This window comes from Peribacillus sp. FW305-BF15, assembly GCF_058783805.1.
Genome location: NZ_JBYSYV010000024.1, coordinates 1 through 85,342, shown reverse-complemented (window position 1 = coordinate 85,342; position 85,342 = coordinate 1). Strand labels below are relative to the sequence as shown.

The 85,342-nt window shown below is 36.9% G+C and carries 84 protein-coding genes, 3 pseudogenes and 1 riboswitch; of the genes and pseudogenes, 26 read left to right on the top strand and 61 right to left on the bottom strand.

What is annotated here, in order from left to right; genetic code table 11:
* Window positions 1-865 precede the first annotated feature (865 nt).
* The 4 genes and pseudogenes from AC3WLU_RS21540 to AC3WLU_RS21525 all read right to left on the bottom strand — a co-directional run bounded on the left by AC3WLU_RS21540 (window position 866) and on the right by AC3WLU_RS21525 (window position 4,762).
* Window positions 866-2,161 carry an IS110 family RNA-guided transposase gene (locus AC3WLU_RS21540; RefSeq protein WP_492597890.1) on the bottom strand — a complete coding sequence of 432 codons (1,296 nt, stop codon included), beginning with the start codon at window positions 2,159-2,161 and terminating at the stop codon, window positions 866-868.
* Window positions 2,162-2,387: 226 nt separating this feature from the next.
* Complete coding sequence (locus AC3WLU_RS21535) at window positions 2,388-2,849, bottom strand: GNAT family N-acetyltransferase (protein WP_492597889.1); 462 nt, start codon at window positions 2,847-2,849, stop codon at window positions 2,388-2,390.
* 169 nt (window positions 2,850-3,018) lie between these two features.
* A pseudogene (locus AC3WLU_RS21530) lies at window positions 3,019-3,525 on the bottom strand (DNA topology modulation protein).
* Window positions 3,526-3,937: 412 nt separating this feature from the next.
* Complete coding sequence (locus tag AC3WLU_RS21525) at window positions 3,938-4,762, bottom strand: MBL fold metallo-hydrolase (RefSeq protein WP_106027935.1); 825 nt, start codon at window positions 4,760-4,762, stop codon at window positions 3,938-3,940.
* 468 nt (window positions 4,763-5,230) lie between these two features.
* Between AC3WLU_RS21525 and AC3WLU_RS21520 the strand changes: the two genes are divergently transcribed.
* Window positions 5,231-6,577: an arsenic transporter gene (locus tag AC3WLU_RS21520; protein ID WP_106027972.1), complete on the top strand. Its 1,347-nt coding sequence runs from the start codon at window positions 5,231-5,233 to the stop codon at window positions 6,575-6,577.
* Between the two features lie 34 nt (window positions 6,578-6,611).
* A complete protein-coding gene (locus tag AC3WLU_RS21515) occupies window positions 6,612-7,286 on the top strand; it encodes a DUF2642 domain-containing protein (protein WP_492597888.1) in 675 nt (224 codons plus the stop codon).
* Between the two features lie 428 nt (window positions 7,287-7,714).
* Here AC3WLU_RS21515 and AC3WLU_RS21510 read toward each other — a convergent pair whose 3' ends face one another.
* Both AC3WLU_RS21510 and AC3WLU_RS21505 read right to left on the bottom strand, forming a co-directional pair.
* Complete coding sequence (locus AC3WLU_RS21510) at window positions 7,715-7,852, bottom strand: hypothetical protein (protein WP_492597887.1); 138 nt, start codon at window positions 7,850-7,852, stop codon at window positions 7,715-7,717.
* Window positions 7,853-8,059: 207 nt separating this feature from the next.
* Window positions 8,060-9,229, bottom strand: a complete 1,170-nt coding sequence (locus AC3WLU_RS21505; RefSeq protein WP_492597886.1) for a serine hydrolase domain-containing protein — start codon at window positions 9,227-9,229, stop codon at window positions 8,060-8,062.
* A 467-nt stretch (window positions 9,230-9,696) separates the two neighbouring features.
* Between AC3WLU_RS21505 and AC3WLU_RS21500 the strand changes: the two genes are divergently transcribed.
* The 3 genes from AC3WLU_RS21500 (at window position 9,697) to AC3WLU_RS21490 (ending at window position 12,962) form a co-directional block, all read left to right on the top strand.
* Window positions 9,697-11,280 (top strand): vanadium-dependent haloperoxidase, encoded by a 1,584-nt coding sequence (locus AC3WLU_RS21500; RefSeq protein WP_492597885.1) that lies wholly within the window; start codon window positions 9,697-9,699, stop codon window positions 11,278-11,280.
* 408 nt (window positions 11,281-11,688) lie between these two features.
* A complete protein-coding gene (locus AC3WLU_RS21495) occupies window positions 11,689-12,600 on the top strand; it encodes a DMT family transporter (protein ID WP_440440329.1) in 912 nt (303 codons plus the stop codon).
* A gap of 32 nt (window positions 12,601-12,632) precedes the next feature.
* On the top strand, window positions 12,633-12,962 hold the full coding sequence (locus AC3WLU_RS21490) for a tRNA-binding protein (RefSeq protein ID WP_063236308.1): 330 nt from the start codon (window positions 12,633-12,635) through the stop codon (window positions 12,960-12,962).
* A 331-nt stretch (window positions 12,963-13,293) separates the two neighbouring features.
* Here AC3WLU_RS21490 and AC3WLU_RS21485 read toward each other — a convergent pair whose 3' ends face one another.
* A complete protein-coding gene (locus tag AC3WLU_RS21485; protein WP_492597884.1) occupies window positions 13,294-13,740 on the bottom strand; it encodes a DUF3888 domain-containing protein in 447 nt (148 codons plus the stop codon).
* 124 nt (window positions 13,741-13,864) lie between these two features.
* Window positions 13,865-14,371 carry a hypothetical protein gene (locus tag AC3WLU_RS21480; RefSeq protein ID WP_106027938.1) on the bottom strand — a complete coding sequence of 169 codons (507 nt, stop codon included), beginning with the start codon at window positions 14,369-14,371 and terminating at the stop codon, window positions 13,865-13,867.
* Between the two features lie 369 nt (window positions 14,372-14,740).
* On the opposite strand from AC3WLU_RS21480, the gene AC3WLU_RS21475 reads away from it, so the two are divergent.
* Window positions 14,741-14,944: an alpha/beta-type small acid-soluble spore protein gene (locus AC3WLU_RS21475; protein ID WP_034315006.1), complete on the top strand. Its 204-nt coding sequence runs from the start codon at window positions 14,741-14,743 to the stop codon at window positions 14,942-14,944.
* A gap of 576 nt (window positions 14,945-15,520) precedes the next feature.
* On the opposite strand, the gene AC3WLU_RS21470 is transcribed toward AC3WLU_RS21475, so the two are convergent.
* The 3 genes from AC3WLU_RS21470 to AC3WLU_RS21460 all read right to left on the bottom strand — a co-directional run bounded on the left by AC3WLU_RS21470 (window position 15,521) and on the right by AC3WLU_RS21460 (window position 17,104).
* A complete protein-coding gene (locus AC3WLU_RS21470) occupies window positions 15,521-16,006 on the bottom strand; it encodes an HIT family protein (RefSeq protein ID WP_492597883.1) in 486 nt (161 codons plus the stop codon).
* A gap of 180 nt (window positions 16,007-16,186) precedes the next feature.
* Window positions 16,187-16,828 (bottom strand): HAD hydrolase-like protein, encoded by a 642-nt coding sequence (locus tag AC3WLU_RS21465; RefSeq protein ID WP_492597882.1) that lies wholly within the window; start codon window positions 16,826-16,828, stop codon window positions 16,187-16,189.
* 108 nt (window positions 16,829-16,936) lie between these two features.
* Window positions 16,937-17,104: a hypothetical protein gene (locus AC3WLU_RS21460; RefSeq protein WP_156500246.1), complete on the bottom strand. Its 168-nt coding sequence runs from the start codon at window positions 17,102-17,104 to the stop codon at window positions 16,937-16,939.
* Window positions 17,105-17,467: 363 nt separating this feature from the next.
* Here AC3WLU_RS21460 and AC3WLU_RS21455 point away from each other — a divergent pair, with 363 nt between their 5' ends.
* Entirely contained in the window at window positions 17,468-17,923 is a 456-nt protein-coding gene (locus tag AC3WLU_RS21455; protein WP_063577605.1) for a YfmQ family protein, read from the top strand.
* A 305-nt stretch (window positions 17,924-18,228) separates the two neighbouring features.
* On the opposite strand, the gene AC3WLU_RS21450 is transcribed toward AC3WLU_RS21455, so the two are convergent.
* The 7 genes from AC3WLU_RS21450 to AC3WLU_RS21420 form a co-directional block, all read right to left on the bottom strand.
* Window positions 18,229-19,197, bottom strand: coding sequence for a hypothetical protein (locus AC3WLU_RS21450; protein WP_492597881.1), 969 nt, complete (start codon window positions 19,195-19,197; stop codon window positions 18,229-18,231).
* Window positions 19,198-19,706: 509 nt separating this feature from the next.
* Window positions 19,707-20,072, bottom strand: a complete 366-nt coding sequence (locus AC3WLU_RS21445) for a cupin domain-containing protein (RefSeq protein WP_063575087.1) — start codon at window positions 20,070-20,072, stop codon at window positions 19,707-19,709.
* Window positions 20,073-20,891: 819 nt separating this feature from the next.
* Window positions 20,892-21,104 carry a hypothetical protein gene (locus AC3WLU_RS21440; RefSeq protein ID WP_106027941.1) on the bottom strand — a complete coding sequence of 71 codons (213 nt, stop codon included), beginning with the start codon at window positions 21,102-21,104 and terminating at the stop codon, window positions 20,892-20,894.
* Between the two features lie 249 nt (window positions 21,105-21,353).
* Window positions 21,354-21,617, bottom strand: coding sequence for a helix-turn-helix domain-containing protein (locus tag AC3WLU_RS21435; protein WP_283929369.1), 264 nt, complete (start codon window positions 21,615-21,617; stop codon window positions 21,354-21,356).
* Between the two features lie 12 nt (window positions 21,618-21,629).
* The gene (locus AC3WLU_RS21430; protein WP_440439947.1) at window positions 21,630-22,286 is read right to left on the bottom strand and encodes a GPP34 family phosphoprotein; all 657 of its coding nucleotides are present in this window, start codon (window positions 22,284-22,286) and stop codon (window positions 21,630-21,632) included.
* Window positions 22,287-22,743: 457 nt separating this feature from the next.
* On the bottom strand, window positions 22,744-22,923 hold the full coding sequence (locus AC3WLU_RS21425; RefSeq protein ID WP_063575085.1) for a hypothetical protein: 180 nt from the start codon (window positions 22,921-22,923) through the stop codon (window positions 22,744-22,746).
* Window positions 22,924-23,197: 274 nt separating this feature from the next.
* The gene (locus tag AC3WLU_RS21420; protein WP_492597880.1) at window positions 23,198-23,695 is read right to left on the bottom strand and encodes an LURP-one-related/scramblase family protein; all 498 of its coding nucleotides are present in this window, start codon (window positions 23,693-23,695) and stop codon (window positions 23,198-23,200) included.
* Between the two features lie 146 nt (window positions 23,696-23,841).
* On the opposite strand from AC3WLU_RS21420, the gene AC3WLU_RS21415 reads away from it, so the two are divergent.
* Complete coding sequence (locus tag AC3WLU_RS21415) at window positions 23,842-23,991, top strand: VanZ family protein (protein ID WP_492597891.1); 150 nt, start codon at window positions 23,842-23,844, stop codon at window positions 23,989-23,991.
* A 428-nt stretch (window positions 23,992-24,419) separates the two neighbouring features.
* On the opposite strand, the gene AC3WLU_RS21410 is transcribed toward AC3WLU_RS21415, so the two are convergent.
* Window positions 24,420-24,857, bottom strand: a complete 438-nt coding sequence (locus AC3WLU_RS21410) for a VOC family protein (RefSeq protein ID WP_492597879.1) — start codon at window positions 24,855-24,857, stop codon at window positions 24,420-24,422.
* A gap of 293 nt (window positions 24,858-25,150) precedes the next feature.
* Entirely contained in the window at window positions 25,151-25,510 is a 360-nt protein-coding gene (locus AC3WLU_RS21405) for a winged helix-turn-helix transcriptional regulator (RefSeq protein ID WP_239859376.1), read from the bottom strand.
* Between the two features lie 244 nt (window positions 25,511-25,754).
* Between AC3WLU_RS21405 and AC3WLU_RS21400 the strand changes: the two genes are divergently transcribed.
* Window positions 25,755-26,486, top strand: a complete 732-nt coding sequence (locus tag AC3WLU_RS21400; protein WP_492597878.1) for an NADPH-dependent F420 reductase — start codon at window positions 25,755-25,757, stop codon at window positions 26,484-26,486.
* A 141-nt stretch (window positions 26,487-26,627) separates the two neighbouring features.
* On the opposite strand, the gene AC3WLU_RS21395 is transcribed toward AC3WLU_RS21400, so the two are convergent.
* The 3 genes from AC3WLU_RS21395 to bla all read right to left on the bottom strand — a co-directional run bounded on the left by AC3WLU_RS21395 (window position 26,628) and on the right by bla (window position 28,774).
* Window positions 26,628-27,053: a hypothetical protein gene (locus AC3WLU_RS21395; protein ID WP_235568257.1), complete on the bottom strand. Its 426-nt coding sequence runs from the start codon at window positions 27,051-27,053 to the stop codon at window positions 26,628-26,630.
* 142 nt (window positions 27,054-27,195) lie between these two features.
* On the bottom strand, window positions 27,196-27,597 hold the full coding sequence (locus AC3WLU_RS21390; protein ID WP_440439945.1) for a DUF6157 family protein: 402 nt from the start codon (window positions 27,595-27,597) through the stop codon (window positions 27,196-27,198).
* A gap of 229 nt (window positions 27,598-27,826) precedes the next feature.
* A complete protein-coding gene (bla, locus tag AC3WLU_RS21385; RefSeq protein WP_440439944.1) occupies window positions 27,827-28,774 on the bottom strand; it encodes a class A beta-lactamase in 948 nt (315 codons plus the stop codon).
* Between the two features lie 230 nt (window positions 28,775-29,004).
* On the opposite strand from bla, the gene AC3WLU_RS21380 reads away from it, so the two are divergent.
* Window positions 29,005-30,816: a BlaR1 family beta-lactam sensor/signal transducer gene (locus tag AC3WLU_RS21380; protein WP_492597877.1), complete on the top strand. Its 1,812-nt coding sequence runs from the start codon at window positions 29,005-29,007 to the stop codon at window positions 30,814-30,816.
* A complete protein-coding gene (gene blaI, locus AC3WLU_RS21375; RefSeq protein ID WP_034304552.1) occupies window positions 30,797-31,177 on the top strand; it encodes a penicillinase repressor BlaI in 381 nt (126 codons plus the stop codon). Before AC3WLU_RS21380 ends, blaI begins: the two co-directional genes overlap by 20 nt.
* 117 nt (window positions 31,178-31,294) lie before the next feature.
* Here the strand turns inward: blaI and AC3WLU_RS21370 are convergent, their stop codons facing one another.
* The 3 genes from AC3WLU_RS21370 to AC3WLU_RS21360 form a co-directional block, all read right to left on the bottom strand.
* Window positions 31,295-31,675, bottom strand: coding sequence for a hypothetical protein (locus AC3WLU_RS21370; RefSeq protein WP_492597876.1), 381 nt, complete (start codon window positions 31,673-31,675; stop codon window positions 31,295-31,297).
* On the bottom strand, window positions 31,672-32,163 hold the full coding sequence (locus AC3WLU_RS21365) for a helix-turn-helix domain-containing protein (protein ID WP_440439941.1): 492 nt from the start codon (window positions 32,161-32,163) through the stop codon (window positions 31,672-31,674). The genes AC3WLU_RS21370 and AC3WLU_RS21365 overlap by 4 nt, the downstream gene beginning before the upstream one ends.
* Window positions 32,164-32,700: 537 nt before the next feature.
* Window positions 32,701-33,015: a hypothetical protein gene (locus AC3WLU_RS21360; protein ID WP_283929376.1), complete on the bottom strand. Its 315-nt coding sequence runs from the start codon at window positions 33,013-33,015 to the stop codon at window positions 32,701-32,703.
* Window positions 33,016-33,262: 247 nt separating this feature from the next.
* Between AC3WLU_RS21360 and AC3WLU_RS21355 the strand changes: the two genes are divergently transcribed.
* Complete coding sequence (locus tag AC3WLU_RS21355) at window positions 33,263-33,529, top strand: hydrolase (protein WP_082609221.1); 267 nt, start codon at window positions 33,263-33,265, stop codon at window positions 33,527-33,529.
* A 172-nt stretch (window positions 33,530-33,701) separates the two neighbouring features.
* On the opposite strand, the gene AC3WLU_RS21350 is transcribed toward AC3WLU_RS21355, so the two are convergent.
* From AC3WLU_RS21350 to AC3WLU_RS21300, 11 genes and pseudogenes are all read right to left on the bottom strand, one after another.
* Window positions 33,702-34,007, bottom strand: a complete 306-nt coding sequence (locus tag AC3WLU_RS21350; RefSeq protein ID WP_492597875.1) for an NIPSNAP family protein — start codon at window positions 34,005-34,007, stop codon at window positions 33,702-33,704.
* Between the two features lie 458 nt (window positions 34,008-34,465).
* On the bottom strand, window positions 34,466-35,431 hold the full coding sequence (locus tag AC3WLU_RS21345; protein WP_492597874.1) for a carbohydrate kinase family protein: 966 nt from the start codon (window positions 35,429-35,431) through the stop codon (window positions 34,466-34,468).
* Window positions 35,432-35,547: 116 nt separating this feature from the next.
* On the bottom strand, window positions 35,548-36,561 hold the full coding sequence (locus AC3WLU_RS21340; RefSeq protein WP_413005305.1) for a glycoside hydrolase family 32 protein: 1,014 nt from the start codon (window positions 36,559-36,561) through the stop codon (window positions 35,548-35,550).
* A 1,407-nt stretch (window positions 36,562-37,968) separates the two neighbouring features.
* Window positions 37,969-38,595 (bottom strand): annotated as a pseudogene (locus AC3WLU_RS21335) (glycoside hydrolase family 32 protein); the annotation flags it as partial.
* A 55-nt stretch (window positions 38,596-38,650) separates the two neighbouring features.
* Complete coding sequence (locus AC3WLU_RS21330) at window positions 38,651-39,553, bottom strand: ABC transporter permease (protein ID WP_225988884.1); 903 nt, start codon at window positions 39,551-39,553, stop codon at window positions 38,651-38,653.
* Between the two features lie 80 nt (window positions 39,554-39,633).
* Window positions 39,634-41,199, bottom strand: coding sequence for a sugar ABC transporter ATP-binding protein (locus AC3WLU_RS21325; protein ID WP_492597873.1), 1,566 nt, complete (start codon window positions 41,197-41,199; stop codon window positions 39,634-39,636).
* 80 nt (window positions 41,200-41,279) lie between these two features.
* On the bottom strand, window positions 41,280-42,260 hold the full coding sequence (locus tag AC3WLU_RS21320) for a substrate-binding domain-containing protein (protein ID WP_492597872.1): 981 nt from the start codon (window positions 42,258-42,260) through the stop codon (window positions 41,280-41,282).
* A gap of 549 nt (window positions 42,261-42,809) precedes the next feature.
* Window positions 42,810-43,562, bottom strand: coding sequence for a DeoR/GlpR family DNA-binding transcription regulator (locus AC3WLU_RS21315; protein ID WP_289322792.1), 753 nt, complete (start codon window positions 43,560-43,562; stop codon window positions 42,810-42,812).
* Between the two features lie 559 nt (window positions 43,563-44,121).
* The gene (locus tag AC3WLU_RS21310; protein WP_098866022.1) at window positions 44,122-44,796 is read right to left on the bottom strand and encodes a hypothetical protein; all 675 of its coding nucleotides are present in this window, start codon (window positions 44,794-44,796) and stop codon (window positions 44,122-44,124) included.
* 187 nt (window positions 44,797-44,983) lie between these two features.
* Entirely contained in the window at window positions 44,984-45,526 is a 543-nt protein-coding gene (locus AC3WLU_RS21305) for a GNAT family N-acetyltransferase (protein ID WP_145504327.1), read from the bottom strand.
* Window positions 45,527-45,811: 285 nt separating this feature from the next.
* The gene (locus AC3WLU_RS21300; RefSeq protein ID WP_057277133.1) at window positions 45,812-46,345 is read right to left on the bottom strand and encodes a DinB family protein; all 534 of its coding nucleotides are present in this window, start codon (window positions 46,343-46,345) and stop codon (window positions 45,812-45,814) included.
* Between the two features lie 294 nt (window positions 46,346-46,639).
* On the opposite strand from AC3WLU_RS21300, the gene AC3WLU_RS21295 reads away from it, so the two are divergent.
* The 4 genes from AC3WLU_RS21295 (at window position 46,640) to AC3WLU_RS21280 (ending at window position 50,764) form a co-directional block, all read left to right on the top strand.
* Window positions 46,640-47,182: a sigma-70 family RNA polymerase sigma factor gene (locus tag AC3WLU_RS21295; RefSeq protein ID WP_492597871.1), complete on the top strand. Its 543-nt coding sequence runs from the start codon at window positions 46,640-46,642 to the stop codon at window positions 47,180-47,182.
* Window positions 47,172-47,591: a PadR family transcriptional regulator gene (locus tag AC3WLU_RS21290; protein WP_063575060.1), complete on the top strand. Its 420-nt coding sequence runs from the start codon at window positions 47,172-47,174 to the stop codon at window positions 47,589-47,591. Before AC3WLU_RS21295 ends, AC3WLU_RS21290 begins: the two co-directional genes overlap by 11 nt.
* Window positions 47,588-48,895 (top strand): FtsW/RodA/SpoVE family cell cycle protein, encoded by a 1,308-nt coding sequence (locus AC3WLU_RS21285; RefSeq protein WP_492597870.1) that lies wholly within the window; start codon window positions 47,588-47,590, stop codon window positions 48,893-48,895. Before AC3WLU_RS21290 ends, AC3WLU_RS21285 begins: the two co-directional genes overlap by 4 nt.
* A gap of 307 nt (window positions 48,896-49,202) precedes the next feature.
* Window positions 49,203-50,764 (top strand): IS3 family transposase gene (locus AC3WLU_RS21280; RefSeq protein WP_413005485.1). Its coding sequence is split into 2 segments (ribosomal slippage): window positions 49,203-49,836 and window positions 49,836-50,764, totalling 1,563 coding nucleotides; the frame shifts between segments, so codons are not numbered across the junction.
* Window positions 50,765-50,885: 121 nt separating this feature from the next.
* Here AC3WLU_RS21280 and AC3WLU_RS21275 read toward each other — a convergent pair.
* Window positions 50,886-51,677 carry a phosphotransferase gene (locus AC3WLU_RS21275; RefSeq protein WP_492597869.1) on the bottom strand — a complete coding sequence of 264 codons (792 nt, stop codon included), beginning with the start codon at window positions 51,675-51,677 and terminating at the stop codon, window positions 50,886-50,888.
* A 199-nt stretch (window positions 51,678-51,876) separates the two neighbouring features.
* On the opposite strand from AC3WLU_RS21275, the gene AC3WLU_RS21270 reads away from it, so the two are divergent.
* Complete coding sequence (locus AC3WLU_RS21270) at window positions 51,877-52,350, top strand: hypothetical protein (protein WP_492597868.1); 474 nt, start codon at window positions 51,877-51,879, stop codon at window positions 52,348-52,350.
* A gap of 715 nt (window positions 52,351-53,065) precedes the next feature.
* On the opposite strand, the gene AC3WLU_RS21265 is transcribed toward AC3WLU_RS21270, so the two are convergent.
* From AC3WLU_RS21265 to AC3WLU_RS21255, 3 genes are read right to left on the bottom strand one after another with little or no spacing between them, the layout of a single operon-like run.
* Entirely contained in the window at window positions 53,066-54,154 is a 1,089-nt protein-coding gene (locus AC3WLU_RS21265) for a Ger(x)C family spore germination protein (protein ID WP_492597867.1), read from the bottom strand.
* A complete protein-coding gene (locus AC3WLU_RS21260; protein WP_492597866.1) occupies window positions 54,151-55,236 on the bottom strand; it encodes a GerAB/ArcD/ProY family transporter in 1,086 nt (361 codons plus the stop codon). The genes AC3WLU_RS21265 and AC3WLU_RS21260 overlap by 4 nt, the downstream gene beginning before the upstream one ends.
* A gap of 21 nt (window positions 55,237-55,257) precedes the next feature.
* Entirely contained in the window at window positions 55,258-56,733 is a 1,476-nt protein-coding gene (locus AC3WLU_RS21255; protein WP_492597865.1) for a spore germination protein, read from the bottom strand.
* Window positions 56,734-57,104: 371 nt separating this feature from the next.
* Window positions 57,105-57,283: riboswitch (Lysine riboswitch) on the top strand.
* A gap of 133 nt (window positions 57,284-57,416) precedes the next feature.
* On the opposite strand from AC3WLU_RS21255, the gene dapA reads away from it, so the two are divergent.
* Window positions 57,417-58,313, top strand: a complete 897-nt coding sequence (dapA, locus tag AC3WLU_RS21250; RefSeq protein ID WP_364280741.1) for a 4-hydroxy-tetrahydrodipicolinate synthase — start codon at window positions 57,417-57,419, stop codon at window positions 58,311-58,313.
* 128 nt (window positions 58,314-58,441) lie between these two features.
* On the top strand, window positions 58,442-59,404 hold the full coding sequence (locus tag AC3WLU_RS21245; RefSeq protein WP_492597864.1) for a D-2-hydroxyacid dehydrogenase: 963 nt from the start codon (window positions 58,442-58,444) through the stop codon (window positions 59,402-59,404).
* A gap of 304 nt (window positions 59,405-59,708) precedes the next feature.
* On the opposite strand, the gene AC3WLU_RS21240 is transcribed toward AC3WLU_RS21245, so the two are convergent.
* The 8 genes from AC3WLU_RS21240 to uraD all read right to left on the bottom strand — a co-directional run bounded on the left by AC3WLU_RS21240 (window position 59,709) and on the right by uraD (window position 66,399).
* On the bottom strand, window positions 59,709-60,467 hold the full coding sequence (locus AC3WLU_RS21240) for a carbon-nitrogen hydrolase family protein (RefSeq protein WP_413004976.1): 759 nt from the start codon (window positions 60,465-60,467) through the stop codon (window positions 59,709-59,711).
* 224 nt (window positions 60,468-60,691) lie between these two features.
* Entirely contained in the window at window positions 60,692-61,603 is a 912-nt protein-coding gene (locus tag AC3WLU_RS21235; RefSeq protein ID WP_413004978.1) for a VanW family protein, read from the bottom strand.
* 43 nt (window positions 61,604-61,646) lie between these two features.
* A complete protein-coding gene (locus AC3WLU_RS21230; RefSeq protein ID WP_492597863.1) occupies window positions 61,647-62,501 on the bottom strand; it encodes a hypothetical protein in 855 nt (284 codons plus the stop codon).
* Between the two features lie 277 nt (window positions 62,502-62,778).
* Window positions 62,779-63,186 carry a DUF1259 domain-containing protein gene (locus AC3WLU_RS21225; protein WP_413010304.1) on the bottom strand — a complete coding sequence of 136 codons (408 nt, stop codon included), beginning with the start codon at window positions 63,184-63,186 and terminating at the stop codon, window positions 62,779-62,781.
* Between the two features lie 789 nt (window positions 63,187-63,975).
* The gene (tpx, locus tag AC3WLU_RS21220) at window positions 63,976-64,515 is read right to left on the bottom strand and encodes a thiol peroxidase (protein ID WP_492597862.1); all 540 of its coding nucleotides are present in this window, start codon (window positions 64,513-64,515) and stop codon (window positions 63,976-63,978) included.
* Window positions 64,516-64,545: 30 nt separating this feature from the next.
* Window positions 64,546-64,905 carry a hydroxyisourate hydrolase gene (uraH, locus tag AC3WLU_RS21215; RefSeq protein ID WP_492597861.1) on the bottom strand — a complete coding sequence of 120 codons (360 nt, stop codon included), beginning with the start codon at window positions 64,903-64,905 and terminating at the stop codon, window positions 64,546-64,548.
* Window positions 64,905-65,888 carry a factor-independent urate hydroxylase gene (gene pucL, locus AC3WLU_RS21210; RefSeq protein WP_053536436.1) on the bottom strand — a complete coding sequence of 328 codons (984 nt, stop codon included), beginning with the start codon at window positions 65,886-65,888 and terminating at the stop codon, window positions 64,905-64,907. Before pucL ends, uraH begins: the two co-directional genes overlap by 1 nt.
* 13 nt (window positions 65,889-65,901) lie before the next feature.
* On the bottom strand, window positions 65,902-66,399 hold the full coding sequence (gene uraD, locus AC3WLU_RS21205; RefSeq protein ID WP_492597860.1) for a 2-oxo-4-hydroxy-4-carboxy-5-ureidoimidazoline decarboxylase: 498 nt from the start codon (window positions 66,397-66,399) through the stop codon (window positions 65,902-65,904).
* Window positions 66,400-66,640: 241 nt separating this feature from the next.
* Between uraD and AC3WLU_RS21200 the strand changes: the two genes are divergently transcribed.
* Window positions 66,641-67,828 (top strand): PucR family transcriptional regulator, encoded by a 1,188-nt coding sequence (locus AC3WLU_RS21200; protein WP_492597859.1) that lies wholly within the window; start codon window positions 66,641-66,643, stop codon window positions 67,826-67,828.
* A gap of 111 nt (window positions 67,829-67,939) precedes the next feature.
* Here AC3WLU_RS21200 and AC3WLU_RS21195 read toward each other — a convergent pair whose 3' ends face one another.
* Entirely contained in the window at window positions 67,940-69,127 is a 1,188-nt protein-coding gene (locus AC3WLU_RS21195) for a PucR family transcriptional regulator (protein ID WP_413004987.1), read from the bottom strand.
* A 247-nt stretch (window positions 69,128-69,374) separates the two neighbouring features.
* Between AC3WLU_RS21195 and AC3WLU_RS21190 the strand changes: the two genes are divergently transcribed.
* Window positions 69,375-70,715: a nucleobase:cation symporter-2 family protein gene (locus AC3WLU_RS21190; RefSeq protein ID WP_413004989.1), complete on the top strand. Its 1,341-nt coding sequence runs from the start codon at window positions 69,375-69,377 to the stop codon at window positions 70,713-70,715.
* Between the two features lie 416 nt (window positions 70,716-71,131).
* Window positions 71,132-71,485 (top strand): annotated as a pseudogene (locus AC3WLU_RS21185) (CatB-related O-acetyltransferase); the annotation flags it as partial.
* A 206-nt stretch (window positions 71,486-71,691) separates the two neighbouring features.
* On the opposite strand, the gene AC3WLU_RS21180 reads toward AC3WLU_RS21185, so the two are convergent.
* Both AC3WLU_RS21180 and AC3WLU_RS21175 read right to left on the bottom strand, forming a co-directional pair.
* The gene (locus tag AC3WLU_RS21180; protein ID WP_268938334.1) at window positions 71,692-72,075 is read right to left on the bottom strand and encodes a YkvA family protein; all 384 of its coding nucleotides are present in this window, start codon (window positions 72,073-72,075) and stop codon (window positions 71,692-71,694) included.
* A 174-nt stretch (window positions 72,076-72,249) separates the two neighbouring features.
* Window positions 72,250-73,068, bottom strand: a complete 819-nt coding sequence (locus tag AC3WLU_RS21175) for an alpha/beta fold hydrolase (RefSeq protein ID WP_492597858.1) — start codon at window positions 73,066-73,068, stop codon at window positions 72,250-72,252.
* A gap of 270 nt (window positions 73,069-73,338) precedes the next feature.
* Between AC3WLU_RS21175 and AC3WLU_RS21170 the strand changes: the two genes are divergently transcribed.
* Entirely contained in the window at window positions 73,339-73,848 is a 510-nt protein-coding gene (locus AC3WLU_RS21170) for a DoxX family protein (protein ID WP_492597857.1), read from the top strand.
* 518 nt (window positions 73,849-74,366) lie between these two features.
* On the opposite strand, the gene AC3WLU_RS21165 is transcribed toward AC3WLU_RS21170, so the two are convergent.
* From AC3WLU_RS21165 to AC3WLU_RS21150, 4 genes are all read right to left on the bottom strand, one after another.
* On the bottom strand, window positions 74,367-74,933 hold the full coding sequence (locus tag AC3WLU_RS21165; protein ID WP_239859428.1) for a hypothetical protein: 567 nt from the start codon (window positions 74,931-74,933) through the stop codon (window positions 74,367-74,369).
* A 293-nt stretch (window positions 74,934-75,226) separates the two neighbouring features.
* Window positions 75,227-76,498, bottom strand: a complete 1,272-nt coding sequence (locus tag AC3WLU_RS21160; protein WP_057277108.1) for an MFS transporter — start codon at window positions 76,496-76,498, stop codon at window positions 75,227-75,229.
* An 84-nt stretch (window positions 76,499-76,582) separates the two neighbouring features.
* Window positions 76,583-77,338, bottom strand: coding sequence for a class I SAM-dependent methyltransferase (locus AC3WLU_RS21155; RefSeq protein ID WP_492597856.1), 756 nt, complete (start codon window positions 77,336-77,338; stop codon window positions 76,583-76,585).
* 106 nt (window positions 77,339-77,444) lie between these two features.
* On the bottom strand, window positions 77,445-77,741 hold the full coding sequence (locus AC3WLU_RS21150; protein ID WP_492597855.1) for a TIGR04104 family putative zinc finger protein: 297 nt from the start codon (window positions 77,739-77,741) through the stop codon (window positions 77,445-77,447).
* 466 nt (window positions 77,742-78,207) lie between these two features.
* On the opposite strand from AC3WLU_RS21150, the gene proC reads away from it, so the two are divergent.
* The gene (gene proC, locus AC3WLU_RS21145) at window positions 78,208-79,107 is read left to right on the top strand and encodes a pyrroline-5-carboxylate reductase (protein WP_413005004.1); all 900 of its coding nucleotides are present in this window, start codon (window positions 78,208-78,210) and stop codon (window positions 79,105-79,107) included.
* Between the two features lie 127 nt (window positions 79,108-79,234).
* Window positions 79,235-80,293 (top strand): YkvI family membrane protein, encoded by a 1,059-nt coding sequence (locus AC3WLU_RS21140; RefSeq protein ID WP_413005006.1) that lies wholly within the window; start codon window positions 79,235-79,237, stop codon window positions 80,291-80,293.
* A 423-nt stretch (window positions 80,294-80,716) separates the two neighbouring features.
* Here the strand turns inward: AC3WLU_RS21140 and AC3WLU_RS21135 are convergent, their stop codons facing one another.
* Window positions 80,717-81,208, bottom strand: a complete 492-nt coding sequence (locus tag AC3WLU_RS21135) for a DinB family protein (RefSeq protein WP_063575018.1) — start codon at window positions 81,206-81,208, stop codon at window positions 80,717-80,719.
* A 356-nt stretch (window positions 81,209-81,564) separates the two neighbouring features.
* Between AC3WLU_RS21135 and AC3WLU_RS21130 the strand changes: the two genes are divergently transcribed.
* Entirely contained in the window at window positions 81,565-82,014 is a 450-nt protein-coding gene (locus AC3WLU_RS21130; protein WP_063575013.1) for a DUF1569 domain-containing protein, read from the top strand.
* 272 nt (window positions 82,015-82,286) lie between these two features.
* On the opposite strand, the gene AC3WLU_RS21125 is transcribed toward AC3WLU_RS21130, so the two are convergent.
* The 4 genes from AC3WLU_RS21125 to AC3WLU_RS21110 form a co-directional block, all read right to left on the bottom strand.
* The gene (locus tag AC3WLU_RS21125; RefSeq protein ID WP_081109037.1) at window positions 82,287-82,481 is read right to left on the bottom strand and encodes a CDGSH iron-sulfur domain-containing protein; all 195 of its coding nucleotides are present in this window, start codon (window positions 82,479-82,481) and stop codon (window positions 82,287-82,289) included.
* 363 nt (window positions 82,482-82,844) lie between these two features.
* A complete protein-coding gene (locus AC3WLU_RS21120) occupies window positions 82,845-83,477 on the bottom strand; it encodes a type 1 glutamine amidotransferase family protein (protein WP_492597854.1) in 633 nt (210 codons plus the stop codon).
* A 222-nt stretch (window positions 83,478-83,699) separates the two neighbouring features.
* Entirely contained in the window at window positions 83,700-84,005 is a 306-nt protein-coding gene (locus AC3WLU_RS21115; protein ID WP_492597853.1) for a hypothetical protein, read from the bottom strand.
* Window positions 84,006-84,183: 178 nt separating this feature from the next.
* Window positions 84,184-84,852 carry a hypothetical protein gene (locus tag AC3WLU_RS21110; RefSeq protein ID WP_492597852.1) on the bottom strand — a complete coding sequence of 223 codons (669 nt, stop codon included), beginning with the start codon at window positions 84,850-84,852 and terminating at the stop codon, window positions 84,184-84,186.
* Between the last annotated feature and the right edge of the window lie 490 nt (window positions 84,853-85,342).

The following is an 85,342-nucleotide window of genomic DNA, read 5'->3' as shown; positions in this document are numbered from 1 at the left end:
GCCCAGTAGATTACCGGGTTCATGCCCTCAAGGCTGCCTAAGTAAATAAAGTGTCTAACTTTTTGGGTTCACTTCATATTTCGGCCTTCTTGTTGAACTAAAGCACCTGTTAGTTCATTAAGGATTATTGTAGAGTTGACACAAACTGTGACGCAAATGAGACGGTATGAAAATTAATTATATGAGTTCGATCTGCTTTGTTTCTTATGTTGGGATAATCGATAAAGTCCACTAATGAGGTAGTACAGAAAGAAGTAACCAAAAAGAATAATGGTAGGTACTATATTGGTAAAGATATTTATAAAAATAAAACCTAAAATGAGGAAAGTTAAAGATACTATAAAGTTAAATTTAAAGCTTTTATTACTATTCAACAAAATCACCTCTAACTAATTTTACCATTAAAAAACCTTTTTGGAAATAATCCTCACAGTCCAAAAACACTATGCTTGTTGAACTATCCTCCCTCAATAAACTAAACACAATCTCACGATTGCTCTAGAATTCTTAGGATTTCATAGTCATATCATTAACCGTTATCTATGTAAGCTCGGCATTACGCCTCAAGAATAGGGATTTACCGAAAAAAGTGCATGCTAAACTAGCCAATCATAGGAAAAAATTGGTTTAAACAATGTTATGATCGCACTTTAGGATATCCACATGTCTCATGGAGGTCAACCCTCCCATGTCTCACAGAGTCGATGCTCCTACATTCCTCGTTCAACCTTTCCATGAGGTGGATGTCGGTCTTAATGCCCCACAGGATCTAAGTCCTCACGTTAGTTGCTTTGCCGACTAATCCGTGCTTCACTTTTAAATGAGTGTTAATTAAATGACCGTGTAACCATAAAAATCCGATGAACTATGCGACTGTTTGATGTGCTACAAATGTTGCCATATGAGGGATATCCTTTAACATCTTGTCTTCTTGAAACGTAAATTGTTTTTTACCGATTGAAAACAGAATTCGAATAAGCTTGTTACACAAGGCTATCAGAGATTGCATTTTCTTTAAGGGATTGTGGGAACGTGTTGTGTAATATATATGAAGAGCTTTAAAAGCCTTGTTCTTTGCCACCAGTATCATGGCTGCCCGGAATAAGAGAGCCCTCAATTTCTTTCGTCCCCGTTTGGTAATCTTGGTCTGACCTTTGTGCTTTCCGGATGTGTTTTCTTTTAAACTTAAACCTGCTAATTTTATGATTTGGCGAGGATGTTGATAGTCTCTGAGGTCGCCGACCTCTGCGAAAAACCCTGCTACAGTATCTCGACCAATCCCTGACACCTCTAACATCTGTGTGACACCTGGGATATGGTCTAATAACTGATCTAATTGATGATCTAATTCTTCGAATTTCATTTGAATAAAATCATACTTCTCTAATAAAGCTCTCAACTCTAATTTCGCCATAGCTGCCCCTTGACGAATACCAATCGAACGATTGGCTGCTTCTTTAAGTGCTCGTATCTTCTTTAAGCCTATACTGCGTTTTACCACTTGTCTTAAGGAAAGTAAGAGCTCTTCATCCGTATACTTAACAAGTTCATAGGGCAAGGCTTCTAGCTTTAGAAAATGAATAGCTGCCTTGCCTTCCCAACTTTTGAACACCGTCAAAAATTCAGGAAAGTAACGATCAAGCCAGTTATGAACTTGTCCCTGAACGACCTGTAAGTCAACGTTGAGAAGATCGCGAAGTTTTTTTGCCACTCGGAGTTCTGCATAAATTCCTTGTGGAATTGTTGGTTCGGCGTATCTTCCGTCCTTGACTAACTGTGCGATGACTTTTGCATCTTTCACGTCATTTTTTGTAGGTGAATTATCGTCTAATTCTTTACTTCGTTTAACATGTAGTGGATTGACAGATACGAACTTAATATTATTCTCTTTTAGAAGATGAGCTAGATTTAACCAGTAATGACCAGTTGGCTCCATGCCTACAATCACTTGATCTAGCTTACACTCTTTAACAAGTTGGTTAATCCAATCTAGAAACGAATGAAATCCTGCTTTCGTATTTTCAAAGAAACACGTTTTACCCAGTTCCAATCCTCTAAAATCTTGTGCTCTCGCGACATGATTGTGCTTGGCGATGTCAACTCCGACAATTAAGGTTTCAGAAGTAATTTGAGTGATTTTATGATTTTGGTTATAATTCATTGTGAGGCCTCCGATAGATGTTTTTGTCCTTTTTAGCTGGCCAGCTCAGGACACATTCATCTTATCAAGAGGTCTTTTTTCGTTCAAACCTCATTTTCAGTTATTATAGGAATGCTGCCCCTTAAGTGCCATAAGAAAAAGGCTGCCTCAGCATCCTCCCTTATAGAAGTAAAGCACCGTTAGTTCAACAAGAAACTCATCTTGTGTTCCTTTTATGTACCTAAAATTAAATACAACATTTTTCATACTTAAATAACAAAAGCTTTTCAGTTAGCTGAACTTCTCCTATTTTTTCATAGCCGAATTTCTCATAAAAATATTGATTTCTTTTGTTTAAATATGGAGTATATAAACGCCAAATTTTTATTAATGGAAATTCAGCCTCAATTAATTTCATTATCTTTGTTCCAAGACCTTTATTTTGATATTCGTTTGCTATGAATAGTTTATCTAATAACAGTATATTTTCTTTTTTACGGAGATCTATTCCACCGATAATGTTGTTATTTGACCATATTGTGTAATGGATATAGTGTTCAATATTTTCGATTAATTTCTCAGGTGTCTCATTTACAGGAGTTGTATCGTGGTCTTGGTATAACTTATAGTCTTCTGCAAAAGCCTTTTTCTGAATGGCCAACAACCTATCTACTTCAGTTAAACTTGTTCTTTTGATGGTGATTTCCATCTGTGATGCACACCCTTTATTTAAATTTCTCTGTTATCTACATATTCTATACAAATTGTGAATTATCCTTGTTCAACTAATCTGCCCCGTTAGTTCCATAAGATTTTGTTTAGCTAACGGGTGAATTAACTGAAAATCGGAGCTGTCCATAAGGCAGCTTTAGATATAGTTATTGCACTTTTTCCAAAAAATATTGGACATCTTTTGGTGATTTTAAGATAATAATTTCTTTATCTTTAGACAACTGATCAAGTGTCTCTAAAATTTTGGGTCTTTTCGTCTTGGGATACGCCCATATCCATTTAAAAAACTCAAAGGAAAACCTTTCTTCGCAACCTTCTCCCATATCTGGTCTTGTTTTATTTCGATATAGGAGAATTCTTTTAAATGCAAGAAAAACGCAAATTGTTCTCGGAATATCAAGAAAGATTATTGTATCGGCTGCATTAAGTCTTATCTCCATTGTCCCGCCATAGTTCCCATCAATAATCCATTCTTCATCTTTAACTAAATCCTTTTACACTTTTCTTTGTTCATCTCTTGGAACACCTACCCAATTAGGCTTCCAGAATAATGCATCAAGATGATAAACATTTCTTTTTAACTTTTCGCCTAACTGCTTTGCTAAAGTGGATTTTCCAGAACCACCCGAACCAATAATTACAATTTTTTTCACCAGATACCTCCCCTTATAGAAGCAAACTAATTGTACGAAGACACAAAGATAAGTACATTGGGGACGTGAATTTGAGTACATAGAGTTATTAATCCCTCAAAACCGCACCAATTCAATCTCTAAACTGTTTTGAGATACAAAATCGAGTACATTATAAACAATACAGTCATACAAATTTATCTGTAAACACAAAGTGGAAGGAATATCTATACCCTCCCCTTTTTCGAACAACATATATTTTTAATCTTCTTGATAAAAAGATTGATCATTTTTGTGTTCCCTAATCAACTAACGCACCCGTTAGTTCATTAAGAAAAGCGAACCTATTCAAGAATGCAGCTGATTGATGAACAAAAAAATCCTGTGCATCAACACAGAACCTTTGATAAAACATTTTAAAAACGATCAGGCTTTATGTAGTAAACAACGTTCCATTTAGTGCTTTAACGTACCTAGTTGCAGATTTTTGAACTTGGTTATGGGCTTCTTCTTTAATTACTCGGTGAAAAGCGTCATATAACCGACCAAACTTAAATTCATTAACCCGATTTGCGATTCTTTCTACTGTTACACTGGGCATTGGGATGAAGTTTGGATAACTATACATAAAACTTACCCATTGGCGATCAGCAACAATCCGAATGATATCCCCAGTCAGTAATATTCCGTTCTGGCTGAATCCGTTTTTCCATTCTAAAACGGTGCCGCCTTTAAAATGTCCACCAATTCTCTGAAGTATGACACCTTGCTGTAATTCAAGCGATTCTCCAGACCAGAAAATGATTTTTTCGCTTGGCCTCGTTACCCAGTCTTTTTCATCCTCATGAATATAAATCGGAGCGTCAAAAGCTTCGGCCCATTCCACTTGACTAGAGAAATAGTGAGGGTGAGATAACGCTATAGCATCAATTCCACCTAAATCTTCAATTTGCGTAATCGTATCTTGATCAATATATGTAATACAGTCCCATAATAAATTAAAATTCTTATCTTTTATTAGATAAGCAGTTTGTCCGATTCCAAAATTCGGAATAGTATTTATGCTATATAACCCCTCTTCGTCAAGATTAATAGAATTTTTAAATATCCCATCTTTTTTCATCATTTCTAATGTTGTCCATGTTTGCCCTTTAGGACTAACATATTGTCTTTCTTCCCCGCAAATCAAACATTGATTAGGTACTTCTTTAGAGCTTTCATATTGGACTCCACATGTCTCACAAATATAATTAACCATAACCTTTCCCCCCGTATCTACAAAATATTAACATTAATTATTATATATAAATATGATAAAAATTTTAATTTAATGCTCAATTCCACTTCCTTTATGTTTGAGTTATATATAAAAAAAATACAAATTCTTTTAATGGTCATTTATTCAACAATCTGGCCCAATTGTTGAACAAAGAGTAAACAGCTTCAATTTAATAATAAGGGTTAATTCTTGTAATTAGGCATGTTCTTCTATCTTGACATGTGTAATTACTTGAATCGTTGTTTTTTAGACTCTAGAGGATTTTTCGGAAAAACGGGTACAAACCTAAAGCCTTTCTTAAACGTGATACATAAAATACAGTACAACATCACAGGAGGGATAGATGTAAGGGGGGGACAAGAGTGGACTTGCTCAATAAACGGGTTAGGTCGTCTCATGAAAACATCATGAAAACTAGCTAGAAAGAAGGAGAAAAATATGCAACCGATGGTTTGGATAACCGTTTTATCTTTTTTGGTTACCCTCGGATTGATTCTTTGGAGGCCTAGAGGCATTAATGAAGCTATACCTGCCACGATAGGTGCGATTATTGTCATACTCAGTGGAAGTGTTTCTCTATCAGACCTGGGTTTAATTGCAGAAACGATAAGCGGTGCTGCGATAACTATTATGGCAACGATTGTAATGGCGATTGTCTTAGAGAGTTTTGGATTCTTTAACTGGGTGGCAGAGAAGCTTGCGGAAAAAGCAAATGGGTCTGGCATCAGATTATTCTGGTATGTCAATCTTTTATGTTTTCTCATGACACTCTTTTTCAATAACGATGGAAGTATCTTAATTACAACCCCAATTCTAGTCATGTTATTAAACAACATGGGCTTAAAAAACCATCAAAAAATTCCGTATTTGCTGTCTGGAGCCTTAATTGCGACTGCTTCGAGTGCTCCAATAGGTGTAAGTAACATTGTCAATCTGATCGCTCTAAAAATCGTGCATATGAGCTTGTATATGCATACGGCGATGATGTTTGTTCCTGCCACGCTTGGTTTACTACTGCTGGCTTGGCTCTTGTTCCTTCGCTTCAAAAAAGTCTTACCGAAAACCGTTCCTACTAAGATTACTGGGCGGTCACACCCTTCTTACCATCCACTTAAGCCAAGTCCTATGAAACATGGTTCAGAGAAGGAACGTACAAGGTTTATGCGAAACGTCCTGCTGTTTGTATTTGCAGTCCGTGTCAGTCTATTTGTAGCTTCGTTTCTTTCCATTCCAGTTTCTCTTATGGCTGTAATTGGCTCTCTGGTCCTTTTAGGATGGAGATGGGCTTATTTAAAAATACCTCCAACCGATATGCTGAAAAAAACGCCGTGGTATATTATCGTGTTCGCTTTTAGTATGTATGTGATTATTTACGGTCTAAATAATATCGGTCTAACAGACTGGTTGATTCAATTTATGCGTCCAATGGTTTCTGGAAGCCTGCTCAATGCAAGTGTGATGATGGGTGTACTTCTATCAGTACTCTCAAATATTTTTAATAATCACCCTGCACTCATGATTGGAACCCTAACGTTAACGGAAATGAATCTAGATTTACTCTCCTTGAAAATCGCCTATCTGGCAAACGTTATTGGCAGCGACATGGGTTCCTTACTACTTCCAATGGGAACGTTGGCTACGCTGATGTGGATGCACATTGTAAAGCGTGGAAAAGTGAGAATCACATGGTGGGAATATATAAAAGTAACAGCTGTCGTTATACCGCCTACTGTATTATTCACATTAGTGGTTTTATATTATTGGGTATCTTGGCTCTTTGGTGGAGCACTTTAAGGATAAAGCAATATGAGGAAAAAGGAGAATAAATATGCTTTCTGATTTTGTAGATTTAATGGGAAAATATATCGAGGTGGAAATTTCCGGAGGAGAATTTCGCAAGGGAATCCTAATAGATGCTGGGTTGGACATCATTGTTTTAAACGATGGCAGGACAAATTCATTCCTCTACATTCCATTTGTTCATGTTCAAAGATTGAAAAAAGCCAGTTTAGATGAAGAATATACCTCTTTTAACCCTCCTTCAGAAAAACCTATTGAAGCTGATACCATTTCGTTTCGTAAAGTATTAACTATTGCTAAAGGTTTGTTTGTCAAAGTTTACGTCACAGGGAATAAATCCATTCATGGTTATATAACCAGCATTATGAACGACTATTTTGTCTTTCACTCCCCAGTGTACAAAACAATGTTTATTTCGATGAATCATGTTAAGTGGCTAATTCCGTATTCTCCTAATACAATACCGTATTCTTTAAACAAGGAAAATCTACCCCTTGTGCCTATATCCACTCCTTTATCCAGATCCTTTTATGAACAGTTGAAAAGATTGGAAAATCAACTAGTGATTATTGATGGTGGAGACCATACTGAAAAAATAGGCTTACTCCAAAAGGTTCGAAATAACAAAATGATGCTGATAACAGCTGAAGGGGAAACGATTTATCGGAATTTAGAGCATATCAAAACAATACAATTACCGTAAATACCTTATGTAATTGATAAGGAACTCAATAAACTCATCTTTATACAAGAATAAGTAGGCAGGTGATGTTCACATGAGCAAACAATATAAACAAAAAGAATAATCCACCCTGTTTTTGCTGACGAGGATGGATTACTCAATTACTGCTATAATTGTTTGTTGGATCGTGACGTTTGAGTCACGATCTTCTTTATGGTGTACCACATATTGTTATTATATGTTGTTTGGTTGAATTTTGTTTAAGGTAGAAAAAATTTTGTAGTTCTATTCTCATGTATTATCTCCCCTAATTAATTAAGTCAATCTTAATTGGCACACCCAATAAAATAACTTTTAAAATCCCTTGTATTTAAATATTTATGCATTTATTCTTCAACTAAACTCGCCCCCGATAGTCCCCTAAGAGAAACCTGTTAGTTAAAGAACGTTTATTTCTTATCTCTAATTTCTTCTAAAATTTCTATTACACGATTGTTTTGTTTTTCTATTTTTTTTAACCTTTTTTCAATAATACTTGATGAAAAAAATACAATAAATATAAGAGCTATTCCAATAAACAATTCCATATTAATCCTCCGGTGAATTCAGTTTATGTTTAAGAACATAACTTTACTAACCTATATTTTCCAGATCCTATGCATGCAACTATCCTGCCCCGATAGTTCCATAACAAAAAAGCTGCCTTAAAGACAGCTCCGATCTTCAGTTAACGCAATCGTTAGGTCAATAAAAAAGCTTACCACTATGGTTGATGAGGTGTATTTTTATTTTGCCTACTTGCTAAATTCAGCAAGTAAAATATTTTTAAAAGGATTAGGACTGTTATCCCTACCCAAACTGTTCAAACTGACGACCAACGTATGCTTGCCTCCAAGTGTACCTCCAGCAATAGTAGAAAACCCTAGAATGCCACCTGTGTGTCCCCATATCGAGACACCGTTTGGAAGCTTGGTTTCAAATATTCCAAGACCATATCCATCAATTCCTGCTCTTCCTGTAGGAACTGTAGTAAGCATTTGTTTTAGTTGCTGTTCCTTCAGTAATTTGCCACCAAGCAAGGAAGAGAAGAATTTATTTAAGTCGTCAGCAGTGGAAATCATATCTCCAGCCGAGCTACCTGCACTTGGGTTATAATAGGTAACGTCTTTTATCTCACTTGCTTCGTCTGGTTGGGAATATCCCCGAGCGTGCTTGGTGCCTGGAATAACGCTTGAATTTCCAGGCAGGAATGTCTCCGACAATTCAAGCGGTTCAATAATCCGATTTTCAATCTCTTCCGCGTAGCTGTTTCCGGTTACTTTTTCAATAAGAATACCCAGTAATACGTATCCTGTGTTTGAATAGGACCAGCCCTTTCCTGGGTCAAAGTCTGGGGGCAGCGAAATCCCCATCTTCACTAGTTCTTCAGCCGTATACGATTTTTTTGTATCCATAAAATCAGCGTCTTTTGACCTTGAGTATTCAGCGATACCGCTTGTATGGTTCAATATCTGCCGGATGGTAATCTGTTTATCATCATATCCGTTTCCTTGAATGATACCAGGCAACCATTTTTCGATGGAGTCGTCTAGACTCAAGCGGTTCTCTCCAGCTAATTGAAGTACAACCGTTGCGGTGAACGTCTTCGTCACACTGCCAATGCGAAAACGAAAATCTGTTTTCATTGGTTTCTTGTTGCTCAGATTCGCTACCCCAGCGGCATAACCCCACGTTTTTCCATCATCGGAAGTTTTAGCAAGTATCCCTGGGAATCCAAGTTGCAATGTATCCCGCATTGCTTGCTTGACGGAATTATGACCTCGTTGAGTGCTTGTTTGTATCGAACTAGTTACATTTTGAGTAGGCTCTACTTTTGCAATTGAGGGTTGCGATGTGTATAGCAGGGAACTTCCCGTTATTAATAGGGCCAGACTTGCAAATGTAATTTGACTGCGTATTTTCATAAGGCATTCCTCTCTTTCTATTAATCTTGTATAGGTGGTTGCTTGTTGTTCCATATGAATCACACAGCTATACTTTGCATAAAATGACTAACCTCGTCTTCATCTTGATACTCATCAATCTCATATTGATTTTCAATGTGCTTTTTTATAAGGGATTGTTCCACTCATTTTACATAATTTTACCATAAAACCAAATAATTAGATTTAAATATCATTTTTCCATTCTCATGGTTTAGTATTTATTGCATAGTTCGAATACAATATGCTTGATGAATATCCTGCCCCTTTAGTTCCATAAAAAAAGGTTGCCTCAGCAACCTCCTTATTGAAGTAAAGCACCCTATAGTTTAAGTATTTTTATTCACAAGATGATTCAAAAACCACTCCAAATCATATCCAATCTATTTGTTAGTTTGTCCAATCCTCTATTTAACTTTTGAATAAGTTATCAAATGGAGGTGTTAAAAATGGATAACGAAGAAAGTATGGATGAATGTAAAATGAAAAATGACAAAATTGCTAAGGACAAAAATTCGTGTCTTCTCGGTCCCTTACCTCCTGCTGAAAGACGCGAGGAGGCATTTGATATTCGTAAGGATGCTGCGAGATTCTATAAAAATCAGCAATTAGTTCACCATCCCTGTAATGGGGATGAAGATAGGTATCCAAATAAAATTGCCAGTTATACAAAAGCATTTCCGCATAATCAGTTAGGCGAGGTAAACATCCAAGCTTATAATAAATATTTAAAAGCATTGGAAACAGGAGACCCTAACGACTTTGAGAAGATTCCACTGGGTGGCGTTGTTAAACTAGTAAATACACAGGGTGCTTATGCATTCGAATTAGTCGGACCTGATAGTCACCAATTGGTTATTCCTGCACCACCAGCCTTTAGCAGTGCTGAAATAGCTGGAGAGATGGTTGAGCTTTATTGGCAAGCATTGGCACGGGATATTCCTTTCAATATATATAATCAAGACCCATTAACAAATGATGCTGCAAAAGAACTTTCCAGCCTGCCTGTTTTTCGGGCACCGAAAAAGAATGGACTAGTCACGACAGGTACCTTATTTCGAGGGAACCTTCAAGGCGACTTAACAGGGCCATATATTTCACAATTTTTATGGAAAGATGTCCCTTTTGTTTCAACTAAAATTATCCAGCGATACCGTACCACTGTTCCTGGGGACGACCATCTAACTTCTTACGACGGCTGGCTGGCTGTACAAAACGGCTCCAGTCCTCCTACCCCAAATCGTTTTGACCCCCTACCTCGCTATATTCGAAATGGCCGGGATTTGGGAGAATGGGTACACAGGGATAGTTCCATTGATGGCGGGTTAATTGCTTGTTACATTTTGCTCAGTTTTGGCAGACAAGCTTTGGATCCGTCCAATCCTTACTTTAACTCTGCAACCCAGGTTGGTTTCACTACCTTTGGACCACCGCATATCTTGGACTTTGTGACAAGAGCTTCGCGTCCGGTTCTTGAGGCAGTTTGGTTCCAAAAATGGCTGGTCCATCGCAGTCTCCGTCCGGAGGAATTCGGCGGCCGAATTCAAAATCAGAAATCGGGTGTTGATTACCCGATCAATCCGGTAGTTCTGAATTCGGAAGCACTTGCCGAAACTTTTAATAAATTCGGCACCTATTTGCTACCTCAGGCATATGCAGAAGGAGCTCCTGCGCATCCATCCTATGTTTCCGGTCATGCAGCACTTATTGGAGCAATGGTAACAATACTGAAGGCCTACTTTAATGAATCGTTTGTAATCCCCGATCCGGTTGTTGCCAGTTCCGATGGTCTTTCCCTCATACCTTACGAAGGTCCGCCGCTTACGATAGGCGGGGAACTAAATAAACTTGCATCAAATATTTCCATCGGCCGGTCGTTCGGTGGTATTCACTACCGCAACGATTATTTCGATGGAATTATGCTCGGAGAATCTATGGCCATTGGGATAATGAGGGATTACAGAAAAACCTATAACGAGTTTTTCAAAGGATTCTCTCTCACAAAATTTGATGGGACAAAGATAACAATCTGAGAAAATAAAAGACACCCTGTATCTTTAAACTTGGTGTCTTTTAGCTTTGTGTCCTTTTTGATTTAACTTCAGATTTGCCAACCAATTTTCACCTCCGCTTCACCATGAGAAAAGCTGCGAAAAAGGCTACCTTATTGAAGTAAAGCACCCGTTAGTTTAAGTACAATCCTTCACAATCTATTCTCAGTAATGTAATTTCCTATTAGCCTGATAACTCAAGCTTAATATTCTTTGCTATAATAAAATTAGTAAAAGAAATGGACTAGGGGTGAACATAATGTATTGGACTCCATTATTTGAAAACGATGTACCAAAAGTACTCTCCCAATCTTAACGGAGAGAACTTTAGAATAGTTATTTCTCTCCGTTAGGGCAACAAGCCTTAAAAAAAATACGGAGGGTACAAACATGAAAAATACACTAATCGGTTCATTGTTTTTAATTTTAGCTTCAAGTATTTGGGGAGGTATGTATGTTGTCGTAAAAGTAGTAGTGGCAGTCATACCACCATTAGAACTTGTATGGATACGTTATCTTATAGCACTTGTTGCGTTAGTATTCATTGGAATTGTTACTAAACAAAAATGGAAAATTAAAAGGAAACATATAGGGATAATAATTGCAATTTCGATTGTAGGATACGTCATTTCTATTGTTACTCAAGAAACGGGTACAATGCTTTCTACTGCACAAATGGGAGCTATTATCACTTCTACAACACCTGCCTTTATGGTTGTGTTTGCTAGTTTAATTCTTAAAGAACGTTTAACTTTTAAGAAAGCTATTTCTGTAAGCTTAGCCACTATTGGTGTCATTATTATCGTTGGAATTGATGATATTAACATGTCTAGTATGCTAGGAGGCATCTCGCTTATTATCGCTGCATTAACATGGGCTTTAATGTCTGTACTTATAAAATGCCTGCCTAGTGATTATTCGCAAATTGTGGTAAATACCTATGCTACTTTAATTGCTTTTGTTGTTCTAACTCCTTTAGTCATCACAAGATTACCTAAAATAAATATTAACGAATTATCAGATCCTACCATATGGGGAGGATTGCTATATTTAGGGGTAATATCAACAGCTATTGCATTTCTATTGTGGAATCGTGGTCTACAAATGCTCAATGCCTCTGGTGGAGGAGTTTTCTTCTTTTTCCAACCTGTTGTTGGAACATTATTAGGTTGGTTGATATTAGGTGAAACCATTAGTATCACCTTTTGGGCTGGTTCTTTCTTAATTCTTTTAGGAGTATTAATTGTTATAAAAGATAGACAAGAAGAACAGAATCAGAATCAATCAAATCTCAATATGTAAAAGAATATACTCAAATAGATGGAGGAATTAAAATGGCAATTTTTGACGATTTTCAAAAAATAGATATGCGTGTGGGAGAAATTATTAAAGCAGAAGCGTTCCCTAAAGCAAGAAAACCAGCATATAAATTATGGGTAGATTTTGGTGAAGAAATAGGGATTAAACAAAGTAGTGCTCAAATAACAGATTGTTATAGTTTAGATGAACTAGTTGGTAAGCAAGTATTAGGAGTAGTTAATTTTCCGCCTATGAAAGTTGCTGATTTTAGTTCAGAAGTTTTGGTGATGGGGACTTATTCGGAACAAGGTGTTGTTCTAATAGAACCTCAACAAAGGGTTAAAAAAGGAGACCGATTAGGATAAGTCCAAAGAACACAAATGATACATTCATTTGTGTTCTTTTTTTACCCTTCTTCAACTATCCTGCCCCGTTAGTTCCATAAGAAACTTCTATGGCGGCCAACCTCGCCGCCACCATCTACTACGAAAATCCAAACTCAAAAATAGAGTCTAACCCATTAACCCCTTGACGATAATGGATGATAACAATACAACCAGGCTGAGCTTTTTTTGGTGGATCTTAAGGAAGATACCCTGTATAAGAAACTGGTTGTGACAGGATGGAAGAACCATTTAGTGTGCTACTAGTACGTATACAAAAATTTTTGTAACAAATCTCCTGTCATATGTATTGTTAATCTTTTTTTGAGGTGATTCTCCTATGGAAGCAATGATTGAACGGTGTGCTGGCTTTTTTTATGTGCTTATAATTTATTAACTCACCCCTTGTATCTACAACAACCTCATCTATTCCATAACTATTATGAGCATCATAATAAGGGTGGACTTTTAGAGTTATCTCATATCCTCCACCAACTCCGTACAGTTGCTTAATTTTGATTATTTCTGTGTCATACGAAGCCCAAGTAAGATTACTTGGTGCCTCTTTATCATTTTTATATATTTCAGCAATTGCTTTATTTACTGGTTGTCTAAGACTATTTATAAGTGCATATTTAAGTGTTTCACAAAGTTCCGTATCAGCTTCATTTATTGTTTTTGAATAAACTGGCTTATTAGAGCTTATTAAGAATATTGCTATCAAAAGCATTACTGCGAAATTTTTCATTTCATCACCCATTTTAGTTTCCTAAGAACTGTTAAGTTTTATTCAATTATTTTCCCCAGATAGTGAATAAAGAAAAAGCTGCCGTATAGACAGCTCCGTTCTCAGCCTAACCACCCGTTTGTAGATTAAGGATTAATTAAAACTTAATGTTTAATAATTCTTTCATTTCAAGAAGAACATCAGTATGTTTTTCTTTTGATAAATACATCATTTTCTGTCCTGCTCCATTTGTTTCTTGCTTCTTTCCGTTCGGTTCTTGAAACATAATCCTTCCATCACTAAAAAAATTCATCGTGTATACTTTGTTATCCATGGTTTCCTTATCGGATAAAACAAAAAAGTAATTCCCTTTTTTATTTAATTCTTTACTCTTCTCCAATAACTCCTTATTAGGAGGTTGCACAACTTCCATTTTGTTCACTTTTTCTATAAAAGCCTGTATTTCATTAATATCTGTAATGACCTTTGAAGTTGACTGGGAAGTTACCCCGTCCTCATCAACACCTTGCACTAATAAAGTTGTATATTCATCTTCATTAGGTATTTCCAAAATTCCACTTTTCGTTTTTGGAGTTTCTAAACTACAAGCATTTAAGAATATTATCATTAAAATGCACATAGAAAACATCTTGAAAATCGTCAAATTTCATCCCTCCATTTCTTCCTTCTACAATATATGTAAATTGAAAAATTATCCATATCCAGTGTACTATCCTTCCCCGATAGCTGCATAAGAAAAAGGCAGCCTAAGCAACCTGCCTTATTGTTAGTTAACACAAACTGTGCAATAGGAGGAGAAAGTCTCTCCCTCAGATTATTTGCCTTTCTTTCTGAATCCCTTCCTTGCGCCCCGGTGACTTCAATGTCTTCCTCTGCTCTCCCTTCTAGATCCACAGGTGGTATTAATTTCAATTAATCATTGCCTTAATTTATTTTGAAATCTATGTATATAACTCTTAACAATATCAAAACCTATGACCAGCAACACATTATATTCATAGGAGCTGACAACATGGCTAGAAATAACAACAATAATCAATTAGTAGTTAATGGTGCAGAGCAAGCTCTAGAACAAATGAAATACGAAATCGCTAGTGAATTCGGTGTTACACTTGGCGCTGATACAACATCTCGTGCAAACGGATCTGTTGGTGGAGAAATTACAAAACGTCTAGTGCAAATGGCTGAACAACAATTAGGCGGAAGAACTCGTTAATCGAAATCATAGTTATTGTTAGGGATAGTGATTGGACTATCCCTATTTATAATTCTCCAAGTAGTCCATTTACAAAAATATTAATGTCTATGTGTAGTTTTTAAATCAAGATTGACCAAAATCCCCTCTTGAAACCACATATGAATCCATTTTGTGAAAATATTGAATAAATGAATTCTTTCCTTATGATTCAGATACAATTGTTATAAAATAGTTTGATTATTTTTAGTAATCCTTAATGAACTACCAAAGTTCTCACGATAATCACCAATTCACATTTGTGTCGATGACTATATTATCATGAGATGCCTGGAACTAAATTGCCGTGCACATACCCCTTATTCAATATGTTTTAGAAAGTCTTCAATCGTTTGTAACAACTTTTCAGGGTACTCCCCATTGATAGCATGAGAGGCGTCTTCAAATAACACCATATTACTTTATGGATTTCTTAAATTTTCTAAACCGATTAAATTGAACGTTATTCAATCCTGCCCCGTTAGTGCCATAAGAAAAAGAGCTGCCAAAGCAACTCTCTTATCGATGTAAAGCAACTGTTAGTGGGACAAGGAAGGATTAAGTGTATAGTTCTTTTTTTAAAGCCTTAATTCCATCAATTACACTTTTTACATTTTCATCATTATTCAATTTGTTTCTTGCATGGAGCAAAACTGGTCTAACGGATTCTACCGAACGTCCAAAATCGTACATCCATTCATATCGAGGAACCATCCAAGTATGAAAATGGTGGGTAGTATCTTCATTATAAAAGTAATAAACATGTTCTATCCCTAATACTTCCCTTTGAGCTTTTCTAATCTTAGATAATAAGTTTATGTAATCAACCTTTTCTAAGTCATTTAATTCGTCAAAGCACTTAATATGGCGCTTAGAGGCTAAAATTACTAAACCTTTAATGGGATATGCAACGTCTTGGTGAGCATGAAAATATTCAGTTTCGACTATTACACCACCATCCGATTCTATTTCCCCACTTGTTAAAGCACAACTTAAACATTCGACTTCAACTGTTTTTCCATTAGACAAAGTAACTTCCCTCATAATTCCCTCCAATATATAAAATTATCTCTCTTAAAAAGATAAAAATAAACAAACCCTTGTTGAGCTATCCTGCCCCCGTTAGTTCATTAAAGGTAGTTTTTCACTTGAATATGAAAGTATGATAATACTAAGAAACGTTTTTAAAAAGGCCGCCAATTGGCGTTGGCGGCCTTTTAGAATTTAAACTAACTCTAAGATTTCTTTGAAGTTATTCACTACAAAATCTGCTTGTTTTAATTCATCTTCTTGAGCAAAGTCAAAGTTCACACCAACTGCAATAAGTTCATTATCCTTAGCAGCAGATATATCCGAAGACCGGTCTCCGACAACGTAACCTTTTCCAATTTGATTTTTATTTTTCACCATTTGCACTAAATCTGATTTATTCCCAGATTTAATTAGTTGGATACTATATGTATCTTGTATAAACCTATCCAAATTATAAGTTTCTACAATTGCTTGTAAATATTCTATCTGACCATTGCTGGCAATAAATAAGGGATACTTTTTACTTAACTCATTTAATGTGCTTTCCACACCAGCATATAATGCACCTTTTTGTGCTTGGATTAGTTCTAAAAGCTTTTTATGAAAAATCTCATTGCTCTTTACTCGTATTTCCAGTGAGTGGTTTGGGCAAAGTGTTTCCCATACAACTGGTAGTGGCACACCCATAATTCCCCTATATTGTTCAATCGGTGTTTTTTTATCCCATAAATTTTCTTTTCGTAGTACTTCAAATGTTGCTTCTAGGGCAGGTTCTAAAATTAAATTTGTTTGAAATAAGGTTCCATCCATATCAAAAATGATTGCTTTACTCATTGAAAATTCCCCCTCAAATTATCTCTCATTAAAACATTTTTAAAAATGCTGCCTTAAAGAGTTCTGACCTTCAGCTAACGTCACCTGTTAGTTCATTAAAGCTAGTTTTTATTTGTGATTTTTTAATTTTTGAACCTCTTCTTCTAGTTTTTCGATTTTTTGTTGAAGTTCTTTCTTAGGTTCTAAAATTCTTCGACCTAATATAACGAGGAATCCGGTAATAGCAATAACTCCCCCAGCTGAAGCTATAAACAAAATCAAGGCAATGTCAAACATAAAAACAACTCCTATTTTATTTTCTATACTGCAGGTAAGCCACTTAATCACTATAACCAGGTTAATTTTACCATTAAAAACCCATTCGTTCTTAAACGATCGTGCCCCGTTAGTGCCATAAGAAAAAAGGCTGCCGCAGCAACCCTTGTAATAAGGCACCCGTTATGAATACACTAATCTTCCCTTTTCAATATGAAAGGAGCTGCGGAAGCAACCCCCTGTCCGTTAGTTTATACCGCACGCCCCAAAAGGAAAACGTTGCGAGAATGGACATATTTTCGAAAGAAAAAATGGCCATTCTTTTGGTAATATAGAGGCAGCTACTTATCACGAGGCATTTATAACATACGGAGATGATGAAAAATGACAGGACCCGTTTTGATTTTGACCATTATTATGACGATATTTAAACTAGTTGTTACCTGCCTTCCAACCGATGTCGTTAATTGGCTTTTGAATAAATTTAAGATGCATCCAACACTTAGTGACGAGAATACCGTGATCACGATGGACGGAAAACGATTGGAAGGGGAAGAGAAGAACCAAGTGATTCAGGATGTTAACCACGCGATGATTTTGAAGAAAAATCATATATTTCCCGGAAACGATTCCTTGTTTTTACATCCAGAGAGCGGTGTTAAGCCATTGGTCATCGATACGAAAAAAGGCAAAAAGGATATTCGGTTATTGGTGTTCGTGTACGGTGACCATGTGGATGTCGTAAAACAGGACAAGAAGAAGCTCGTGGCATATAGCATGCGTTCCGAAAGCCTCCAAGACCGTTCGATGATGAAGGGAATGGATGTAAAAGAAGCATAAAAGGAAGAAAAATGAAAACCACACCATGATGTGTGGTTTTTTGATTGGGAATTATTTATCTCCTGACACGACTTCTTCTCCTCTTATAAGGATGCCTTCATTTTTTGGCTCGCTCACCTAGATCCCGGTCTTATCAGTGACCATTTTCTAGTACGACGCACACTTTAGCTGAACAAGGGAATTTTTTTTCTTGATTTTAATCTATGATAATGTAAAGAAACGTACATTTAAAAGGCCCTAAAATTGGGGGCCTTTTCATTTAATTTATTTTCTTTTTATAAATATATAAATCAATATTAGGAACGTTAATTACTTTTAAAACTACGCATTGCTCTCCGGCGGTCGTGCAGTACCATCAGGATGATTATTCCCATCATCACTCCCAAGACGCTACCTAACTCGGTGGTTAGTGCATATGCAAGCGGGTTCTCTAGAGCAGGTTGTGCATCGGGGCGAGTGCCGGCCAAGCGGTTAAAGAGGTTATAAGAGAACAGCATTCCCGACGAGATCCATGCTGCTGCCATAGGAGGGAGGAACCGCTTCGACCCGCGGCGAGTGGTCAATACCAACAAACCCCACGCCCCCGCGAAGGCCCACACACCGGTACTCAACGACAATAGGTGCCACCATAAATCGCGGTTATCCAACATGGCTGGGTTGATGCCAATAGTTCCGCCAACCGCCCAGAATAGCTTAATAAATCCAAGCAGGATACAGCCAGCCGCGACAAGCCTAGCCAAGGTGATATGCAGTTTCTGGCTGTTGCCCGGGAGTAATTCAATGTCGATTGGATCAGCAAATGCCTCTGGCCAACGCGCTTTAGCGTATCCAGCTAAGGCGAAAGGTAGGCAGATGCCGACTCCAACCAGTGAGACCATTACGAAGATCTGCTCATATACCCAAACGTTAGCAGCACCTGCCTTCTGATCGCGTATCATAGCAGCAGGACCAAGCACAGGTGCCAGCAACAGCATGGGAATAAGTAAACCAGTACCTACCCAGACGGGCAAGGCAACCAACCAGGCGGGCAGTCGCTCACCCCATGTCATGCTAAACGCCAATGCTAACAGGATACCAACTGCAGCTAGAACCATTGTTACTGCGTTTGCAGTGCGCCAACTTGGGTCGCCCATTTGTTCGGTCGGCATGAAGAAACCGAACGTCCAGGCTATTTTGATTAACAGATAAGGCATTACCGCTATAGCGGCACCATAACCCCAAAATCTACGCTTCTTCATCAAATGTGAAATTGGCTGCTTTTTCATTTCTGTCATGAGGTCACCTCGGTAGCCTGACCAGTGAGTTCGTAAATCTCTACCTCTACAATGAACAGAGCGCTCCCAATTAAACTCTCATGTTTATTTCTATTTATAACTATAAATAAACACCCCTTAAGAATTATCATTTAAACTGTTTTAGTTTTAATGAATCATAGGACTTTTCTCGAAGATAATCATTTCCCCCATCACCATCAATACCCTAAAAACTGCTCTGTCCGCTTTAACTTTAACATAATATTCCAATTAGAAATCCCTTATTCTAAAAAAATTGACACAGAAAGACTGTCTTCATTGACGACCTTCTTGTGTTAATTCTTCTTGAACTATCCCGCCTCGATAGTTCAAGAAAAAAAGCTGACTTAAAGACAGCTATTATCTTCTGCTAACGCACCCGGTAGTTCATTAAGAAAAGCGATTCTTATTAAAGAATCGCTCCCGTTGCAGAAAATATGTAACTTCCTTTTATATGTCGATCCAAAGATAGTAACAGGAAAATTATCGGTTTAAATCCATATATTATTTTCAGCAGTTAGTTTAAAATTAGTTTCACCCGTGTTGACTACACCTTTAGGCTCTACCAGCATTATATGGCATTCCTTTTCAGCATAAGGCTTATGCTCCACACCTTTTGGTATCACATACATTTCTCCTTTGGAAAGTTTAACCTCTCCATCGCGGAATGCGATGGACATCTCGCCGTCTATCACGATGAATGCCTCATCGGTGTCTTTATGATCGTGCCATACAAAATCCCCCTGAATCTTAACTAACTTAAACTGATAGTCATTCATTTCACCAATGACTTTGGGCGACCAGTGTTCACTGAATTTGGACAGTTTCTCGCTAAGATTAATAGCATTATAATTGATATAAATCCCCCCAGAACTATTCTTACCTTTATTTTACAACTCCCATAGATTAATTACTATTTTGATTAAGACCTCAAAAGTTTCTGCTGATTTTTCACAAAATGGTCCAATTGTTGAACAAAGACCAAACAACACTCTTGAATCAACCTGCCCCGTTAGTGCCTTAAGAAAAAGAGTTGCAGCAGCAACCTACCTTATTTGCACCTAGTTAAAGATTGATTTACTTAATGATGAATGACTCCTGCCAATGTCAAAGATAGGACATATACTTCCACTTTTCGCCTATCAGTAAAAAATTTTACAAAAAAAGTCTTCCATACACAGTATGAAGTCTTTTTGGAAGGCTCTTTTCGTAAAGATTGATGTTTTTAAAACGAAACTATTTAAGGTTGATTGGAGCGGAAGTGCGAGACTCCAGCGGGAGCAGCGGGACAGGTGAGACCCCACAGGCGTTTACGTCGAGGAGGCTCACCGCCCGCACCAAGGAAAGCGAGCATCTGGAGGGGAAATCAACCACAACTCACTACCTGGTAAATAGCAACAAAGTATGTGAAAACAGCCTTTTGGAAAGAGAAGAGTATTACGGTTTTAAAACGACTTTTATACATTCATCCTCACGATTATTAAAAATTCGATAACCATGACTTGATTCTTCAAGGGACGTATTGCAGAACAGAGCTTGAAGATACTTGAGTATGATGCCCACTATACAACTAATGAAGAATCTTTTCTTTGCAATCCAACTATCCTGCCCTATAGTTCAACAAGAGAAGTGAACAAAAAAAAGAACCCCTTTGCAATAAAGAAGTCCTTATTTATTCATTCAATTTCAGTTGCAAATTGAAACAATTCCGGGTGATCTGCCAAGTCTTGCATCGCTTTTTCTCTTTGTTTTTTGGCTGTTTCAATGTCATCTTCATCTAATGTGTCACTTCCGGGTAAAAGAATAACTTCTTCATCTACTGGTACTGGCGCATTTGCTAAATCAGATTGGAAAGAAAAAAGACCAATGAAAGTTACTCCAAATAACATAAGGATTTTCTTAAATTTAATCTACCTCCTTAGGATATGTTTAATTATACCATTTCCTGGCCCTCTTATGGTGCTAACATCACCTGTCAGTTCATTAAGGGTACCACCAGCAAAACGCTAAGTAGATGTGTAAAAAATAACCGGTTTTCACCACGGTAAGGGTGTAACCGGTACTTATTACTATTATGGGTTGTTCAACTGAGTAACCCTTTTTTTTGATCTAATCGATACTCTAAAAGTTATACTTTGTTAACTTTGTTTCTCTATTTTATCTCTAATTTCCGCAATGGTTAAACCAGATTTCTTTAAACTTTTAATAGTCTCGACTCTTTCCACTGCTGCTTCTCGAGGGTAACGACGTGTTAAGTTTTCATCTAATTGTTCAAATGGAATTAAATCAGCTTCGGTATAATATTTTAATGTACTGTATCTCAAATCAGTTATTCGAGCCAGTTCACCGATAGATATATACTCAGATTTCAAAATATCTTCTAATGAACGTCTCCTTGACACTTAAATTCCCCCTTATGAACCTGCCGAAGCAGAAGCAATGATCGTAGTAATTGTGTGTGATAACGCATCAATCATTGCAAAGATTTCTTTGTTAGCCGTATCATTGCGAAGCATAGATAATTTGTCATTAAGGTCTTCTTCCTCGAATTTACTGAAATAGTTCTTCAACATACGACTGCCTATTAACAAACTTGAAAGAACAACTGTATCGGTTGAAACAGGTCCCTCTTCTAATAATTCTGCACGAATTTGTTCTACAATTAGTTTTTTTGCACCTTCACTGGGTATAAAGTGGTTGGATCGTCCTAATAGGCCAGCATTTGTTTTGGAGACCAAATCCAACCCCACTAAAGAATCACCGACCGCGTTGAACAATTCCTTGAATACATTTCGTTTAGTGACCATTCCCCTTGCTAATTTTTTCAGGGATATTGGATTATCTTCGGAAATCATATTATAGATTGAACCCAAATACTCTTTATTACTTGGTAAATCTTGTTTTACCATCACTTGATTCTCCGAAAACGAAACAATATCTTCTGCTGTAAGTTCTAAAATGCCACTTGCAACCATAAAAGCACGAACCCTCATACTACCGATAGTAGCAACACTGCCTTTATCATTTAGTGCTAATAATAAATATTTTTGCGAAATTTCCATATCCTTCATAAAGAACACCTCTCATTAGTTTTAGTCCCAGTCAATAATGTGACATACTATTTATCACTTATTACTTACCACTTATTACTTATCACTTACTACTTATGATTTAAACTATGCATTTTATTTCTTTTTGTGTCAAGTAAATTTAATATTTGGGAGCAAAAACCAAAATCATTTTTTACGATTTTTGAGACAGCCCCTTCTTTATTGATCATTAGAAAATCAGAAAGAAATGCATTATAAATTTTAATGATCCCTGAGACCGAAAATAAAAAAATTATGAACTGATACAAAAATTATTCCATAATTTTCAGGCTTAGTGATTATTTGAATAATTAAATCCCCATTCTCATTTATATCTTCAACTGACCCGCCCCTTTACTTGCATAAGAAAAAGGCTGCCGCAGCAACCCTTGTTATTGAACTAACGCACCGGTTAGGTTTAAATCAATTTATTTTTACTCTATCTATCTTCATTATTACTTCTCTCATTATTTTGAAGATAAATCTTTTTTAGAGTTGAATTTATATTATTCAATGCAATTAGAATAACCCCCAACATAACAAAGGTTACTATTTCCCCAGTAAACGTAGATACTATTCCTAAAATTACAGCATAAAGAATGAATAACCAATTACTCATTTATTCAATTTCCTCCCTAATCTACATAGATAACTAATTTTACCTCAAAATTTTAATTTTCATTATGCTACTAACCTGCCACTTTGGCTGCATAATGAAAGAGCTGCCTTAAAGACAGCTCCGATCTTCAGCCTGTTAGTTCTATAAGAAAAGCAACTTAATCAAGAATCGGGCCCGATTACTGAAGAACGAATATAAAACCTTGATACCATATGCCTTGTCATTTTTTTATGATACGGTTCACCGAATCGAATCAAGCCGTGTTTTTTCCACTTTAATTCGATGCCGTTGAGGAAGCAGCGGCTTGATCAGCCTTCACACAATCAATTGCAACAACGAGTGCAATAATGATGGTTTCCATCTCTTCATCTATTATTTGTACTTTGTAGCTATCGCCCCAAGTGAACCACTCCTTGCCCACTTTACCTACGATTTTACCATACTGTAAAACTTTAAATTCCATATCCCACCAATTGCCATGTACTTCAATGCCTGCCGCATCAATTGTATATCGTGCTTTTAAGAAGGAAAATTCCTTCTTTATTGTTAATACCTCTCGACCATTCACCTCGACCAAAAACTTTGGTAAAAAGCTGAACACCTTTTTCGTAATGAGTGCTATCTCATCTCTTGCTGTATTCATAATGGAGAAAGTCTTTGGAACTTGCATAAAACTTCCCTCCACGTAATATATATCCTTCTCCTGCTGATCCTTTACTGTAAATTTCCCGCTAAGACTGAATACCTTCTGCTTTATATAAAGCTCCCTCATATTATGCCTCCCAACCTTAAGTCTTTTACATTACTTACGTTTGAAATGGACATTGGTTCCAATAATATGCATTAAATCCCAAATAATAACTTCACTCAAAAGCGCCTTCTTTTCAGTTCACTTTTGTAGCTAATGTTAATAATCAAATAGATTTTAATGAAATACACTACAATGTACTTGCATTTATCCCATTTGGAATTTATATCAGTATGCTGAAACCAAATTGGTCTTTCTTGAAAAAGATTGCAGTAATAGCAGGAGTTAGTTTGTTATTTGAAGGATTGCAATTCATCTAGCTATAGGAGCTAGTGATATAACTGACTTTATGGGAAATACATTAGGTGGAATTATGGGAGTTGGAGTTTATATTGTGTTTTGTAAGCTGTTTAGTACTAAAGCTACTAAAATCCTTAATGTTTTAGCTTCAATCGGAACGATATGCATTGTTGCATTATTGCTGTTATTAATATATCTCAGGATTAGTGGTGTTATTATTTATAAAGTTTCCTAAGTAAACGGAGAATTGCTGTTCATGAAAATTAACAGGGGGTAAACCATCAATGACTTTGATACAGCAGGTTCTTTATTTATAAAACAAGAATGACAAATATCACAAGCCACCTATTTTAAGGGTGGTTTGTGATATCCAGTAAACAAAGTAATGTATATTCCCTAAATTTCTTTTTCAAGGGTTTAAGCCCAACAACCATTAATTGCCCATAATTTATTTGATTTGCTCCGCCAACTCTAAAATAATTCCCTCTGGTCCACGACAGTAGCATAACTTATAACTATCTTCATATTGTTGTATCTCACTAAAGATTTCCGTACCTTTCTTTTTCAATTTGGCAACAAGGGCTTCAATATCTTCAACAGCAAATGCAATATGCCGGATGCCCAGGGTATTTGCAAAAGGCTGCTGACTATCTTTTTCATCTGACGGCGTATAAAATTTAATTAGCTCTATCCATGCCTGACCGTCTGGCTTCCCCAATCCTACACATGCTACTTTAACGTCATTAAGCCCACTCATCCGATCCATTAAATCTCCTTCCATTTCCCATTCCCCTTGCACTTCAAGTCCAAAATCGAGAAAAAACTCTTTAGCAGCAGAGAGATCATTTACGATTACACCTATATGATCTATTCTGTGGATCTTCATAATTCATACCTCCTTTGTTCCTGTTATTTTGCAATATCCTGTATTCTTACATTCTAATTCTCGAAAAACAGAAAATATCCTTCTTGTTGAAGAAAGGTAAAGAGCACTCTTCAATATCCTGCCCCGTTAGTGCCATAAGAAAAAGAGCTTCTGATCAGCTCTTGATTATTTTTAGTCAAATTTTTATGGTAAAAGAAAAAGCTGCGTTAGAACGTTTTCCCTCCCGCAACTTTTACTTTATCTACCATTTTGTTTTTGAATTCTGGGGTTAACGATGGATGTGTTAGCTTTGGTTAGTCTGCCTGCTCCCCAAACTTCTTCCCGAATTCTTCCATTAAATCAATAATAGGAATGAGTTCTTCCCCTTTTGAGGATAATGAATACTCAACACGAGGAGGAACCTCTGGATAAATTTTGCGATTAATTAAACCAGCTGTTTCTAGTTCTCGAAGTTGCTTTGTAAGAGAACCTTGTGAAATATCCCCTAAAAAAGCTTTGATTTCACTATAACGGCGCTCTTTGGACTTTATAAACCAAAGAATGAGATATTTCCAACGTCCAGATAGGATGTTTTGGGTATAGGCAATGCCATATACTTCTCTCTGTTCCTTTATACACTTTTTGTCAAATCCATCCTTACATATTCTAGACACCCATTCACCTGCTTTCTACTGTTAGGTACTAAAAAATGTACTATGGCAATTTTTATTGCCTTCTTCAAAGAAATGAGAATTGGTTATATTCTAGTATATGTAATAAAAACACTCAATATTTTTAATATCTAATGAGATATGTTTACGGATTGATAAAGTGGTGATATTGATTCAGATAAAAATATCATTGTTAACTTTAAGCAGAACAACTCTTTGATATACAAATTCTTTAGGAGGAGAAATGATGAAATTTGGAATTATAGGTGCTGGAACAATCGGGTCGATCATTTCTAAAAAATTAGTTAAGAATGGACATGATGTAAAAATTGCAGATTCACGAGGAATTGAACATTTAGAAGGAAAAGAGCTTGCTGGAACACCTGTCCTTATAGAAGATGTAATGACCAATATTGAAGTTCTTATAATATCTCTCCCTTTAACAGCACTGCCAAGCATTCGGAACATTATCGAGCAAGTTGGGGAGGAAGTAATCGTCGTAGATACTTCAAATTATTACCCTAGCAGAGACCAAAAAATTACAGAAATTGAGAATGGGATGGTTGAAAGTGATTGGGTTTCCAATCAATTAGGTAAACCTATCATCAAAGCTTTCAACAACTTGTTAGCCCATACTTTAGAAAATGAGGGAACCCCCGAAGGTACTAGTGGACGCAGTGCCATGGCGATTGCTGGTAATGACGTATCACAAAAACAAATAATCATGGACGTAGTAAACCAGCTAGGATTCGACACAGTGGATAGCGGTTCTTTAAGTGATTCGTGGAGACAACAGCCAGGAACTCCTGCATACTGCACAGAACTAACAAAAGAAGAACTAACAAAAGCATTGGAAAAAGCAAATAAAGAAAAAGCCCCATTCCTGCGGGATAAGGTAATAGAGAAGTTATCAGCTTCTAACTTCCCCCTCGCAAATAAAGATATCGTGAATATGAACAGAGAAATATATAATTCATAAAACAAAAAGGTGCACTCAGGTTAAAGTGTACCTTTTTGTAATATTGCCACCAAACAATCCACAAAAGCCTATCCAGTCCGATCTCGATTTTTTTTCATGATAAAAAGCTACCCATTAAGAGTGGGTAGCTAGTATTACATGTTATTTGAAAACAATTTGCAGTTTTCCAGATACTCTTCCGGAAGAGTATCCATCTTTAACATCCACATAAAATTTACCAATTCTCATATCTGTGAATAAGGTCTTTCCACCAGCTAAGCTATGATAGCCTGTGCACTTTCCAGTACTGGCATTGCAGAGACGGGACCATATGTTACTATAATTAGTCAACAACTTACTTCCAGAAGAAGTCTTTAAATAGATTGGGGAAACCAGTTCTACCTGTAAGTCACTACCTCTGTTAGGATTTCCAACTTCACCATCCCATTTTCCATCCTCTGTTTGAAAAGAATACTGAGGAACACTTGCTTGTGCAGAAGAATTGCCTAATACCATTCCACCTACCAGAACTAACACAAACATACTTAAAATTGAAAATAAGTTTTTTATGTTATTTCCTCCTCCCATTTTATCCCTTTTATAATATCAGAATAAACTGATTATTAAAATGATTAAAAATGACTATACCTTCTTAGCTTCAAACATGTTTTCGTTTCGTCATCTTCATCGCTTTACAGTTCCAGTCACTACGTTTTGAACGATCCTGCATCTATTTTCTTTTGGAGCGCATGCCTTTAAGTTTTGTAATGTCATCTTGCTTAAGCAACTGGTTATACATTTCACTGTTAACATCATATATGGCAATTTTCCCTTGGTTATTATAATGAATTCCCCAACCATAATTTTTCACTAAAGGAGAAGCCCTGAAACAAGCCTTGGATTTTGAAAAGAACTGTTCTCGAAGTTCAGCTGTATTTTCGGCTTCCATTTGATTTTTGATTAAATATGTTTTGAATTGGACGTCTTCTTGTGTAAATTTATAGGGATTATTGTTAATTAGATCATGCTCAATATAAGCAATGGTCGGTTTTTCGTTTTTGATGACAGGGACCTTTGCTGAAGAAACTTTTGAATCTTCTGAAATGGTAATAAGTGTGTTCTTATAACTCATATAACAACCTCCTTAGTCTACATACCATATCATACCATTATTTCCCTCCACCATCCTGCCCCTTTGGCTCTATAAAAAAAGCGTCGCTTCGTTATGTCTTCATAGCAATACAGATGATGAAAGGCTTTCGGTTAATGGGCTTTGAAGAAGGGTCACCATAACGATCATTATAGGAATTAATCCACCAAAAAAGGCTACTTAACGTAACCTTTTTTAGCACAATCATTTTTTATTTACCTTTGACTTTAAGGGCCTTAATTACTTCTTCTGTCGCCTCAGCAATAAGCTCGTCGTTATAATCAGCCTCTTTTTCATCACGACTTGAAAGTACAGCAAGAACAATAGGATCTCCTTTTGATGGCCAAATGATCGCAATATCATTTCGCGTACCATATGATCCTGCTCCAGTCTTATCAGCCACTGCCCAACCTTTCGGCACTCCAGCACGAATTAACGCATCTCCAGTAGTATTTCTCTTCATCCAATCTATTAAAAGTTCACGTTTCTCAGTTGGAAGTGCATCTCCCAATGTAAAAGCCTGAAGACTAGTAGCAAGTGCTATCGGTGTACTCGTATCATGCGTTTCACCAGGATTAACTACATTTAAATCTGGCTCAATTCGCTCAGGGTTGGTAACATTGTCTCCAATTCCCTCCAGTACTTTTTTAAATCCAGCCGGTCCCCCCAGTTGTTCAAGGATAAGGTTTCCAGCAGTATTGTCACTGTATCGAAGCGAAGCATCAGCAAGCTCCTTAAGGGTCATCCCCGTATCAACATGCTTTTCGGTAATCGGATTATAATTAACAAGATCCTCACTTGTATAGGTAATTCTTTGATTAAGGTCTTCTATTGATTTCTGGTGTAAAAGTGCCCCTACAGCCAGAGCCTTATGAGTAGATGTAAACGCAAATCGTTCGTTCTCATGAAATTCCACGGTTTTTTTCGTTCCTGTATCAATGGCATAGACCCCAAGCTTTGCATCATATTCCTTCTCAAGTTGTTCAAATTTCTTGATTGTGGCTTCTTTTGCCGTATTATTTTCCGATGTTTGGTTAGTTCCCCCGGTTTGTTCTGTTTCCGACTGTTGTACAACCTGTTTTTCCTCATCTGAGCAGCCTGCAACCATAAGCACCAAGCCTATTGGTGCCAGTATTTGATAAAACCATCTTTTGTTCATCATGTAAACCTCCTAATTATTTGATTAGACTCTTATGTACGAATTGAAAAAACAACCTCATGCAAGGAGCTTTAACAGATTACGTTTGTAGTCTGATTACATCTGTAGTATAGTATTACATATGTAATCAAAGAAAGTCAATTCTTTATTTTTTTACCATCAAGCCACTATAAATTTGCTATAAACCTGTTTTATAAATTTAAAAGTCAAGAGAGGTGGTATTGAAGGACATGTTTTTAACCTACTTTATAATAGGTCTATTGGTGTCTTCATTTTCCGTTACTGTTATCCTCCTTATACGAAAATGGTTTGGAAGACAATTAACAGCAAAATGGCACTATCATTTGTGGATGTTTCTTTTTGTGGCTTTAGCACTTCCTTTCATACCTACTGATTTATATAATTTTAGTTCTCTCTTTAGCAGCGGGGACATAAATCAAATTAATGCACCCAGCTCTAATATGGAAAAAACCGGGACTGATATGATGCAGGGCCTGCACCTCATACAAGACTTTTCTGTATCGGTCAATCGGCCGGACCTGTCCTTACTTAATAGGGGAGTGATGGTTTTATGGTTGTCAGGGATGCTTTTATTTACCTTTACTATGGTTCGTGGATGGCTCACAATCAGAAGGATTAAGAATTATTCTTCTCCGTTTTCCAATCAAGAAGTCCTCGTGCTTTTCGAAGAATGCAAGAAAAGACTGCAAATAAGAAAACCAATAGAGATTGTTATTTCGAATAGAGTCCAATCTCCAATGATATTCGGGCTTTTTCAAACATATATCGTCTTACCTTCTCAGCATGAAAACTGGCTTAGCTTGAAAAATTACGAGTACATCTTTCTTCATGAACTGAATCACTATAAAAACAAGGATTTGCTGACAAATTACGTGATATTGTTCTATCAAATCATTTATTGGTTTAATCCCCTTGTTTGGCTTGCTTTTAGAGAAATGAGATTGGATCGGGAAATTGCATGTGATACATCTGTTTTACAGGTACTGGATGATCATTCCATTAGTGAATATGGAAATACTATCATTAATTTTTTGGATCTTTCAAAACGGTCAAGTAATCTACAGTTGGTGACACAACTAAACGGTTCGAAGCTTCAAATCAAAAAACGAATTGAACAAATTTCTGCCTATAAGCATTCCGCAAAAAAATCATTAAGGAAAAGCGTCTTCATTTATGTGTTGGCCAGTATCATTTTGATAATCCAATTACCTTTCGTTTCCGCATTTGCGATGGAAAACGACCGATACTATTTTAAAAATGACGGAGTAGTTCATGAGGATTTACAGCAATTCTTTAAAGGGTATGATGGAAGCTTTGTTTTATATGATCATAACGCACAGCAATATCGCATTTTTAATGAAGAGAAAAGCACTTTGCGGGTATCACCTGATTCCACATACAAAATCTATAGTGCCTTATTTGCTCTAGAATCAAATGTGATATCACCCGAAGAATCCAAACTTTCATGGGATGGGACGGAGCAACCCTATGAAGCTTGGAATATGGATCAGGATGTCTCATCTGCTTTACAAAAATCTGTAAACTGGTATTTCCAAGAATTAGATCGTCGAACAGGATTTGAAACAATTCAATCCAATCTACAAGAGATAAACTATGGGAATTCCGATGTATCCGGGGAACTTAGTGAATTCTGGAACGAATCCTCATTAAAAATTTCTCCAGTCGAACAAGTCCAACTGCTGCAAGCCTTTTATAACAATCAATTTGGATATAAGGAAAGGCATATCCAAGCCGTGAAGGAAGCACTGCTCTTAGAAAAGAATGAAGAAGCTCGCCTATCAGGAAAAACAGGCACAGGAGCAGTGAATGGAAAAAACATCAATGGTTGGTTTATCGGGTATGTAGAGACGAAGAACAACACTTATTTCTTTGCTACCAATATACAAAATGAAGATGATTCATCCGGAAGCAAAGCGGGAGAAATCACTTTTTCTATTTTAAAAGATTTAGGAATCTATAATGAAAATGAAGGGGAGAAATATGGAGAAAAACATTCCTAGTATATCAGAATCAGAATGGGAAATCATGAACGTACTTTGGGATAAAGCCCCTCAAACAGCGAATGACATCATACTTTCCTTACAGGAAAGTACCGATTGGAAACCGAAAACCATACGGACCCTTCTCGATCGATTGGTTCAAAAAGATGTAGTAGGTGTCAATAAAGATCAAAGGGTTTACACCTTTTACCCGCTCTATTCACAGGAAGAGTGCCAGCGTGCCGAGACCGAATCATTTATCAAACGTATCTATGGAGGGACCATGAAATCCATGCTTGTCCAATTCATTCACGAAGATACCCTATCTGATGATGATATCAATGAACTGCGCACTATTTTAAATAAAAAACCTAAAAAGTAATTCTATTAAAAAAGTCTACTTGGAAATTCCACCTATAAGAATAAAGAAAGCCTGCGATCCTTGTTATGTAAGGAAGGATCGTAGGCTTTCTTTTATTTCAGTTATTTTGACTTTTCTCTATTTTCCAAATGGAACTCGGGGATCTTCGTCTTTATATCGAGAATAGGTCGTGCCTGCGCTTTCCATTTCTGAGCATTGTTCATTACTGCAAGCAAACAGATAAGTTTGTATGTCAGTACGGACACTTACTCCAAAATAGTAGGGGAACTTTCCACCTTTATTTTTATCCATGTTTACATCAATAGCGATAATATTCTCTTTTTCTGCTAACTTTTTATACTCTTTACTCTCAACTGTTTTCAGCACCATTTCACTTAAAATAACCTGTTCACTTTCGGACGGTTCATAAGCATGTTCAAAAATAAACCATCTGCCAAATAAAAACAAATTAAACCCTATACTGATTATCAATATTGTTATTAATATCTTATTCTTCATATACCCATTCCTGTACCTCTGTCTATCTCGTTAGTCCCCGCCTCCTGTAATTCTTTTAAACGACTTAAACTCTCTTCTTTATTAAAAGAACTATGCCAACGATAATCATATTGATCCAATATACGGTAATGGTTACTAATCAAATTTTGTTGCAAACGAAAATCCCCTCTATACTCGATCTCTTTCCACCATATCTTACCGCCCATTGTTTTTTCTTTAGGCGTACCACCATTTTTGCTAGCAATTAACTGAACAAAATCTACTGGATTGTCACCTATCGATGATATCAACAATTCGCTATGATTAAACAAAGCACAAAATGCAACAACGGTGGTCCAATTGGCTTCTGTTCTTCTTTTTTCAATTTGAACTAGTGTTTTTTTTGAAATCCCTAGAATTTCAGACATCTTATCTTGAGAAAAACCTTGTTCAGTTCGGACAAGTTTCATTTTTTCTGATATTAAATTGATGAACTCTTCTTTTTCCATATATACTAAATACTCCTTTTTAGTGTAATTTTACACTAAAAGTATTATTTTTCAATAAAAAATACCCTTTTTGAATAAAAAGCAACTTTAAAACACAAAGAAAAAGGCAAGAAATAACCTTGCTCTAACTAAGTTTGAAATGGAAATGTTTCTTAATTTAGGCTTGTTGAACTAACCTGCACCTATAGTGCCATAAGAAAAAGCTGCCTTAAAGACAGCTCTGATCTTCAGCTAACGCACCCGTTACTTGAATTAGAAATTTAATTAGCTTTTCTTGGTCCTCTTTAAAAATAAATAACCTAAAACACCTAAAATTAATGCTATACCTCCGAAAACAATAACTTGAAATATAATATCCCCTATAAACATAACCGGTTCCTCCTGTTTCTAAAAAACATTTTCCTAAATCTGTATACGAGATTTTTCCTAAAAAGGTTTCAACTGATAGTTTGATTCTAAAAGTCTTAAACTAAACTGCCCCTTTAGTTCCATAAGAAGAAGAGCTCCAAAAGCAACACCTGATACTTTAAGAATTTATTAGGCACTAATAATACTGTTTTTATTTTTCAAATAAATAAACAAATTAAATATGCTTAACCCTAAAATTATAAGAAACATATATGAGGAAATAACGTCTCCTGCTAAATTTAATTCATCAGCTATGTACCCCATAATAATAAGATTAATACCAGAAACAATTATTGAAATTATCGAAATAATACTAACTGTGAATCCATTAACTAGGTTACTTCGTTTCTTTTGAACCAATAAAATAATAGAAATTACAATTAAACTAATTATAAAAGTAATAAAAACTAATCTTAAAAAATCGTATATTTCCAGCCCCTCCATAGTCACCCTCCCAATTATCCTTTTACTACTTATTTTACCACAAAAAACCATTACCCTTATTAAACTAACCTGCCCCGATAGTTCCATAAGAAAAGTGTGTCTTGTCTGTCCCTCGTAGCCCAAGGAGCAAAAAAACAAGCCAAATTAGCTCGAAAATGTGCCAACCAATCAATCACTTTGTCCACTCCTGATTGTTTTCCCTATCATATGTTATTAAAGTAAGACAAGCTATTGAAAGGGGGATGTAATGATGTCAAGTCGAAATTCATCGAGTCGTCAATCCAGTTCATCTCGTAGAAACAGGTGCAATGGATGTGTATGTAATACTTTACGCCGTTTGCGTCCTGGTACAGAAGTAGACGTTTTTTTATCTGGGGGCACAGTTCTTGAAGATGTTATCTTCCGTGCCTTTGACAACAATACTTGTTGTGCCCGATTCAGAGACGAAGAGACAGAACCTGGTACTGTCATTTTTGTTGACTGCCGAGACATTCAAGCCCTTCGCATCGAGTAATAACATTTAGGGGGATTCTTCACTTTTGAAGAATCTTCTTTTATTAAAGACACCGTATTGAACTAACCTGCCCCTCTAGTTCCATAAGAAAAGGAGCTGCTGATCAGCTCCTAAAAATGAAGTAAAGCACCCGTTAGCTTAACAAGATATGTATAAGTTTTTATCTGTTCACTCACTCGAATACAGGGCGCATAAAGCTTCTCTCATAACTTAAAATACATTTAGTTTCTTCTGCAAATTTATAAGCTTCCTGACACTCTGCATCTAATGCCATTTTTACTCGGTACTCTTCATATGCTGCTAAACTTGAGAAAGTAAATAAGGCATAAGCAATGTTATTAGCGCCCTCATGTGGAAGAAAATAACCTTGATGTGTACCGCCTAATTTATTAACTAATCGAATCCATATCTTACCGTATTCCTCGAATTCCTTTACTTTATAAGGGTCAATAACATATTTCAGATAGCATGTAACCATTTTAATCCTCCTAAAAATCTATTTTTTTCCATCATAACATGCAATTGAACTAACCTGCCCCGATAGTGCCATAAGAAAAGAAAAGAGCTGCCTTAAAGACAGCTCTGATCTTCAACTAAAGCACTGTTAGTTGAAGTACATTCCTTCACAATCTTTGTAAATTGAAGGAAATATCACTCCATTTAAATTAACCTTTTATTATCTAACAATTCCTCCTCATCACATTTTATATTGATGAATTTAATTAAAGACGCAGTTACATACTTACCTTTTCGGTAAATGAATACTGTTTTGACTTTTCCGTATGGATTCGGTATTGAATGTTGTCTAATGATTCCGTCTTGTATATGCTTTATAACCACATGAGCATCAGTTCCTCTTCGAATACCTCTAAAAATCGTGATGCACCTAGACCTCCTACCGCAATTTTTTCACAATCCGAAACAATACGATGTAGACTAAATCTTATATATATCTTCTTCGTTTGGTAGCGAAGAAATCGCTCCTACCTTCGTACACACGGCAGCACCCACTTTATTTGCAAAAAGAATGATCTCTTTAAGTTTACTAAAATCACTAAGGATTGTGTCATAGGACTCAAGGTTTGCAAATTGAAATAAAGCTGCACCGACAAATGCATCACCAGCACCAGTTGAGTCAATTGAATTTACTTCGACACTGTTTATTACACTCATTCCACTTCCATTTGAAAGAAGAGTGCCTTCCCATCCAAGGGTAACAGCCACTATTTTTGCCCCTAAATGATGGAGCATTGCTATTCCATCATATTTATCCATTTTTCCCGTGATTAGTTCAAGCTCTACTTCGCTTACTTTTACAAAGTCAGCCATTGATATACCCTTTCTGGCTAAACTAATAAATTCAGCCACTCTATTTTTCCATAAATCATGCCGGAAGTTAGGGTCAAACGATAGAAAGATCCCCCTATTTTGTGCAAATTCCATTGCCTTTAAATAAGTTGTTTTAAAAGGGTCTTCCAGAAATGCAGTTGCAGATCCAAAGTGAATGATCTTTGCACCACTTAATCTATCTATGTATAAGTTATCCTCTGTTAAATTTCGATCCGCTCCTCTATTGAATACAAAATCCCTTTCACCATTTGCTTGTAAAGAAACAAATGCTAAAGTAGTTGGTGCCAAATCATCAGTAACAATCATCGATGTATCAACCCCCACCTCTTTTATCGTTTCTATTAAAAATAATCCAAATGGGTCATTTCCTACTTTTCCAATAAGACTCGCTTCCCCACCTAGCTTTGAAATAGCAGCTGCGACATTCGCTGGTGCACCCCCGGCTTTCTTTAGAAAATGATTACCTTCCATTAAATTAACATCAATATCTGTACAATAAAAATCGATCAAAAGCTCCCCAACGCATATGACTGCGCGGTTTGTTTTATTCATTTACATTACATCTCCATTCTTGTGATTTAGGTAAAATGAAAGGCTATCGATCATTTTCGACAGCCTTCATAAACTCTCACTATCAACCCATCTTTAATAGGATTGAAATGTAGTCTTTATCTTTTCCATATACTCTTTAAAGGATATATTTTCAAAGACTTTAATGTAACTTCTCCACCCTTGCTATAAATTTGTAATCCTTTACTTGATGGATCCGGGAAAATTTGATCAGAAATAACCGTTTCACCTTTGTTTCCAAACACTTCTACAGCAGATCGGTCAATGAAAATATGCATTTTCACAGTCCCATTTAATGCATGTAACGGTCCGTCATGCTTACCGACCACATTGTTCCCATAATCAAAGCTTCCTGAATTTGAACGGTCTACGAATAATTGTTTGGTGGCAACATCATAGCCAATAGTCGTATATTCAGTTGCTCCTTTACGAACTTGAAAGCCGAATTCAGTTGCTTTTATATCATCTACATTAAACTCAGCTATCATTTCAAATGTATCTTCTGATAGTTTGGATAGGAGATTACTTTCACCAGATATGACTTTATTTTTATATGAAATTTTTTCACTCTTATCTCGAATGGTTTTTAAAGAAACTGGTGTTTGTTTTAAACGTAAACCTTCTTCTGTCTGAGTTAGCTCCATCTTTCTTGGCAATGTCGTTGAACTTCTCCAAGTCGAAGTTGGTGTATGATTTGCATATAGCCAATTACTCATCCAGCCAATCCAATATTTTTCGCCATTCTTCCCTTCAATTCCGCTCCAATCAACTGCGGCATAATAATCTGCGCCGTAGTCAGTCCATAACACTTGATTGGAAGGGTTTTCATTTTTAAACGTTTTCCCGTCAAAGGTACCTACAAAATATTGCATACCTGACCCGCCTGCAGGAGCGCCATCATTAATGCTTACCTGTAGTACCCATTTTGTTTTTGAAGGGTCACCATCAATTGGTAATTCGATGAGAGTAGGACATTCCCAAATCCCTCCGTTACTACCATGAGTAGAAGGTATCCACTCTCCAGAAACAGCAGACCAGTCTGTAAGGATGCCGCTTTCTTTCGAATCGCCTTTCTCAGGCTCTTTGGCAACTTGGTCTACTTCATTTGGCATGGCCCCTTCATTATAAACATTAACATCATCCATGTTTATATGACCCCAACCACCTGTAGCTTTGTCTACAGCTTTAATATATAACACTTCTCCAATGTATTTAGAAGCATCCCAGACGTATTTTTGATATTTTTCTTCTTTAAATTTGGTATTGGCTTGTCGAATTAATTCTTGATCATCAGAGGCTCTCACTAACGAAACATAGCGGTTGTTGATATCATTACCACCGCCCAACAGAAAGTTGATTTCTCCAGAGCCACCTAGTTTAAAATATGAGGAGTGCAGTTCACCTGTTGCGTCATCTCCCTTTTGAAGATCAGTAAACCCCCATAGGTGGTAGTTTCCTTGGTGGCCGAAATCCCCTCCCCAGTAAGATGGTACATTTGTCACATGATCTTTTGTGAAAGCATTACCTTCGATTGTACTCCACCCAGTTAGATCACCTGTCTCAAAGTCATGATTAGTAACTTCCTTCTCATTTGTCATGATGTTCTTACCAACTTGAACATCTTGGAATAACGTGGATGAATTCCAAACATTTAAGCCAAAATGTCCTGACGAAAAAGTTGAATCATTTACATCATGAATGAGATTACCATCTAAAAAAATTTTAATATTTTTTCCATGAGTGCTTGCTTTTAAATGGTACCTTTTATCTGTATCTAGATTTATTGTTTTTTCACCTAGAATGGATATGTCTCCATTTTCGATTTTCATGATTTTTATTGTATCGTTTAAAGCATCGATATTCGCCATATAACCGTTTGTTGCATGAGGATCTGCACGAAAAACGAGCGAGCCTGCTCCATTGCCGCCTTTTTCCCCAGATATCTCAATGTTTGCTTCATAAAAAAAGTTATCCCCTGTTTGACCGCTCATTACAAAAGCATCCTCCGTAGAGGTTCCACTTTTTCCATCCATCGTGTTCTCCCAGCTTCCATTTACATTTGTCCATTTTGATAAATTGGTCTCAAAGTTAGATGTATTCTTGAACTCCACATTTCGAAAGGCAGCCGTTGAATTCCACGCTGACAATCCATAGTATCCATAATCGAATTCTATATCTGTTTTTTTTATAACGGATTGATCGTTTACAGAGACTTGAATTTGATCCCCATCTGTTTCCACCTTCACATGGTAGGTAGTTGAAGTTTCGAGGGTAAAAGGTTTTCTCGCAATTTCCTCGTTTGTTCCATCTACATTCTTACTTAATGTTATGACATCGTTTTTGGCATCTAAGCTCGAAACATAGCCGTTCTTTGCACGCCTATCTGACCGAAAAACTAAACCGCCTGCCCCTTCTCTCCCATTCTTTTCATTAAGGGTAATATCTCCCTCATAGCTAAATGATTCACCTGTCTGGGATGACATGCTATAAGAAGTTCTGTCTAAGCTATTTGCTTGTATTCCACCATCTTCGCCGAATTCACTTGCATACTCCCACTCTTTTAAATTAGGTGAGGTATAAAACATGATCTTATCCTTAGCCGCTAACGACATAACCCATTGGTTTGATTCTTCATGCCAAAATACTTTAGGATCGCGCCAATCTTGTATAGGAGGGTCTGGCATTACGGGATTCCCTTTATACTTTTCCCAAGTTCTTCCTTTATCTAGGCTATACGCTATACTTTGGACTTGCTTATCCCCTGCATGCGTAAAGATGGCAACCATTGCTTCTTTTCCAAAGCCAGCTGTATTGTTCCAATCAATAACAGCACTCCCCGAGAAAATCTGACCGTTTTCATCCGGCGATAAAGCAATCGGCAAATGCTCCCAATTAACAAGATCTTTACTGACAGCATGCCCCCAATGCATCGGTCCCCATGTCGTTCCATACGGATGATATTGATAAAACAAATGATATTCACCTTTATAAAAAACCATACCATTCGGGTCATTCATCCAGTTAGCTTCAGGAGAAAAATGAAATTGATTACGGTATGGTTCATTATAATACCCAGGGTCTTCTGCATATGCACGATTAAATGGTAAACAAGTGACAGTTGAACATATTAGTAGAATACTAATGATCCTCTTCACTTTTATTTCACATCCCTTTTTTAAAATCTAAAATGACATATGATCGTTATGCTGGACTATTTCCGCGCAATCGATCTAATAAAACGGCTGCTACTATGACTCCACCTTTTACAACTAATTGCCAATAATAGTTGACATCCATTAGAGTTAACCCATTACTGATTACCCCCATAATTAAAACCCCAATAATTGTTCCTATTATTTTCCCTTTTCCACCTGTTAAACTTGTTCCTCCTAGAATAACAGCAGCAATTGCGTCTAACTCATACATTTGACCAGCAGTTGGCTGTCCAGAAAACAACCTTCCCGCTAAAACGACTCCTCCTAAACCAGCTAGTAAACCACTAATCGAATACACATTGATTAAAGACTTTTCAACCTTAATTCCAGTTAACCGAGCTGCCTCTTCATTGCCACCAATCGCATAAATATGACGACCGAACATCGTATATTTAAGAACAAAAAACATCACGACATATACTAAAGACATGATATAAATAGGAGTGGGGATTCCGAAAATACTTCCACCACCGATGAATTTAAATGTTTCGTTTTGTAAAACAATTGGATAACCGCCACTAATGACATAAGCGAGTCCACGAACATATGTGAAGCTGCCTAGTGTAACGATAAATGCTGGTAACTTTGCTTTGGCTGTAAGAAACCCATTAATCAGTCCTACTGCATACCCTACTAGTACGCCTGATAACATCGCAATTATAGGATTAACTCCTGCAGAAGAGACCATGACTGAGATAACGCCAGATAGAGCAACTGTTGCACCAACTGATAAATCAATACCACCAGTTAAAATAACGATTGTCATCCCAGCAGCTAAAATAGCAATAATGGAAACTTGTTTTAATACATTCAATAAATTGGCTGTATCTAAAAAATTTGGTGCTGTAAATGAAAGTACTACACACAATAATAATAAAATCATGATCATGCCAAGCCTATTCCATAAAGAATAAAGGACATTTCCTATATTTAGGCGTTGTGAATGTGTAATAGTTTGCGTATTCCCTCTCATTTCTCTCTTCCCCCTATGGTAGCTAAACGCATAATAGTTTCCTGTGTAGCTTCTTCCTTCGAAAGCTCGCCTGTTAACCTTCCTTCACTCATGACAAGTATTCGATCACTTACCCCCAATACTTCAGGAAGTTCAGATGATATCATTAAAACGGCCAATCCTTCATCAGCAAGCTTTGAAACAATCTTGTGGATTTCAGTCTTGGCACCTATATCAACCCCTCGTGTTGGCTCATCCAGCAGTAATACCTTTGGTGCAATTGATAGCCACCTAGCGATCACTACCTTTTGTTGATTCCCGCCACTTAAGTTTGATACTTGCTGTTCTGGGGAAGCTATTTTTATATTTAAGTCTTCAATATATTGGTTAGCGCTTTCATTTGCTTGCTTCCAACTAACAATTCCTGCTTTAGCGTGTTTTTTCAATTCAGCCATTATGATGTTTTCTTTTACGGACATTGATAAAAATAACCCTTGTTCTTTCCTGCTTTCAGGTACATGTGCAATCCTATTAGCAATAGCATCTATTGAGGATTTGATTTTAACAGATTGACCATCAACCAATATTTCGCCACTTTTCAACTCGGACAAACCGAAAATGGCCCTAACCAATTCTGTTCTGCCAGCACCAACAAGCCCCGCTAAACCAACAATTTCACCTGGGTAAATTTTTAAAGATACATTCTTTACTATCGTGTTATCAGAAACATTCTTCAATTCAAGTACAGGTGAAACTTCCTTTGGATTTTTTGTGCCAAAGGCTTTTGACCGATTAAACAAGTCCTTTAAATCCCGTCCTACCATCAGCTTTACGAGATGATCAGGATTTGTCTCCTCAATCGGCCCACTTGCAATCCATTCACCATCACGTAATACAGTGAACCTATTAGAAATTTTAAAGATTTCTTCCATTCTGTGAGAGATATATACAATGGCAACTCCCTGCTTTTTCAAATCATCAATAATTTCAAACAGCTTTTTTATTTCTTTATCTGTTAAAGAGGCGGTTGGTTCATCCATTATGAGTACCTCTGCATTAAAGGATAACGCTCGGGCGATCTCGACCATTTGTTGTTGAGCAACACTTAAGGTCGAAACCAATTGGCGTGGATTTAGATTCGACCCCATTGAATCTAACACCTCTTGGGCACGTTCATGGACCTTATCCCATTTCACCATTCCTAAACCATTTCTAGGAAAGGTGGAGCCCATTAAGATATTTTCACTTATTGTTAAATTAGGAGAAAGGTTTAACTCCTGATGAATAACACTAATTCCTTTGTTCCTTGCATCAGTAGGGTCCTTCCATAAAATTGGTTGACCTTTCATGTAGATTTTCCCACCATTGTCATCAGGTGTATGAATGCCTGCGAGGATTTTCATGAAAGTTGACTTTCCAGCGCCATTCTCTCCCATTAATGCATGTACTTCACCTGGATACAGTTCAATTCTCACATTGTTCAATACGGTTACACCCGAGAACGTCTTACCAATCCCTTCCATATTCAACACTGGCTTTTTTAGACTTTGTTGGCCTTTAAGGGACATTTCATTCACAGCCATACCTTTATCTCACCCCTTATATTGATTTGAATAGGCTGATTAAAGGAGGAATCCTTATCAGCCTATTTATTGAAAGATTCTTACCAACCTTGGTAAGAATCTAATGTATCTTGAGTTACAATCTCAACTGGAACTTTAATAAGCTCCTCAACTTTTTCATCATTTTTCACTTTCATTCCGATTTCAACAGCTTTTTTGATCATGTTACTAGGTGACTGAGCTGAAGTTGCGGCAATTGTACTTCCTTCCTTTGCCATTGCTTCTGTAGCTTCAGGAGCACCGTCCACTCCGACAATGAAAAATTCATCTTTACGATTCGCTTGCTCTTGAGCAATTTCAACACCAATTGCTTCTGGATCATTAATCGCAAATACAGCGTCGATAGAGCCTGATGAATTAGCTTGTAAAATACTTTCCATCACCGTTAATGCCTTTTCGCGATTCCCTTCTCCATTTTGCTTCGCGATAACTTTAATTTTGGAATCCTTTATTGCATCTTCAAATCCTTGAATACGATCAGATACAGCCGAAACAGGAGGTCCATCAATAATGACTATTTTTCCTTTTCCATCTAATTTTTCAATCACATATTCTCCGGCCAGTTTACCAGCTTGATAGTTGTCTGAAGTAACAGTGGAATCGACACCACCTTCAGCATTGGTATCTACGGCAACTACTGGAATATCAGCAGCTTTGGCCTGTTGAACAGCTGCCGCAATTCCTTTTGTATCAACAGCATTTAAAAGAATGATATCTACCTTTTTCGTAATAAAGTTTTCAATTTGAGCTGCTTGTTTGGCTAAATCATATTCAGCGCTTTCAACTAGAACTTCAGCACCTAATTCTTTTCCTGCTTCTTCAGCACCTTTAGCCATGGAGACGAAGAAAGGGTTTGCTAAACTACCCACCGCTACACCAATCGTTAATTGTTTGTTGCCTTTTTGTCCTTCGTTACCGTCTGTTGATCCATTTGATGATTCACTAGCCCCACTACATGCCGTCATCGCGGCAATTACAAACGCCAAAGCTAGCATTCCTATTACTTTTAAATATTTCACCATATTAGTCCCCCCTAGTTTTTGAAGATGAAAATAATTAGCTGCAGAACGAGAAATTGTTAACGCTCTCAATCTCTTAAACTAGATCACCTCCTTAAATGAATATTTTTGGTTGAAATAATGGAAGTATGGTTGATTTTGATAGTTTTTTCACATTGACCATTTATTGATAACGCTTTCATCCTTTGTAAAACAATATGATTACCCTTTACACATTAGAATTATAATTGATTGATTTTGATTGTTTTTGATTGATTTTGATTATATTAGAGCTGTTTGTAATTGTCAACGGTTCCAATTATTACAAAAAGTATATTGATAACATAAAATATTAAACGTTTCAAATGGAATGTTTAATACATGGAGCAGACTTTCCCTCATTGTTAATTGGCCACATTACAATAAATCAAGCATTCTTTATTATATTGATAAAACAAAGGGGAAAATTTTCAATAAAATAATTTCAGAATCTTCAAAAAAAGCTGGTATTCAAAATGTCTGAATCAGACATTTTGAATACCAGCTTTCCTTCAACGATAGCAAATTTAGTTTTTAGTCCCTCACAATAATTATCTCCGTTTTCTCCTTATATTTTCCTAACGTTATTGTACCTTCTTCATTCGTAATAACTTTCGTCTGGTTTAAATCTGCAAACTTAGAAAATGATACTTCTCCAAATTTTGTATGATCTGCTAATACAAAGGCCTCACGTGACAAAAGGATGGCTCTTTCTTTTATTTGCGCCTCTTCTGGATCAGGGGTAGTCAAACCAAAATTATAATGAATAGCGTTCGCACCCATGAAACACTTATCAAACCTGTATTTTTTTATACTTTCGTATGCATAACGTCCAACTGTTGCTTTGGTAATCTTTTTAACAAACCCACCAATAAAATATGTACATATTTCATTTTCAAGCAATGCATCTAAATGATCAATTCCGTTTGTAATGACAACGATATCTTTTTGTCTTAAATGTTTGATCATCTGATACGTTGTTGTTCCAGCATCAAGATAAACACAGTCGCCGTCCAAAATTAGTTCTGCCGCATATTTTGCTATCTTAGCTTTTTCCTCAAGGTTCTGCGTTATCTTCTCAAACACACTTGGTTCGTCTCGTTTACTATGTAAAAGTGAAGCTCCACCATGTACACGTTTTAAATAGTTCTGCTTTTCTAATTGATCTAGATCACGACGCAAAGTAGATTCTGAAGTATTTGTTAATTCTACTAGATCATGAATCTTAACATTCCCCTTTTCTTTTAATAGCTTTAAAATTAATTGATGCCGTTCCGTAATAAGCATGACATCTCCTCCTCGTATTAAACTTCTATTTAAAGGTTCTTCGTTAATTTTAGTATATAGAATTTTGCAGTGACATGTGAGAACTATAGGGTATCCCCATAAGAAAAAGGAGCTGTTGTCCAGCTCCTGGTAATGACGTACGCACCTGTTTGTTGAATGAACAATTTAAAATCCATTACCCTGGAATATCATTCTCATTAATTCAACAGCCATATAGTAAACTAAACCAACAAATATATTAAGACCTAAAGCTAATTTTCTTCAAAGTCCTTTCTCACTGAGAAAAAGATATAATGATTCCACATAACAGCAATACACGAAAAGTTGTTATTCCAGGGTCAATCACTTGTGCCATAATTCCAGAAAAGAAACAAATAACCAAGATGATTAAAGCACCCTTCTCCTCTGATTAATTTTACCAATTCTAGTTATATGTGTATTTTTTTATTATCGGATTATCTTCCCACCTTAAATGCATAAAGAAAAAGCTGCCTTAAAAACAGCTCCGATCTACAGCTAAAGCACCCGTTAGTTCAACAAGGGTAGGAACGGGAAAACACTATTCCCATTCATAATCAGTCACCAGCTCAACCTTTTCCGGCATTATTTTTTGAAGAGAGTCTATTGTTGAAAAGTTTTCATCATTTGAGAATGCGGCTATATAATCGCCATCATGCCCTACCCAAAACATAGTGGAACTCTCATTTAACGTTGCTATCAGGGTATTGGCTATCCATTTTAGTTTAATAAGTCTTGTTCGGTTATTTTTAGTCCTTTTTACGGGATAAGGTGACTCATGTTCCCTTTCCTCTAGTCTGAAGACATCCTGTTTTAAGGACCATAATGATAAGTTCAACATGCTCCCATTCCCGTGTAAATAAGGATAATATTGTTTGAATTGCTGTGGGCTGCGGATATTTGCCTTTACAAAGAACGAGTCTTTACTACTCCCCTTCATATAATTGAACTCTATATTTTGCTTCTTAAACAGCTCTTCGTACTCTTCTAGTTGAAAATCATAGATTTCCGCAAGTGAATAAATAGGGTAATAATTTGGGCTCTCCAGCCAATTGCAAAAGAATTCTTCGTGGGCTTCTGCATAATCCCCATCTACATAACAAGAAAACTCTACAATATATTTGAACTCACCGGTTATCTCAAAAGGATAAGTGGCTTCTGGGCCAGGCTTAGTTTTTATTTCTTCTGGAGGGAAGTAGCTTATTTCTACCTTCATGTTATTCGCCTCTCTTAAAAGGTTCGGATAGTTACATTTTTATTATATACCACGTGAAAATGTTGCTCTGCCTTATTAAAGTATCAGTTGTTAAACTAACTTGCCCCTTTTGTTACATAAAGAAAAAGCTGCCTTAATGACAGCTCCGACCTTCAGCTAATGCACCCGTTGGTTCTATAAGGTATTACTACTTATTCCAATCCTTAGCTAACATACCGAAAACAATATGGTCAACATAATGGTCATACAACCATTCTGCTTGTCTTATACAACCTTCATTAACAAAACCCAATCTTTCGGGAATTCTTCTACTTTTCTTATTCTCCTCAGCAACCCTAATTTCAACTTTATCTAGTTTCAATTCATTAAATGCATAATCAGTCAATGCCTTAGCTACTCTTGTCATAATTCCATTTCCTTGATATTCTTCTCCGAGCCAATAACCAATATATGCAGTATTATTTGACCAATTTATTTGGTTATAACCTGCTACACCAACAATTTGTCCTTTATACATAATAACTGTATTGAAACTCTTGTTTTCAGCGAAACCTTTTAAACAAATATTAATGAACCCTTTTGTATCTTCAAGTTTTGTTGTATTATCCAGCCAAGGAAGCCATTCTCGTAGATATTCTCTGGATTGATCTGTTATTTCGAAAACTCTTTCTCCATCCTTTAATTCTAACAGTTTCAATGATAACTCCTCATCAATCTTATGTAAGAACATACTCATCCCCCTGATTTTTCTATTGGTTTATTTTGTATATTACCATATATGATTAATAGATAAATCACTTGTTTATTATGGAGCTAACCTGCCCCTTTAGTTCCATAAGAAACTCCTATGGCGGCGCTCTAAAGACAGCTCCGATCTTCAGCTAACGAACTAGGTAACTGACTTAAAAGGTTACCTTTAGGGCAACCCTTTTTTATTAAATCTTCCTTACTTATGGGGGCCACAACTATTTATGAATGGTAAAAACCCCTTTGGCTGCCAAAGGGGTTATCGTCTCTACTTACTTACTTTTAAAAGAAACTGATCGATACGTTCTTTTTGCCGGAAGTGGTGACGGAAGTGCATTTCGATTAGCTGAAAATATTCCTTTGCATTTAAATATCCCATTCTCCGGTGCTGCACTTTCTGGCTGGCCGGAATGTCAGAGAGCCTTCTCTCGATCTCTTGCATTTTCTCAACGATTTGAAGCAGTCCTTCCTTTACTTCTTCCTTTCCTGTAGGATTTGGCGGTGTGAAATCCGGTGTATCCGGACCTTTTAACCTGATTGGAGGAAACGTCCCTTCTTTGAAAATCGATTCGCCTATTTCTGTTTTTTCACCGCCATCGGAAGTAGTGCCATTAACACATTGCTCAATGGCTTTCAAATGGAGACTAAGGGTACTCTTTATTAAATGATTGTACATTTGTCCTAATGACCATTCATCCTCAGAAGGCTTCCTCGTAAACTCATCCAGTGAATATTTACTTAACTCTTCAATATAGTATGCAGCCACCTGTTCGAATCGCTTCAATACCTCTTTTGTATCCAATAGATCTCCCACTTTCTTTATAATTATTCTTTCTCCTTAATGTTATTAACTTCGACTCACTTACAAATAATCCCTTCTCTCCTATTCAATAAAGTAGTGATTTCGGTTTATCAGGTTTATAAACGGTTTAACTTTTCTGATTGGATTTTGTCAGGGAAGAATGTTCTGATTCTTAAAATGTTTTCAAGTTTTTCAGTTGTACTCCATAGTAACAAAGGGATAATTTTTTAAAAAAAGAAAACCTTCATATAAGTACTATCGTCTATATATCTAGGGAAGGAAGTGTGAACTGTTTTGGAGGAGTTTGTGTTGAAATGGTCTCAAATGAAAGATGACGAATCCTTACTTGATGAAATGATGTCCCTTTATGGCCAGGATATTCTGCAATTGGTCTATTCCTATGTAAAAGATGCAGTTGTTGCAGAGGACCTGACACAGGAGATTTTCATCAAATGCTATAAGGCTCTGCCCACGTATAACCAACAATCAAATATAAGGACGTGGCTTTGGAGAATTGCTATTAACCATTGTAAGGATTATAGGAAAAGCTGGTACTTCCGAAAAGTTTCAACTGCGGAAGAAGAGCAGGAATGGACTTCTTCCGATAATGTGGAAGAAGAGGTCATTCAGCAGGATGAAGACAGGCAGCTTGCTGTTGCAGTTATGGAGCTGCCCATCCAGTATCGTGAGCTTATTTATCTCCATTATTCTCAGGAAATGAAGCTCAAGGAGATTTCTGAAATTACCGGGGTCAAACCTGGAACGGTGAAGACCAGGATGCGCCAGGCAAAAAGACGGTTAAAAACCTATTGGGAGGAATCCACCGATGGAAGATAAATTAGCGGGCTTGAAAACGGCTTTGAAAAAGCATACATTTCGTGATTTAAAATTCTCGGAAAACCATAGACACTCCATCCATAATGCTATAGAAAAGCAGGATGTGAGTAGGGAAGACATTTTGATTGGTATTTTTAGATCATTGGATGAGGAGAAAAGTGGCTATCAGATTAACGAATCTCTTTACCAGAAAGGCATCCGGAAATTTGAAAATAACGAAGGCTCCTTATATGCTGTCTTGCATGAGCTTGAGAAGGAAGGCTGGATCCAGTCTTTTTGGGAAACGGAAGAAAGAAAGCTCTATTCCTTGGATGAACGGGCAAAAAAGTGGTTAAAGAAAAAGGAATCTAAAAGTGGTTCCGCCTCTGCTCGTTGGCGGACAGCGTTTGAAGGAGGAGGAACCGATTGAGAAGCAATCATTTTTTAGATGAGGTTTCGTCATATATCCGATCAAAAGAAGCAAAAAAATATATAGAAGCTGAATTAAAAGCCCATTTGCATCAAGCTAAAACTGAACTGGTCAAAAAAGGATATACAGAAGATGAAGCAGAGGAACTGGCTGTCCGGAATATGGGTAGCCCCTCTGATATCGGGCTGAGGATGGACAAGCTGCACAGGCCGAAGATTGATTGGAAGCTAATGAGCATGTTTCTATTCATGTCAGCTGCGGGTCTGTTTTTGTTTTGGTTCTTATTTAAGAATGGTAATTCCTTTTCAGTGCTGAAGCAGGTATATTCTGTCGCAGGAAGTGTCATTTTGGCCTGTGTCCTTCTTTTTTTCGATTATCGGAAACTTCAGAGATGGGGCTGGGTTTTCTTTACGGTGGGATGTCTGATTCTTGTTCAATTCCAATTCTCCAATGTATTCGTGAACGGCAGTCCTCGAATTAATATTATGGGTCTGTTATCGGTCGATTCTATTGTGGTTCTGCCGCTTTTTCTGCTTGCCTGGGCCGGAATGCTGCAATCAAAAAAGATGAATGTTTATTTGGCTGCCATTTTATACATATGTTCTGCCTTTTTGTTTATGGTTACAGTCAACTTGCAGGCTGTGGCGCTTTATTCATTGATGGTCGCTGTCATGGTCTGGAAGAGCGGCCTAAATAAAAGGAAAATCCTTATCACTGCAGCGGTCCTGCTTACTGCATGTGTTTCACTTCTGCTTATATCCTTGAAAAATATAAGGGCCTATCAATTTGAAAGACTTTATGCGTTCGTTACGCCTGAAAGATTCAGTGAGACATCGGGGTATATGTATTTGAAACTAGAAAGGCTAATTGAGGATGCCGGATGGTTTGGCCATTTAGGTTCCCACAGGGAGATTGATTTTTCTAATGAAATGATGACTGACTTTATCTTTGTAACCATTACCTATACGCTTGGCTGGGCCGGGGCATTGCTCATTGGTTTACTGTTTTTATGGATAATCTGGCGAATTTCCCGTATTCCAAACGTTGAAAGACCCTTTTGGAAAAATGCTTGTTTCCGGCAGTTTTGCCATATTCACTGCACAGGTAACTGTCAGTATCGGAATGTCACTCGGCTTATTACCAATAATAAGCGTATCCCTTCCATTTATGAGTTATGGTGCTTTATCAGCGATGATCAACGCCTTCTTATTTGGTCTGGTTTTAAGTGTGTATCACAAAAAAAATATTATACGGATGAAGAAAATATGAGAATATGGTTCTATAGCTCATACTCTCTTTTCTGAAGAAACCAGGAAAGGGCAAAGGCATGAAATTTTTTAAAGATGCCATGAATCATGAGGATAATTATCAGGTAAAAAATCCCCTAAGAGTTGAATATATAGGTGCTGATAAATGATCAGTAGTCCATTTATAAAAATATAGAACTAATTAAGACCCATATGTAATTTTAGAATCAAGACTGATCAAAATTCTCACCTGAACACATATTAACGTTAATAAAAAGAATCCATTTTGAAAAAAAGTGATATGCTCCCCAATAGGTAGACAGATAAAAAATAAAAATCTGTTTATCTAAGGGGAGTATTTTTTATGGCTCGAATGAAATATTCTAAAGCTGAAAAACTGGCGATTTTAGCTCTTTATAAAGATGGTCATCAATCAATAGCCGACATTACTGCTAAATTTTTGGTTGATCCTGGGACCATTAGAGATTGGAAGAGAAGGTATGAAGCGAATGGTGAAGACGGCCTAGAAGAAGCTCTTTCTTGGAAGCGTTATTCAAAAGAGTTAAAGTTAGCAGCCGTTAATGATTATCTATTAGGACACTATTCGTTAAGCACGGTTATCCAAAAATACAATGTATCCAGTACTGCGGTTTTGAGAAAATGGATTAAAAAGTATAATAGTCATAGAGAATTAAATGATACCGGTAAAGGAATGACAAACTCTATGACAAGTAGAAGAAAAACAACGTTAGAAGAACGAATTCAAATTGTAAATTACTGTATACAACATCAGAAAAACTATCAGCTCGCAGCCGAAAGCTATGAAGTTTCTTATCAACAGGTATATCAATGGGTCAAGAAGTTTGAAGCAGATGGTGAAGAAGCACTACAAGATAAACGCGGTCGAAAGAAAGAGGAATATGAATTAACAGATGAAGAAAAGTTTAAGATGGAAATGAAACGTTTAGAGCGAGAAAATGAACGATTACGTGCAGAAAATGCTTTTTTAAAAAAGTTAGAGGAACTCGAAAGGAGGCGTCGTTAACAAGCGTTCGTCTACAAAATAAATATAGAGCGATTCAAGATTTACATGCGATTGAAAACCTGCCAGTAATCCTTTTATGTGAAATTGCCGGTGTATCTCGTGCTGCTTATTATAAATGGCTACAGCGTATGCCAACAGCTAGAGAATTAGAGAATGAAGCAATTCTTCAGGATATTCAAGCTATTTATGCACGAGTAGGAGGCATTTATGGGTATCGAAGAATGAAATTAAATATTAATAGGATATATCATAAAAAGTTTAATCACAAACGTATTTATCGCTTAATGCACATCGCTGGATTACAGTCCGTGATTCGTCGGAAAAGAAAGCGCTATGTTCCTTCATCTGCGCAATATGTCGCTGAAAATCGACTAAATCGCAAATTTACTGCAATCAAGCCCAATGAAAAATGGGTAACAGATGTCACGGAGTTCAAATTAGGAAACGGAAGGAAAACGTATTTAAGCGCCATTTTAGATCTTTACGACGGCTCCATTATTAGTTATGTATTGGGACATTCAAACAATAATAAATTGGTATTTCGAACGTTTGATCAAGCTATAACTATATTAAAAGAGAATGAACATCCATTAATTCATAGTGATCGAGGGTATCAATATACGTCACATGGGTTTAAGAGAAAGATAGAAAAAGCAGAAATGATTCATAGCATGTCACGTGTAGGAAAATGTATAGATAATGGACCAATGGAATCGTTTTGGGGAACGTTGAAGTGTGAAAAATATTACCTAAATAAGTATGAAACATTTGAAGCGTTACAACAAGCAATAGATGATTATATCCAGTTTTACAATAACGAACGTTACCAAGAAAAATTAAACGGCTTGAGCCCATTGGAATACAGGGTTCAAGCCGCTTAAAGTATTTTTATTATTTCCACTGTCTACTTGACAGGGAGCTGTTCAAAGTTTGATCGAAATGGATTCTTTTCTTGTAATTAAAATGAAATAAAGCACCCGTTAATTCAACAATAACCCACCCTTACATCCAATCCTTTCCATGTTCCCGAATGAAGTTAATATCACTTTGATAATGTTCAAGATGCCCTTCCTCTATCATCTTTTGAAAAGCAATCTCCCCTTCACTGGCTTTTCTTGTAATTGTTTTACATAACCCTTCCAACCGCAGCAATACCATTTCCAAATAGTCTGCTTCTATTCCCTCACCGTAAGATTCAAGAAACAATCTGATTCTTTGTTTTATACGGGTACCATGCTGTAATGAATGGTAATAAACTTTCTCACCTGCTTCAGAAAGATGAAATCTGCTTAAGGGAACGCAAGTATAAAGTGTGTAAGCTATGTCCCAAAGTCTTGGACCGGGTCTAGCAACATCAAAATCAATGATACCCATTGGTTTTTTACGGTTAAAAATAATGTTGTACATCGCAAAATCATTATGGCATAGCACCTCAGGTTGTTGGGGGGTGTTATCTATCGGTTGCCAGCTGTCATCAAATGAAAAATCACTGACAGAATCATGATAAAGACGGAGCATTTTCGCTATTTCCATTAAGACATCATCTGACCACATGTATTCCTTTAAAGGATAATTACCAGCTTCTCCTTCAATAAATGATAATATTTCTCTTCTTTTTTCATCTATACCTAAAAACTTTGGTGCATAACTGAAACCTTTATTCTCCAAATGCTTTAATAGCTTATGAATCTTGGGACTATCAGGCTTTAATTCCCGTCGCACAGTATCTCCTGAACGATAAACTTCAGAAACATTCCCTCCTGTTAGCATTTCTTCATTATCAAGGTTTGACATCCATGTATCCCTCCCTAATATGACTTTCTATAACACGTAAAACAATTCCTGTTTTTAACTGCATTATAGACAGTTACGATTCACGAAACATTACGTAGAAATATTCATGGGCGAATACGATAAAGGCAGGGATTCTAGTAAATTTGTACAAGCATGTTTTGTTTTATCTCATATATATAGTAGAAAAGGAGTGATATTTATGAATTCAAGTAATGATTTTTTATGCCGTCATAATCCATTCTGCGGTCATAGTTCATCCTGCCATGATAAGTCATCCTGCTGTGATAAGTCATCCTGCCATGATAAGTCATCCTGCTGTGATAAGTCATCCTGCCATGATAAGTCAACCTGCTGTGATAAGTCATCCTGCTGTGATAAAGCAAAGGACAAAGGGCATAAACAAAAAAGATCTTCGCCAATCGGACAAGCATGTCAGACCCGACAACAAATAAGTGAGTTTTTAAGGACTTCCATCATTGGTTCAATCATTGGATTCACTACAACCGCAGAACCATTTACACCTATATTTGTAGAGTTACGCAGTTTTGATGCTGTTACCGGGCAAGTGATAGTTACTGACAGAGCAATGGGTAATTTCACTATTAGCCTTTCATCTATTTGTTCCGTTAAAACGATTTGTCCCGCTACAACGCAACCGATGTTTAATGCTTAAGACTTTATAGAGGATTGGGAAAAACTTAAAAACTCCCCTAAGGGAGATGGGGGTCAGGAAGTTCTGAATGACTCCTTCATATTCTTCTCTATTCCAAGCAGGGTATAAATTGTCTCAGAAGACAAACTCGATGAAAATCGAGTTTGTCTATTTTTATGGCTTGTACAATTTGGACGTTGATGGGAACGTAGGGCACTCGCTTTCCGCGGGCGGTCGGCCCTCGGCTTTCGCTTGCGGGGTCTCCCCTAGACGCGCTTTTCTAAGCAGCATCTCGTACACCCGCTCCAATCAACTTTGTCTTACCTTTTAGATAGAACACTTTTGCCTGGAGTCATTTTTGTTTTAAAATAGAAGTATTAAAACTTGAGGTGATGAGGATGCTTTCTAAACATGATTCTATTCAGCGAGATCAACTTGAAATATTACTTTAGATCAACTGGTGCCACCGAACCATTTGGTTCGTAAAATGGAGGCTGCCATTGACTTCACTTTTAATACTTTAATTGCGTCTTACTTTTTCAGCAAAATGTAGTGGTGGTTCAAGGGATTTTTAGAATAATTAGATACATAGACTGCAGATGGAAATTCATAAAATAATTTTCAGCACAAAAAAAAAGCATCCTGTAAATGATGCTGATATTTTAAAAATCAACTCCCTATTAAGAAGAACTCCTGTCGCTTTATTTTCCCTAATAAACCGCAACTCCGTTTACTCCTATTCCACAACGCCCGATTCTAAAATTTCAACTTTAGCATTCACATTTATCGGGATAGAAGTATACATTTCATCCCATTTTTTCTTATCCCAGCTTCTAGTCCTCGTGCGTACTTGTTCGCCAATCCCCAGGGGATCAACATGTAGTTTTTGAAAATTCCTCACTAATTTTTCCGAGCGTTCCTTCACATCTTTGGACATTTTATCTTCTATAATTTTAATCATTTTAGGAGTTACTTCATCACCTGTATATTCTCGCAATATTGCCTTTATCTCAAGATCGATCGTTATAGGAGTATCTGTCATCGGCTTTGAAATCTTATAAGACCTTTTAGTTTTTATATTGTTGACGGAAGCAAATTCTCTCCCTTCAATTTTTGTAGAGAACCCTTCCTTGCTTGTTGTATTTTCATATAGCATTTTGAAAATAACATTTTCACGGCTCGTAGTCTGATACACGTATTCCCCTTTACTATTAAACATGGCATTTCCTTTAATATAAACTTTCCCATCCAATGCTTTTACGATAGGTAAGAATGGGTCCATTCCTTCAGAGTAATGAGCATACAAAAAAAGATGGAGGTTAGTTCTAGGCAGCATACCCGTTTTTATATTTTGCTCAATTGTATTAGATAAATAAATTCCTTTATCTATGTTGCCAAACTGGGGGCTTAACACATCCTTTGAACTTCCTTCGACAATGCCGAGTTTTAAAGTAGTTCCAATTGAAGGGTCTCTGATTAATGTATCGATTAGATAGAATATCCCTTGTTTCGCAAGCCTTTTTTCGTATAAGACCACCTCTAATTTCCCACTAAAGATGGGTCTTTCAGATTGCTGATTCATCTCATCTCGCACGTCTTTACTAAGTGATGATTTCGAACTATAGGTAATATTTTTAATGGTTTTATCAGGATAATAAAGAGGTGTTACAGCGATAGCTTCGAAATGAGTCTTATCGACATAATCATATCCGATGGCTGTTGCCAAATTTATTTCATCGAGAACTTTGCTATCCACCCCCATGCAGCCTGAGAGAACACTAATTAAAAGAAGTATCAGGGCCATTTTCGCGAATAAAACTCTCATTTCTTATCTTCCTTTTTATTTGACATGACAGTGGATAAACACACCAGAAATAAGACATAAGGAATTTCCAAAACCAAACCTAAATTTGAAATGTAATCCACATATTGATTAATCATTCCCCTGCCTTTAATCAGATTTGTCATCACAACCAATAAAATCAATAGTAGAGCATAAATTGTTTTCTGCTTCATTTTAAAGTATTGTGAAATCCCCCTTGCCGAAACCCACATATAGAGACATACACTAGGTACTAAAACTAAGACCCATGTAGCGATACCTATGTACTCAAACCGTTCAACGAAAGGCATTTGTACAATTCCCCAAAAGGACAAAGTTGCCCAAATATATCTACTGATTTGGTCTTCACTGTAATACCCTATTGTCAGGATCGTTAGGCATAAATAAAGGAAAACAGAAGTAAGATTTCCTAGTTGCGCCCACTTTTGTGTACTTTTACGATGCTTAACTAATGGATAATACATCATTAAAGTGGAAACGCCTAAATAGCTATATGACATTTGCTTAGATGCAAGGGCCATGTCTTTAAGAGAATGATCCCAAATGGGCAATAGGTTGCGAAAATGTGTGAATTCCAGCGGGAAATAAAAAGTTAGAATTAAATAAGAAGGGATACTGATCCCTAAAAAGCAAATACCGGCGACCACTCTAAACCCACCTAAAACCACATAATAAATTAATAAAGCAAATATGGAGGTCACCATCCATGTGTTAATTTGGGGGAATACCCATGATTGAACGATTTCAAGATAAGATCTTAAAACAGAAATACCCACCATCAGCCAATACAGTATCCAGATGATATTTAGTAAACCGCCAAGCCACTTTCCAAAAAGTCGTTTCTGTATGCCTATTAAGTCCATATCGTGGCGATTTAATAGCTTGTACATGCCCCAAATACCCAAAGAAAAGACTACACCGCTTATAATGACCGCCATCCAAGCATCATGGCCAGCAGATTGAATAATTATCCTTTGAAATCCCAGGACCCCTACACCTATCTGAATTTTAACGATTAAAAAATAGACTAGAAATGGTGAGATTTGATCACTTTTATCGTTCATGTAAGAAACCTCCACTCTCACTTAGTCTTTAGAATCTTCCTTGGGTTCTAACCGAACAGTGTCTTCCGTCTGAACCTCAATTGGACGTTTAGCCTGAAGAAAAAATGGTAAACGAATCAAGGCATCCCGCATATCATAAATCCTTGGCGGATATAATGGTTCAAGAAATGGCCTCCCTAAGGAACTTATCCTCAGTAAATGCACAAGCAAAAAACAAAAACTGATAGCTATACCCAATAATCCTAAAAAATAAGCCATGAGTAGGAGAGGAAATCGAATTAAGCGAATGGTATTACCCATTTGATAAACAGGTGTAGTAAAAGAACCAAGAGCCGACAATGCAACAAGAATTAATAATACATTACTCGTTAGCCCTGCCTCAACAGATGCCGTCCCAATTACAATACCACCTACGATACCTATTGTTTGACCTACTTTAGTCGGCAGTCTAGCTCCTGCCTCCCTGAGAAGTTCGATGGCTAATTCCAAGATTAATGCTTCTAAAATCGGTGGAAATGGAATTCCGCTACGAGAAATCACAAGCGTACTTACTAAATCCTTTGGGATCAACTCATAATGATAAGTGAGAACTGCGACATATATGGGGGTCATTAGGATGGAAAACAATACAGCAAAAAAACGAATAAGCCTAAAGAATGAGGCAATCGTCCAGTTGAGAAAATAATCTTCGAATGCCGCAAAGTATTCAAAGAATGTGGAGGGCCCAAGTAAGCCATGTGGAGCTCCATCCACCAAGATCACTACTTTGCCTTCTCCTAGTACCGCAGCCAATCGATCAGGTCGTTCCGTATCGATAAATTGAGGAAAAGGAGAATTTTTATTATCTTCAATCATTTGTGAAATATAGGAGCTATCAATTATTTGGTTAACCCTTAAATCAGATATGCGCTGTATGACGGTTTCTACATTCTCCTTATTTGCAATTCCTTCTATATGAAGCACAGCTACTCTTGTTTTGGATAACTTCCCAACAATAATTTCTTCAACAGCAAGTTCTGCAATTGGAAGCCGTTTTCGGATTAAATATAAATTCGTATCAAGTGATTCGACCAGTGCCTCTTTCGGACCGACAACACTGAACTCTACCTCTGGCAGTGTAACTTGCCTCGAAGTGTTATTTGCTGCTTTAACTAAAACTGCTTGATCAGATTGATTATTTAATGTTATGGCTATATAACCCATTAACAGCTGACTTTGTAATTCAGCAGGATCTTTTGTAAAAACAAGCCCCTCTATTGGCAAGTTGTGTACAAGCTCCTCCAGAGTTGAAGAATTTGTATGTAAAAAAGGAAGGAGGTCTCTATGCATTATATCTTTATCAATTAATGTATCGAAAAAGGATACACAGTATATTTCATTTTCAAAATTGAGTGTAAAGCTTGTGAAGTCCTTGGACTTTTGCAGATGTTCGAGTACATCAGTGAAGTCTGTAGATTTATGATTTTCTTGCTTTTTAAAGAATGAATATCTTTTCAATAGACTCCACTCCTTTGATTGTAAGATATGGATATTATTAACGAATGGTAGGATTTTATACGCACGAATACTTAGTTGAAATTACTGATTAAAATTAGCGGCCAACTGTAATTTTCAATAAATTTATCAGTGAGTTTTAATCTGATAAATGAAAAAGAATCATTAAAGGGAGTTGTATTGTCTACTACTCCCTCGTCCATTGAATATTTATTCAGCCTATAACGAATAAAAAGATGAATCCACCCCAATACTCTAGCCATCTTCATAGATTTCTAGCATTCTTAAAAAACTTCATAATTAGGCTTGCAACAGAATGGATTCCCTGTTATATTACAATCAATTAAATATTTTCTTACTTCAAATTTTTTTGAAGTGAGGATAGAGGAGCAAAGACCATTAGTACACATTTTGAGGAGAATGAGATCCTATGACTATTGTGGAAAGGGGAATTTGCCGAAGCGGAAAGAATCTCATGTTCTTGAAGCTGGTTCTGCTATTGAATAAATACAGGACTGTCATATAGGAAACTATATGGAGGGCTATCTTATGCGCGGAAACATTTTTTGGTAAATATTGTTTCTACTGCAGCAGCGAATCCTCGTTGTTGCTTTTTTGCGTTTACTCCTGAATGGCCCTAACCACCTCTGAATATTTTTAAAAATTATACAAAAGGGTGTGAAGTTATGAATTTTGGCCAAGTTTTAACCGCAATGGTTACCCCGTTCAATCATAATGAAGAGGTTGATTTTAATGCTACGAGAACTTTAGTAAACCATTTGATTGCTAATGGTTCTGATGGATTAGTAATAGCTGGTACAACTGGAGAGTCCCCTACCTTAACTCAAGAAGAGAAAATAGATTTATTCAAATTTGTTGTAGATGTTGTTGATGGAAGAGTTCCAGTCATAGCTGGAACCGGCTCAAATAACACGAGAGCTTCCATCAGCTTAACAAAGCAAGCAGAGGCAGCAGGAGTCGACGGAATCATGCTCGTCACCCCCTACTATAACAAGCCGTCCCAAGAAGGACTATTTCAGCACTTTAGCGCTATAGCCCATTCAACATCATTACCGGTAATGCTTTATAATATTCCAGGTCGAAGTGTTGTAAACATGTCAGTGGAGACGATTGTCAGCCTCTCAAAAATCAACAATATCGTGGCAGTAAAAGAAGCAAGCGGTGACTTGGATGCCATGGCACAAATCATAAGCAAAACAACTAGTGATTTTACTTTGTACAGCGGCGATGATGGGTTGACATTACCGGTTTTAGCCATCGGTGGAACAGGCGTTGTTTCGGTTTCTTCACACATAATCGGTAATGAAATGCAAGAAATGATCAATAGCTTTAAAAATGGTGATGTCCTTGGCGCTGCCGCTGCACATCGTACACTTCTTCCAATCATGAAAGCATTATTTGCTGCACCAAGCCCGGGACCAGTAAAATCAGCATTAAATATGCGGGGGTTACATGTTGGAGGTGTCCGCTTACCATTGATCCCTTTAAACGATGAAGAAGAAAGAGCACTGCAAATAGTTCTGCAGCCTAGTAACGCAGAAGCCATTTTATTAAATAAATAAAACTAATGATTCTGGAGAAATTTTAAAAAGCAGTGCATACTCGAAAGAAATGCACTGTTTTTTTATCCATGTACGACTCAGGAGAAAGAATTTATACTATATATAAAGAATCAATAAGGAGAGAGCCAATGGGGGGTACACACAAACCAAACATTCTTGTATTTAGTCCTATTCAGTCAGAGGTCGATGCTTATGCTGATCATATCCGAAATAGTGGGTTTATATCGGTAAAGACAGCGAAAACTTTGGAGGAAGCAGAAAAATATTTACCCGGCACTGAAGTTATTTTGGGATGGAATTTCCCGACGCAATTACTAAGTAAACCAGTTGCCTCATCTGTTCGCTGGTTTCAATCAATGGGAGCCGGGGTCAATGATTTGATTGCAGACAAATCGATACCTCAAAACATTACAATAACTCGAATTATTGACCAATTTGGTGCTTACATCTCTGAATATGTATTTTCGTTTCTCTTGGACATAGTGAAAGACGGTCCTCGGATGAGACAATCGCAATTGGAGCGGAGATGGGATCCTTTCATTTCTGAAACTCTAAAGGGGAAAACAATCGGGGTGGCTGGACTTGGATCGATTGGCGCTGAACTTGTACGTAAAGCCCGGGCATTTGATATGAATGTGCATGGGTTAAGCTTTAGTGGAAAACAAGCAACACTCGTGGATCTCCACTTTACTCCAGATCAATGGGGTGAATTTGTAAAAGATCTGGATTATTTGGTCCTGACCCTTCCTTTAACGGATTCCACTTATCATATCATTAACCAGGACCTTCTTTTAGCGATGAAGTCCAACGCTTACCTTATCAACGTTGGCCGCGGAGCACTGATAGATGAGGGGGATTTACTATCTGTCATGCGGGAAGGACATCTTCAGGGAGCGGTCCTCGATGTTTTTGAGACAGAACCGTTGCCAAAAGAACATGCCTTCTGGTCCATGCCCAATGTGTTTGTCACTTCCCACCTGTCAGGGCCAAGTACGATTAACGAAGTGAGCAGCTTTTTCATAGAAAATTTAAGTCGATTTTCAAGTGAACAACCATTAAGTGGAATGGTAGATCGGAACCGGGGGTATTAAACCCGATTAGAATTGTTGTTATTTGCTTGCAATTATTTATTGAAAAGGCCGCATTCTTCAACGGAGGAATGCGACCTACAAACTAAAAGTGAATAATTTGATTTTTTTCAAGGATTATTGAAAGTGGATTTTCATTTGTTTAGCTTTATCTCCCTCTTACAAATCAAAAACCCTCACAAGAGATAGGCTTTTTTCGATGGAGTTACCGTGTGGCTATGTACCACCATCCATTTGTTATCTCCTCATGTATCGTTCCATAAGAAACTGGCGCACCCTTTATCAACAAGAGTTGGTGCAGTTCTCATTATATGTAATCGATGTCGAAATGAGTCGATAGTAAATCCATGCTTTGTAAATCCCATTCAAAGGTAAGTATGGCTGATTGTTTTGATTTATGAGTCAGGAGGGGTACACCATTTTTTATGATCATGCTTTCTGCATCCCAAAACCGGACCGTTTCGTCTTCGCCAGTACGATTACAGACTATTACGGGCAGCCCTGTTTCTAGTGACCTTTGTTCCCATTCACCCTCCGGACCATGTAATCCGGGACCCCAAGAAGACGGTGCAAGTAATATTTCTGCTCCTTTTTCAGATAAGGTGCAAGCAATATCTTTGTTATATGCGTCTGCACAAATCATAATACCAACCTCAACATTTTCTGTTTTTATTGGCTCCAATACTTCCCCTGATGCTGACCAATCATCAATAACACTGATTTTTCTCTGTTTACCTATTAAATGACCTTTTTTATCTATGACAAACACAGAATTATACAACTCTCCGTCACTGCCTTTTTCAGGGCAGCCCAAAAATACAGTACTTTTCAAATTCTTTAGTTTACTGCCCAAATTATTCATCCAAGCATCAGGTTGCTTGTTAATCCATCCAGTCCCAATCTTATGATTGAATTGAAGTCCGCTTACACATAGTTCGGGTGTTATAATCCATTCGGCATCATTATTTGCTGCACTATGAATGGCTTGTTCAATTAGTTTTTGGTTATGCTCCACATCACCAGCGATAGGCAATAGGTGCAGTAAAGCTATTTTTATTTTCCCCATAGTGATCTCCTAAACATCAACTTATATTATGGTCATGCTTGTAATGATTGTAGCATGGACATGAATTGGCTTGTTCAAGTAATCTGTCCCGAAAAAGAAAAAGCTGTTTCCTCCCCCATCTCTAAACAAGCCTTTGCTCCAATGAGCAAAGGCCGTTTTTACGAGTTTCTTCTATAATATAAACCAAATTTGCCTAAGGTGCCCCCATTCGTATACGTGTACTTTTACGAACGAATAATTTGTTCTTTGGATATCTGCTTTGAAGCATCGGGAATCTTTCGTATTTTATAATTGATCATATCTGAAGAGTAAACCTTGATACTCACCGTTCCTCCTTGGATTGTAGCCCGGATCAGGATCGGTTGATTGTACTTGTTTTTAAAACTAAAATCAGGCCCATACCAGCTTACTGTAGCATCGCGGCCAGATGGAACATACGGAACGCTCCTTGTATGGGAATAGCGTTGAACCGTTTGCAACCCTGCATTGTCGATAGCATTAAACAAGGTGGATGAAACCTGGCAAATCCCTCCGCCAATCCCTTCAGAAAACTCTCCTTTAACGATAACCCGAGCGAGCAAATATCCTTTTTCCACTGACCTCTTGCCAACAACTTGGTTAAAAGAAAAGACCTCTCCTGGAAACACGACATAATTATTAATGGCTTCTGTAGCAAGTGAGATATTATTTGAACGATTTTTATTGTTCACATTAAAATAGGTTCTATATTCACCTATCTTTTTTTCACGAATTTCCGCAAGCATTTCACTGTCAACCTTTGGATGAATAGCAAGCAAAGGTACTTCTAGTTTGTATGATCTACTACTGTACAAAAAGGAATGAAATTGTTCTTTAAAGGCTTGATGGTATAGCTTGTAACCTACCCGCCCAGGTAGAATATTACCTTGCTTGTCCATTGTGGCATTTACAGGTTTTTGGTAAACTTGCCGGTCTATTTTTTCGACAAATTGATTGTATTTATCCACGTCCAACATAGGAACATCCAGGTAGGGCATCGTAATATCAGCATGGTTGACACTGGCAATCGTTTGTCCTTGGTGGGTTACCAATAAGCTTTCTGAAATATTCACTGGTTGAACGAATAGCAAAAGTCCGGCAATCCATGTTAATCTCATTGAATGCACCTCCTGGGTTGGTTTCCTTGAACATTCACAATTTTCACCTCAAGTCTTCATAAATTGCATCTTGATCAATAAACCACCGATCAGGCAAACTCTCCTTGCGGATCATAAAATGCATAACCTTTTTTTCTTTGCCTTCTTTCTTCTTATAAATAGCTACTTGAACGGGTACATCCACGAGAAATAGACCATTTAGCTGTTCAGGCGGTTGTCTTAAAGGATCAACCACTCCAAAATATGTAATATCTTTAACAAGTTTATTGACACGGTTAGGGTGACTCGGATTTGATAAGGTCATTGCTAATAATTCCTGATTTCCTTGATTAATGGCAATGGTGAAAATACGTATAAGTTCATAAGGATTCACGGTTTGTATATAATCATCAAGCTTACCAGCGGCTTTCAATATCATTAATTTATGAGAAAGATCTTCGTTTTTCAAACGATGCGTAATACTTCCAGAGAAATGAACACAAAAATGACCTGAAAAACCATTTGGAAGAGCACCAGCACCATGTGGCATTCCGTGCATGGATGCAGCAATCATTTGATTATTGATTAATACAATAATGGCTCTTCTATTCCAACTCCATTTATTATTATAAATTTTCTTCATGATTTGAGTATCTTCTTTGGTTAATGGCTGTACATCGGCATGATGGCTGCCTGCCCTTCGTTGTACCTTAAATGATAAACCAGTTTCAATATCGATTATGGTGAAATTTGTTTTATCAGGAATAATGTTGTTTACAATCTCCCAAGGTAACATCTCAATTTTAAAACTTATAGGTCCTTCTTCATCTTCCCATTCCATGGCATAGACCGACTGATCGACCATTAAGACAAATATAAAAATAGCGATAATTACTTGATATAATTTATTGTTTTTCATTTGACCTCTCCTGCATTTTTTCTTATTATTTCAGGACATAATAAATTGAATACCTTTGAAAATTTGGAAATTCTTCAAATTAAGCTAAAAAGGCTCAGACATGCTAGTAATGATGTTCTAATATGTACTTTTGATATCCCTAATCCGGTAACTTAAAAACTGCACAAGATGCCATGCGGCCTGCTCCGAAGAAAAATAAAAGACATGATATACAAAAAAGAAAACATCAGTGGGATTGATAATCTCACTGATGTAAGGCTTGCCTCTTATAGTCTGACTACACTTTTAATACTCTAAATGCATCTCTAACTTTTTTAGCAAAATCTAGTGGTGGTTCAATCGATTCAAAGTGCATATACATTGCCCGAGGTTCTTCAAATAACCAGTGATTATGAAGAGAAGTAACTAAAATGTCCCTTTTTCTAAGTTCAGTTAATAACGGGTTAACTTCTTCTTGTAAAAGAACTGTTTCCCCTAAATTTAACGCATTCCCCCTACTATCAACATTTTCAAACGTAAAAAATTGCGGATTGACTAGTGGAGATTGCGTTCTGCGATCAAGTATTGTGAATCTAATATTACGAAACTTTTGCACCAAGCATACTCCTTCTGGAGTAATCATTCCGTCTCCGCCTAAAATTCTTGCAAATTCCTGACATAATCTTCTTCGTTTTTCCGAACTCATGAAAAATCCCCTTTCAAAAAAAATTTTCCACATGCTAAATTCACGATTATTATATTCAGCTTTTATGAGGATATTAGTTTAAAATCCTCAACTTCTAATAATCTAGGTTATATGAACATGAAAATCCCTTCAGGTTTTGTTCTGAAGGGATTTTTGTAGAGTATTATGATACATGTACTAAAGATGCTTAGATTGATAAATTGATATGGGAACAATGAAAGGCTCTCACCTTCAACAAGAAATAAAAGAAGGCAAGGGCTTTTTAACTTTTATTTATTAAACCACTGATCATTCTTAAGTGGGAATGGATATGACCAGAAGAGTTTTTTTAAAAGAAAATGGTACCCTCGATAGATTTTGCCATTCGCTGATGTAGAAAATATCATTGCAGGGGCTGTTTGTTGTATCATCAAGAAATTGAAGTGGCAGGAGCTGAGATGACGGATTTCAGGAGTTTACACGTATACTTATTTCTATTTCAGGTGTTTCTAGCATTGTTATATTAATTAGTAAGAGAAAAACATAAAAAGAGCACTCCCTCAAATAAGGAAGCGCTTCCATATTATATAAAGCTATTGGACTTTCATTATAGCATGATTACCATTCAAATAAAAGGAATTAATGTTTAATTATAGTAACTATATTTTGACATTAGAAAGAGACCTGGATAAGTCACTGGAAAACTACTAATTTAATTCAGTATCAACAAAAGACCGTCCAGCTTTTGAAAATCCGACGGCCTTGCGGAAAATAGATTGTACTTTTACTATCCTTCGTGAGGGAAAATCTTTATTTAGCTGCACCAGCTTTATTTATCACTTCCTTCGCTACCTGCAATGCGGATTCATAATCTGCGTGATCCGTGACTTCCGGTACATATTCCACATACTTAATGGTTCCTTCTTGATTTATTACAAATACTGCCCTGCATTCCAATCGTTGTTCTTTCATATACGTTCCATATGCAGTACCAAATGACAAATCAAAGTGATCAGAGTGAATGGTTATAGCTTCGACATTACTTTCTTTGCACCATCTTGCTTGAGCAAAGGGAAGGTCTGCGCTGATAGCCAACACCGCTACATCATCACCCATTTTGCTTGCTTCTTCATTTAAGAGCCTTGTTTGTAAGTCACATACACCAGTATCAAGCGAAGGAACAGTCGTGATGATGCATGTCTTATTTTTATAGTCTGTTAAATGTACTTTACGGCGGTCATTTGTTAATAGTGTGAAGTCAGGGGCCATATCCCCCACTCTTAGTTCAGGACCAATCAAGGTCACTGGATTCCCGCCTAAAGTCACTGCACCAGTACGCTCATGTGCCAAATTGAACCCTCCAACTCTCTTACTGATTTATTAGCTTCCTCGGTAGGTGCTATATCCTCCCGGAGCAACAAGCAGAGGAACATGATAATGTTCTTCATTACTTTCTATTCCAAAACGAAGTGGGACCTTATTTAAAAATGGCCTTATATTTGGATCATTCGCACCATCATTGAAATATTCCCCGACATAAAAGACAAGCTCATACTCACCTGGTTTGAGATCATCTCCTTGAAGAAGCGGTTCATCCACTCGCCCATCTTTGTTTGTACAGACCTCTTTTATGAAAGAATGGTCTCCCTGTTCTGCTATGGCCCAAAGTTCTATCTTCATCCCTTTTGCCGGCAGACCTTTAGAGAGGTCTAAAACATGTGTGGTCAGCTTACTGTCCATTATCGGGAAGCCCCTACAGTTGAATCAGCTGCCTTTTTTTGTTTAACGTCTTCTTGTGTAACGACAAAGCCTTGGAAGCCAAACGGAGGACGTGGTTCCTGATAAACACTTCCTTCTGAATTCGGAATGGTTTCCACAACGGTTTCCCAGGTACGATTATTGGTTTTAAATTGAACATTCGCCAGCTGAGGGAAACGTTCCAGAATCCTAATGCCAATATGATAAATGAGCTGCTGTATCGAACGGTTATTCAGTTCATGGAACACTGTGTTTGCAATATCACAAATTTGTTCCGCTGCTACATATTTTTCTGGATCCGCTCCAGTGCCATCCTCCCAGCGGCTATATTCCCAATCGAAATCCAAGTAGATAAATAGTGGACGATCCTGAGCTTCTGGCAATGTGGTGTATTCATCTTGAATAAATCCATAAAAAGAGCTTCCTTTAACCTTGATTAAATGGACATCAACTATTCCACTTGAATGCTTAACGATTTTGCTTCCGGTAGGTGTCCTTTTGACTTCGATTGTAGTGGTAGCCCTTTCATTTCTGGAACATCGATAGACAACATCACTATTTTCATGTCCTTCCCCTTTTGGAACGAGTACATGATCGAAGGGAACTTCAGTTGCTGTCAGTTCCACTGCATCTATGTGGCTATACTTATCAAGGAAAACTTCACATATGAACTTTAAAAATCCTTCCGCCGTATTTCCTTGATAATTGGCCGCCTGGCGATGAATGATGTTTTTCATGGAATCCGTTGCAACCACCAAGCTATTATCTCCTTCCGTAAAAGAAGATAAAAAAGCTTCCCCTTTTAGAGAAATCTGGCAATTGAATCCGAAAATAGTATTATCTCTTTCTGTGAAACTTGATTCCGGTATTTTCCTCAGACCTGTAAGAGGCTGCACAAAAGTCCTGTATACAAATACATCCCCTTTACCGTAATACATCGTTCTGTTTTCATTTTGAGCTGTCATATTATTCCTCCTCCTATTTTATAAAATCAGATAACCTGTGGCTGGCGATTAAGTGGATTTGCTTGATGGCTTCCTTAAGTTCATTTTCCTGATCCAAACCAATCCTTCTTTTCATCTCTGCCTTTATCACCGTTTTATCGCTGCCACGGACAGCAAATATGAACGGAAATCCAAACTTTTCTTTATACTGATTATTTAGCGCATGAAATTCTTCATATTCATCCGGAGAAAGCGAATTCAAACCGGCTGCGGATTGTTCTTTAACTGATGCTTCAGCCATATCAATCCGGGCTGCTAAGTCCGGGTGAGACTTGATTAATTGGAGCTGTTCCGATAATGAGGCATTTTGCACAACTACTTCCATTTTCTGTTTTAGGTCCTCTACGGAAATGAATGGCTTGTACTCCCATGAACGCTCTGCTATCCATGGAGAATGTTCATATACCCAACCTAACTTTTCGATGAATTCCGCCTTGTTCAACTCATTAATGCTATTAAGGTCAGATATCAAAACGGGCCCTCCCTTCTTCCGATTATTTTTTTATAATTCAAAACATTCTTAACTTAATTGAATTATATACGTGCGTTCATTTATAGGTCATTAGCTGAAAAAGCTAATATTTTTCCAACCCCTTTGTGCTTACCGCACTCACCTTTTAAAGAACAGGCCATCTTAATAGCTTAGATCCAGTTGCCAATATTCAAAAAATTAGTTAAATTAGAGAAAAAAGGCACAGCGAAGGGGACCTATCATGCATTTAACGATGATTGATGCATTAAAATTACCACAGATCAAACAATGCCAAGTGGCAGCTGGCATGCAGGGACTTAATAGAGAAATAGAATCCATCAATAGCTTTGATGCTCCTGATGTGCTTTCCTGGTTAAAGCCAAATGAATTGATTCTAACAACCGGATACTTATTTCAAGATAATCCGCAACAATTAGACCAATTCGTAATCGAATTGGCAAAAATGAATTGTTCAGGATTGTTCATCAAACTGGAGGAAATTCCGCAAACCACCATCAGCATTGCCAATATGGCCAATTTGCCTATTCTCAAAATCCCCCCTGAGTTTTCGCTATCAGATATCATGTCTCCCCTGCTTCGTGAAATAGTGACGAGACAGAATGAACAAAAAGGGCAAAGTTATAGCATGGAGGATATTTCCGGAGTTGGTGCCGAAAATTTAAGTTACGGGATTTTAGGAATGACTGAGGACAAATCCAGCTTCCAACAAATTACTGGGGGCTTCATATGTACGGTTTTACCTTTAACGCTGCAATGGAATCAAAGGAATGATTCCAATACTTATAAACAGCTTATCAAGACAATTGAAACATTAACCGAGCAATATAAAATCGATAAGCTCATAAGGAATATCAAGGGCAGTCTAGTTATCATTTATCTGGATACCATCCCCCTAGGGAACACCCGCTTTTATTCACAAGTCACCCAGATAAGCCAACAGATTATCTCTACTTTGTCTACACACCTGCCAATGGAACCTACACTGGGAGTCGGTAACTATCATACAGGTATTAATAACCTGGCCAATAGCTTACAGGAAGCTTTACAATCTATTGATTTGGGAAAACGATTGAACCCAGGAAAGGAAATTTCCGGCTATAAAGAATTAATAACATTTAAAATTCTGCAGTATGCTCCAAAAAATGTGCTCATGGATATTGTTACAGGTAATTTAGCACCGCTTAAGGACCATGACGATGAAACCCAGTCTGATCTGATCAAAACCTTGGAGGCATATTTGCAATGCAATCTTCGACCAGCTGAAACGGCCAGAAAAATGGGGGTACACCGAAACACTATCCATTTTCGAATTAAAAGCATAAAAAAACTATTAGGAATGGAATTAAGCAATGATGATCTGTTCACTTTAAAACTTGCCCTATATGCCAAACGTCTGCTGGATAATTGATAAGAAATGGCCGATACAAATGAAAAACTGCCAGGGATCCTTCATTCCCTGGCAGTTTTTCATGGGCAGTAACACTTGATTTCCTATTCCTTCAAATCATGCTTCCTTTACCTAGTCATGTAATAATAACTTCGCAGCCTTTATACTAAACTGCAATTTAAAAGCAATATCCCTCGATTTTAAATCAACTCCCAATAAGTCTTCAATTCTAGACAAACGGAACTTTACAGTATTTCGATGCACAAACAAAGCCCGTGCCGCATCTTCTATTCTCCCTCTTGAAAATAGATAGGTTTCCAGCGTTTTTAACAACTCCCCCTCATTTTCCCTATCATATACAATAATCGGCTGAATCATGGATAGCACGTATTGAGTTATGGCATCCTTAGGGATTTGGTTTATTAGATCTTCAACTTCAACGCTTGCGTAATCATTGATATTAGTCGGGTTGACCCTCGAGCCAAGTTGAATGGCCTTTTTAGCTTCAATAAACCCTTCTTTCATATTGTAGAATTCTTTTTTCACCTTGCTTAACCCCATGGATAGTGAAGTGCCAGGATTATCTTTGGATATAAGACCTTCTAAAAGGATGGCAATTCTTTGAGCCTGCATAAACAGGTGTTCATCAGTCACCATCCCTTTCCCTTGCAGGATAATCAATTGACCATCGAAGTCGATATTCCAATACTTGAAATCTTCCCTTTCCGTTTGGCTTAATTTCTCCAACATTCTGCCAATTGGAAAGAATGAATCCGCTTCTTCTTTCGTTCCGTTTATTAAGAGCAGAATATATGGCCTATCGGGATTAAAGCCAAATTCCTGTAATTGGGGGATAAAAGATGAACTCCTATTATCCCCATTCAAAAGAGAATGAAAAACTTCAACACTTCCTTTTCCATTGTTTTTCACTTTCTCCTTATTAACAAGTTCATATGTAAAGCTGAATAATAAGTCGGATAAAGGCATTTCATAAGGAATCTCCAGCAGTGGGAAATTGTACTTGTTCGCTTCTTCCACCATTCCAGGAGGAATCGTAGAAAGAAACCGCTTAATCTTGATAGCTAATCCAGCACTTCCTCTTTTCGACAATTCCCTAACAAGATTGATTTGAGCATTCAGGTCATCCTTAAACACATAACCGGTTGTCAGCAGGAGTTCCCCTCGTTTAATCCATGATATATCCGGATGATCCATTATACTTACTGAATTAATTACCCGAGTTAACCCTTGACTTCCTCCAATAACTTCCACTTGGTTTAGGGCAGGAAGTTTCAAAGCTTTTTCGATCGTTAAATACATATTTCTCCCCCTATTCTTCTTAATTATATACAGAATGAACTAGAATGAATATTCATATTTTTCCAAAAAATAGTCTTGATTTAGCATTATGGCGGTGATAATATAAAAATACACCGATTTTGTAAATAGCGTTTCTTAATAAGCAACAACAAAACCATCCATAAGGAAGTATTTACAAAATCACAAGGAGGCGATTTCGTTACATTCATATAATTGGAAAGTCGTGACTAATTAAAAGGGGGCAAACATGGAAAAATTGAGCAAACTAAACACGTTATTGTTAGGTTTACAGCATGTTTGTGTAATGTATGGAGGAGCGGTAGCTGTTCCACTAATCGTCGGTCCTGCAATCGGGTTGACACAAGGACAGATCATATACCTGATCTCGTTTGATTTACTCGCCTGCGGGATAGTCACCTTGCTTCAAGTTATTGGCGGTAAAGGATTTGGTATAAGATTACCTGCTTTAATGGCTGTTTCTTTTATCGTGGTCGAGCCAGTAATAGCCATAGGATCGGTCCATAGTATAACCGGGGTTTTAGGCGCAGTTATGGTATCCGGAATAATTGTTGCCCTTTTATCAGGAGTAATCGGTAAATTAATACCCTATTTCCCACCAATTGTTGCAGGGTCCGTCATATTAATCATAGGCGTGTCATTAATGCCAGTTGCCATGAAAAATGCAGCGGGCGGAGTCGGTTCCCCCACCTTTGGAGATCCTATGAATCTAATGCTAGCCTGTTTTACACTAGTGAGTTTCCTTTTATTGAATACACTTACCAAAGGTTTCTTGAAAGCGGTTTCAGTTCTTTTCGCCATGATTCTCGGCACTATATTGGCTGGTTTTTTAGGTATGGTCGATACCTCTGGCTTTACAGAGGCCAGCTGGTTTACAATGGTGACTCCTTTTTATTTTGGGGTACCTACCTTCGACCTTTCATCTATTATCACCATGACAATCATATCTTTAATCATAGCTGTGGAAAGTATAGGCGTCTTTTTGACACTCGGGGAAGTATGCGGGAAGGAAATAACCGAAAAAGATGTGGAAAAGGGCCTTCGTGCAGAAGGAATAGGGAGCTTCATAAGCGGTATCTTCAACTCTTTCAACCATTCTACCTTCTCACAGAATGTTGGCTTGGTCTTGCTGACAAAGGTAACTCAGCGCTCGGTAGTAGTCACGGCAGGTTGTATCCTAATCTTTCTAGCTTTTGTGCCTAAGGTTGCCGGTCTTACGACAATGATCCCTTTACCCGTTCTGGGCGGGGCCATGATACCAATGTTCGGCATGCTTCTATCTGCAGCTTTGGGGATGATAGCCAAAGCGGATTTAAGCAAACCTTCCAATCAATTGACGATTGCACTTGGGATAGGAGTCGGTCTGGCAGTCAAGGGGGTCCCGGAAGCATTCGATAAATTCCCGGAAACAGTCCAATTAATATGTGGAAACGGAGTCGTGATGGGTACAATAACACTGGTTGTTTTAAATGCCATCCTGAATGGAAAAACAAATCCATCCATTACACACCATCATTCCATACCCGAAATTCAACCAAGCATGAGCCAGAATATTAATATCCACCCTTAGAAAGTAGCGGACAAGGCAATTCTCTAAGGGTGTCTAGTTGGCTAGGTTCTCCAACACTTTTAATTATAACCTTATTCAGGGAATTTTCAAACAAATAATACAAGCACCTTGAACAGCCTATTTAATAGGTAAGCAAGGTGCTTTTTTTTACTTAATTATGGCTCTTCAACTTGTTTCATTTGAAAAGAGAGCGATATAACCCTCCAAAGTTTGAAGTCAATCCCGAAATTCCCGACCTTTTTCGAATCTACATTCAAGGGGTCCCTTAAATTTTATTTTTTTGCAAAGTCTGATTCCGTGGGGTGTCATTGACAAATTTTCCGCATAAAAAAATTGAAATTCGGGGTGGTTCTGGAGAGCTTTAAGCTTAACCTTCTTAGCTTATTAGGGGGTAATGGAGGTAGGCCCTCTGCAACTTCAACATTTTTGGACACGAATGGGAAAAGTATACGCAAACGTTAGACCAGTTGCCGTTTAAAGGCAATACCATTATTGGAAATGATGTTTGGATAGGAATGGATACTGTCATAAAAATCTGAGATGGTGCAATTGTAGCCGCCAAATCGGTTATTACCAAAGATGTGGAACCTTACACCATCGTTGGAGGGAATCCCGAAAGGAAACTTAAAACCCGCTTCTCAAAAGAAATCATTAACGAACTGCTGGAAATTAAATGGTGGGATTTAGATATTGATATCATCTTTGCTCATATTGATGTGAGAGTAAATGGGGATATGGAAAGTCTAAGAACCTTAAAAAATAAAAGATGACAATGCATCAACTTCAGAGAATCCGATTCTTGTACCACAAATAAATGGAGGGAAAATCACTTTTTATAATAGAATGATTCCATTGACTATATTAAGATCGCTTTTTAACCATGGCATTGTAAAAGATTTAATGTTGATTTTTGAACAAATAAAAGAGACCACCTATAAGTAGTCTTCTTGTGCATCCTAGTGAAGTAAAGCACCCGTTAGTTCATTAAACGATAAATATATATAATTGCCCATATTATAATGAAGACCCAAATCATTACTATTAGTGAGCCGACTATCCAATTCTTCGGCTTACCCTTTTTCATCATTTCTTCTGCCTTAACTTCACAGTCGGTTAATACACTCTTTGGTATCATCTTTAATGCGATCATTATCCCTATTGGAACGAGAATTACATCGTCTAAGTAGCCAAGAATGGGTATAAAATCAGGTATTATGTCTATCGGACTGAATGCATAAGCGACAACACAAGCCGTAAATACCTTTGCATGCCAAGGCACCCGTTCATCTTTACAAGCAAAGTAAAGGATAAAAATTTGCCGTTTTAGACTCCTCGCCCAAATCTTAATTTTATCAAACATTTTTATCTCCTATAATTAAGCTTTTATTTCCATTATAACAATATAAGATTTACAAAGAATTGTTATTTCACTAACCTCCCCGTTCCACAAGAAATAGCCGCCTTCGATCCTATGCTAAAGCTACCTTTAGTTTAAGCACTATTATTTCACAAACTTCAATTACTGCGTTAAATATTAGTTTTGGAACTCTTCAATTCTATCCAACCATTCATTTAATAGAGTGCTAAAAAGTTGTGGTTGTTCAATTTGTAAATTGTGACCTGCCATATCCAATACAGCAAATGTTCCTCGCGGATACTTGTTTGCTATGTCAAGAGCATCTTTATATCCAACCGAAGAGTCTTGTCTTCCTAACAGGAATACACTGGGTTTAATAAAATCAGACTGGTCAATCTTAAAAGAAAACCCATATTTATTCTTAACCTTATTTAGAAACTTTTCATCTCCAATTTTACAACCACTTAGAATTTCTTTGTTGTACCTTAACCATGTGTACTCATCAAGTATAATGTTGTTATTTCTAAAATCTTCTAATTCACCCGTTGATAGGCTTTCAATAAACTTCTCATCCGTTCTCATTATTTTATGTATCTCAACTGTTCTATTTTCTGGAAGAGGAATAATAAGAGGACATATAAATGCTGCACCAAGTATTTGTTCTTGATGCTTTTCAATAATGCCCCTAGCTATATAGCCACCGTAAGATTCCCCAGCAATTACGTACTCTTGGTTAGGAATTACAGCTTGAATAAACTCTAAAACAGCATCCAGCATTTCATCAGAACTACTTATTTCGTTATATTCTTTTGTTAATCCCATCCCAGGCAGGTCGATATAAATACGTCGCCACCCCTCCCTATTAGTAAATATTGGTTCCATACAACCACTCATTAATCGATGGTCCGGAGAATAACCGTGTATCATTAAAATTGGTTTTCCTTCCCCTAAATCTTCATAATAAATTTCTGCTTGGCGAACTTTGCAATATGCCATATTAATCCTTCTTTCTATAAAATCATTTTAACTAACAGTACCTATTCTCTTTTTGTTTCTTCAATTCCTTCTTCAACTATCCTCCCTCTATAAACATTGGAGTATCAACGGTTTGCACCACTCGGTATATTAGGAAATTTATTTTTTTAATCATATTCCATAGTTGGGCCTTTTTTTACATATTCTTCACACAAATGATAATGAAAATCATTTTCAGTTATGTTATTATATTTCTTAGTACTTTTTATTTTGAACTATTGGGGGAAAAACATGATGATTGATGCTCTAAGACAAAACAAAAACATTTCTATACTCTTAGCTGTATTACGTGTATATATCGGATATACGTGGATTATGGCTGGTTGGGGGAAAATAGCAAGTGGACCGTTTGATGCTTCTGGCTTTTTACAGGGTGCGTTGGCCAACGCAACAGGAGAACATCCGGCAGTTCAAGAATGGTGGGTGGTATTTCTAAAAAATATAGCGATTCCTAATATAGAGGTATTTAACCTCTTAGTTCCTTGGGGAGAACTATTTGTAGGTCTAGGTCTATTAATCGGTTGTTTTACAAAAACAGCAGTGTTTTTTGGAATGGCGATGAACTTTTCTTATATGTTTAGTGGTACTACAAGTACAAACCCACAACTTGTTTTATTGTCAATGTTTATCCTAGTTTCTGCTATGAATGCAGGAAGATATGGGGTAGATGGTATGATTATGCCAACCCTTAAAGAAAAACTATTTGCTAACAAAACAAGAGAGATAAAAGATGCTGCTTAGTTTTTTAATACGTAGATTCGAAAGATCGCCAGTATAGGCGGTCTTTTTTGCAATCTTCTTGTTGAACAATCCTGCCCCTTTAGTTCATTAAGAAAAAGCTGCCTTAAAGACAGCTCCTAAAGCACCTAAAATTAATCATTTGGATTTATTATGGCTAAAACCTGCTTTATGGTCCCGAAAGCTTTGATAAAACGCTGATTACTCTTATACCAAATTGCTTTGCCTTGGTTCCCAAAATCAATGCCACTAAAAATCCAATATCAAAATAAAAAAATCGATATCCTTAAATCTATATTCGGTATCGATCTGCCGATAAAAAAACCAGTATTGCAGCTATAACTAAACAACAGTCAATATCAAAGGTATTGCTTCTTGTTTGTTCAATTTTCTTGTATTTTCCAAAACTTCACCCCTCCCCTCACAATGTCAAAATTCACCTAAATGAAAAAGAAACAATTTTTATACTTGGAATAATAAAAATAAAAAGCCCTTCTCACACGAGAGGGGCTTTTTTGTTATTAATATTCACTTACAGAATAGCTTTTGTATGTTAACTTGTTGTTTTCAAAAACCGTATAAAAATCTGTGTCATTAGTGTCACTGTAACGGCTCCAGGTATAATCTTTTTGGGTAATGCCGCCATATGTATATGTTGATTCCAATTTCATATATTCACCTGTGATAGATACCGTTTGATTATAAGTCATTCCTTTTTTTACATTCGTATATTCATTGTAAGTTATACCATTTTTAATAGGAGTAAAGAAATATCCTTTGGCTGTTTTTGTATACTTGACCCACTTTGTTCCTACTTTATCATAATCTACAAATGTTACTGTAGCATATGAAAAGTTTTTATTTGTTGCATATGGAGTTAACGTTACAGCTTTAGTTGTTTTTGCATTAATTGTATTACCTTTATAATCTTGAACCTTATAGGTAGTACCTACTAAGGCGCTCTTATAGAAAGTTGAACCGATCGGCTTAGTTACTGTTGCAGCTTCTCCTTTATTTGCTCCAACTCCTGCCAGTAATCCTAGAGCTAATACTCCTACGGTTAATGCCTTTGCTAGTTTTTTCATCATAATTTCTCCCCCAACCCGTTAGTTCTTATGAATTTATATGTACATTTGTAGCATTCCTATTATTATTATAATCTACAGATTGCTCATCAATCAATGCTACAATAATTATGAGCTGGTAAACTTTGTTCATTTCTCCAATGCTATTGCACAAAACAGAGCACCCCTTCGAGGATGGAGGGGATTTTTTGTATGGCAAAAAAGGGGGAAACGTTTCAAGCGTTCCAAAATGACCTTCAAAAGCCATTTCCTGTACGATAGGAAATGACTTTTTTTACTTATTATATGGCTTCTTTTTATTTTTCACTTCCCCGAGACCAGATGACCACTGGAATCAATAATAAAGATAATAACCCTCCGATAAATGATAATGCTGTATAACTTGAGCCGGCCACAATCATTCCAGATAAGGCTCCACCAGAGGCTCCTGATAATGCAATTAAAACATCCACCGTACCTTGGGTTTTAGCCCGATTCGAAGTGTCAGTTGAATCAACAATAAGAGCCGTCCCACTTATTAAACCGAAATTCCATCCTAATCCAAGTAAAGAAAGGGCAATAACTAGGAGAATCATAGAATCGCCTGGTGCAATCGCCGATATTAAACCGGCCAGAAGCAGCGTAGCTCCAGAGGCAATAGCCATGGCAGTACGGCCAAACTTATCAACAAGGACACCTGTAACCAGTGAAGGAAGATACATGGCCGCTATATGAAATCCTATAACGAGACCTATTTCACCCAAGTCATGTCCATGATGTCTCATATGAACTGGCGTCATGGTCATTATGGCCACCATTACAATTTGAGTAAGAACCATAATTGCCGCACCAACAATAATTCCTCTTTTGTTTACCATTTGTTCAGTATCAGCCGAATATCCTAATCGATTACTTTCTTGTTTGGACGCTTCTATTGTTCTTGCTATAACTAATGGGTCTGGGCGAAGTAAAACGAAAAGGACAAGACCTGCCAAGATAAATGCTGCCGCTGATAAAATGAAAGGACCAGCGAGTGAAGGAACGCCAATAGAAAGAGCAAAATCCCCCATTACATTCACTAAATTCGGACCGGCAACTGCACCAAATGTTGTAAACACCATGGTAATACTGATGGCAGTGGCTCGCTGTTTATTGTTAGCCAAGTCCGTACCAGCGTAGCGAGCCTGTAAATTTGTCGCAGTTCCTGCACCATAGATGAGCAGGGAAGCAAATAAAAGGAAAACGCTATTTATGATGGCTGCCGTTATGACTCCTATCGCTCCAAGCCCACCTATCAAAAAACCAGCTGTTAGACCTGTACGGCGACCGTAACGTTGAGAAAGTCTCCCTACGATTAAAGCAGCCCCGGCAGATCCTAAAGTAAATAAACCCGATGGAACTCCAGCAAATGCATCTGTGCCAAGCATTTGTTGTGCAAGAAGTGCCCCCACCGTAACTCCAGCAGCTAACCCGGCACCGCCAAAAATTTGTGAAATACTTATAATAATTAATGTACGTTTGTATAACATTTTTTGTTTTTCTTGGGAATCAGCATAACTCTGGTTCATTTGATATGTTTTACTGGACATTTGCTAAGACCTCATTCATCATTCTGTAATTTCCCCCCACCGTGTACACCTTCCTCTAGTTGATTTTATATATTTTTATAACCTTTACTTTTTTAGTTTAAAAACTATAAAATCAGCACATCTGAAATCTTCTTCAAATGAAGGATATTTTTCTAATATCTCTTTTGATGGCTTAGGTTCTATTATGCTTTCTAAAATAAAACCTGTTTTGATTAAAGTGTTTATATAACTTGTTAATGTTCTATGAAAGAATAGCATTTTTTCTTTATCACCTAAACGTTGTTCATATACACCTTCATAAAAATATTTATCTACGTTCCAATGCAGTTTTTTACCGCCCTTTGTTTTTTCCCAACCACTTTCTGGAGTAACAAAACAAGGATGTAAAATCGAAAATATAAAACAGCCTCCATCTACTAATAGACGATACATTTCCTGAAATGCTTTTTCGTAATCTGCAAGATCTTGAATGACCATATTGGATACTATTAAATCGAAACCTTTGTCCTCTAAACAATTCAAGTCCTCACAATTAGCCTGCCTATAATCAATCAACAAATCATTCGGGGTTCTTTCTTTAGCAATTTCTATCATCCGTGATGAATAATCCACAGCCGTTACAGTCGCTTCGGACCTCGCTAACATTCGACTTAAATACCCCTCACCACACCCGGCATCTAAAACGTTTTTATTCCTTACTGTTTCCATAAGTGATAATAAAGTTGGATTTAAAAAAACTTCTTTATGAAGGTCTCCTTGCTCGGTATGATTTGCAGAATATGTATCCGCGAAACTATCCCACCTTTTAATCGCATCTTCTGTGCCAATATTCTGATTCATGTTGACTTCTCCCTGTTCTTTTGCTTTAAATTCATTCCCCTGCCCTGATAGTTGCATTTATAAAAAGCTGCCTTAAAGACAGCTCCGATCTTTTGTTAATGCATGACTACCACATCTGTTCGTCCTTGTTACTTAGCTTATATATAAATGGCATCAAAATAATCACTAAAGCATACGCAGCTATTTCAAAAGCTAAGACATAACCTTTAGGTACACCATATGATATTAACGGTGCAATCAATAAAGATATAAATATAAATTGGCTTAAATGCATTCTTGTTTTCTTGGAAACGTATTGGGATGAATCACAGGATGAACATCTTAACTTCTTTTTAAAGGTAAACATTTTAAAAAAGGCCTCTATCCAACCCCATTTATAGCCACATTGCTGACAGGTTGGCATATGCAGCAAACTCCTTTCAATTAAATCAATATTACAAATTATATCATTTATTCCTAAACTGTCCTGACTAGTTTGTTGTATAAAGAAAAAGCTGCCTTTAAAGACAGCTCCGATCTTTTGCTAACACACCCGTTAATTTAAGTACAACCCTTCACAAAATAACTTTGGAATAGGAAAAAGAGGTGCCGCAGTTACCTGGATTGTTCAACTCAGCTCCATATAGTTCAATAATTTTATTACGTTTTTCTTCCTAATATATCCGCAAATACCCCGATTACAGCCGATTATCCTTGATTAAATGACCTGACTGGCATGTAAGCCCCAAATGATAACGCTTCCCTTCACTATCTCGGCCTTTTCCTTGTGAATGTCCTCTCTTCCCTTGAATCTAAATCTCAGCATGTTACGATAACAAGGTTAAAAAATACGAACGGAATTACGAACAATGAACTTTTAGGAGGGCATAATGTTGAGAGATAAAACTGTTGCATTTTTAGGAGCCGGTTCGATGGCAGAGTCGATGATTTCAGGAATTGTGCAGATTGGGAGCATACCAGCAGAAAGAATTTATGTGACAAATCGCAGCAATCAATTACGACTCGAGGAAATGCATCACGTGTATGGAGTCCATGCGGTCCATCAGGATGCATTGCCATATGAAGAAGTTGATTTCTTCATTTTGGCAATGAAGCCCCAGGGAGCAGCAGATGCTCTTGATGCACTCAAAGATAAAATAAGAGTGGATCAAGTTGTAATTTCTGTTTTAGCGGGCATTTCCACTGAATTCATGGAAAATCATCTACAGCTTGGACAGCAGGTTGTGCGGTTGATGCCGAATACGTCGAGCATGATCCGGGAGTCGGCAACTGCGTTATGTCCGGGAAGATATACAGCGATGGACAACGTGATAGCAGTGAAAGAGCTGTTAGGCTGTATGGGAAAAGTGTTCTTAATTGAAGAAGAGCATATGGATATTTTTACAGGAATTGCAGGAAGCGGACCTGCTTACTTCTATTATTTAATGGAGCATATGGAACACGCTGGCGTTAAAAAGGGGATGGATGAAGCAATGGTCCGTGAGATTGTCGCCCAAACGATTTTAGGCGCAGCCAAGATGATTATGGTGAACGACGAGACACCGGCAAGCCTCAGGGAGAAAGTCACTTCACCAAATGGAACGACAGCATCCGGACTTGATGCGTTACGGAAAAATAATGGCGGCAGAGCCATTTCACAGGCGATTCATCATGCAGCGAAACGTTCGAAAGAGCTGAATGAAGAGATGGCAGTAGCGTACGGGAAATCGACTAATCCCCCGAGAGTACTGGGGAACTTCAGTACCATAAAAGGACGGTGTCTAAGTTAATCATCTCCATAAATACACCATGGATCCTCCTTAGGAAATTATATGTATCAAAAGATGTGGTTATCAAATAACACTCCTATCAAATAGTTAAGAAAAAAATATAAACGTAAGAAAAACGGAGGACAACATGAAGAGAATCCTTAAGATCGCTAGCGCTTTTATCGGAATTCTAGTCGGAGCAGGGTTCGCCTCAGGACAAGAAACCATGCTTTATTTTGTAAGCTTCGGGAACTTGGGCACAATTGGAGCTATCATTTCAGTCGCTATTTTTGCATACCTTGGAATGATTCTGATGAAGCTTGGCAGTCGTACACAAACAGATTCGCATCAGGAAGTAATTTATAAGATTTGTGGTCGCTTTCTCGGCTGTATCATTGATTATGTTCTGAACGCCATCCTATTTGGTATAGGAATTGTCATGATTGCGGGGTCAGGCTCGATCTTTGATCAGCAATTCGGATTACCTTCCTTTATAGGAACCATTGTTATGACTGTTCTTGTTATGATAACAGTTATGCTTAAAGTCGACCGTGTGATTAAGGTAATTGCATCCGTCACACCATTTCTGATTCTTGTCGTACTTTTTCTATTCATTTATAGTATGTTTACAATGAATTCATCGTTTACGTCACTTGAACCACATGCGCTGGAACAAAATTCAGCTGCGGGACATTGGCTTATATCTACAATAAACTATATTTCAATAACCATTGCAATGGGGGCTTCCATGACACTTGTTATGGGTGGAAATGAACCCGATGAAAGAATATCATCCATTGGAGGGCTTACAGGAGGGATCGCTTTAGGTCTACTTCTTATAATTAGTCACCTTACTATTTTCTCAAATATTAATACTGTATCGGACTTGGATATGCCCATGCTGGGAATCGCCAACAGTATTTCACCTCTCCTAGGTATTTTGTACTCTCTCGTTCTGTTCGCTATGATTTTCAATACGGCAGTCAGCATGTTCTACTCATTTGGAACACGCTTTTCAGATCCGCAGACCACAAAATTTAAAGTGATTGTTATTTCATCACTGTTGATAGGATTTATAGCAAGCTTCTTTGGCTTCACTAAACTTGTTTCCTCTCTCTATCCAATCTTTGGCTATATGGGAATTGTCCTTATTATCGTTCTCATCATTACTCCATTCCGAATGAGTCGATTAACGAAAGAAAATTAAATTACGGATTGTTTAACCGGCCTTTCTACTCATGTGTAGAAAGGTTTTTTTGAGGTAATTCTTGTATTACCTCTCTTGTTTTATCAATATATAATTCTTCCTTATTCGCGAGGTATGATAACCTCTGATAAAAACATTTTTTAAATTAAAATTGTTTGTCGCTGTTCTGATGGCATCTTGCTAACCAATCATCCCAAAAATCCGATTCTTTAAAAAAATCACTGTACCTTCTTGCAAAGGGATTTCTTTCATATTTTCCTCCTACCAATTTGATGATGCTTATTAAACTAACCTGCCCCGTTAGTTCCATAAAAAAAGCTGCCTTAAAGACAGCTCCGAACTTCAGCTAACGCACCCGTTTGTTCATTAAGAAAAGCGAAACTTCTTCAAGAATCGCGCCCTTACTAATGAATATTGATTTGACTATACTTCGACAACATCCACTTTCCAGCTCTTTTGCAGTTTTCGAATATAAATGATTTGACCAATGTGATATGCGTTATGAGTTGATGCATTTCCAAGTATTTCCCACCACTTCGCAGGTTCAGGAAAGCCATTTACTTCACTTTCAACTTTTTCTTCCGTTAATAAATTTTGCCATTGTAATAGCACCTCTAAAAGTCGTTCTTTTAAGTCATTAAAATTTTTATTTTCTGGAATGATAAAGCTTTTATTATTATCACCTATGGAAGGCACAGCATTGACATGAGATTTTTGGTACCTGGTTTGCCATGTTTCATTCCAATAAAGCAGGTGCTGCACAATTTCAACAATACTATTACAATTTTCATTAGGCTTCCAAAACGCTTCTTCCTCTGACAAGTTTTTAACAGAGTCAGAAAATGGAAGGTACCAGCTAGGATCATTAGCATTAGCTAATAATTGATCGGATAATACGTCTTTTGCATGAAACATGCTTTCCACACTCCTATTAAATTTTTTCTTTGAATCCAAAAGAATGTAAAAATAGTCATAAATTGAATACCTAGTTCTATTTATTCTCTTGATTAAAGTTAATTCCCTTTATTATTTTTCATAAGAAAAGCGTTTCTATTTTAGCCTATATAAAAATTACAATCTGGCTCAATTGTTGAATAAAGATCAAACAGTACTCTTCAACTATCCTGCCTCTATTAGCTCAACCAACAGGACTTCAATCCCTCTTGAAACAGTCCCCCTTTAGCTTAGAAGGATAAAATAATGTTGACGTTGAATATACATTAAATAATCAATTACTGTTTTAAATCAACAAAATTAGAGGAGTTATTCTAATGAATAATATTTTTGAGGTCTTGTTTACAGAAGAAATTTTAAAACGTATCGACAACTTAAGCGCAAATTCAAAACCATCATGGGGAAAAATGGATGTCGCACAAATGTTAGCTCATTGCTCATCCTTCCAAGACATTGCTATGGGCTATTCTATGCCTCCAAGAGGTTGGTTAGGGCTATTAATAGGTCGGTTTGCAAAAACCATGTTTTATAATGACAAGCCCCTACCGCATAATATGTCTACTATTCCAACCATTTTAATAACCGATAAAAAAGATTTTGAAATAGAAAGAGAAAGATTGAAAGAAAAAATTACAACCTTCCAAAAGAATGGACCAGAGGCTTGTACAAGTCACCCACATCCTTTTTTCGGAAGACTTTCTTCCGAGCAATGGGGACATGGAATTTATAAGCATCTTGACCATCATTTAAAACAGTTTGGGGTTTAGTAACGGTAATTTAATTATGGACGAAAATCAACAATCCGGTAAAATTGGATTGGATAATAAGGTTTGAGCTTTAACCATTACTGGTTTCCTTATTGAACTTACCTGCCCCTTTAGTTCATTGAGCAAAAAGGCCACCAAATGGCAGCCCCGGTTCTCAACTTACGCACCCGATAGTTCAACAACATACTCTTTCGTAAAAGAAAAATGAATCGGGCGGCTTTTTGGGGTTCGATTTCCCAAAAGAGTGCCCTAAAGCTTCTGCCCTACTAGCTTTATTCTGCCCTAACTACGCTTTCGAAATTACTTTTGTGGGATCCGTCACAAAAAGGTTTATTATCGGAAAGTCCACATCTGCATAGGGAAAAGGCTTCTTTTGTTTCAATTTTATTCCCTTCACCATCGACTAGCTCTACATTCCCTGATACACGTAATGAACCATTATCATTAACTTTAATAGTAGCTATAATAAATCACCTCTTTTTTAAAACATTTTTGCCATGGGGGAATAACTTTAAACGATAAATAAGTTCTACTTCCTCAATATTATTTGATTGACATCCTGCAGTTACCAAAAGAAGAAGTGTTATACCAATAAAAACACACCACATTTTATTGACAGTTTCGTTCATATCAGTTGCATAAAGAAAGAGCTGCCTTAAAGACAGCTCTGATCCTCAGCTAACGCACCCGTTAGTTTAAGTACAATCATTCACAATCTCTATTAACTTCTCTAAAATTTTTAAGTTATGTACTAAAACTATACTTTGGCATCGCCATAAAGTATAGAGGTTATTTCAAGTAAAATAAAACTGCCAAGTTGATTTTTAAAATCACTTATTTATTGAGTTCATTAGTTGGAAGAAGTATTCAGGTTTGTGAGTCTTATTTAGGTTATACCACGAGTGTAATGTATCTGGTGCAAATACATCTATTTTTTTCAGTACTTCCATCGCTAATTCCAAAGGAGCTACTCCTGATGCAGTAACCAAATTTTCACCCGTTACTACAGGTTCCATCTCATAAAAATTTTCTCCTTTATAATTAGGACAGACCATTTTAATATACTCTAAGCTATTGCTTGTATGCTTTCTAGAATCTAGATATCCCATATTCGCTAGTCCCTCAGTAGCACCACAAATAGCAGCAACAATAGTGCCAAGCTTTAAAGCCTCGCCAATTTTTTTCAAGATAGGTTGATGAATAGCTTCTCCCCAAGTATTCCCTCCAGGTAGAATTACAAGATCTTTACTATCAAAGTTACATTCATCAAGAGAAATATCTGGTTTTATACTCAGTCCCCCCATCGTAGTAATAATTTCTTTATTCGCTCCTACTGTAATTACTTTTAAAGGTGCTAAATCTTTTTTGAAATATCTTCCTGAATTTAGTTCAGCAATTAAATATCCATATTCCCAGTCTGACATTGTATTAAATACATATAGATAAACTTTTTTTATTTTCATCTACTAACACTCCAATCATAATTTTCATAGTTTATTTTTTCCACATCAAAAGCTACTCCACCAAAAAAGAACGTACGTTCCTTTTAATGCAATTATATTCCACAATTAACCAATAGTCAATTTCTTATGGAACTATCCTGCCCCATTAGTGCCATAAGAAAAAGGCTGCCGCAGCAACCTTCCTTATTGAAGTAAAGCACCTTGTTAGTTTAACAACTAAACTTAATTTTTTTTCTCTTTTACGAAATAGAAACCTGTCCCATTTTCTTGTGGAACAAACCCTTGTTGAGCTGAACTATTTTCTACCATATTTTGCTCTTCTGCTGTTATAACTGTGGTAACATCTTTTCCTTCAGCTACCATACCTTCTCTACGATCTTGTTCCTCTCTAGTAACAAGTTTATATGTATCTGTTTGTTTTGAGGAAACTTCCGCAGATGCTTCTGTCTTCTGCAAGTCTTTCGCAAAACCGATTGATACTGCTAAAACTCCTGCAAAACCAAGGGTTAAAACTAATTTCCCTTTCATATAAAAACCTCCCAGTAATTCCTAACTTTTCCAATAACATATTTTACCACAACTAAAACTATGTTACTTTTAAATTTATTTCTTCAACTAAACTGTCCCTTTAGTTCCATAAGAAAAGGAGCTGTTTCCAGCTCCATATAGAAGTAATGACCCCTATAATGGGATGAAAATTTAAACCTCAATTGTCAAGGTAATATATGTTAGCTTCGTTTTCTTTAGTTACATAAACGTTCATATTTCCTAAAGATTTATCATTTAAAAATAGTTGCAATTCCCAAATACCTGACTCGTTGAATTTAATTGAAGTGGATGATATAGATACAGGAAAATTAAAATTAATTTCTATATCGTTTTCTATATCTTCTTCATTATTTTTATTAATACTAACTGGCTTTGGGGTATAATCTTTAGGTAATTCCTTTAAAGGTGTCTCTTTTTTAACTATCTCTCCTTTAGCTATTATACTCTTACCACTTTCATCTTGGACGGCTTTTACCTTTAACTCACCTAACGGAAGCTGTTCATCCATTGTCCAAAAAAGCCATTCTAACTTAATTTCTTTATCCATTATCAAAGGTTTATCGAAATAACCAAATTTCCGATTTTCACCCCTTATTTCATATACCATTATTACATCGTTTACTTTTTCATTTACTGTGAATGTTGGTGTTTGTATTGAGTTTTGGTTAGGTGAAATAATGTTAGAACTTAAATTTGATTTAATACCTTGTTCCTTTAGGCCATCTTGTACTTCTGCTTTTACAACTTTGTCATTCTTTTGATTGGAAGAACAACCAAACAATAAAACTAAGGAAAAAACTATAACAACAAAATAGTGTATTTTCATTATTTCTCCTTTCAGATTTGGGTTTAATATTATTGACGTTATAAGTCCACTATAGTTTCAATTTTATGGTATAAATTTACACATTAGTCCTCATTTCCTTATAGAACTAACCTCCCTCAATAAACAAACACTTATCTCTTAAATACGCAGTTTTTCTCAATATTGCTATCTAACTTGTTTAACTTTGCAGATTTGGTTAGAGCGAAAAGAACACAATCAAGCTGTTTACGAAGAAAATAAGCGCAAGAAACCAGCCAACCTTCGGTTAATTTCAAAAAGTTGGATAATTAGGTATGTACGCACCAATGGATGTCCACATATCTTACGGGGGTCTACCCTCCCAAGTCTCACAGAGTCTACGCTCCTACATTCCTTCGTTCAACCTTTCCATAAGGTGGATGTCGGTCATGCTGCCCTACAGGATCTATGTCCTTACATTAGTTTCGTTGCCAACTAATCCCATGCTGATTTTGTCTGTTGATCTGTCTAA

Coding starts and splice junctions, on each gene's coding strand:
- AC3WLU_RS21290 (WP_063575060.1), top strand. CDS start 47,172: ATGGAAGATAAATTAGCGGGCTTGAAAACGGCTTTGAAAAAGCATACA.
- AC3WLU_RS21315 (WP_289322792.1), bottom strand. CDS start 43,562: ATGCTTATTACGGAACGGCATCAATTAATTTTAAAGCTATTAAAAGAA.
- AC3WLU_RS21305 (WP_145504327.1), bottom strand. CDS start 45,526: ATGTTCTTACATAAGATTGATGAGGAGTTATCATTGAAACTGTTAGAA.
- AC3WLU_RS21340 (WP_413005305.1), bottom strand. CDS start 36,561: ATGCCAAATGAAGTAGACCAAGTTGCCAAAGAGCCTGAGAAAGGCGAT.
- AC3WLU_RS21165 (WP_239859428.1), bottom strand. CDS start 74,933: ATGATGAAAAAACTAGCAAAGGCATTAACCGTAGGAGTATTAGCTCTA.
- AC3WLU_RS21325 (WP_492597873.1), bottom strand. CDS start 41,199: ATGGCTGTGAATGAAATGTCCCTTAAAGGCCAACAAAGTCTAAAAAAG.
- AC3WLU_RS21460 (WP_156500246.1), bottom strand. CDS start 17,104: ATGTTTGACATTGCCTTGATTTTGTTTATAGCTTCAGCTGGGGGAGTT.
- AC3WLU_RS21395 (WP_235568257.1), bottom strand. CDS start 27,053: ATGGGAGGAGGAAATAACATAAAAAACTTATTTTCAATTTTAAGTATG.
- AC3WLU_RS21345 (WP_492597874.1), bottom strand. CDS start 35,431: ATGAATAAAACAAACCGCGCAGTCATATGCGTTGGGGAGCTTTTGATC.
- AC3WLU_RS21370 (WP_492597876.1), bottom strand. CDS start 31,675: ATGAAGAATAAGATATTAATAACAATATTGATAATCAGTATAGGGTTT.
- AC3WLU_RS21235 (WP_413004978.1), bottom strand. CDS start 61,603: ATGAGATTAACATGGATTGCCGGACTTTTGCTATTCGTTCAACCAGTG.
- AC3WLU_RS21495 (WP_440440329.1), top strand. CDS start 11,689: ATGAAAAATACACTAATCGGTTCATTGTTTTTAATTTTAGCTTCAAGT.
- AC3WLU_RS21535 (WP_492597889.1), bottom strand. CDS start 2,849: ATGGAAATCACCATCAAAAGAACAAGTTTAACTGAAGTAGATAGGTTG.
- AC3WLU_RS21490 (WP_063236308.1), top strand. CDS start 12,633: ATGGCAATTTTTGACGATTTTCAAAAAATAGATATGCGTGTGGGAGAA.
- AC3WLU_RS21425 (WP_063575085.1), bottom strand. CDS start 22,923: ATGAGTAATTGGTTATTCATTCTTTATGCTGTAATTTTAGGAATAGTA.
- AC3WLU_RS21350 (WP_492597875.1), bottom strand. CDS start 34,007: ATGGTTACATGCTATCTGAAATATGTTATTGACCCTTATAAAGTAAAG.
- AC3WLU_RS21505 (WP_492597886.1), bottom strand. CDS start 9,229: ATGAAAATACGCAGTCAAATTACATTTGCAAGTCTGGCCCTATTAATA.
- AC3WLU_RS21330 (WP_225988884.1), bottom strand. CDS start 39,553: ATGATCATGATTTTATTATTATTGTGTGTAGTACTTTCATTTACAGCA.
- AC3WLU_RS21115 (WP_492597853.1), bottom strand. CDS start 84,005: ATGAAAGGGAAATTAGTTTTAACCCTTGGTTTTGCAGGAGTTTTAGCA.
- proC (WP_413005004.1), top strand. CDS start 78,208: ATGTTGAGAGATAAAACTGTTGCATTTTTAGGAGCCGGTTCGATGGCA.
- AC3WLU_RS21475 (WP_034315006.1), top strand. CDS start 14,741: ATGGCTAGAAATAACAACAATAATCAATTAGTAGTTAATGGTGCAGAG.
- AC3WLU_RS21310 (WP_098866022.1), bottom strand. CDS start 44,796: ATGAAGGTAGAAATAAGCTACTTCCCTCCAGAAGAAATAAAAACTAAG.
- AC3WLU_RS21130 (WP_063575013.1), top strand. CDS start 81,565: ATGAATAATATTTTTGAGGTCTTGTTTACAGAAGAAATTTTAAAACGT.
- AC3WLU_RS21510 (WP_492597887.1), bottom strand. CDS start 7,852: ATGGAATTGTTTATTGGAATAGCTCTTATATTTATTGTATTTTTTTCA.
- bla (WP_440439944.1), bottom strand. CDS start 28,774: ATGAACAAAAGATGGTTTTATCAAATACTGGCACCAATAGGCTTGGTG.
- AC3WLU_RS21365 (WP_440439941.1), bottom strand. CDS start 32,163: ATGGAAAAAGAAGAGTTCATCAATTTAATATCAGAAAAAATGAAACTT.
- AC3WLU_RS21155 (WP_492597856.1), bottom strand. CDS start 77,338: ATGAATCAGAATATTGGCACAGAAGATGCGATTAAAAGGTGGGATAGT.
- uraH (WP_492597861.1), bottom strand. CDS start 64,905: ATGGACAGTAAGCTGACCACACATGTTTTAGACCTCTCTAAAGGTCTG.
- AC3WLU_RS21195 (WP_413004987.1), bottom strand. CDS start 69,127: ATGTATTTAACGATCGAAAAAGCTTTGAAACTTCCTGCCCTAAACCAA.
- AC3WLU_RS21245 (WP_492597864.1), top strand. CDS start 58,442: ATGGGGGGTACACACAAACCAAACATTCTTGTATTTAGTCCTATTCAG.
- AC3WLU_RS21500 (WP_492597885.1), top strand. CDS start 9,697: ATGGATAACGAAGAAAGTATGGATGAATGTAAAATGAAAAATGACAAA.
- AC3WLU_RS21260 (WP_492597866.1), bottom strand. CDS start 55,236: ATGAACGATAAAAGTGATCAAATCTCACCATTTCTAGTCTATTTTTTA.
- AC3WLU_RS21110 (WP_492597852.1), bottom strand. CDS start 84,852: ATGAAAATACACTATTTTGTTGTTATAGTTTTTTCCTTAGTTTTATTG.
- AC3WLU_RS21485 (WP_492597884.1), bottom strand. CDS start 13,740: ATGGGTGATGAAATGAAAAATTTCGCAGTAATGCTTTTGATAGCAATA.
- AC3WLU_RS21135 (WP_063575018.1), bottom strand. CDS start 81,208: ATGTTTCATGCAAAAGACGTATTATCCGATCAATTATTAGCTAATGCT.
- AC3WLU_RS21150 (WP_492597855.1), bottom strand. CDS start 77,741: ATGCCAACCTGTCAGCAATGTGGCTATAAATGGGGTTGGATAGAGGCC.
- AC3WLU_RS21390 (WP_440439945.1), bottom strand. CDS start 27,597: ATGAGTTATAAGAACACACTTATTACCATTTCAGAAGATTCAAAAGTT.
- AC3WLU_RS21160 (WP_057277108.1), bottom strand. CDS start 76,498: ATGTCCAGTAAAACATATCAAATGAACCAGAGTTATGCTGATTCCCAA.
- AC3WLU_RS21225 (WP_413010304.1), bottom strand. CDS start 63,186: ATGAGTTCGGAAAAACGAAGAAGATTATGTCAGGAATTTGCAAGAATT.
- AC3WLU_RS21465 (WP_492597882.1), bottom strand. CDS start 16,828: ATGAGTAAAGCAATCATTTTTGATATGGATGGAACCTTATTTCAAACA.
- AC3WLU_RS21455 (WP_063577605.1), top strand. CDS start 17,468: ATGACAGGACCCGTTTTGATTTTGACCATTATTATGACGATATTTAAA.
- AC3WLU_RS21265 (WP_492597867.1), bottom strand. CDS start 54,154: ATGAGAGTTTTATTCGCGAAAATGGCCCTGATACTTCTTTTAATTAGT.
- AC3WLU_RS21275 (WP_492597869.1), bottom strand. CDS start 51,677: ATGTCAAACCTTGATAATGAAGAAATGCTAACAGGAGGGAATGTTTCT.
- AC3WLU_RS21380 (WP_492597877.1), top strand. CDS start 29,005: ATGTTTTTAACCTACTTTATAATAGGTCTATTGGTGTCTTCATTTTCC.
- AC3WLU_RS21140 (WP_413005006.1), top strand. CDS start 79,235: ATGAAGAGAATCCTTAAGATCGCTAGCGCTTTTATCGGAATTCTAGTC.
- pucL (WP_053536436.1), bottom strand. CDS start 65,888: ATGACAGCTCAAAATGAAAACAGAACGATGTATTACGGTAAAGGGGAT.
- AC3WLU_RS21180 (WP_268938334.1), bottom strand. CDS start 72,075: ATGTTTGATAAAATTAAGATTTGGGCGAGGAGTCTAAAACGGCAAATT.
- AC3WLU_RS21450 (WP_492597881.1), bottom strand. CDS start 19,197: ATGACAGAAATGAAAAAGCAGCCAATTTCACATTTGATGAAGAAGCGT.
- AC3WLU_RS21190 (WP_413004989.1), top strand. CDS start 69,375: ATGGAAAAATTGAGCAAACTAAACACGTTATTGTTAGGTTTACAGCAT.
- AC3WLU_RS21355 (WP_082609221.1), top strand. CDS start 33,263: ATGATGTCAAGTCGAAATTCATCGAGTCGTCAATCCAGTTCATCTCGT.
- dapA (WP_364280741.1), top strand. CDS start 57,417: ATGAATTTTGGCCAAGTTTTAACCGCAATGGTTACCCCGTTCAATCAT.
- AC3WLU_RS21515 (WP_492597888.1), top strand. CDS start 6,612: ATGCTTTCTGATTTTGTAGATTTAATGGGAAAATATATCGAGGTGGAA.
- blaI (WP_034304552.1), top strand. CDS start 30,797: ATGGAGAAAAACATTCCTAGTATATCAGAATCAGAATGGGAAATCATG.
- AC3WLU_RS21430 (WP_440439947.1), bottom strand. CDS start 22,286: ATGAAGGATATGGAAATTTCGCAAAAATATTTATTATTAGCACTAAAT.
- AC3WLU_RS21540 (WP_492597890.1), bottom strand. CDS start 2,161: ATGAATTATAACCAAAATCATAAAATCACTCAAATTACTTCTGAAACC.
- AC3WLU_RS21175 (WP_492597858.1), bottom strand. CDS start 73,068: ATGGCATATTGCAAAGTTCGCCAAGCAGAAATTTATTATGAAGATTTA.
- AC3WLU_RS21200 (WP_492597859.1), top strand. CDS start 66,641: ATGCATTTAACGATGATTGATGCATTAAAATTACCACAGATCAAACAA.
- AC3WLU_RS21520 (WP_106027972.1), top strand. CDS start 5,231: ATGGTTTGGATAACCGTTTTATCTTTTTTGGTTACCCTCGGATTGATT.
- AC3WLU_RS21320 (WP_492597872.1), bottom strand. CDS start 42,260: ATGGTGAAATATTTAAAAGTAATAGGAATGCTAGCTTTGGCGTTTGTA.
- AC3WLU_RS21400 (WP_492597878.1), top strand. CDS start 25,755: ATGAAATTTGGAATTATAGGTGCTGGAACAATCGGGTCGATCATTTCT.
- AC3WLU_RS21525 (WP_106027935.1), bottom strand. CDS start 4,762: ATGGTTAATTATATTTGTGAGACATGTGGAGTCCAATATGAAAGCTCT.
- AC3WLU_RS21230 (WP_492597863.1), bottom strand. CDS start 62,501: ATGAAAAACAATAAATTATATCAAGTAATTATCGCTATTTTTATATTT.
- AC3WLU_RS21360 (WP_283929376.1), bottom strand. CDS start 33,015: ATGGAGGGGCTGGAAATATACGATTTTTTAAGATTAGTTTTTATTACT.
- AC3WLU_RS21420 (WP_492597880.1), bottom strand. CDS start 23,695: ATGAGGGAGCTTTATATAAAGCAGAAGGTATTCAGTCTTAGCGGGAAA.
- AC3WLU_RS21240 (WP_413004976.1), bottom strand. CDS start 60,467: ATGGGGAAAATAAAAATAGCTTTACTGCACCTATTGCCTATCGCTGGT.
- AC3WLU_RS21270 (WP_492597868.1), top strand. CDS start 51,877: ATGAATTCAAGTAATGATTTTTTATGCCGTCATAATCCATTCTGCGGT.
- AC3WLU_RS21440 (WP_106027941.1), bottom strand. CDS start 21,104: ATGTTATTTGGAGTAACTTTCATTGGTCTTTTTTCTTTCCAATCTGAT.
- AC3WLU_RS21170 (WP_492597857.1), top strand. CDS start 73,339: ATGATGATTGATGCTCTAAGACAAAACAAAAACATTTCTATACTCTTA.
- AC3WLU_RS21470 (WP_492597883.1), bottom strand. CDS start 16,006: ATGAGGGAAGTTACTTTGTCTAATGGAAAAACAGTTGAAGTCGAATGT.
- AC3WLU_RS21120 (WP_492597854.1), bottom strand. CDS start 83,477: ATGAAAATAAAAAAAGTTTATCTATATGTATTTAATACAATGTCAGAC.
- AC3WLU_RS21410 (WP_492597879.1), bottom strand. CDS start 24,857: ATGAAGATCCACAGAATAGATCATATAGGTGTAATCGTAAATGATCTC.